The sequence below is a fragment of the Tepidamorphus sp. 3E244 genome (assembly GCF_046159835.1).
Classification (GTDB): domain Bacteria; phylum Pseudomonadota; class Alphaproteobacteria; order Rhizobiales; family Tepidamorphaceae; genus JACKJK01.
The window spans coordinates 225,096-338,561 of sequence record NZ_JBJXCY010000001.1; the positions used below are offsets into that span (position 1 = coordinate 225,096).

The window sequence follows — 113,466 nt, forward strand, 5'->3', positions numbered from 1 at the left end:
GCCGGGTCCGTGCCGCCTGCCGGCGACAAGGTCGAGATTTGCTCGGCGATGGTGTCGATGCGCGCCTGAAGCGATTCCAGAACCTGCGTGTCGTTGTGGGAGGACAGCTCGTCCAGGCGATGGTTCATCTTGTCAAACTGCATCGCGATGGAATTCAGCGCCTGCGGGCCGGCTTCGGCGCGGGCGCGGATTTCGCCGCCCAGTTCGGCAAGCTGGCTCTCGATCGCGCCAAACCCCTGTGTGGCGGAGGGGTTCGATCCAGCGGCAGCCGCGATGTCCTCGATACGCTGCGTCAGTGCGTCGAGCTTGGCGGCGAGCCCGGCGGTCGCATCGCGCTCGTTGGAATGGGAAACAGCGGTCGCGACCTCCTGCAGCCGGGTTTCCAGCGGCTCCAGGTCGACCGGCTTGTTCATGGCCGCCATGCGGGTCAGCGCCTCGCGCAGGGCCGAGATGTTGGTGTTGGTGCCCTGTTCGACCTTGCCGGCGAGGTCGCGGAGTTCCTTGCGGATCTCCATCAGCTCGCCGCGCGTGGCGGTGTCGAGCTGGCCGGACAGGTTTTCAAGCCGCTGTTCGACGGCGCTGCTGATCTGGCCGGAGGCATTTTCAACGCGGGCCTGAAGCTGGGCGATGTCGCCGCGCAGCTTGCCGATTTCCTCGGCACGGTCGGTTTCGGTGGCAATCGGCGCGGGCTGTGCGTCGAGGTCGCGCTGGCGCTTGAGAATCTGGGACACGGCATTGTCGATCATGCCGATCTTCTTGGTCAGCACCGGGTCGGTGGCGGAAACCAACTTGGAACTCGGCGTCGAGGCGAGGCGGGCATGGGCCACCGCGCGCGGCTCTTCGCCGAGCTTGCGCGTCATCGCTTCGAGCTTGGCTTCCAGGCGCTTCGTCTGGGAGGCGATGGCGTCACCCTGTGCGCCCTTGGCCGGCTCCTGCCGGGACTTCAGCTGCCGGGAAATGTCGTCGAGGCGGCGCTCCAGCCGTGCAACACCGGGATCGGTCTGATGGGTGGGCTTCTGCGCCGCCGACATGCTGGCCGACAGGCGGTCCAGCCGGCGGCCGATTTCCTTCATGGCGTCGGAGGCGGCATTCCGGCTGATCGGCAGGTCTTCGCCGACCACGCGTGCAAGCCCGCCGGCGAGGCCGCGTCCGCCGCGCCCGCCGCTGTTCATTGCACTTTGCAGGTCGCGGACGAGGCGGTCGCCTTCGGCATCGCGCGCCTTGCCACCGCGCGAGGCGGTGTCTTCCAGCATTGATTCGATTGAGTCGAGTCGGTGCGACAGCAGCCGCATGGCAGTGGCATCGTCGGTGGCCGGGCGACGGACAGAGGAAAAGTCCACGTCTGCCTCATCCAGGGCTTCGTCGTCGAACAGCGTGTCGATCCATTCTTCAAGCGAAAGGCCGGCTTCCCGCGCCGCCGCACGCGCCGCTCGCTTGAAATTCTTCTGCCTTGCCGAACTGTAGGCCATACCGATTACTCTTTGTGTCTCGCGGCGGGTGCGGAGCTCCGTGGCCGAATTCGTCAGAGCCCGCGCATGCAACACGCCTTACTGCGCCAAGGCAGATCATTAACGTTCATGGTAAATGGACAGTTAAGCGGGATTTGGTGGCTGATCCAGGCGCGTCCGGGTGGTGGAACACATGCACCCCTCGGCGCGTTGACTTCGACCGCAACAGGCGCGTATGCGAGCTTACGTTCACGTAATTGTGAACTAATTGACGCAAGCGTAAGATTGTGGTCTCGATGGAGGAAACGATGGCACAGTCCCTCGGTCGATCCCATAGCGGATCGGGTGTTCGGGCGCACAAGTCGCAGGAGCCCAGCACGTTCACGATCGGCGACCTAGCACGCGAATTCGACGTCACGCTGCGGACGCTTCGGTTTTATGAATCGAAGGGTTTGCTGAACCCGCGTCGCGCGGGCCAGACGCGAATCTACACGCGGCGAGACCGCGCCCGCCTCAAGCTCGCCCTCATGGGCAAGCGGGTCGGATTCAACCTCGACGAAATCCGCGAGATGCTCAATCTTTATGAATTGCGGGACGGTCAGGAGACGCAGCTTCGCGTTTCGCTGGACAAGTTCCGCGAGCAGATTGACGTTCTCAAGCGCCAGAAACTGGACATCGAGACCGCCATTTCCGATCTGACGAGAACCTGTGATGTTGTCGATGGCATGTTGAAGGAACGCAGCAAGCAGGCTGGCTGAAGATCAGCGCGCTGCATGTGCCTGTGAAGGGTGCAAGGGGAGTACGCCGATGCCGACCTATACCGCTCCTGTCGAGGATGCGCTGTTTCTGCTGAACGACGTCTTCGGCTATGAGCGATACGGAAATCTACCCGGTTTCGCCGACGCGACGCCGGATGTTGTGAAAGCGATCTTCGAAGAGGCTGGCAAGTTCGCTGGAGAGGTGCTCCAGCCGCTGAACCAGGTTGGCGACCGGCAGGGCTGCACCCGTGCAGATGACGGCAGCGTCACCACTCCCGATGGCTTCAAGGCAGCCTATACCCAGATGACGGATGCCGGCTGGACCGGCCTGATCGCCGCGACGGATTACGGCGGGCAGGGGCTTCCCTATACCGTTGGCGCGGTCGTCAACGAGTTCGTTTCCTCCGCCAACATGGCCTTTGGCATGTATCCCGGTCTCACCGCCGGTGCCTATGCGGCCATCGACAAGCACGGAAGTGGCGAACAGAAAAATCTCTACCTGCCGAAGCTCGCATCCGGCGAGTGGTCCGGCACCATGAACCTGACCGAGCCGCATTGCGGCACGGATCTGGGGTTGATTCGCACCAAGGCCGTGCCGCGCGACGACGGCAGCTTTTCCATCACCGGAACGAAAATCTTCATCTCGGCGGGCGAACACGACCTCACCGACAACATCGTCCATCTTGTCCTCGCCCGGATCGAGGGTGCGGAGGACGGGGTGAAGGGCATCTCGCTCTTCGTGGTGCCCAAGTTCCTGCCCGACGAGAACGGCGAACCCGGAGAGCGCAACGCGGTCGCCTGCGGCGCGCTGGAAGAGAAGATGGGCATCCACGGCAATGCCACCTGCGTCATGAACTATGACGGCGCGACAGGCTGGCTGATTGGTGATGTCCACAAGGGCCTGCGCGCCATGTTCACGATGATGAACGAGGCGCGGCTCGGCGTCGGCATCCAGGGGCTGGCCCAGTCGGAAGTCGCCTACCAGAACGCTGCCGTTTATGCCCGCGACCGGCTGCAGGGACGTGCGCTGTCCGGCGACAAGCAGGCCGAAAAGCCCGCCGACCCGATCATCGTCCACCCGGACGTGCGCCGCATGCTGATGAACCAGAAGGCCTTCAACGAGGCCGCCCGCGCGCTTGTCATCTGGACGGCCCTGCAGGCGGACGTGAGCCGCGGCTCTGCCGACGAGGCCCACGTGCAGGCTGCCGAGGATCACCTCGGCCTGCTGACGCCGGTCATCAAGGGCGTACTGACTGATACCGGATTTGCCAACACGGTTGCCGCCCAGCAGGTCTTCGGCGGACACGGCTACATCGCCGAGTGGGGCATGGAGCAGTTCGTGCGCGACGCGCGCATCGCGCAGATCTACGAGGGCGCAAACGGTATCCAGGCGCTCGATCTCGTGGGGCGCAAGCTGCCGCGCGACGGTGGCCGCGCCATGATGGCCTTCTTCAAGGAGGTCTCGGAATTCGCCGCCACACACGCCGACGACGAGAACCTGTCCGCCTTCGCAAAGCCGTTGGGCGAAGCCGCCAAGGACCTTGAGCGGGCGACCATGTGGTTCATGGCGAACGCGATGGCCAAACCTGACAATGCCGGTGCCGGGTCGACCGACTACATGCACCTCTTCGGCCTCGTGGCGCTGGGATATATGTGGGCGCTCATTGCCAGGACGGCGCACGAGAAGATCGCGGACGGCGCGGGCGATGCTGACTGGCTCAAGGCCAAGATCGTCACCGGGCGCTACTTCATGGAGCGCATCTTGCCCGAAACCCGTGCCCACGTCGCACGGATTGAGGCCGGGTCCGAGACCATGATGGCCCTGCCAGCCGAGGCGTTCTGAGATGGCGACAAAAGATGACTTGAAAACTTGGGTGCTAGAGGCTCTTCGGTTTCATGGCGGTACAGCCAAACTCGTGCGAGTGGCCGAACACATTTGGCAAAATCACAACAAGGAACTCGAGCGTTTAGGCGACCTGTTCTTCCGTTGGCAGTACGATATGCGGTGGGCAGCTATGGAGCTTCGAAAAGTGGGGAAGCTAAAGCCTGACGGAGAGACGCCACGTGGCGTGTGGGCGCTGGAAGTTAACTGACCATGCCCGCACTCGATCTCCCGCGCCCGGCCTGGATGAACGAGGATCACGCGATCCTCGCGGATGCTGCGCGCCGGTTCTTCGAGGACGAATTCGCCGACAAGGTGGACGGCTGGGAAAAGGCCGGCATGGTCGAGCGCGAGGCGTGGGAGAAGACCGGTGCAGCCGGCCTGCTCTGCGCCGCGATGCCGGAGGAATATGGCGGCGCGGGCGGCACCTTTGCTCACGAAGCGGTCATCACGCAGGCGCTGGGCGAGGTCGGGCTGGACAGCTTCGGCATCGCGCTGCATTCGGCCATTGTCGCCCCCTACATCCTGCATTTCGGCACCGAGGAGCAGAAGCAGCGCTGGTTGCCGAGGATGGCGAGCGGCGAATTGATCGGCGCCATCGCCATGACCGAGCCGGGAACGGGCTCGGACCTTCAGGGCGTGCGCACGTCCGCGAAGAAGGACGGCAACGGCTACATCATCGACGGCCAGAAGACCTTCATCACCAACGGCCAGCACGCCAACATCATCATTGTCGTCGCCAAGACCGATCCGTCCGCCGGCGCAAAGGGTGTCTCGCTCTTCGTGGTGGAAACCGACGAGGTGGAAGGGTTCCGGCGCGGACGCAACCTCGAAAAGGTCGGCCTGAAGGGCAACGACACGTCGGAACTGTTCTTCGACGGCGTGCGGGTTCCCGCTGACAGCCTGCTCGGCACCGAGGAAGGTCGCGGCTTTGCACAGCTGATGACCGAACTGCCGCAGGAGCGCCTGCTCGTGGCGGTCCAGGCAATCGCCATGATCGAGCGCGCGCTGGAACTCACGATTGCCTATACCAAGGACCGCAAGGCCTTCGGCCAGCCGGTGATCGACTTCCAGAACACCCGCTTCACGCTGGCCGAGGCCAAGACCGAAGCGACGATTGCCCGCGTCTTCGTCGACCATTGCATCGAGCGCCTCGTCGCGGGCACGCTCGACACCGTCACCGCGTCCATGGCGAAGTACCGGGTCACGGACCTGCAGTGCAAGATCGTGGACGATTGCCTGCAGCTTCACGGCGGCTACGGTTACATGGACGAATATCCGATCTCGCGCATGTTCCGCGATGCCCGCGTCCAGCGCATCTATGCCGGCACAAACGAGATCATGAAGGTTCTGATCGGCCGCAGCCTGTGAGCGGGCCGGTCAAGCAGGCGGCGCACACCGCCGGGAGGACAACATGCCTGACGCATTGATTTTCGACCATGTCCGCACGCCGCGCGGGCGCGGCAAGAAGGACGGTTCGCTGCACGAAGTGACAGCCGTCGAACTGGCCGCGACGACCTTGCGCGCGGTGCGCGAGCGCAACGGCATCGAGGACACCAAGATCGTCGATGACGTGGTGCTCGGCTGCGTCGACCCGGTCGGCGAGGCCGGCGGCGACATTGCCCGCGCGGCAGTGTTCCGCGCCGGCTACGATGACGCGGTGCCCGGCATCCAGATCAACCGTTTCTGCGCCTCCGGTCTCGATGCCGTGAACTTCGGCGCGGGCGAAATCACCTCCGGCCAGCACGACCTCGTCATCGCCGGCGGCGTTGAATCCATGAGCCGCGTCGGCATCGGTGCCTCGGGCGGTGCATGGCCGGTCGATCCGCAGGTCGCTTTGCCGTCTTACTTCATGCCGCAGGGCGTCTCCGCGGACCTGATCGCCACCAAGTACGGCTTCAGCCGCGACGATTGCGACGCCTATGCGGTCGAGAGCCAGAAGCGCGCGGCGGAAGCCTGGGAGAAGGGCTACTTCAAGGATGCCGTCATTCCCGTCACCGACATGAACGGGCTGACCATCCTCGACCGCGACGAACACATGCGGCCCGACACGACGATGCAGTCGCTCGGCCAGCTGAACGCATCCTTCGAGCAGATGGGCGAGTTCGGCGGGTTCGACGCGGTGGCGATTCAGGCGCACCCGGAAGTCGAGCGCATGAAGCACGTCCACCACGCGGGCAATTCCTCCGGCATCGTGGACGGCGCCGCAGCGCTGCTCATCGGCCACGCGGACGCGGGCAAGACACACGGTCTGAAGCCGCGCGCGAAAATCCGGGCTTGGGCCAATATCGGCTCCGACCCGGCGCTGATGCTGACCGGCCCGATCGACGTCACCGAGAAGCTGTTCAAGCGCACCGGTCTCAGCATGGCCGACATGGACCTCGTCGAGATCAACGAGGCCTTCGCCTCCGTCGTGCTGCGCTACCAGCAGCATTTCGACATCCCGTCCGACAAGCTGAACGTGAATGGCGGGGCCATCGCCATGGGCCATCCGCTGGGTGCGACCGGCGCGATGATCCTCGGCACGGTGCTGGACGAACTAGAACGCCGCGACCTCAACACCGCGCTGGTGACGCTGTGCATCGGTGCCGGCATGGGCACCGCAACCATCATCGAGCGCGTGTGAGGGCAACGACATGACCATGGATCTGAAGAGCTTCACATTCGAAACCGACGCCGACGGCATCGCCCTCATCACGTGGGACATGGCCGATAAGTCGATGAACGTCATCGACATGTCCGTGATGGACGAACTGGAGCAGATCGTCGCGAAGCTGCGCGACGACGAGGCCATCAACGGCGCGGTCTTCACCTCTGCCAAGGAAACCTTCTGCGCCGGTGCCGACCTGACCATGCTGGATGCGCTGCTGAAGCAGTTCCGCGCCGGTGTCATCGAGGACGAGCAGGAAGCCAACCGCCGACTGTTTGCCGAGTCGCGCCGCCTGTCGCAGATCTACCGCGCGCTGGAAACCTGCGGGAAGCCGGTTGCCGCCGCCATCAATGGCACGGCGCTGGGCGGCGGGCTGGAGCTTTGCCTTGCCTGCCACCACCGCGTCGCGGCCAAGAGCGACAAGCTCAAACTCGGCCTTCCGGAAGTGAAGGTCGGCCTCCTGCCGGGCGCGGGCGGCACGCAGCGCGTGGCGCGCATGGTGCAGCCGGCCGACGCCTTGCAGTTCCTGCTGCAGGGCCGCGAGCTGCGCGCCGCGCAGGCTCACGCCATGGGACTGGTCGACACGGTGGTCCCCGCCGACGAGCTGCTCGAGACCGCGAAGGCCTGGATACGCGATGGCGGCAAGCCGGTCGCGCCGTGGGATGCCGAAGGCTTCAAGAACCCGGCGCGGGTCTATTCCGCCGCCGGCATGATGACCTTTCCCCCCGCGATTGCGCTCTACCGCAAGGAAACCTACGACAACTATCCCGGCGCGCGCGGCATCCTCTCCTGCGTCTACGAAGGCGCGCTGGTGCCGTTCGACACGGCGCTCACCATCGAGTCCCGCTATTTCGCCAACGTGCTGAAATCGCCGCAGGCGGCGGCGATGATCCGCTCGCTCTTCGTCTCCATGCAGGCGCTCAACAAGGGCGCGCGCCGACCCGACGGTATTGAGCCGACGAAACTCACCAAGATCGGCGTTATCGGCGCGGGCTTCATGGGCGCTGGCATCGCCTACGTGTCCGCCAGCGCGGGGCTGGACGTGGTCCTTATCGACCAGTCGCAGGAGGCTGCCGACCGTGGCAAGGCGCATTCGGAAAAGCTGCTCACTGACCAGCTGCGCAAGGGCCGCATCAAGGAAGACGCCAAGGACGCAACACTGGCCCACATCACCGCAACGACCGACTATGCCGCGCTGGAAGGCTGCGGTCTCGTCATCGAGGCGGTCTTCGAGGACCGCAAGGTCAAGGTCGACGTGATCCAGAAGGTCGAGGCTGTGCTGGGCGAGGATGCGATCCTCGCCTCCAACACGTCCACCCTGCCGATCACCAGCCTGGGCGAGACATTTGCCAGGCCCGAGCAGTTCATCGGCATCCACTTCTTCTCTCCCGTGCACCGCATGATGCTGGTCGAGGTCATCCTCGGCGACAACACCGGCAACAAGGCGCTCGCCGTCGCGCTCGACTACATTCGCGCGATCCGCAAGACGCCGATTGTCGTCAACGACGTGCGCGGCTTCTATGCCAACCGCTGCGTCGGCAACTACCTGCTCGAAGCACACCTGATGGTGATGGAGGGTATTCCGCCCGCGATGATCGAGAACGGCGCGCGCATGACCGGGATGCCGGTCGGCCCGCTGACGCTGACCGATGAGGTCGCCGTCGATCTCGCCTGGAAGATCCTGCAGGCGACGAAGAACGATCTCGGCAAGGAGGCCGTCGACCCGCGGCAGGAAACGCTGCTGGAGGAGATGGTCGTCAAGCGCGGGCGCTTGGGCCGGAAAGCCGGCAAGGGCTTCTACGACTATCCCGACAAGGGAAAGAAATATCTCTGGCCCGACCTCGCCGACATGGCGCCGGAAAAGAAGGCTGCTTCCGAGGTTTCCATCCAGGATGTGCAGGACAGGCTTCTCGTCACCATGGCGTTGGAAGCCGCCCGCTGCATCGAGGAAGGCGTTGTCGAGGACGTGCGCGAGGCTGATGTCGGCTCCATCCTCGGCTTCGGCTTCGCGCCGTGGTCCGGCGGAACGCTCTCCTATATCGACATGATGGGCACGAAAGCCTTCGTGGAACTGTGCAAGCGACTTGAGAGCGCGCATGGCGAGCGCTTCAAGCCGAACCAGCTTCTGCTCGACATGGCAAAGGACGGCGAGACCTTCTATGGCCGCTTCCCGCCAGAGGCCGGCGTCAGCAAGGCTGCCTGAGGTCACGATACGGCCCGATTGCCGATTAGCCTTGAACGGACTGCGAAACCGGCGCGGGTTGCTACGCGTTGGTTCTTGAGCATTCGAAGAGATTTCAAACCGGGAGCACGCAATCGATGCCCTTTGGCATGACCGCCCGCCTGACGACCGCGAGCCTCATCGCGCTGGCCCTTGTTGCCGGCGCGCAGGCGCAATCCTCGACGCCGCCGGACGGCGATGGCCGCTACCTGCTGCGCAAGACCGAGAACGGCTGGTTCCGTGTCGATCAGCGCACCGGGCAGGCCTCGCTTTGCCGCGATGGCGGCGGCGGGTTCACCTGCCAGCTGGTGCCGGATGACCGCGACGCGCTGCTGGAGGAAATCACCCGGCTGTCGGAGGAAAACGCCATGCTTCGCGCGCAGGCCAAGCGCGCCGACTTGCCGCCGGTGGAAGACGAGCCCGCCGACAGCGAGGCAAAGCCCGACGAGGAAGATGAACTGAAGCTGCCGACCGAGGAAGACATCGACCGGATGATGGACACCTTCCGGCACATGTTCGAGCGCTTCATCGGCATGGTGCAGGAAATGCAGCGCGACTTTTCCAACCGCGAACCGTCGAACTGACGCGTGGCTCAGTCGCCGAGCGCCGCGTTGAGAAACGCGTCCATCCGCGAAAGGCTCTCCTGCGCGAGTTTGCCCGCGAACGCCTGAAAGACGTGCGCCCCGCCGGGGAAGACCGCCAGTTCCGTGGTGTTGCCTGCTGCCAGCCAGAGTGGCGCCATCATCAGCGTGTCGTCGAGCAGCGGGTCGCGCGTGCCGATGGAAAACAGCGCCGGGCACAGCCCTTCGAGACTGGCGAACATAGGCGAGATGGCCGGGTCCTCGGTCGTGTGCTCGCCCTGCACGAAACTCTCCGAGAATTTCATGATGTCGCGGGTGTTGAGGATCAGCTTTTCGGTTCCCCAGCGCCGCACGCTCGGCGTGCCGCGCAGGTCGTAGCACCCGGCGACGAGGTTGGCGGCGATGAAGGGCTGCCTCCCGTGACCGTCACGCAAACGAATGAGCGTCGTCACGGACAGATGCGCGCCCGCCGATTCCCCGCCGATGGCGAGTTTGCCGCCGCCCAGATCCGCAAGGCCGCCATTCAGCAGCCATAGCGCCACGTCCTCGCAGTCGTCCGGACCGGCGGGGTAGGGGTTCTCCGGCGCGAGACGGTAGTCGACGCTGACGCTGGTCAGCCCGGTTTTCTCGGCAATGCGTTCCAGCCGCGGATCGTTTTCCGCAGGTGCGCCAAGCACCCATCCGCCACCGTGGATGTGCAGGTAGACACCTCGGCTTTCACGGGTCCGTGGCGCGATGATGCGCACCGGAACCTCGCCGCCGCGCCCCGGCACAGTGCGGTCGACTGCATGCGGGCAGCGCGGGGCAAGCGGAAAGGGGCCGAGGCCCTTCGCGCGCCGTTCGCGGATCACCGCAGGAGGAAATGTCCACATGTCGGGCAGGGCGGACAGCGCCTTGAGGATGCCGGCATTGACCGCCTTCGTCTCGGCGGAGATGTTGGCCGGGTCGAAGACCTCGGCCGGTACGGTTATGCCGGAATCTGTCATCGGGAAGCTTCTTTCAGGAGACGTGCGAAGATGGGCCTTCATCTGTACCAGCAAGCAGCGGGGCCGTCATGCGGCAGGTGAGGCAGGTTATCTCGCTACGCACGCCGGAGCAGGGCTTCACCGAAATCACCGGCGAGATCGCCGCATGGCTGCGCGAAGAGGGCGTGGCCGACGGGATGTTGAACGTCTTCATCCGGCATACGTCTGCGACCCTGACGATCCAGGAAAACGCCGATCCGAGCGTCCAGGACGATCTCGTGACCGCGCTGGATGCCTTCGCGCCACGCGAGCGCGCCTATCGCCACTCGACGGAGGGACCCGACGACATGCCGGCGCATATCCGCACGATGGTGACGGATGTCTCGCTCAACATTCCGGTTGGCGACGGGGCGATGCTGCTGGGTACGTGGCAGGGGGTCTACGTGATCGAACATCGCGACCGGCCGCATACGCGACAAGTCGTGCTGACGTATCAGGGGACGTGAAAGACCGGTGCCAGCGAGGCGTCTAAGCTTTGGAAGGCTGACGCGCGTCAGATGGGCATGTAGTCGGCGGGCAGCGTCAAGTGCAGGCCGATGGCCGTGACCCACAGGCACACCGCGACATTCGCGGCATTGTGGGCGAAGTGCATGTAGGCATCGCTCAGCGCGTTGCCGGTCAGCTTCTGGGCCTGTTCGGCGACGGGGCGCTCCTCACGGGAGAGCATGCGCCACAGCTTGGTACGCTGGTAGTTGGTCTTGGGGGCGTACCACGCGCGGAACATCAGGTAGACCGCCAGCGCAGTCGTCAGCACGGCAGTCCACTTGGCGGCAAGGATGGGATCGAAGCTCAGCGCCACACCGATGCAGACGATTGTCAGCGTGATGAAGCCGTAGCCGCGGCTGACCGAGTAGTGGGCGAGTGACGAAAGGCGTTCCATTGCGGTGCATTCCCTTGCGCGTGTTGCCTAGGAAATGGTGGTGGACCGCCTTTGGTTCCAGACCTTGTGGCAAAAATACGGCCGGTGGCCGATCAGGCCACGCCAACCATCGGCAGGATGACTGCGAGCGTCAGCAGGCAGGTCGCCATCCCCGACATGGTCTGGGCAAACCAGACATCAGCATCGACTGCGCGCGCCACGGGGCGCGACATCGCCAGTTCGTTGCCGTCACGCGAGGGCGCCTGCGGCCAGAACGGAAGGCCGGACAGCGCACCGCGATGCAGCGCACGACCGCAGAAACAGACCGCGAAACCGAGGCTCAGCAGTCCGCCGAGCTTGGCGGCGAAAACGATGCTTTCGCCCTGGCCGAGCATGGCCCAGCTCAGCGCGAGGCAGGCGGCACCGAAAATGGCGCCGGATTCAATCAGGATCGGATCGTCGAGTTCAGGCATCGGGGCACTCCTTGAAGTGTGCTGTGGCGAACACGCGTTTGTTCGCTCATTGCGGCGATTTTCCGCTCCGGATTTTAAGATTCGGTTTTCGTCGCCGCTCAATTCGCCAAGAACGGCGAAAGCACAATTTTGAAGTCGGGGTTCGCGTCCAAATTCCCGTCGTCTGCGCCAAGCACTCGCCGCCTGTGGGGCGGCACTGGTGAAAGTCCGATGGGCATTGGGAGAGAAAGTGCTCGCGTATTGGCCGAAATGAGCGGTTGCGCTGTTGGGCGTAGATTTTGCAAAAGCTGTGCGGTCGTGCTGAACAGCAAGAAAAAGCGCATCGCGCAGCGCGGCTCCTGGCGGAATTTGCGCCGGGGACGGGGGAATACGCTCTTGCAATCGTTCAGCCGGACATCAAGTCCGGTTGCATTGCGACTGGCAAATGTGATGGCTCGGTTGTGCGCGCCGCGGCAAAGGCACTTGTGGCACCTGTCGTGATTTCCGCTAGGCTATGCGCACAAGAAGTGAAAAAGCCGCTTGCGATGTGCACGTTGCGCAGGCCGGGCGGCCACAAGGAATTAGGGGTGAACGCGTGAACGAGGCAGCGCCGAACAGGGCAAACCTGATCATAGCGGACGATCATCCGCTGTTTCGCGACGCCTTGCGGCAGGCGCTTCTCAATGCAGCCCCGCAGGATGGTGCGCCGGGCATCGGCGCAGTGAGCGAGGCCGGTTCCATCGACGAGGTCATGGAGCAACTCACCGCGAACCCGGAAACCGATCTCGTCCTGCTCGACCTGACAATGCCGGGCGTTCGTGGCCTCTCCGGCCTGATGAACCTGCGCGCCCGCTTTCCCGATGTGCCTATCGTCGTCGTTTCCGCGAGCGACGATGCAGCGGTCGTGCGCCGCGTCGCCGATTTCGGCGCGTCGGGTTTCATTTCCAAGTCGCTGCAGGTCTCGCAGATGCGCGAGGCGGTCTCCACCGTGCTGGCCGGGGGCGAGTGGTTCCCGGAGGATATCGACCTCGCGGCGGAAGATGAGTCCGAACTCGCCGATATTGCCCAGCGCCTGGCCACGCTGACCCCGCAGCAGGTGCGCGTTCTGATGATGCTGGGCGAGGGGCTGCTCAACAAGCAGATCGCCTACGAGCTCAATGTCTCCGAGGCGACCGTGAAGGCGCACGTTTCCGCGATCCTGCAGAAGCTCGGGGCCGACAGCCGCACCCAGGCGGTCATCATGGTCAACCGGATCGATGCGCTCCAGCGCGATGCCTTCGCGCTCGACGACGTGAAGACCTAGGCTCCCGGAATCATCATTCGGCCGCTTCCCGGCGGGTGTAGCGCGCCAGCACCGCGCGCAGCGCCGCCGGCTTCACCGGCTTGTGCAGCACGATGGCCTCGCGCGCCTGCGCCTGTTCGCGCACCTCCGGCGAACGGTCTGCCGTGAGCAGGATCGCAGGGATATCGGTTTTCAGCGTCTCGCGCAGCGTGCCGACCGCATCCAGGCCCGTTCCCTCGTCCAGGTGATAGTCGACGATCAGCACGTCCGGGGGCTGCGCCCTCGACTGCAATTGCGCCAGCGCATTCTCGGCGGAAACGGCGGTCAGCACGTTGCAGCCCCAGCCGCCGAGCAGCGCCGTCATCCCGTCGAGGATCTTGGGTTCGTTGTCGATGCACAGGATCGACAGCGGCGTCATCGACCGGCGCGGACGCACTTGCCGAACGTCCGGTGCCGGTTGCTCGACCGCGTCAGCCATCGGCAGCTTGATCGAGAAGGTCGACCCCTGTCCCGGCACCGACCACAGCTCGACAGAGGTCTTCAGCGCGCGCGCCATGCGCTCGACAATGGACAGGCCGAGGCCAAGCCCGCGCGCCATCTTCTCGGCACCGTCGAGCCGCTTGAACTCGCTGAAGATCGCGCTGCGCTGGCGCACGGGGATACCGGCACCGGTGTCGTGAACATGGATGATGATTTCATCGCCCTTGCGCCGGCAACCGACAAGTACGCGACCGGTCTGGGTATATTTCACCGCGTTGGAAATCAGGTTCTGCAGCAGGCGGCGCACGAAGCGCCGGTCGCTGTGGACGAACGCCGTGCACGACAGGATACGCAGGTCGAGGTCCTTCTCCTGCGCCATCGCCGCGAATTCCATCCGAAGCGGCTTCAATATCTCTTCCAGCTGGAAGACCGAGTATTCCGGCTTCATGGCACCGGCATCCAGCCGGGAAATGTCCAGCAGCGCGGAGAGGATTTCCTCCACCGCTTCCAACGACCCGTCGATGTTTTCCGCGATGCGCCGTTCTTCGGGTCGCATCCGCCGCTCGACGAGGCTGGAGACATAGAGACGCGCGGCATTCAGCGGCTGGAGAATGTCGTGACCGGCAGCCGCCAGAAACCGCGTCTTGTCGGCATTGGCGACTTCGGCGGCCGAGCGCGCCTGCTCCAGTTCGCGGTTCAGCCGCGTCAGCGCCTGCGTGCGTTCGGCCACGCGCTGTTCAAGGCTTTCGTTGGCAGCAGCCAGTTCCTGCGCCACGCGCACCCGCTCGCTCACATCGGACACGGTGATCACCAGCCCGCCATCGGGCATGGCGTCGGGGCGCAGTTCCATGACTTCATCGCCGAAGGGGCGGTGGATCTGGAACGGCTTGCCGCGCACGCTGTCGCGCAGGCGTTCGTCCAGCACCGTCTCGCTGACAGCGCCGGTCTGGCCCAGCGCATGGCGATAGATGTCGTTGAGCGTGGTGCCGACGAGGCCGAAGGCGGGTGGCAGTTCCAGCGCGGTGCGGAATTGGCGGTTCCAGCAGATCAGGCGCAGGTCCCGGTCGAAGACGCCGATGCCCTGGTGCACGTGGTCGAGCGCCGATTGCAGCAGGTCGCGGTTATACTGGAGGGCCGCCGAGGCATCATCCAGCAACCGGCGCGCCGAAATGGAATCGGCGTTGTTGCGCTCCAGCAGCAGCGAGAAGGCAACGCGGGCGGACGCGGCCCCGATTGCGCTGGACAGGATGCGTTCGCCGTGGCGCACGAGATGCACGTCGGCTTCCGTCTGCGGGTCGAGTTGCAGTCCGTGTTCGGCGGCGTAGCTCTCGATATGGCGGCGGGCGCGCTCCTCGCCGAGGTAGCGCGCGATGGTCGCCTCCATCTCGCCGACGCGAAGCTGCGTGCGCGAGAGGCGGATGCCCTGAGGCATGGGGCGCAGGTCTTCGGGCACGAACTGGCTCGCCTGCAACCGCTCGATGGCCTCCGGCTGGCCGAGCAGCGAGACGCCCGCAAAGGCTGCGGAATTGAACAGCAGGCTCCAGAAGACGCCGTGGCTCAGCGCGGTGAACTCGATACCGAAAAGTTGCTGCGGACGCAGGAAGGCAAACCCGAACAGCCCGTCTTCAAGGATCGCTGGCGAGATCAGCCCGGCATCCACGAAGTTCGGCACGAGCAGGGTGAAGGCCCACACGGCGATGCCGGTCGCCATGCCGGCCATCGCGCCCCACGACGTCGCGCCCCGCCAGATCAGGCCGAGGAAGAAGGCGGGTGCCAGCTGCGCAATGGCCGCGAAGGAGACGAGACCGATGGAGGCCAGCGCCGCGTTGCCGGCAAGCGCGTGATAGTAGGCATAGGACAGCAGCAACAGGACGAAGATCGCCGCGCGACGGATGTTGAGCAGCTTCGGCCCGAGCGCCGGCTGGTCCGGCTGCAGCTCCTCGCGCCGCAGCAGCAGCGGGGCAATGAGGTCGTTGCAGACCATGATCGCGAGCGCGACGCTGGCGACGATCACCATCGCGGTTGCAGCCGACAGCCCGCCGAGGAAGGCGACAATGGTCAGCAGCGGGGAACCCGCTTGCAGCGGCAGCATGACCACGAACATGTCGGGGTTCGAGCCCGAACTGCCAAAGGTGATGAGGCCGGCAGCGGCAATCGGCACCACGAACAGGTTGATGGCGACGAGGTAGAGCGGGAACAACCAGGCGGCGGTGCGAAGCTCGTCTTCGGAGTTGTTCTCCACAACCGCGACGTGGAACTGGCGCGGCAGCAGGATCGCGCACATGAAGCTGAGCAGGATCATCGTCAGCCACGGCCCGCCTGCAGGGGCGCGGGTGAAGCGTTCCGCGATGCCGGGGCTGAGATTGATCGCCTGCATGAGGTTGCCCGGCCCGTCGAAGATGACGAAGGTCACGTAGAGGCCGACCGCGAGGAAGGCGACGAGCTTGATGACCGATTCAGCCGCAATCGCCAGCATCAGCCCGTGCTGATGCTCGGTCGCATCGAGGTGGCGCGTGCCGAACAGGATCGCGAACGCTGCGAGCACGACGGCGACAAGGAGCGCGATGTCGCCGAAGACAGGGAGGCTTGCGCTGGCGCCGGCGTCCGTGTGGCCGATGATGGTCGTCAACGATTCCGAAATCGCCTTCAATTGCAGCGAGATGTAGGGGACCGTGCCGATGATGCAGATCATGGCGACTGTTGCGGCGACGCCCTGGCTCTTGCCATAGCGCGAGGCGATGAAGTCGGCGACGGAGGTGATGTTGTGCGCCTTGGCCAGCCGCACGATCCGTCGCACCAGCACGAAGGCCGCGCCGATCATCAGGCCCGCGCCGATATAGATCGTCAGGAAGTCCCAGCCCTGCCGGCTGGCGAGGCCCACGCTGCCGAAGAAGGTCCACGACGTGCAGTAGACGCCGAGGGTCAGCGCGTAGATCAGCGGCCGCCCACGGCCCCATGCGCCGCGCTGGGCCAGCCTGTCGCCGTAGGTCGCAACGGCAAACAGGAAACCCAGATAGGCGAGCGCAATGACGACGACGATCCAGCCCTGCATGGCAACTCCGGTTCAGCCGCCTCACCCGGCGGCGTTTCAGGCCGGCGGCCACGTCACCACAACGGCTCGAACCTGTCCACGCTGACGGGGTGGCGCCGGCCTTGCCCATTGGACGAAAGCCGCGCTCGACGCAGTGCTGGTATTTGTTGGCGGGTTGGATGAATCCGGCTAGCTTTTGCCCAGCACGTCATGGTGCTGTCAGGTCGCCGGGGCACCTTGCCTTTCGCGGCAAGGAAAAGGGGTCAGGGGCACATGAGCATCATTCAGGAATTCAAGGAATTCGCGGTCAAGGGCAACATGGTCGATCTCGCCATCGGCGTGGTCATCGGCGGTGCCTTCTCAAAGATCGTCAATTCGCTGGTCAACGACATCATCATGCCGGTGATCGGCGTTCTGACGGGCGGCGTCGATTTCTCCAACATGTTCATCCAGCTTGCCGGTGCGCCGCAGACCAATCTCGAAGCAGCCCGCGAAGCCGGTGCGACGCTCGCCTACGGCAATTTCATCACCGTCGTGATCAACTTCCTGATCATCGCCTGGGTGCTGTTCCTGGTCATCAAGGCCATGAACTCGATCCAGCGCGAGGCCGAGCAGCAGGACAGCCCGGAAGCACCCCCGCCGCCGCGCGACGTGGTGCTGCTGGAGGAAATCCGCGACCTGCTGAAGCAGAAGTAGGCATGACCGGGCAAGGCGAGCAGACCGCGCATGCGGGGCTGTCCGTGCGCGGCGCGGGCACCCCGGAAAGCGGCATCGTCGAGGTCATGAACTATGGCTTCGACCGGCAGGGCCTCATCCCGCTGTGGGCCGGCGAGGGCGATATCCCGACTCCGGATTTCATCTGCGATGCGGCCTCGCGCGCGCTCGCCGAGGGCCAGACGTTCTACACCTACCAGCGCGGTATCCCTCCGCTGCGCCAGGCGCTTTGCGAATACAGCAAGTGGCTGTACGGCACCCCAAACCAGGCCGAGCGGTTCTACGTCACCGGGTCGGGCATGCACGCGATCCAGACCGTCATCACCCTGTGTGCCGACCCGGGCGACGAGATGATCTACCACGCGCCCGCCTGGCCGAACCTGCCGGCCGCCTGCTCGGTGGCAGGCGTCGTCCCCGTGCCGGTGGCGATGGACTTCTCGCCTGAAGGCTGGTCGCTGGACCTGCAGCGCGTGTTCGACGCCGTGACCGAGCACACCCGCGCCATCTGCATCAATTCACCGTCTAACCCGACCGGATGGGTGATGCCGCAGGCCGACATGGTGGAACTGCTTGCCTTCTGCCGCGAGCGGGGCCTGTGGATCGTTGCCGACGAGGTCTACGGGCGTTTCGTCTACGACCAGAAGACGCTCGGCGCACATGGCAGGCCGCTGGCCCCCTCGCTGCACCATCTCGTGGAACCGGAAGACCGGGTGCTCTTCGTCAACACGTTCTCCAAGAACTGGGCGATGACGGGCTGGCGCATCGGCTGGATCGAGGGGCCGGAATCGATCGGGCTGGAGACCGAGAACATCATCCAGTACTCGATCTCCGGCGTGGCGAGCTTCATGCAGACCGCCGCAATCACCGCGCTGCACGAGGGCGACGAGTTTGCCGAAGGCGTCATCGCGGATGCGCGCGCCGGGCGGCAGATCGTGTCGGAAGGCCTCGCCCAGAGCGGGCGATGCCGCTTCGCCGAGCCGGAAGGCGCCTTCTACAGTTTCTTCGCCATCGACGGCTTCAAGGACACAGACAAGCTGGGCCTGCGGCTGGTGGACGAAGCCGGCATCGGCATCGCGCCGGGCAGTGCCTTCGGCGTGGAGGGCAAGGGATTCCTGCGCATCTGCTTCGTGCGCCGTCGCGACGGCCTGCGCGAGGCGATGGACCGGCTCAACCGCTGGATCGCGGCGCAGTAGGCCGTGCGACAATCTTGCGGGCTTCTAGCGCGCGGCTGCATGTCGTAGGGTCGTCACGCGCGCGGGACTTCGCACAAGGACGGGGCATGGACGGCGGCTCTGAATCGGCAAACCTGACATCCCAGGCACGGCTCGACAGCGTGCTCGACACGGCCGTCGACGGCATCATCGTGATCGACGATCACGGGACCATGATGCTCTACAACAAGGCCTGCGAAAAACTGTTCGGCTACACCGCCGCCGAAGCCATCGGCCAGAACGTCAACATGCTGATGCCGCCGATGTATTCGGACCATCACGATTCCTACCTCAATGCCTACATGCAGACCGGTGTGAAGCGGATCATCGGCATCGGCCGCGCGGTCCATGGACGCCACAAGGAGGGCGAGGTCTTTCCGCTCGAACTGTCGGTCGGGGAATCGCGCACCCCCGCCGGGCGCCAGTTCATCGGCATCCTGCGCGACCTGCGCCCGAAGGTCGAAGCCGAAGAGCGTCTCGATGCGGTGCAGGCGCAGCTGGTGCGCATGGCGCGCGTCAACGCCATGGATGAAATGGGTTCGGCGATTGCGCATGAACTCAACCAGCCGCTGACCGCGCTGATGCTCTACCTGCAGGCGGTGACCCGCAAGGCCCGCCGCAAGGACGGCGAGCCGACGATCCCTGCCGAAATGCTGGAGGTGATCGACCGCGCCGTGGAAGAGGCGAACCGCGCCGGCAAGATCATCCGCCGGATGCGGCAATTCGTGGAGAAGCGCGAGACCGAGCGCCTCAATGTCGCGCTGTCCGACCTGGTCGATGAAGCCGTCGCCTTCACCATGATCGGCGCGCGGGCGCGCAACGTCACGCTCAACCGCAATCACGCCCAGTGGGTGTCGAATGTCAGCGCCGATCCGATCCAGATCCAGCAGATCGTCGTCAACCTGATCCGCAATGCGCTGGATGCGCTGGCGGAGTCCGATGACAAGGTCATCGACGTGGAGACGTGGCAGGAAGGCGACTGGGTGATGCTGGAAGTAACCGATTCAGGCCCCGGTGTTTCGCCCAAGATGCTGCCGGACCTGTTCCGCGCATTTGCGACGAGCAAGCCAACGGGAACCGGGCTTGGTCTTGCAATTTCACGTACAATCGCACAGAGCCATGGGGGCGATCTGGTTGTCCGGTCAGCGGCGGAGGGGAGAGGCGCATCCTTCCGCCTGATGCTGCCGGCAATCGGGACCGAAGCGGAGGGGGGGCAAACCGATGCAGTCTGACGGACAGGGTTCGAGTACCAAGGAAATCTTCATCGTTGATGACGAGCCGGCGATCCGTGATGCGCTTGGCGTCGTCTTCAAGATGGAAGGCTACAGCGTTGTCGGCTTCGAGAACGGCGACGACTTCCTGTCTGCGGCCCGCGCCAATCCGCCCTCCTGCGTGATCCTCGATATCCACATGCCGGGCCGCTCCGGCATGGAGATCCTCAAGGATATCGACGCGCCGCACTTTCCGACCCCGATCTTCATCATTTCCGGGCGCGGCGATATCCCGACCGCGGTGAACGCGATCAAGCTCGGTGCCTTCGACTTCATCGAAAAGCCCTTTGACGCCGAGACGGTCGTCACGCGGGTCGCCGAAGCGCTGCAGCGTCATGGCGGCGCGGAGAGCGAAGGCCCCGACCTCGAGCATTTCGACAACCTGACCCCGCGCGAGCGCGACGTGCTGCGCCAGATCACCGACGGTGCCTCCAACAAGGAAGCAGGCCGCAACCTCGGCATCAGCCCGCGCACCATCGAGGTGCACCGCGCCCGCATCATGGAAAAGCTCGGCGCGCGCAACGCCGCCGACCTCGTTCGAATCGTCATGTCGGGGTCGTGAACCAAGCGGCTCCCTATCCGTTCTTTCCCTTATCAGGAGTTTGACGGGCTTGTCCGAATGGGCAGTGCGCAAGAAGCTTTTCGCGCGTTGCATGCCCTCTTCCGGCCAGGAGCCCGCTCGTGCGGATTATTATCGTCGAGGACGATAGCGCTGTGCGTGAGTCGATGCTGTTGCTGTTGCGGCAGATGGACTTCGACCCGAGCGCCTACGAGTCCGCCGAAGCGTTTCTGGCCGATGTCCAGCCGGCCCCGCAGGACGCCGTTCTCGTCGATCTCGGCCTCCCCGGAATCTCCGGAACCCAACTGATTTCCCAGCTGAAATCCTTGCAGCACCCGCCGCATATCGTAGTGATGACCGGCAGCCCGCTGTCTGCATTGCGGCGGGAAATGCCGACGTTGAAAGACGTCTCGCTCTTGCGCAAGCCCCTTGAGCCGGAAACCCTCAACACGCTACTGACCGGCTTGCAGCAATCAGGCGAAACCAACGGCGCCTGACCGAAAATACGTAAACTTCCTAGTGCTTTACGCACTAACCCGCATAAGTAACGCAACCAATCGCGCATCCGGTTCTGCGTTTCTAATCTTGTGGAACACGCAAGGATGGAAATGGGCCGGAGGCGACATGTTCACCGAGACAATCACACACACCGAGGCACCCTGCGCGCGCACCCCGCGCCGCTCAGCGCGCGCCGATGCGCAGGCCAAGATCGGCGAGGCGACGGCGATCATCGTGCGCGAACACGAGTTGATCTTCGCCGAGGGGGACGCCGCCACCCGCCGCTACGAAATCACCGACGGGGCCGTGATGCTGTTCAAGGTGCTGCCCGATGGCCGCCGCCAGCTGGTCGAACTTCTTGGCCCCGGTGACATGTTCGGCCTGACCTGCACCGGCGACTACGATTGCAGCGCCGAGACGCTGGTCTCGACCCGCCTCAACGTGTTCCACCGCCTCGACTGCTCCCAGGTGCCGGCCGACATCTGCCGCATGTGCCGGCAACTCCAGAACAAGGTGTCGAACCTGCACGACCATGCCGTCGCGCTGGGCCGCAAGTCGGCGATGGAAAAGGTTGCCGGTTTCCTGCTCAACCTGCAAAGCGTCAGCAAGCCGCGACCCAACGGCCATGTCCGCCTGCCGATGACGCGGCAGGAGATGGCCGACTATCTGGGTCTCACCATCGAAACCGTCAGCCGGTCGCTGTCCGCGCTTCGCCGGGAAGGTCTGATCGTCTTCGACAAGGCCGACTGGTTCCACCTGCCGGACCGCGAGGGCCTCGAGGCGCTCGCCGGCTGAGCTGTCTTTCCTCCTCTCCTCTGTCCACCTTCAGGGCCGTGCCTGCACGGCCCTTTTCTTTTGTGCCTCAGACCGCCACCGAGTGCCGTCCCCTGGCCGGCTTGAGATGCGCGTCGAACACGGCTGCCACGACGCGGGCGAAGGCGCGGGCATCCTCGCGGACGGTGACGACATCGCCGCGCCGCTCCGCCAGTCCGTCGGCGGCAAGCGCGTCGATGCGATTGCGCCAGTCACCGAGCCATGCGGTACACATCTTGTTGGCGCGGGCGACGGCGCCCACGTCGACCGTGAGCGCGCACATCAGCTGCTCTATGAGGCTCGCGCGGAACCGGTCTTCCGCCGTGGTGGCGATCCCGCGCACGGTTGCGAACCTGCCCGCGTCCACCCGCTTCGCCCATTGGGCGGTAGCCGGGTCGTTCTGCGCGAAGCCCTGCGGGAAGCTCGAGATGGACGACGCGCCCAGCCCGATGACCGCATCCGCCGGGTCTGTCGTGTAGCCCTGGAAGTTGCGGCGCAAGGTGCCGTTGATCGCGGCGCGCGCCAGCGGATCGTCCTCGCGCGCGAAATGGTCGATGCCGATGCGCACGTAGCCAAGCACCGCCAGCCGCTCGGCGGCGGCCTCCGCCATGTCGAGGCGCTCCAAAGCGTCCGGCAGCATGGTGTCGTCGATCATGCGCTGGTGCGACTTGAACCACGGCACGTGGGCATAACCGAACAGCGCGATGCGGCCCGGCGCGAGGCTGTCGGACAGGTCGATGGTGCGGATCAGGTCCGCCTTGGTCTGCAGCGGCAGGCCGTAGATCAGGTCAAAGTTCATGGCCTTCAGGCCGCTGGCCTTCAGCACGTTGACGGCACCGGCCACCCGCTCGAACGGCTGCACCCGTCCGATGGCCGACTGCACGCGCGGCGTGAAGTCCTGCACACCGAGGCTGACCCGGTTGATGCCGGCATAGGCGATCTTGTCGACGAGCGGCTGGTCGATCAGGCGCGGATCAAGCTCCATCGCGTGCTCGGCATTCTCGGCAATGGCGAAATTGCTGCGGATGCTCTCGACCACATCATGGAAGGATTCGCGCGGCAGCAGGCTCGGTGTGCCGCCGCCCCAGTGGATCGAAACCACCTCGCGCGGCCCCGCGGGGCCATTGGCAAATGCCAGCCCGGCGGTCGCGACTTCGCGCTCCAGCGAGCGGGCATAGGAGACCAGCGGCGCGTCCTTGCGGGTCGCCTTGGTGTGGCACCCGCAATACCAGCACATCGACCGGCAGAACGGCACGTGGAGATAGAGGCTCAGGGTCGCATCGTCGGCGAGTTCGCTCGCCCAGCGCGACACGAGGTCTGCGTCCACCGAAGGGCCGAACTGCGCAGCCGTAGGGTAGGACGTGTAGCGCGGAACCTGCGCCTTGGCGTAAGTTTCAAGCATGTTGTGTTTCATGCCATCGCTTCTGCATCGCTTTCACCCGGACCGAATTGACGCCGATCAAACCGCGTTGCGGACACTCGCGACGTGAACGACCTCGCAAACCCGGTTTCGCCGGACCGCATCTGGCGTGCGGTTGCGCTGACGCTCGTCGTCGGCGTGGTCGGTTCGCTTGCCGCGCAGCTTGCCGGCCTGCCGCTGCCGTGGCTGACGGGCGCCATGGGTGCCTGCGCGCTGGCGGCGATCTGCGGCGCGCCGATGAAGATCCCGTTCTCGTGGCGGCCCATCGTCTTCGTGGTGCTCGGCATTTCCATGGGCAGCGGCGTGACGCCCGAATCGCTGGAACTGGCGCGCACATGGCCGCTCAGCCTGCTGGCGCTGGCGCTCGCCGTGCCGATGATGGTGATCGTCTCGGTCGCGGCCATCTCGCGCCTGCCCGGATGGGACAGGCAGACCGCGATGCTCGCCGCCATGCCCGGCGCGCTGTCCTACGTGCTGGCGGTTGCCGAGCAGACCGGCGTGGATGAACGCCGCGTCGCGGTCGTCCAGTCCATGCGACTGGTGGTGCTGGTGCTGATCCTGCCTTCTCTCATCGTGACCGCCGGCGGGCAGCAGGGCGTGGTGATTCCCCCGGTTCCCGATGCCGAGTGGGTCGATCTGGGTATTCTCGCAGTCGCCTGCCTCGCGGTGGGGTTTGCCTGCCAACGGTTGCGGGTGCCGGCTGGCATGTTGTTCGGTCCGATGCTCGTCAGCGCGGTCGCGCACGGCACCGGCTGGACGGACGCGCGCGTGCCGGTCTACGTGCTCAACGCGGCGATGCTGGTGCTGGGTGCCAATATCGGCGCGCGGTTCACCGGGCTTGGCTGGCCGTTCATCCGCTCCGCCATGTGGGCGGGTTTCCTGAACCTGATTCTCGCAACCCTCGTCGCGGCGGGTTTTTCGGCGGCCGTGGCGTGGTACCTCGCCATCCCCTTCGGCCAGTGCATGCTGGCCTTTGCGCCCGGCGGGGCGGAAGCCATGGCCGTTCTCGCCTTCGCGCTGCACCTCGACCCGGCCTATGTGGCGATCCACCACGTCGCCCGGTTCCTGGGGCTCGGCATCTGCCTGCCCATCGTTCTGCGCATGGGGCCGAACAAGCCTGCGACACAATCGCGCAAGGCCTGAGTAGAACCCCTTAAGTGCTGCTCCCGACGCGTATTTGCGCGGATTTTTGTGCCCCGGCTGATTGATAGAAATCAACACCACGGACGCGTGGATGCGCTTTGTCTCCCCGCGTCAAACCGCGCCCGAGGCCCTCGGAATCCCTCCGTTCGTCTCGAGCGCTCTCGGATGAACCCGGGGGGTGTTCCTCAATGGCTTCTGTCGCCACAAAATCGCTGACGATCGAGGAAGGCGGCTTTGCCGCCCTGATCGCTCTGGTCGCGTTTTACTGCTTCCTGGCTGCGGCAAAGACCACCGATCCTGTCATGGCGTTCCACGCCTGGGTCGGCCTGGCCTTGTCGCTTGCCGGCATCTTCGCGATCTTCAAATCCTATTCCGACCGCCACGAGAACGTCGCCCAGACGGTCGACGGCCTGCCGAACTACCAGCTCGGTCCGATCAAGCTCGCCAGCTTCTTCGCGGTCTTCTGGGGCATCGCGGGCTTTACCGTCGGGCTCATCATCGCGTTGCAGCTTGCCTATCCGGCGCTGAACTTCGACCTGCCGTGGACGAATTTCGGCCGGTTGCGCCCGCTGCACACCTCGGCGGTCATCTTCGCCTTTGGCGGCAACGTCCTGCTGGCATCGTCCTTCTACGTGGTGCAGCGCACCTGCCAGACGCGCATCGCCGGCAACGTCGCCCCGTGGTTCGTCATCCTCGGCTACAACGCGTTCATCCTGATCGCGGGCACCGGCTACCTGCTCGGCGTCACGCAGAGCAAGGAATACGCCGAGCCGGAATGGTACGCCGACCTGTGGCTGACCGTCGTCTGGGTCGCTTACCTGCTGGTCTTCCTGGCAACGCTGTGGAAGCGCCGCGAGCCGCACATTTACGTGGCGAACTGGTTCTACCTGGCCTTCATCGTCACCATCGCGATGCTGCACCTGATCAACAACGCCACGGTGCCGGTCTCGGTCTTCGGCACCAAGTCCTACATCGCCTGGTCGGGCGTGCAGGATGCCATGACCCAGTGGTGGTACGGCCACAACGCGGTGGGCTTCTTCCTCACCGCCGGCTTCCTCGCCATCATGTACTACTTCATCCCCAAGCGCGCTGACCGCCCGGTCTATTCCTACCGGCTGTCCATCGTGCACTTCTGGGCGCTAATCTTCCTGTACATCTGGGCCGGTCCCCACCACCTGCACTACACCGCGCTTCCGCAGTGGTCGCAGACGCTGGGCATGACCTTCTCCATCATGCTGTGGATGCCCTCCTGGGGTGGCATGATCAACGGCCTGATGACCCTGTCGGGCGCGTGGGACAAGCTGCGTACCGACCCGGTGCTGCGCATGATGGTGGTGTCGGTCGCCTTCTACGGTATGTCGACCTTCGAAGGCCCGCTGATGTCGGTGCGCGCGGTGAACTCCCTGTCGCACTACACAGACTGGACCATCGGCCACGTGCATTCCGGTGCGCTCGGCTGGGTCGCCTACATCTCCTTCGGCGCGCTTTACTGCCTCATCCCGTGGGTGTGGAACCGCAAGGGCGTCTACTCCCTGAAGCTCGTCAACTGGCACTTCTGGATCTCGACCATCGGCATCGTCCTGTACATCTCGGCGATGTGGGTCTCGGGCATCATGCAGGGCCTGATGTGGCGTGCCTACAACGCGCTCGGCTTCCTCGAGTACTCGTTCATCGAGACCGTGGAATCCATGCACCCCTTCTACGTGATCCGTGCTCTTGGCGGCGCCCTGTTCGTCGTGGGTGCCCTGATCATGGCCTACAACCTCTGGATGACCGTGCAGCATGGCGAGGCGGAACCCGTCGCCGCCAGCCCTGCGCTGGCGCCCGCCGAATAGGGGACGCGACATGTTCAAGTATCACTACATCTTCGAGAAGAACTCGCTCATCCTCACCGTCGGCATCCTCATCGCGGTTGCCATCGGCGGCCTGGTGGAGCTGGTGCCGAACTTCTACCTGAAGAGCACCATCGAAAAGGTGGAGGGCATGCGGCCCTACACCCCGCTGGAGCTGGCCGGTCGCAACATCTACATCCGCGAGGGCTGCTACCTCTGCCACAGCCAGATGATCCGTACCCTGCGCGATGAAGTTGAGCGCTACGGGCACTACTCGCTGGCAGCCGAAAGCATGTACGACCATCCCTTCCAGTGGGGCTCCAAGCGCACCGGTCCGGACTTGGCACGCGTCGGCGGAAAGTACTCCGACGAGTGGCACAAGCAGCACCTGATCGACCCGCGCTCGGTCTCGCCGGCCTCGATCATGCCCGGCTACCCGTTCCTGGCGACGACCCGCCTGAACGATGCCGACATGGCCGACCACCTCAAGGTGAACGCGATGCTGGGTGTTCCTTACGACGAGGAAATGGTGGAGGCCGCCCGCGCGGACCTTCGCGCCCAGGCCAACCCCGATGCCGCCGACGATATCGACGGCTTCGAGGCCCGTTACCCCAAGGCGGTTGCGCGTGACTTCGACGGCGACCCGGCAACGGTCACCGAAATGGATGCGCTCATCGCCTACCTGCAGATGCTCGGCACGCTCGTGGACTTCGATCTCTACGACGACAAGGCCGACGTGAACCTGCGCTAGGAGGACCAGATGGAAACCTACACCACGCTTGCTGCCTTCGCGCAGACCTGGGGGCTTCTCTACTTCGTCGTGCTGTTTGCCGCCGTCGTCGTCTACGCCCTGTGGCCCTCCAACAAGGAGCGCTTCGACGAAGCCTCGCAGATTCCGCTGAGAAAGGACTGATCAGATGGCCAAGAAGGAAGTCGACGCGATTTCCGGCGTCGAGACGACCGGCCACGAATGGGACGGTCTGAAGGAACTCAACAACCCGCTGCCGCGGTGGTGGATACTGACGTTCTATGCCACCTGCATCTGGGCGGTGGTCTACTGGGTGCTGATGCCGTCGTGGCCGCTGATCAGCGACTACACCCGCGGCATCCGCGACCACTCCCAGCGCGAGATCGTGATGGACGAGGTTGCAGCCCTCCAGTCGGCCCGCGCCGACCAGGGCGAGGCCATCGTCAATGCCGACCTGGAGACGATCAAGTCGAGCCCCGACATGCTCCAGTTCGCCATGGCCAGCGGTCGCGCCGCGTTCGGTGACAACTGCGCAGGCTGCCACGGCACCGGTGCGACGGGCTTCACCGGTTTCCCGAACCTCAACGACGACGAGTGGATCTGGGGCGGCTCGCTGGAGGAGATCAGCCACACGATCCACTTCGGCATCCGTGCCGCCCACGACGAGACCCGCGTCGGCGACATGCTTGCCTTCGGCCGTGACGAGATCCTCGATCGCGAGCAGGTCCGCAACGTTGCCAGCTACGTGGTCTCCCTGTCTGGCGGCGAGGGTGTGGAAGGCGCAGATATCGAGGAAGGCAAGGTCATCTTCGAGGACAATTGTGCCTCCTGCCACGGCGAGGACGCCAAGGGCACGAAGGAACTTGGCGCTCCGAACTTGACCGACAACATCTGGCTGTATGGCGGCGACGTGCAGACCGTCATCGAGACGGTCCACAACGGCCGCGCCGGCATGATGCCGGCCTGGGACGGGCGTCTCGACGAGGCGACGATCAAGTCGCTTGCCGTCTTCGTCCATAGCCTCGGCGGCGGCCAGTAAGCCGACTAATAAAATGCAGCCGCCGGACGTGCGCGCCCGGCGGCGCCCTTCGCAAAAATCCGGCTGATCCCCCAAGGCAGGATGGCAATGAAACCGATGCCCCCAGCAGACACGCAAGACCTACAGGGCGGGAGCGAAATCCAGCTCTACGCCAAGCGCAAGAAGGTCTATCCGCAATCGGTGAGCGGCACGTTCCGCAACATCAAGTGGACGATCATGGCGCTGACGCTGGGCGTCTACTACCTGCTGCCATTCGTGCGCTGGGACCGTGGCCCGAATGCACCCGACCAGGCGGTTCTGATCGATTTTCCGGCCCGCCGCTTCTACTTCTTCTTCATCGAGATCTGGCCGCAGGAGGTCTATTACCTCACCGGCCTGCTGATCCTCGCGGCCATGGCGCTGTTCCTGATGAACGCCGTCGCCGGACGCCTGTGGTGCGGCTACATGTGCCCGCAGACGGTGTGGACGGACCTGTTCTACGCCGTCGAGCGGCTGGTTGAAGGCGACCGCCGCGATCGCATCAAGCTCGACAAGGAAGGCTGGTCGCTTCACAAGCTCGGCGAGCGTGTCGCCAAGCACGGGCTGTGGCTGCTGATCGCCTGGTGGACCGGCGGCGCGTGGGTGCTCTACTTCGCCGACGCCCCGACGCTGGTGAAGAACCTCGCGACCGGCACGGCGCCGTTCTCCGCCTACCTGTGGATCGGCATCCTGACGGCGACGACCTACGTCTTCGCCGGCCACATGCGCGAGCAGGTCTGCACCTACATGTGCCCGTGGCCGCGCATCCAGGCGGCGCTGACCGACGAGTGGGCACTCAACGTCACCTACCGCACCGACCGCGGCGAGCCGCGCATGTCGCTGAAGCAGGCGCAGAAAGCCGAGGCGCTCGGCGAGCGCGCGGGAGATTGCATCGACTGCCTGCAATGCGTCGCAGTCTGCCCCACCGGCATCGACATTCGCGACGGTGCGCAGCTGGAGTGCATCCAGTGCGGCTTGTGCATCGATGCCTGCGACACGGTGATGGACAAGGTCGGCCGTCCGCGTGGGCTGATCGCCTACGACAACGACATGAACAGGCTTCACCGGGAGGCGGGCGAGCCGGAGGTCTACAAGCCGATCCGCTCGCGCACGATCATCTATGCGGGCATCATCGTTCTGGTCTCCGCGATCATGGCCTTTGCGCTGTTCAATCGCACCACGGCGGGCATCGCGGTCATCCACGACCGCAACCCGCTCTTCGTGACGCTGCAGGACGGTTCGATCCGCAACGGCTTCACCGCGCGGCTCATCAACAAGGAGCTGGTCCAGCGCCACTACGCGATCTGGGTCGAGGGCATCGAGGGTGCGCGCGTGGAAGCCGTCGGCATCCCGCCGGACCTCAAGGGTCACCCGATCGTTTCCGTGCGCCCCGACACGACACAGGAAGTGCGACTGCTGGTCTACGCGCCGGCCGGGACGGAGCTGGATGAATCGACCCCGATCACCTTCATGATCGAGGACGTGAAGACGGGCGAGCGCGACAGCGTGAACGACAACTTCAAGGCACCCGCCCGCTGAGGGCGCGTCAGGGACGAGAACCACGATGGCGATTGCAGACATGATCGAGGGCAACGGCAACCACGAACCGCGCAAGCTGACGGGCAGGGCCGTGCTCGGCTGGGTCATCGGCTTCTTCGCCGTGATCTTCGCCGCTAACGCCGTGTTCCTCTGGCTGGCTATTTCCAGCTTCTCCGGCATCGAGGAAACCAGCGCCTACAAGGCTGGCCAGACCTTTGCACGCGACCGCGCGGAAGCCTCCGCCCAGGCCGAGCGCGGCTGGCAGGTGTCGACCGAGATCGAGCGCAACGGCGCTGGTGCCTCGCTGTCGCTGTCTGCGCGCGACCATGACGGCGCGCCACTGCGCGGCATCGCCTTCACCGCGATCTTCCTGCGGCCCGCCGACGACGGTGGCGACCATGTCGTGACCATGGTTGAGCGCGAGGCGGGCATCTACCGTGGTGCGGTCGAGGAGATCATCGACGGGCAGTGGATGGTCGAGATCACCGGCGAAAGCATCGACCCGCAGTCCGGCGAGCAGGTGCGCCTCTACAAGTCGCGCAACCGGATCCTCATCAAGGGCTAGAGCCATGACTGCGCAACCGGCCCCCGGCATGTTCGATGGCAGCGTGGAACTGTCCGGCTTCGTCACGCAGATCGACCCCGGCACCGCGCACATGGACCTTGCCGTGGAGGGTCTGCGCTGCGCCGGCTGCATGGCAAAGCTCGAACGCGGACTGACCGGTGTCGACGGCATTACCAGGGCTCGCGTCAACCTGACGAGCAAGCGTCTCGCGGTGGAATGGGATGTCGCGGCGCTGTCCGCCGAACGTGTCGTCGCCGCCGTGGCGGCCATCGGTTTCAAGGCCTACCCCTTCGACCCTGGCAAGCTGGAAGCCGCCGCCGATGCCGAAGGGCGGATGCTGCTGCGCGCGCTCGCGGTCGCGGGCTTTGCTGCCGCCAACATCATGCTGCTGTCGGTCTCGGTCTGGTCGGGCAATGTCAGCGACATCACGCCGGAAACCCGCGACCTGTTTCATATGCTGTCCGCGCTGATCGCGTTGCCGACCGTTGCCTTCTCGGGCCGCCCGTTCTTCCGGTCCGCGCTCGCGGCACTGCGCGCCCGCAGCCTGAACATGGACGTGCCAATCTCGCTCGGCGTGCTGCTGGCGGTTTCCATGTCGCTGGTTCAAACGTTCAACCACGCCCATCACGCCTATTTCGATTCCGCCGTGATGCTGCTCTTCTTCCTGCTGGTGGGGCGCTACCTCGACCACACCATGCGCCGCCGCACCCGCGACTTCGCCGCCAACCTCGCAGCCCTGCGTGCCGAGACGGCGCTGCTGCTGGCACCCGACGGCAGCACGCGGCAGTTGCCTGTTTCGGCCATCGACCCCGGCAACCTCGTGCTGGTGCGCCCCGGCGACCGCATCGCCGTGGACGGTGTCGTCGAAAGCGGCACGTCCGAAATCGACCAAGCCTTCGTAACGGGCGAAACGGTTCACGCTGCGGTGTCGGCCGGTGACCGGGTCTATGCCGGCACCCTGAACCAGGGCGGGCAACTGACGGTGCGCGTCACCGCTGCCGGGCAGGGCACGCTTCTGGATGACGTGAACCGGCTGATCGAGAAGGCCTTCGCGGTGAAGAACCGCTACGTCGCGCTGGCAGACCGGGCCGCCGGCGTCTACGCGCCGGTCGTCCACACGCTCTCGGCGCTGACATTCGCCGGCTGGATGTTCGTCGGTGCCGGGTGGGAGCAGGCGCTGATGACGGCGATTGCCGTCCTCATCATCACGTGCCCCTGCGCGCTCGGCCTCGCTGTTCCCGCCGTACAGGTCACCGCAACCGGGCGGCTGTTCAAGGCAGGGATACTGCTCAATGGCGGCGACGCGCTGGAGCGCATGGCCGATGTCGACACCATCGTCTTCGACAAGACCGGCACGCTGACCAAACCCGACGCGACGCTGCTTCCCGAGCAGGTGCTGGACGAGGAAACCTTGCACAGGGCCGCCCGCCTCGCGGCGGCCAGCGCACACCCGCTGGCGCGAGCCATCCACCGCGCCTGGCCGAAAGTTGCGCCGCTAGAGAGCGCCCGTGAAGTCGCGGGCAACGGCATCCAGGGCGAGATCGACGGTGTGCAATGGCGGCTCGGCAGCGCGGACTTCTGCGGCGTTGATGCGCAGAGCCGCGACGACGCGATTGCCGGCGCCGGTGCGGCCTCGCTCATCTGGCTGTCGCGCGATGGGCTGGCACCCGCCCCGATCCGCGTGGGGCAGGAATTGCGGGACGATGCCGTCGCCACCATTCGCCGCCTGAAGGCGCACGGGCTAGCGATCGAGATCGTCTCCGGTGACCGGCAGGACATCGTAGAGCGCGTGGCCGCGGATCTCGGTATCGCGCGGGCGCGCGGTGGCATGGACCCGGCGCAGAAGATCGCTCATGTGGAGGCGCTGCGCGAAGCGGGGAAACACGTGATGATGGTCGGCGACGGCCTCAACGATGCACCCGCGCTGGCTGCGGCGAACGTCTCCATGTCGCCGGTCACGGCGGTTCACCTGAGCCAGGCAGCAGCCGACGCGGTCTTCACCGGCGAGGGCCTCGGCGCTGTGGCCACCGCGCTCAACGTGTCACGCCGGGCGCGCGCCATCATGAGCCAGAACCTCTGGCTTGCCGCACTCTACAACCTGGTTGCGGTGCCGATTGCGGTGGCCGGGTTCGTCACGCCGCTCATCGCCGCGCTCGCCATGTCCGGCTCCTCGCTGATCGTCACCGCCAATGCGCTGCGCGCCCGCCTTGGAGGCGACAGGCCGTGAACGCGCTGCTGATCCTGATCCCGGCAGCGCTGGTGCTCGGCCTGTTCGGGCTGGCGGCCTTCATGTGGGCATTGCGGCGCGGGCAGTTCGACGATCTGGACGGCGCCGCACATCGCATCCTGCGCGACGACGACCTGCCCGAAGACCAGCGCCGCCACCATGATGCGGATACCGACGGCGCGTGATCGCGCTCAAGTCGGGCGCACGCCATAGATGCGGTCGAGGTCGGCGAGACCGGCCCGCACGAGCGCTTTCAGGACGTCGAGATCGATATCGGCCAGCTTGTTCACGTAGAGACAGGCCTTGCCGGTCTTGTGCTTGCCGAGGCGGGCAAGGATCGCGCTGTAATCCTGGTAGCCCGGCATGATGTAGATGGAATGCTTCGCCTTGCGGGGCGAGAAGCCCGTCGCCAGAAAGTCCCCCTCCCGCCCGCTGTCATAGCGGTAGTGATAGGCGCCGTAGCCGATGATCGATGCACCCCACATGCGCGGCTCGAACCCGGTCACCTCGCGAAAGAGTTGGTCGAGGAGCGTCGCTTCCTCGCGGCGGCGCTCCGGCTCCACGGTCTGGATGTAGGCGTCAACGTCCGCGCCGGTTGCCGTCGTCTTGTTCTCGGGCATGGGCGCTGACCTCTGGCTGGAGCGTGGCCGCTACTCGGCAGCCTCGGTGCGGCTGGTGCGCGGCAGGTCGAGCGTGCGCCAGACAGCGTCGAGCGCCTCGGCCAGTTCCTCGATCAGCGTGTCGCTGTGATAGGGCGTCGGCGTCACGCGCAGGCGTTCGGTGCCGCGCGGCACCGTCGGGAAATTGATCGGTTGGATGTAGAGGCCGAACCGGTCGAGCAGCATGTCGCTGGCAGCCTTTGCCTTTTGCGGGTCGCCCACCAGCACCGGCACAATGTGGGTCTCGTTTGAAATGACCGGGATTCCGCGCTCGGCCAGCGCGCGCTTCGTGCGCGCCGCCTGCCGCTGCTGCGCCTCGCGCTCGGCGTTGCTCGCCTTCAGGTGCGCGACGGAGGCTTTCGCCGCGGCCGCGACCGCCGGGGGCAGCGCCGTGGTGAAAATAAAGCCGGCTGCATAAGAGCGAATTGCATCCACGATCGCGCCGTCTGCCGCGATGTAGCCGCCGAGGCACCCGAAGGCCTTGGCCAGCGTACCTTCGATGATATCGACCCGCGCCATCGCCGCGTCGCGCTCGGCGATGCCGCCGCCGCGCGGCCCGTACATGCCGACCGCGTGCACCTCGTCGAGATAGGTCATCGCGCCGTAGCGCCCGGCGAGGTCGCAGATCGCGTGGATCGGGGCGATGTCACCATCCATGGAATAGACGGACTCGAACACGATCAGCTTGGCCCGGTCCGGATCGGCGCGCTTGAGCAGCTCTTCCAGGTGCTGCAGGTCGTTGTGGCGGAAGATCGCCTTCTCGCAGCCTGCGCGCCGCACGCCCTCGATCATCGAGGCGTGGTTGAGTTCATCCGACAGGATCAGGCAATCCGGCAGCAATTTGCCGACCGTGGCGATGGTCGCCTCGTTGGAGATGTAGCCGGAGGTGAAGACCAGCGCGTCGGTCTTGCCGTGAAGGTCCGCCAGTTCGTCCTCTAGCGCGACTATGGCGCTGTTGGTGCCGGAAATGTTGCGCGTGCCGCCCGCGCCCACGCCGTGCGCACCAACCGCCTGCCGGGCCGCAGCAATCACTTCCGGGTGCTGGCCCATGCCGAGATAGTCGTTGGAGCACCAGATGATGATGTTGCGTGCGCGTCCGTCCACATGGGCGCGCGCATGCGGGAATGCGCCCGCGATTCGCTCGATGTCGAGAAACACGCGGTAGCGCTGTTCGCCGTGCAGGGTATCGATCGCATCGCGAAATATGCGTGCGTAGTCCAAAGGCATCCGTTGCTCCCGGCTCGCGCTGGAACTCGGTGGCGTCCGGGCCACCGGCTCTGCGTCGTTGGCCCAGTGTCGCAAATATTGGGTCATGCGATCAATCGGGCATGATCCGGATGCGGCGGTTTGACCCGCGTCACGCACGTGCCCTTGAGCGACCTACGGGATGATGTAGCGGTTGAAGATCGCCTTGACCACGGCCTGCGTCTTGTTGACGGCATCCAGCTTGGCCATGCTCGCGCGGATGTGGGTTTCCACCGTTTCGCGCGAAATGCCGAGGATCACGGCGGTGTCCTCGCTCGTCTTGCCCTGGGCGGCCCAGAGCAGCACTTCCTGCTCGCGTTCCGTCAGCGGCCCGGCCGGGTTGGTGTCGCCGTTGCTGCGCAAACGGCTGCCGGTGGCGGTGCGGGTGGAGATGTCGATGACCTGCTGCGCCCAATAGATCAGCACCAGTGTGATCTCGTGGCGGAACTCGGCCAGCTGCCTGTCGAAATCGGCCGGCTCGTCCTTCCAGAACAGCGTGCAGACTGACGAGAAATACGCGCCGAACCGGTCCCGGTAGTGAAACGGGATCACCAGGCCGTTGCGGTAGCCGTAGTCGCTGGCTGCTTCCATCACCATGAGCGCCTTGGGCGGGCGGTTGCCCTTTTTCTGGGGCAGGGCGATGTCGCCCCAAGTGAACGGTGTGTTGCGGGTGCGAGCCAGCGGCAAGCACGGGTCGGCGTCAAGGAACTGGTTTGTGCGGTAGTCGCGCTCGAAGTCCTCCTCGATCGAATTGAGGATGAGCGGGTCATTTGCGCCGAAGCGGCTGTTGTCGATGAAGGAATACTCGGCAAACCCCATGGACTGGATGTAGCGGTCCAAAATCCCATGCAGCTCTTCCAGTCCCTGCGCGGCTTCCACCCGTGCGATGGTTTCTTCCAACCGCACACCAGTCTCCAGTTTGAGGGAACTCCCCAAATCTGGGGATATCCAGATGCTCTACCGAATTGCCACGCTCTAGGCATCAGCACTCGGACAGCGAGCAACTTACATGAATGGCGGATTGAGGGCGATAATTTTCCGAAAATCGGATGATCCGGACCTCTATTGGGCCATTTTGCGCTTTCGCAAGGCCCTTTTTGTGGACCATCTCGGTTGGGTTCTGAACGTTTCACGCGGTGTGGAGACAGACCAGTTCGATCATGAGCAGGCCACCTATTGCGCACTGATGCATTCCGGGCAGGTGCTTGGCTGCTTCCGCGCCATCCCCTGCACCAAGCCGTATCTGGCACGCGACGTTTTCTCCCACCTGGCGCCCGGCGCCCATTTTCCGACTGATTCGGAAAGCTGGGAAATCAGCCGCTTCGGTGTTTCACCGACGTCACCGGTCGGTGGGGCGCACCTTTATGCGGCGATGATGGCCTTTGCGGAGATGCGCGACATTCGCGTCCTGCCCGCACTGGTTGAACTGCACCACGAGCGTTTTCTCAACCGCCTCGGCATCCGGACCCGACGATACGGGAGGGCCGTCACCATAGGAGAGACGGCCCACGGCCGGCCGATCCGGTGCGTCGTGGGCGAAATCCCTTTCCGTGAGCAGCGGTCGATCCTGCTCGACACCTTCTCTGACCAAATCGCACAACTGGAGATTATCGATGAAGTTGCCAATGTCGGACTTGATCGCATTCCAGCGTGACCAGCTGGGATTCTTCCTTCAACGCGGCAACGACGCCACCGAACCTCTGGTGCGTCTGTCCATGGGCACGGGGCACGTCTACCTCGTTTCCGATGCCGACCTGGTCCGCCCCATCATGAAGGCCGACGAGTCGGTCATCGACAAGGGCAGGCTGATCTACAAGCTGCGCGAGATCATCGGCGAAAGCTCGATGGTTCTCAGCGGCGAGGAACACCGCAAGCGCCGCGCCGTGATGCACGCGCAGATGTCGCGCGGCGTGACCAGCGAATACGTCCCGGAAATCTCCGCCATCATCCGCCAGTGCGCGGCACAGATGGCGATGTCGGGCTCCTTCGATGCCCACCAGGTCACGGCCTCCCTCGCCGTGCGCATCATCGCGACCATTCTCTTTGGTCACGGCGTGCTCACCACCGCCGATGAAAACGCGCTCATCAACGCGCTGCACCTGGCCGAGGACGATCTCGCCGCCCAGATCTTCAAGATCATTCCCGATCTGCCGTGGGTGCGCAGCCGCAAGAAGGCAAAGCTTTCGGAAGCCAACAAGACCATGGAATTCGTGGTCGAAAAGGCCCGCAGCAATGCCAAGCGCCACAGTCTCATCTCGGCGCTGGAAGAGCTGAACCTGTCCGAAAAGGCGATGCAGGAAGAAATCCTGCTGAACCTGCTGGCCGGCCACCACACGTCCGGTTCGGCGGCCTCCTGGGTTCTCTACTTCCTCGGCAAGTTCCCGGACCTGGCAGAGGAAATCGCGCAGGAAGCGCGTGGCCTCACCGATGCAAACGGCGAAATCGACCCGCGCCGCCTGTCTTCGGCCAAGACCAGCCTTGCCTTCGTCAAGGAAACCCTGCGCCTCTACCCGTCGGCTTACTGGCTGTCGCGCGAGACCAAGCAGGAAATGGAGCTTGGCGGCCGCAAGCTGCCCGCCGGGTCCTCGCTTCTCATCAGCCCGTGGCAGATGCAGCGCAACCCGCGCTACTGGCCCGAGCCGGAGAAGTTCGACATCACCCGGAACCACTCCGGCGCAGCCTACATGCCCTTTGGTTCGGGGCCGCGTGTCTGCGTCGGCATGTCGCTCGCACTGCTCGAACTGCAGCTGTTCGCGCTCGAGATCGCGGCGTCCTTCGAAGTCGATCTCGGCAACAACGTCACGGCGCCTCCGCCGATCCCGGCCATCACCATCATTCCGCCCCCGATGGAGATGCGGGTCACGCCGCGCGCCACCCCGCAACACCAGCAGATGGTTGCCTGATCATGCCCAGCAAGGCCCGGAAGAACGCAGCGTTCTCGGGGCCGGGAGCGGCTGCCAAACCGCCCACGCAAGAGGAGCGGCGGCTGTATCCCCACCTCGTCAAGCGAGGTGTATGGCCGCCCGAACGCTCTACGCCTGGAATCCTCTCGCGGGAGGAATCCGAGGAATTCGAACGATACAAGAACCGCGATGACCTTTTCCTGATCGAGGACGACGTGCGTATTGAAGATCCAGCCACACTGAATGTCGAAGCCGACACGCTCGAGGAATTTGCCGAAAGCCTCGAGAGCTACGAGCACGAACTGCTCGAACGGGCGACAGCACTACCCATGACGGGGCAGGAACAGGAAATCCTCGCCTCCGTCGGACAGACAACCGAGCGCGCGCGGCGGGCGGTGATGCAGATGATCCTGCAGACACGCGTCGACCGTTTGCGCCGGGAAGACACGACCAAGGCGCGCGCCGAAATCAGGAAGAAGCTCAATCCGGAACTGCGCAAGATGCTGGAGGACTACTTCCAGTCCATGCGGCAGGAGCCGCGCCAGCACTAGGCCGACAGATTGCGTTGCCACGAGGAGGCCACGTGACCCACCCGCGAGACCCGGCAGAACGCCGGGTCTCGGCGGGTGCGGGTGTTTGCGCGCGTCCGGCGGGAGGGCACGCCTCGCGACGTCGCAATGGCGCGATCCAGATCGAGATTTGCCGACGTTTGAAGGCCAAGCGGTCGAGCAAGCGATAGCTCACCTGGTTGGAGGCGTCGAGCGAAGCGAAACGGCCGTGAAACAGGGAATGGTGCTGCCGGTGAAAAGAAGGTCCGCCACGCACCGGCTGGAGGCCAAGTGGCCGACCGGGCGAAAGCCCGCCCCGTTGGAGGCGTTGAGCGAAGCGAAACTGCTGTGAAACAGGAAATGGTGCTGCTGCAGAGATTCGAACTCTGGACCTCTCCCTTACCAAGGGAGTGCTCTACCCCTGAGCTACAGCAGCTTGATGCGCGGTCTGGCGCTGTCCGGCGGTACCGATCGGGGAACAGCCCACCGGCTCGGCGAAGCAATACTTGCCGAAGGCGCGCGGAAACTGCCATAGGGTTGGCCAAGGTGCAAGCGAAGATCGCGGCGATGTTTACAGGTGCGATCCGGGCGTCGCGACCGCCGCGCAAGGCACGCGACACGGCTTGAGAGGGCATGCGCTCTTGGCAGGTTCAAACGATGATGGCGGGACGGGTTCCGGCAAGCCCGCGAAGGGCGCCGACGCGAACACCCGCGAAACGCGCCTTGCGAACGCGCTGAAGGCCAACCTGCGCCGCCGCAAGGCGCAGAAGCGCGGCCGCGCCGACCACGAAACCGCTGACGAGCACGGCGCACCGGACGCAACCGATCCGCCGTCGCCGCGTTCATCCTGACCGCGCGCTTGCCTTGTTTTCTCCACGGGCGGCCAGTAAAGCTGCGCGCTTGGGGCGATGCCGGGCTGCACGTTTCCGCACAATTGAAGGATTTTCGGACATGGATTCCATCCGCGTAACCGGCGGCAACCGCCTGAATGGGTCGATCCCCATCTCCGGTGCCAAGAACGCCGCCCTCCCGCTGATGATCGCGTCGATCCTGTCGCCGGAAACCCTCACGCTGGAAAACGTGCCGCGCCTGACAGACGTCCAGAAGCTGGCGCAAATCCTGAACAATCTCGGCATCGACGTGACGATCGCCGGCAAGCGTCCCGGCCAGGGCGAGGGCTATGCCCGCACCATGCGCCTTAACGCGGCCAACATCGTCGATACCACCGCGCCCTATGAACTTGTCTCCCAGATGCGCGCGAGCTTCTGGGTACTGGGCCCGCTGCTGGCGCGCTGCGGCAAGGCCCGCGTGTCGCTGCCCGGCGGCTGCGCGATTGGCACGCGCCCAGTCGACATGCACCTGATGGGCCTTGAGAAGCTCGGCGCGGAGATCGAGCTCGATTCCGGCTACGTGAATGCCAGCGCCCCCAACGGACTGACCGGTACGACGATCCATTTCGACAAGGTTTCCGTCGGTGCCACGCACAACGTGCTGATGGCCGCCAGCATGGCCAAGGGCACGACGGTGCTGGAAAACGCCGCCTGCGAGCCGGAAATCGGCGACGTTGCCCGCTGCCTCGCCGCTATGGGCGCGAAGATCGAGGGCATCGACACCAACACCCTCGTCATCGAGGGTGCGCAGACCATGCACGGCACGACCCACACGGTGCTGCCCGACCGCATCGAGACCGGCACCTACGCCATGGCGGTTGCCATGGCCGGCGGCGATGTGATGCTGGAAAACGCCCGCGCCGACCTGCTTCAGAGCGCGCTCGACGTGCTGGTAGAAGCCGGTGCCAAGGTGGAAGCTTCCGACAAGGGCATCCGCGTGTCGCGCAACGGCAACGGCATCAAGCCGGTCAATGTCGAGACCGCGCCGCATCCCGGCTTCCCAACCGACCTGCAGGCGCAGCTGATGGCTCTGATGACTCGCGCCGAGGGCGTCTCGACCATAACCGAGTCGATCTTCGAAAACCGTTTCATGCATGTGCAGGAGCTGGCCCGCCTCGGTGCCGACATCAAGCTCGATGGTGACACCGCGACGATCACCGGCGTTCAGCGGATGAAGGGTGCCCCGGTCATGGCGACCGACCTTCGCGCCTCCGTCTCGCTCATCATCGCGGGTCTGGCGGCTGAAGGTCAGACGACGGTCAACCGCGTCTACCACCTGGACCGCGGCTTCGAGCGCATCGAGGAGAAGCTCGGGAACTGCGGCGCGCAGATCGAGCGCCTCAGCGCTTGAAATCGGGCGCGCCCCACCCGACATTGTCTGGAACTCGCAAACGGACCGAAAGACCAGACCCGATGGATGAGAAATCCTCTGGCGGCCTCGCGCTTGCCGCGCTTGATGCCGAAGACCTCGAAGTCATTTCCGCGCACACGCAGGATGCCGTGGTCAGTGCCACGGACCTTGCCTACAAGCGTTCGGGCCGCGCCTTCGTCGCGATCCTCAATCGATACGACTGGGACAGCGGCGAACGCGAGCGCAAGCGCCGCCGCACGGCCCTGCATTTCGACCGCGTCCTGGGCGTGCGCTCGCGCGGCATCGAACGTGGCCGCGAAGCCGATGTGCTGAACCTGCTCGCCATTCGCTATGTCCCGGCCGGCGAAGGCCCCGCCGGGATGGTGGAGCTTGTTTTCTCCGGTGAGGCGGCCATTCGGCTTGATGTCGAATGCATCGAGTGCCGCATGAAGGACCTCGGCCCGGTCTGGGCGACGGCCAAGCAGCCGACGCACGACACCGCCGATGCAGCGCCCGCCTCGGGCGCCTGATTCCGTCAATCAACCGTGTTCCGCGCCCGCGCTGGCTTTGCCAAGCGGGATGCGCAATGTCATAGACTGCTTGAAGATTCCGGCGGCAAGGGTTGCTGCCGGATACTGGGAGACGGTCATGGCTGACAGTTCGGAGCAGGCGCAGGAGACGGGCGGGCAGGGTTGCCTCGTCGCGGTCAATCTCGACGAAAGCTCCATTCGCCGCTCGACCCCCGACATCGACCACGAACGCGCCGTCGCGATCTACGACCTGCTGGAGGACAACCGCTTCCAGCCGCATGGCATAGAGGGCGGAGCCTACGCGCTGTCGCTGTCCATCCAGGAACAGCGCCTCGTAATGGATATCGCGTCACCCGAAGGCGAGGCTGTCACCACCTTCGTGCTGTCGCTCACTCCGCTGCGCAAGGTCATCCGCGACTATTTCCTCGTCTGCGAGAGCTATTATGAGGCCATCCGCCAGGCGAGCCCCAGCCGGATCGAGGCCATCGACATGGGCCGGCGCGGGCTGCACGACGAAGGATCGCGCATCCTGCGCGACCGGCTCGATGGCAAGATCGATGTCGATCACAACACGGCGCGGCGGCTGTTCACGCTGATCTGCGTGTTGCACTGGAAGGGCTGACGGATGTCGCCGGTGGGGGACAAGCTGCCCTCGTCAGTCCTGTTCGCCTGCTCGATGAATTCGGTCCGCTCCCCCATGGCCGAAGGCATCATGAAGCAGCTGTTCCCCTTCAAGGTCTACACGCAGTCGGCGGGTGTCCATGACGGCGAACTGGATTCCTTCGCCACATCGGTGATGGAGGAGATCGGCGCGGACATCTCGTCCCACCAGCCCAAGACCTTCGATGAGCTGCACGACACCGGCTTCGACCTCATCATATCCCTGTCGCCGGAAGCCCATCACCATGCGCTGGAACTTGCCCATACCATGGACATTGACGTTGAATACTGGCCGACACAGGATCCCACGATGGAAATGGGAACGCGCGATCAGCGGCTGACGGCTTACCGGCGTGTCCGCGATCAACTGACGACCCGCATCAAGCAGCGCTTCGGCTGGCAGCCGCCGGCCAGCATGTGACGCGCGCAAAGATCGTCCAAAGGAGACAAGCGACATGAACCGAACTCTCACGCTGGCCGCCGCCGCGCTCGCCCTGTTTGCCGCCGGAACCGTGTCCGCCCACCAGGGCGCGAAAGGCGTCGTCAAGCAGCGCATGGACGCGATGAAGGATACCTCCGAGCGCATGAAATCGATGCGCGCCTCCATCGACCGAGGCAAGGAGCGCAACGCCGAAAGCCTCGCCGCCGACGCCGAACAGATCGCGGTGCATGCCGCCGAGATCTCCAAGATGTTTCCCGAAGGCTCCACCAGTGAGGTGAGCGAGGCGAAGCCGGAAATCTGGCAGGAGAATGCGGAGTTTCTCGACCTGGCGGACATGATGGCCCGCCGCGCCGCGCGCGTGGCCGAGATGGCGCGCGTCGGCACCGAGGACGCAACGCTGCAGGCGGCCTTCGCCGAACTCGGCGAGAGCTGCAAGAGCTGCCACACCAAGTTCCGGATGAAAAAGCAGTGACAACAGGCCTTTCTCGCCGCGGGTTCTTCCACGTTGCCGGAGCGGGCATCGGCCTGCTCGCGCTGCCGCCGCTGGTGCATGCCGCGCCGACGATGCAGACATTACGGGCGAGTGCCGCCAGCGTCGACCTGATCGGCGCCGACCGGGAACGGCCCGCCGACTACAGCGCAACCGATGTCTGGGCCTATGACGGCGCGGTGCCGGGTCCGCTGCTGCGCGGTCGCGTCGGCGAGCGGCTGCGCATCCGCCTGCAGAACGATATCGAGGAACCGACCTCGGTCCACTGGCACGGCATCCGCATCGACAACGCCATGGATGGCGTGCCCGGCCTGACGCAGGACCCGGTGCAGCCCGGCGAAAGCTTCGACTACGATTTCGAACTCACCCATCCCGGCACCTACTGGTACCACCCGCACATGCGCTCCTCGCAGCAGGTCGGGCGCGGGCTCTACGGCATGCTGATCGTCGACGAGGCGAAGCCGCTCGACGTCGACCGTGACCTGCTGCTTGTCATTGACGACTGGCGCATCAACGCAGAAGGCCAGATCGACATTGCCAGTTTCGGCAACCTGCACGATGCAGCCCACGGCGGGCGTCTCGGCAACTGGATGACGGTGAATGGCCAGTCCGGCCCTGTTCTCCCGGTCAAGGCCGGCGAGCGGGTGCGTCTGCGCGTCGCCAATGTCGCCAATGCCCGCATCTTCGAAATTGATACCGAAAAGCTTGGCGCGGTGGCTTTGTCGCGCGACGGGCACGGGCTGGACAAGGCTGCGAAGCCGCAAGACCCGGTGCTGCTTGGTCCCGGCCAGCGCGAGGACCTCGTGTTCGACGTGCCGGAGGGCGCGCAAACCATCCCCATTCAGGACGTTTCGACCGGCGAACCCGTCACGGCAGCGACACTCAAGGTGGAGCCGTCCGATGGCGCGCCTTCGCAACGTCCGGCGCTCGACACGCTTTCCCTGCCGCGCTTCGGCACCGAGCCGGATACCGACAACGCCCGCGTCGTCGATCTCGTCATGGAAGGTGGGGCCATGGGCGGGCTTGCCACGGCGAACCTCGACGGCGAGAGCATGAGCCTGCAGGAAATCGCGCAGAAAGGTTATGTCTGGGCGTTCAACGGCCGCGTGGGCAAGATGGACTACCGCCTGTTCGAGGCTGCGCGCGGCGAGACCATCGCCATCGACATGGTCAATCGCACCTCGTGGCCCCACGCCATGCACATGCACGGCCACCATTTCCGCATCCTCACCCGCGACGGAAAGCCTGCCACCGATATCGCCTTCCGCGACACCGTTCTTGTTGGTCCGGAACAGTCCGTGCGGGTCGCCTTCGTGGCCGATAATCCGGGCAAGTGGATGCTTCATTGCCACATGCTGGAGCACCAGGCCTCGGGTATGGTCGCGACCTTTGCCGTGAACGGTTGAACGCATGTGCGCGTTGCCATTCCTTGGCATTCACTTTGTCGCGGGGATCGGTTAGGTTCCCGCCACTTTCCAGTCATCAGAACGGATACGCATGTCGAAAGAAGAATTGCTCGAATTCCCGGGCGTGGTCGTTGAACTGCTGCCCAACGCGACGTTTCGCGTGAAGCTTGAGAACGATCACGAGATCATCGCCCACACCGCAGGCCGTATGCGCAAGAACCGCATTCGCGTGCTGGCGGGCGACAAGGTCCTCGTTGAAATGACGCCTTACGACCTCACCAAGGGCCGTATTACCTACCGCTTCAAGTAAGCGCCGGCCCCTGGGGCCAGTTGAAGATCACAGGAAGACCCGGTCGCAGTATCCATGAGCGGACGCCCCAAACTCATTCTGGCAAGCGCGTCACCGCGACGCCTTGCCCTGTTGCAGCAGATCGGGGTCGATCCGGATTTCCTGCGGCCGACGACCATCGACGAATCGCCGGAAAAGGGCGAGTTGCCGCGCACGCTCGCGCGCCGTCTCGCCCGCACCAAGCTTGAAGTGGCCGCGCAGGCCGTCAAGCGCGAAGCCGATCTCGATGGCAGTCTGATCCTCGCATCCGACACGGTCGTTGCCGTTGGCCGGCGCATTCTGCCCAAGGCGGAAGCGCTGGAAGAGGCAAGCGCCTGTTTGCGGCTGCTCTCTGGGCGCTCGCACCGCGTCTATACCGCCGTGTGCGTCGGGCGCGCGGGCGGCAGCGTGCGTGAACGCATCACCGAAACGCGGGTGCGCTTCAAGCGCCTCTCGCGCGAGGAGATCGACAGCTATCTCGGCTCGGGCGAATGGCGCGGCAAGGCCGGCGGCTATGCCATCCAGGGCATCGCGGGCAGCTTCGTCATCAAGTTGGTCGGCTCCTACACCAGCGTTGTCGGCCTGCCGCTCTATGAAGCATCCTCGCTTCTGGAAGGCGCGGGCTACCCGGTCCGCATGGCCTGGGCATCGGTCGCGGTCTAGGACATGACCGCGGGACAGGTCTTCGCCCGGAGGTGACCCCATGGACATGACGCGCTGGCTCGTACGCTCCGCAGGCACTTGCCCGGACTGGCCCGCCGTCGCCCATGGCACGACCGTCTTCCAGGATTACCGGACGCTGGCGGCCCGCGCCGCCAAGCTGGCTTCGGGCCTGCGCGCGGCGGGGCTTGCGCCCGGCGACCGCGTCCTCGTCGCCGCGCCGAACTGCCCGCAATATCTCGAATTGCTCTACGGCATCTGGTGGGCAGGCTGCGCCGCCGTGCCCGCCAACTCCAAGCTGCACGGGGCCGAACTCGCCTACATGGTCGCCCACAGCGGCACGAAGGTCTGCTTCGCCGCGCGCAAGCAGGCACAGGCAATCGCCGCCGAAACCCCCGAAGGCCTTGAACGCGTCATCGAGGTCGGCAGCGCCGATTATGAGGCGCTCTTCGCCGGCGACCCAAGCGAGCCGTGGCTGGCAGGCCCCGACGAAATGGCGTGGCTGTTCTACACCTCCGGCACCACCGGGCGGCCCAAGGGCGCGATGCTCTCCCATCGCAACCTGCTGGCCATGACCATGGCCTACCTGACCGACGTCGACCCGACTGAGCCCGGCGACCGCATCTTGCATGCAGCCCCAATGAGCCACGGTTCGGGCCTGTATCTCATGGCCCATTTGGCACGCTTCGGCGTCAACATCGTGCCGGAATCCGGCGGCTTCGAGCCGGACGAGATCGCAAGCCTCACCGGCCATTGGCAGCGCACCTCGATGTTCGCCGCACCGACCATGATCAAGCGGATGGTGTCATCCGGCGTCGAGATCGCACCGGACGCCCTGCGCACCGTCATCTGGGGCGGTGCGCCCATGTATGTGAGCGACGTGAAGAGCGCGCTCGAGCGCTTCGGCCCCGTCTTCGCGCAGATCTACGGGCAGGGCGAGACGCCGATGACGACGACGCTGCTCCCCAAGCACATCGTGGCCGACAAGGCCCACCCGCGTTGGGAAGAGCGCATCGGTTCGGCCGGCCACGTGAACCCGGTCGTCTCGGTCCAGGTCTTCGACGATGACGACCGCCCGCTGCCCGCCGGCGAAACCGGCGAAATCGTCGTGCGCGGCGAGACGGTGATGCTCGGCTACTGGAACAACCCCGATGCCACCGCCGAGACGCTGCGCGGCGGCTGGCTGCACACGGGCGATGTCGGCTCCTTCGACGAGGACGGTTTCCTCACCCTGCGCGACCGTTCCAAGGACATGATCATCTCCGGCGGCTCCAACATCTATCCCCGCGAGGTGGAGGAGGTGCTGCTCACCCATCCGGGCGTGCGCGAGGTTTCCGTCATCGGGCGGCCCCACGGCGAGTGGGGCGAGGTCGTCGTCGCCTACGTCGTGGGCGAGGCGGATGAAGGCGATCTCGACGCGCTCTGCCTCTCGCGCATTGCCCGTTTCAAGCGCCCCAAGCACTATGTCCACGTGGAGGACCTGCCGAAGAACAACTACGGCAAGATCCTGAAAACGGAACTGCGCGCATCAGACGCGCGGCTGGTGCGCGGTTCGCGCGGCGAGGAGGACTGAACCATGACAGGCAGGCTTGAGGGAAAGATCGCGCTGGTTGCCGGGGCTGGGTCCATCGGGCCGGGCTGGGGCAACGGCAAGGCGACCGCGACGCTGTTCGCGCGCGAAGGGGCAGCGGTTTGCTGCGCCGACATCAATCTCGAAGCCGCCGAGGAGACCGCAGCCCTGATCCGCGACGAGGGCGGCAGCGCCATGGCGGTGCGTTGCGACGTGGCTGATGCGCAAAGCGTCGAGGCCATGGTCGCCGACACCATGAAGCAGTTCGGCCGCATCGACATTCTCGACAACAATGTCGGGCTGGCCGAGGTCGGCGGCGTCGTCGAACTGCCCGAGGCCGATTGGGACCGGGTGATGGACGTCAACCTGAAGGGCGCCTACCTCACCATGAAGCACGTCATCCCCATCATGGTGGAAAATGGCGGCGGCTCCATCGTCAACATCTCCTCAATTGCCGGCATCCGCTACACCGGCGTCCCCTACGCGACCTACTACGCGTCGAAATCCGCCCTCAATCACCTCACCCGCACGACAGCCGTCGAATATGCCGCGCGCAAGGTTCGCGTGAATGCCGTCCTGCCGGGCCTGATGAAAACGCCGATGGTGGAAAAGTCGGCGGCCCTTGCCTCGGTCTACGCCGACGGCGACATTGAGGCCATGTGGGCGGCGCGCGACGCGCAGGTGCCCATGGGCCACATGGGCGATGCATGGGACGTGGCGCACGCGGCCCTGTTCCTCGCCAGCGACGACGCCAGATACGTGACCGGCGTGGAACTACTTGTTGATGGCGGCATCACACTGAAGATTTCCTGACGAGCCGGAAGGCACTCGATGGCTGCAAACGACAACGACCCTGCAACCGCAGGCAACACGGCTGCGCCCGTGCCGAAATGCCCGATCTGCGGCAAGCAGCGCGTCGCCGAATACCGCCCGTTCTGTTCGCGCCGCTGCGCCGACGTGGACCTCAACCGCTGGTTCAGTGGGGCCTATGCGGTGCCCGCGGTCGAGGACGACAGCGACGGCGAAACCGATCCCGACGGCTTCGGCGGCGAGGGGGAGGGGTGAGCCCTGCGCGACCCTTCGGTCGCGACAAAAAACTGTCACGCTGGCCTATGGACACGTGAGAACCGCTTATCTATAAACCGGGCCTGCTCGCGCGTGCACAAATACCCCCGCACGCCTCGATGCCCGGATGCCCAGGTAGCTCAGTTGGTAGAGCATGCGACTGAAAATCGCAGTGTCGGTGGTTCGATCCCGCCCCTGGGCACCATTACTCTAACGAGCTCGGGCTAATCGGTATGTAGGCAGGCAAGCGGCCTACAACATCTGCGGGCGACTAACTTAGCTGTTCATCGAGAATTTTGCGGTCAGTAACTCAGTAAATTTTCCGGAGAAATTTATCCTATCGCCGGCAAAGCAAGTGACCGATGTTTCCGAATTTGAGTAAGGACTCAATCTCTGTAGGCATACGCCGCACGGGACGATATTTGAGCCGTCATTTGGCGTATAAAGATATACATTTTGGATTCGAGCGGCCCCTGAATCGGCAATCATGCTAGCTAACGCGCCGGACTCCGCGCATATCCCGGCCGGGAATGAGACGTTTTCAATATTTACCCCGAAATATTTATTTCCTGATTGATTCACTATACAAGAAACTACCGGAAATTTAGAATACACCGCATCGCAACGATCGAGTCGTGACTTCATTTCATCAAAAACTTGCATATTGTCAGGTTTAACCCTAAATTGATCCAGCCGCTGCGCCTTCTCAAGAAGAAGTGCGAGATTGCTTGACGAGCGGCGTCCAATTAATTTTTCTAATTCGGCTGGGTTCATCAAATTATCTGATATTTTCTGTCGAAACGCATCAAATCCAGCGTCTTTGAGATCGCCAAATTTAGGAAATTTCATTCCATCACTTGACGCCGATAGTGAGGTAATTTGATCACGCTCTATTTCTACAACAAACGTGTCATGTCGGTGAACAGTGTAATCTGTATCAAGCTTATTGAAAAAGAATCCAGCGCCAGATTTTGAGGCATAAATCTTCATATCTGTCATCCCATCTGGAACTTCGTAGCTTTTCATATCTTCAGTTTCTTCAAATCCATAGTAAAAATATGTAAAATGCTTTGCCCCAACCCCTCTATCTTTGATGGTCACGTGATCTGACTCCCACCTTCCGCGTGGTCGAAGCGAGGGATGGCGATCATTCCATTCAATGGAGTACGATCGGCCACGGGCCATTATCGTTTTTTTCCAAAACGCGGGCCAAAGGGCTATCAGTGCTATGCAAGGCGTTCCGGTTTGTTGATGGAACTCTAGGTAATACGAAGGGCCACCGATCTCGCGCCAATTTGATGTGAAAGCTATGATTCGAGGGACTATAAGTAGGGAAATGACTATAACTATAACCAAAAATATTGATGAGTCTTCTAAATTGGGTAGCCGCAGTATGACAGCTACAGCTGAACTTAAAACGGCAAATAGAAAAAAGTCAAAATAGTTTCTATTCATGAGGATGTGAGCCTAAACGATTGGCGGGGTCGGGGCTTAGAATTTTCGAGCAATGAAACCATATAGTGGGTTAACCGTCAAAGGTGCTGCTTTAAATCGAGTATAACTCAATATGTTCAATGAAATAGAACGTGTGCCTCTAAACGAATGTCTATTGGGCCGCGAGTTGCCCGTAAAATCAGCCGCCGGATTTGCGGATTCGCTTCCGAATAGTGCGGGTGCATTATTTACCTAGAGCTTGGCTTCTCGCCCAACGGCAACGCGGTTCGCGAGACCAGCTCTTCCATGGAGAGCAGCGACGTGACGTTGAAGATGGAAACGTCCGCGACGAGCGAGCGGTAGAAGGCATCATAGGCCTGCGGGTCGGCGACGCGGACCTTGGCGATGTAGTCGATGTCGCCGGCGAGGCGGTGCGCCTCCTGCACCTCCGGCCGCCGGCGGATCGCCTGCAGGAACTGCTCGGTCCATTCCGGATCGTGCCGCGCGGTGCGGATCAGCACGTAGAAGCAGCAACCAAGCCCCACATGCGCCGGGTCCAGCAGTGCCACTTGTGCGCGGATCACGCCGCGTTCACGCAATTTCCGGATACGAGTCCAGACCGGTGTCTTGGAAGACCCCACTTTTTCGGCCAAATCCTCGAGAGATTGCGTTGTGTCGCGCTGAAGCTCGGAGAGGATTTTCCGATCCAGCCCGTCCAGTGCATCAGACATTTTGAGAAACCTCTAATTTAGAGAACAACGTTCCGATGTAGTCGCGATAGCCTCGCATATCGTTCCTATTTGTTCGCGCATATAGCCCGGTTTTGGGAAATAATCCTATATTCCCGTCCATCGCAAGGCGGCTGGCGACACCTGCCGGCCGCAACCTCTGAACGGCACCCGCCCCCAAGGACAGCAAGATGGAAACCGCGCTGCACGATACAGCGAGACAACTCGACGCCGAATTGCGCGAGATCGACGCTCTTCCCGCACGCCTGCGCCACATCGCGCAGGCCGTTCCGGGCCGCGTCGCATTCTCCACCTCGCTCGGTATCGAGGACCAGGTGGTGCTGGCTGCCATTGCCGCCGCCGATGCGGACGTTGACGTCTTCACGCTCGATACCGGCCGACACTTTCCCGAGACGCTGGAAACGCTAGACATGAGCGAGGCCCGCTACGGGCGGCAGATCCGCGTCGTGTTTCCCGAGAGCGACGACGTGGAACAGCTCGTCGCGCGCGACGGCATCTTCGGGTTCCGCAACTCGCTGGAAGCCCGCCGCGCCTGCTGCGACGTGCGCAAGGTGCGCCCGCTCAACCGCGCGCTGCAAGGCGCGTCCGGCTGGATCACCGGTCTGCGTTCCGGCCAGGCCACGACGCGCGCGGAAGTGCCGCTCGCCAGTGCCGACACGAACCTCGGCCTCATTAAGATTTCCCCGCTGGGCGACTGGTCGCTGGAGCGCATCGAAGCCTATGCAGATGAACACGCCGTGCCGCGCAACCCGCTGCACGCACGCGGTTTCCCCTCCATCGGCTGCCAGCCCTGCACCCGCGCCATCGAGCCGGGCGAGGACATCCGCGCCGGGCGCTGGTGGTGGGAAAACGCGGAACACAAGGAATGCGGACTGCACAGCCGTCCGCGCGCGAAAGGCCAGGCGGCATGAACCGACATCTCGACCAACTTGACCTGCTGGAAGCGGAAGCAATCCACATCTTCCGCGAGGCGGCAGCCCAGTTCCGCAAGCCGGTGCTGCTCTACTCGATCGGCAAGGATTCGACCGTCCTGCTGCATCTGGCGCGCAAGGCTTTCTACCCGGCCAAGCCGCCGTTCCCGCTGCTGCACGTCGACACCACGTGGAAGTTCCGCGAGATGATCGCGTTCCGTGATCGCTCGGCGCGCGATTTCGGCCTCGACCTGATCGTCCACACCAACGAGGACGGCCGCCAGCGCAACGTGAACCCGTTCGACTTCGCGCCGTCCGTCTACACCGACGTGATGAAGACGCAGGCGCTGAAGCAGGCGCTCGACATGCACGGCTTCGACGGTGCCATCGGCGGTGCGCGCCGCGACGAGGACGGAAGCCGCGCCAAGGAGCGTGTCTTCTCGTTCCGCAACCCCGGACACCGCTGGGACCCGCGCCGCCAGCGCCCGGAACTCTGGCAGCTCTACAATGCCCGCCTCGCGCAGGCCGAGACGGCGCGCGTCTTCCCGCTGTCGAATTGGACCGAGGCCGACATCTGGCGCTACATCGCGCGTGAACGCCTCGACGTGGTGCCGCTCTATTTTGCCGACGTACGACCGACAATCGAGCGCGGCGGCAACCTGCTCGTCGTGGACGACGACCGGATCACACTTGAAGCCGGCGAAACGGTCGTTCCGCGCAAGGTGCGGTTCCGCACACTTGGCTGCTGGCCGCTGACCGCCGCTGTCCCCTCCGACGCCGAAGATCTCGAAAGCGTGATCGCCGAAACCCTCGGCTCGCGCCTGTCCGAACGCCATGGCCGCATCATCGATCACGACGAGGCCGGCGCCATGGAACGCAAGAAGCAGGAAGGCTACTTCTGATGACCGCACTTGCGAAGCAGGAAGCCCCGCTGGCTCCGCTCCTTCCCCGCACCCTGACCGAACAGGTCCGCGTGCTGATGTGCGGCTCGGTGGACGACGGCAAGTCGACGCTGATCGGCCGCCTGCTGTGGGACAGTTCCGCCGTCTTCGATGACCAGCACGCCACCATCCTGCAGGCCGATGGCCAGCCGGATTTCTCGCGGCTGGTCGACGGGCTGACGGCGGAGCGCGAGCAGGGCATCACCATCGATATCGCCTGGCGCTATCTCGACGTGGATGACCGCCGCATTGTCATCATCGACAGCCCCGGCCACGAGCAGTACACGCGCAACATGGCGAGCGGCGCGTCCCATGCCGACCTCGCCGTTCTGCTGGTCGATGCGCGCCACGGCATCAAGACGCAGACCCGCCGGCATGCCGCACTCCTGTCGCTATTCGGCATCCGCCGCGTTGTCGTCGCCATCAACAAGATGGACCTCGTCGACTGGTCGCGCGAGCGCTTCGAGCAGATCGCCCGCGACTTCGAGGGTGTTGCGCGCGGGCTCGCCTTCACCGAGGTCGAGACCGTGCCGATCAGCGCGAAGGGCGGCGACAACATCGTCTCGCGCTCAGCCCATACGCCATGGTTCGGCGGGCCGAGCCTGATCGACGTGCTGAGCGTGCCCCAAGCCGAGCTGGAGCGTGATCGTTCAGCCCTGCGCTTCCCGGTGCAGTACGTGCTGCGCGAGGGCCGCGATTTTCGTGGGCTGGCCGGGACGATCCTCAGCGGCCAGATCGCGGAAGGTGATGCCTTCCGCGACGCGATTTCCGGCCGCTCGGCTAAGGTGGCGCGCATCGTCACCATGGGCGGCGACCTGCGGATTGCGTCCGCCGGGCAGGCGGTCACCATCGTGCCAGACCGCGATCTCGACATTTCGCGCGGCGCGCTGCTGTCCGCGCCCGACGACGCGCCGACGCTGGCCGACCGTGTGGGCGCCCGCATCGTCTGGCTGTCCGAGACGCCATATGACCCGGCGTCGGGTTACCTGCTGCGCACGGGCACCGACACGGTGCCGCTGTCGAAGTTCGACGTCACATCCCACCTCGACCTGGCGACGATCAGCGAGAAGCCGGCTGAGGGTTGCTCCAGCAATGATATCGCCGTGGTCTCCGCCCGGCTGGCGCGCCCTGTCGCGCTCGACACATTCAACGCAGGGCTTGGCACCGGATCAATCCTGATCGTCGACGCGCTGACCGGCGCGACGGTTGCCGGCGGTGTCGTCACGGAAGCCGCTGCCGCAGACACGACCGAGGACACCGGCGCATTCCGCCTCACCCGGCAGATGCTCGGCTCCGGCCTGTGCCGCGACCTCGGCGACGCCGCGACAGACCGGGAAGAGTTCCGCCGCCGCGCGACCGAGGCCGCAAACCTGCTGGCGGCGGCCGGCATCGCCGTCGATCTGAGCGATGTCCTCAAGCCGAACGCGAAGGAGGATGCGTGATGCGTCACTTCCCCATCTATCTCGACACCGAAGGCCAGACGGTCGTCGTTTCCGGCGCCGGTGAAACCGCGGTCGCAAAGCTGCGGCTGATCCTCAAGACGCAGGCGACCGTGCGCGTTTACGGCGCGGACCCGGCGCAGCAGGTGCTGCAATGGGCAGGCGAGGGCAAGGTTTCGTTCTCCGGCCGCGCGCTGGAAGCAGCCGACGTCACCGGCGCGCGGCTGCTCTACTGCGCCAATGACGACGAAGTCGAGGACGCGCGTGTCGCAGCCCTTGGCCACGGCGCGGGCGTGCTGGTCAACGTGGTCGACAATCTCGACGCCAGTCAGTTCATCACCCCGGCCATCGTCGACCGCGACCCCGTCACCATTGCCATCGGCACCGAGGGTGCGGCCCCCGTCCTCGCCCGCCGCATCAAGGCGGATTTGGAAGCGCGACTCGATGCCTCGCTCGGCACGCTGGCGCGCATCGGCAAGGCGTTTCGCACCAAGGCCGAGAGCCTGCCGCATGGCCGTCCGCGCCGCGAGTTTTGGCAGCGATATTACGACTCCACCGGCGCCGAGGCGCTGGCCCATGGCGGCGAGCCTGCCGTGCGCGTCGCGCTCGATGCCATGCTGTGGGAGCACATGAGCGGCGCACGGAAACGCAAGTCCGGCTATGTCTGGCTGGTCGGTGCCGGCCCTGGCGACCCGGACCTGCTGACGGTGAAGGCGCAGCGCGTGCTGCGCGAGGCCGACGTGGTGATCCACGACCGGCTCGTCTCCCCGCAGGTGCTCGACCTTGCCCGCCGCGAGGCGGTCTTTGTCGAGGTCGGCAAGATCCCCGGCGGCGAAAGCTGGAAGCAGGATGATATCAACGCGCTGATGGTCGAGCATGCGGCCTCCGGTGCCCATGTCGTGCGGCTCAAGTCCGGTGACCCGACCATCTACGGGCGGCTGGACGAGGAGATGGACGCACTCGACGAGGCCGGCATCGGCTTCGAGGTCGTCTCCGGCATCACGTCGGCCATCGCCGGTGCTGCCCGCATTCGGTCTTCGCTCACCAAGCGCAAGCGCAACTCCGAGTTCCGGTTTCTGACGGGGCAGGACGTCGCCGGTTTCGCCGAGCACGACTGGCGCGCGCTGGCGCGTCCCGGTTCGGTCGCCGCGATCTACATGGGCGTGCGCGCCTCACGCTTCGTGCAGGCGCGCCTGCTGATGCACGGCGCGGACGCTGCAACGCCGGTCACCGTCATCGAGCAGGTGTCGCGCGCCGAGGAAAAGACGGTCGCGACCAATCTCGGCAATCTCGAAACGGCGACGGCGGAAGCCGGCATTCGCGGTCCGGCGATCATCTTCATCGGGCTGGAGCCGCGCGAGGCGGCTGCCCGCATCGCGCCGGAAGCGGTCGCAGTCGAGCCGGTGCAGGAGGCCGCGTATTCATGAGCAAGTCCGCACCCCGCATCGTCTCCGCCAACGACTTGCTAGACGGCGACGTCATCTATTTCACTTCCCAGGATGGCTGGAGCCGCGACATTTCCGACGCCGCTGTCGTCGCCGACGATGAGCCGGCGAACGATCTGCTGAAACGTGCTGAGGCCCAGCCCGGCATCGCGGTCGGTCCCTACCTCGTCCCCGTCGCGGTCGAGGATGGCGTCCCTGCACCGCTGCATGTTCGCGAGCGGCTGCGCATCGTCGGGCCGTCGGTTGGTCCGGTCAAAGCCAGCGCCGCCTGAAACGCACGAACCCGAAAGGCTTTTTGCCATGTACCGCTATGACGAGTTCGACGACGCCATCGTGCGCAACCGCGTTCGCCAGTTCCGCACCCAGGTGGACCGGCGCATTTCCGGCGCGCTGACCGAGGACGAGTTCAAGCCGCTGCGCCTGCAGAACGGCCTCTACCTGCAACTGCATGCCTACATGCTGCGGGTGGCCATTCCCTACGGCACGCTGAACGCCCGCCAGATGGACCAGCTCGCGATGATCGCCGAGCGTTGGGACCGTGGCTTCGGCCACTTCACCACGCGCCAGAACATCCAGTACAACTGGCCCAAGCTGCGCGACACCGGTGACATTCTCGAAGCGCTGGCCGATGTCGGCATGCACGCCATCCAGACCTCCGGCAACTGCATCCGCAACGTGACAGCGGATCATTTCGCCGGTGCTGCCGCCGACGAGATCGAGGACCCGCGCCCGACCGCCGAACTGCTGCGCCAGTGGTCCACCGACCACCCGGAATTCGCTTTCCTGCCGCGCAAGTTCAAGATCGCCGTCACCGGCTCGCCGAACGACCGCGCCGTGACGCGCGCCCACGATATCGGCTTGCGCATGGTGCGCGGCGGGAACGACGAGCCGGGCTACGAGGTCATCGTCGGCGGCGGGCTTGGCCGCACGCCGATGGAAGGCAAGGTGGTGCGCGAATTCCTGCCGAAAGCCGACCTGCTGCCCTATGTCGAGGCGATCCTGCGCGTCTACAACCTGCGCGGCCGCCGCGACAACAAGTACAAGGCGCGCATCAAGATCCTCGTCCACGAGACCGGGTTGGAGACGATCCGCGAGGAAATCGAGCAGGAGTTCACCAATCTCGTGGAGCAGCACGGCGGCCCGTCCGTGCGGCCCGACCCGGCCGAGATCGCGCGCATCGAAAGCTACTTCGCGCCACCGGAATGGGAGAGCTTAAGCGACACTGACCCGGCTTATGAAAAGGCGATGGAGGCTGACAGCGCGTTCCGGGACTGGGCGCAGCAGAACCTCGTCGAGCACCGCAAGCCGGGCTATCGGATCGTCACTGTCTCACTCAAGGCCATCGGTGCGGAGCCGGGAGACGCCACCGCAGAGCAGATGCGCGTCATCGCCGATCTGGCCCGCCGCTTCGGGCATGACGAGATCCGCATCAGCCACGAGCAGAACGTGGTGCTTCCCCATGTCCGGTTGCGCGACCTGCCGACGGTCCATGCCGAGCTTGAGCGGCACGGCCTTGCCACCGCCAATGTTGGTCTCATCAGCGACATCATCGCCTGCCCGGGCATGGACTACTGCGCGCTGGCAACGGCCCGCTCCATTCCCATCGCGCAGGATATCGCGCGCCATTTTGGTGACCCGGAACGGGCGAAAACCATCGGCGAGATGAAGATCAAGATCTCCGGCTGCATCAATGCCTGCGGCCACCATCACGTCGCACATATCGGCATTCTCGGCCTCGACCGGAACGGCGTCGAGAACTACCAGATCACGCTCGGCGGCGACCACACCGAGACCTTCAAGATCGGCGAACGTGCCGGTCGCGGCTTCGGTGCCGAAGAGGTGGTGCCGGCCATCGAGCGGCTGGTGGATGCCTACCTGGAGTTGCGCGAAGGCCCGCTGGAAACCTTCCTCATGGCCTATCGCCGGCTCGGTGCCGACCCGTTCAAGGCCGCGCTCTATCCGGAAAATTCCAAGGCGCAGGCCGCCTGAGACACGTTTGCGAGGACCGTTCAGATGCCACTCATCACCTCAGCCGGGTTTGCCCCGCTTGGCGAAACCGCCTTCCTGCCGCTCGAGGACCTCGATGCGCAGCAGGACTCAGTTGCGCTCGACGTGCCCAATGACACGGCAGCCGAAAGCCTTGCGCCGGCTTTCAACCGGATCGATGCCATCCGCGTGCGCTTCGACAGCTTCGCCGACGGGCGCGGCTTCTCGCTGGCCAAGCGTCTGCGCAACCTCGGCTACCGCGGCAAACTGCGCGCGCAGGGCCACGTCATCTCCGACCAGTTCCGCTACGCGCTCGATTGCGGCTTCGACGAGATCGAGATCGGCGAGGACCTCGCCAATCGCCAACCGGAATCCGACTGGCTGAAAGCGCTGACCGGCAAGCCGACCTACCGCGACCGGCTGCGCAAGCCCGTCGCCGCGCCGGAGCCGGAACCCGTTGCGCCGGTTTCTGTCTACGTCTCCAACCCGAACGTCCACGAGCAGACGGTGACGCGCGTCACGCACCACACGGACAGCCTGTTCTCCTTCCGCATAACCCGCCCGCAGAGCTTCCGCTTCCGCTCCGGCGAGTTCGCGATGATCGGCCTGCCCAATGCGGAGCGCCCGGTCTTCCGCGCTTACTCGGTGGCAAGCCCGGCCTGGGACGATGAACTGGAGTTCTACTCGATCAAGGTGCCGGACGGTCCGCTGACAGAGCATCTCCAGAAGATCGCCGAAGGCGACACCGTGCTGCTGCGCCCCAAGGCGACGGGCACGTTGACGCTCGATTCCCTGCTGCCCGGCAAGCGCCTGTTCCTGTTCTCGACCGGCACCGGCTTTGCGCCCTTTGCCTCGATCATCCGCGACCCGGAAACCTACGAGAAGTTCGAGCAGGTGATCGTCACCCACACCTGCCGCACGGCAGCCGAACTGGCCTACGGGCACGAGGTGGTCGCCGGCACGCGCGAGGACCCCATCGTCGGTGAGCTCGCCGATGAAAGCCGCTTGGTGCATTTCACCTCGCTGACGCGCGAGCCGCATGCCGTGACCGGTCGCATCACCGACCTGATGGAAGCCGGCACCTTCCCCAAGGCGGTCGGCGTGGAGGCCATCGACCCGGAGCACGACCGCGCGATGATCTGCGGCTCGAGCCGGATGCTGGCCGACACCAAGGACCTGTGCATCCGCTTCGGGCTGGAGGAGGGCAGCAACGCCCGCCCCAACACCTTCGTGGTCGAACGCGCCTTCGTCGACGCGAAGTAGGCCTGTCTCGCCTGTTTCGCAGGCCCGCGTCCCGCTCTAGTCTGGCCACGCTTCGCGCGCGCACGTTTTGCTCGGCCGGCGGAGCGTGTCACGCAGGGAGGCGACCATGGACGAAGAGCTGTTTCGCAAGGGACTGGAGCAGCGCAAGGCAACGCTCGGCGCGGAATATGTCGAGAAGAACCTCGCCGCGGCGGACGATTTCACCCGTCCGTTTCAGGAGGCGATGACCCAGTGGTGCTGGGGCTTCGGCTGGGGGGATGATGCCATCGACCCCAAGACCCGCTCGATGATGAACCTCGCCATGATCGGCGCACTCGGCAAGATGCACGAGTGGGAACTGCACTGCCGCGGCGCGCTGAACAACGGCGTTACCCCGGAGGAAATCCGCGCCATCATCCACGTTGTCGGCATCTATTGCGGCGTGCCGCAGGCGCTGGAGTGCTTCCGCGCCGCCCGCAAGGTGCTGGAGGCGGAAGGCAAGCTGTGAGCGTCGCGCGACGTTTCCGGTAACGGACCTGCCTGATGGCAAAATCCCACCGCAAGGCTGACTTGCCCACAAAGACCTGCAAGACCTGCGGGCGCCCGTTCGCGTGGCGCAAGAAGTGGGAGCGGGGCTGGGAACAGGTGCTCTACTGCTCGCAGCGTTGCGCCCGCGAGGCGCGCTCCGGAAAATCCGAGAAGGACAACTCTACCTGAGGCGCGCGGCCTGGTACTTCACCTGCCGGATGGGAATGGAGGACTCGATGGAGGCGACACCGTCGATCCGCGTCAGCCGCGCGGTGAGGAACCGCTCGAACTCCTCAAGGTCGCGCACAGAGACGCGCAGCAGGTAGTCGAAGCTGCCGGTCATCAGCCAGCAGTCGCACACCTCCGGATAGCCCGCGATGGCACGCTCGAAGGCGACCAGCCTGTCGTCCACCTGCCGGTCGAGGCGCACGGAGACGAACACGTTGACCCCGAAGCCGAGCTTTGCCGCATCAACCTGCACGCTGTAGCCGGTGATGTAGCCGTCCGCCTCCAGCTTGCGGATGCGCCGCGCGCAAGGAGAGGGCGACAGCCCCACCTTCTCGGACAGCTCCTGATGGGACAAACGCGCGTCGCGCTGAAGCTCCGACAGGATTTTGTGGTCGATCTCGTCCAGCATTGCGCCTCGGCCGCCTGAATTCATCACGGTTCGACAAAACCACGCCGGAAATCAGCGTCGCGCTTGCCAATCTCTAGCAAGATTGCACGTAACCTCCAAGCGTGATGCGATATTCATGCCCGTGAACGGGAGACGCGCAGATGGAAGAAGAAACAAGGCACCTGAAAGCAATCGAGCAGCGGCTGTTGTGGCTGTCCCACTGGATGATCCACAACGCCAATCACCTGCGCGAGAAGGAAGACGGCATCAAGATCGGCGGCCACCAGGCGAGTTCCGCCTCCATGGTGTCGATCATGACGGCGCTCTACTTCACCGCACTGCGCCCGCAGGACCGGGTCGCCGTGAAGCCGCACGCCAGTCCGATCTTCCACGCCATGCAGTACATGATGGGCAACCAGACGCGCGAGCGCATGGAGAACTTCCGCGGCTTCGGCGGCGTGCAGTCCTACCCGAGCCGCACGAAGGATGCCGGCGACGTCGATTTCTCCACCGGCTCGGTCGGGCTTGGCGTCGGTATCACGGCGCTTGCCTCGATGGTGCAGGATTTCGTCGCCGCCAAGAGCTGGGGCGACGACCTCGAACTTGGCCGCATGGTCGCGCTCGTCGGGGATGCCGAACTCGACGAGGGCAACGTCTACGAGGTGCTGCAGGAAGGCTGGAAGAACGACCTGCGCAATTGCTGGTGGATCATCGACTACAACCGCCAGTCCCTCGACGGCATCGTCCGCGAGGGTCTGTTCGAGCGCATCGAGGACATCTTCCGCGCTTTCTCGTGGGACGTTGTGAAGGTCAAGTACGGTGCCTTGCAGCGCGCCGCCTTCGAGGAGCCGGGCGGCGAGCGCCTGCGCGAATGGATCGACCAGTGCCCGAACGTGGAATATTCCGCGCTCACCTACATGGGCGGCGCGGTGTGGCGCGAACGCCTGATGGAGGACCTCGGCGACCAGGGCGATGTCAGCGCGTTGATCGACAGGCGCAGCGACCGCGAGCTTGCCTCGCTCATGGAAAATCTCGGCGGCAACTGCGTGGAGACCATGTCGGAGGTCTTCGCCGCGATCGACCATGACCGCCCGACCTGCTTTCTCGCCTACACCATCAAGGGCTGGGGCACGCCGATTGCCGGCCACAAGGACAACCACGGCGGCCTGATGACCAAGGCCCAGATGGCCGACTGGCAGAAGCACATGGGTGTCGCCGAGGGCGAGGAGTGGGAACCTTTCGCCGGCGTTGGTGATGTCGACGCGCTGCGCGACTTCATGGAGATGGCGCCGTTCTTTTCCAAGGGCGCGCGCCGCTATGACGATGCGCGCCTCAAGGTGCCGCAGGTGCCGGCACCGAGCGACCGCGAGATTTCCTCGCAGATGGCCTTCGGCAAGATCCTCGACGAGTTGTCGAAGTCCGACGGCGAGCTTGCCGCCCGCATCCTCACGACCTCGCCGGACGTGACCGGCACCACCAGCCTCGGGCCTTGGGTCAACCGGCGCAAGCTGTTCGCCCGCGCCGAGATGGCGGACGCCTTTATCGAGCACCGCATTCCCTCAACCGCCAAGTGGGAGTTCACGCCCAAGGGCCAGCACATCGAGCTCGGTATCGCGGAGATGAACCTGTTCCTGCTGCTGGGTGCGGCAGGCCTCTCGCATTCGCTGTTCGGCAAGCGGCTCATCCCCATCGGCACGGTCTACGATCCCTTCGTGTGCCGTGGCCTCGATGCGCTGAACTACGCCTGCTACCAGGACGCCCGCTTCATGATCGTCGGCACCCCGTCCGGCGTGACGCTCTCGCCGGAAGGCGGCGCGCACCAGTCCATCGGCACGCCGCTCATCGGCATGAGCCAGGACGGGCTGGCCGCTTTTGAGCCGGCCTTTGCCGACGAACTCGCCGTCATCATGGAATGGGCCTTTGACTACATGCAGCGCAGCGGCGAGGGCGACCCGGACGAGCGCACATGGCTGCGCGACGAGACGGGCGGCTCGGTCTACCTGCGCCTGACGACCAACCCGATCGAGCAGCCGGGCAAGCGCGCCGACGACGACTTCCGCCAAGGCTCCATCGACGGCGGCTACTGGCTGCGCAAGCCGGGGCCGAACTGCGAGGTCGTGATTGCCTACCAGGGTGCTGTCGCGCCGCAAGCGATCCGCGCGGCAGGGCAATTGTCTCAGTCGCGCCGCGATGTCGGCGTGCTTGCGATCACGTCCGCCGACCGCCTCAATGCCGGCTGGACGGCAGCCCAGCGCGCCCGCTCGCGCGGCAATACCAATGCGGTCAGCCATGTCGAGCATTTGCTCGCCGACCTGCCGTCCCATTGCAGCGTCATCACCGTCATCGATGGGCACCCGGCGACGCTGTCATGGCTCGGCTCGGTGTGGGGTCACCGCACGATCCCGCTCGGCGTAGAGCACTTTGGCCAGACGGGCACCATTGGCGATCTCTACCACCATTACGGGATCGACGCCGACGCCATCATCGAGAAGGTCAACGGGCTGACGGTCGGCCGCCGCGCCAGCTACACGCTCTAAGGCTCGCGGTACGCCTCCCGGTCTGCCATGCCACGCGCCGCGTGATAGGGTGCGCGCGGGGATTCGCGTGTTCAAGCTGGCAGGCGGGTTCCCGGTGTTTCACGACGGGGAGTGATCCGGCATGGCGAAGAAGGCTGGAAGCGCGGCGGCGGAGGAGCCGGCGCGCAAGACGATGTACGGACAGGTGACGGTTCTCAACAACCGCGACCATGCCGACCTGACGCTCGGCCCGCTCAACGATCATCGCCACGCAGCCCACTTGAATGCCGTCGCGATTGCCGCCGCCGAATTGCCGCAGGCCGCGATGCACTACCCGATCGTGTTCGGCGAGCATAACGGCGTGTGGTCGGCCTACGCGGTGGCTGGCCCGCGCGCGGAGCACAACGCCTTCATCGGGCCGGACGGGGCCTGGCTGCCGGGTCACTATGTTCCGGCCCTCGTGCGCCGCTACCCGTTCATTCTCGTTGGAAGCCCGGAAAGCGGGCGGCTGTCACTGGCCGCCGATCTCGAAGCCGAATGCCTGAAGGGCAGCGACGGCCAGCGCATCTACGAAGGCGGAAAGCCGACCCGGATCGCCGACAACATCCTGCGCTTCTGTCTTTCGTTCGACGAGCAGATGCAGGTCTCCGGCGTGCTGTTCAAACGCATCGCCGATGCCGGCATTTTCGTCGACCGGCAAGCCAAGGTGACGCTTCCCAGCGGCGAGACGAGCCAGATTTCGGGCTTCGCCATCGTCGACGAGAAAAAGCTGTCGGAACTGCCCGACGAGATCTTCCTCACCCTGCGCGCCAACGGGGTGCTCAACCTGATCTTCTGTCACCTTTGGTCGATGCGCGGCTGGGAAAACATCCTGCAGTAGACGCGAGCGCCTAGCGCCGCTTCGCGATGTTGTTCGCCATGACGCAGAGCAGTTCGAACATGATCGAGACGCCGAGCCAAGCCGTGCCTCCGGCCTGGTCGAAGGGTGGGGAGACCTCCACGAGGTCCGCGCCGACGATGTTCACGCCGTCGAGTTCGCGCACCACCTGAAGTGCCTGGAACGAGTTCGGTCCGCCGACTTCCGGCGTGCCGGTGCCCGGCGCGAAGGCCGGGTCCACGAAATCGATGTCGTAGGAGACGTAGGTCTTGCCCTCGCCGACGATTTCGCGAGCTTCCGCCATCACGTCCTCGATGCCGCGCGCAAAGAACTCCTCGATGGCGATGATCCGGATGCCGACGGATTCCGCGAAGTCGCGGTCTTCGCTGTCATAGGCCGTGCCGCGAATGCCGATCTGCACCACGCGCTCCGGGTCGATCAGCTCTTCCTCGACAGCGCGGCGGAACGGCGTCCCGTGGGTGTACATGCAGCCGTCGAAATAGCTGTGGAACAGGTCCGTGTGGCTGTCGAAATGGATCATGCCCAGGGAGCCATTGGCCGCCAGCCCGCGCAGGATCGGCAGCGAGCACAAATGGTCGCCGCCGGCGGTCAGCGGCACGATCCCGGCCTGCTGGACTTTCGTGTAGTACCGCGTGAAGCGCTCGAGACTGTCCATCACGTCCGCCGGGTTCGGGCCGACATCGCCGAGGTCGGCGCAATTGACAAGCTCGAACGGGCGCACCCAGCTGGCCCCGTTCTGGGCGCGGATCATGGTGGAGTAGTCGCGAAGCTGGCGCGGTCCGTGGCGCGGGCCGGGCCGGTTGGTGGTGCCGCCGTCCCACGGCGCGCCTATGATCCCGATATCCACCTCGCCGATGCGCTCATCCTCCAGCGGCACGTGCGGCAGGCGCATGAAGGTCGGCACGCCCGCGAAACGCGGCAGGTCGAAGCCCGAGACCGGTTGGAAGAATTCATCGCGCATCAAAAGCCCCTCTCTTGCATGGCTGCCAGAGACTAGCAGGCATTGCTGCGGCGTGAAGAACCTGCATGCTGCTCGGCGGGGAAACGATGAGGGGCAGGCACTTGGAAAGCAGGCGCGAACGGCTGGTCGCTTCAGCGCGGGAAAAATCCGGCGGCCTGCTGCTAGCCGTCACGATTGCCGCCGCAGCCGTCTTCCTCTCGGAGCATTACGGCGCGCCGCAGATGCTCTTCGCGCTGCTGATCGGCATGGCTTTCAACTTCCTCGCCACCGAGGAGAAGACCGCCGTCGGCATCGACTTTTCCGCTCGGACCGTCCTGCGCGTCGGCGTCGCGCTGCTCGGTATCCGGCTGTCTGCCGCCGACATCCTCGGCCACGGTTGGGTCCCGGTCGCGGCCATCGTGGTCTTTGTCGCCAGCACCATCGTCGCCGGGCTGGTGATCTCGCGCCTTGCGGGACGTTCGATCGACTTCGGCCTGCTGACCGGTGGCGCGGTCGCGATCTGCGGCGCTTCGGCGGCGCTCGCGATCACCTCTGTTCTGTCACCCGAAAAACGCTCCGAACGCGACACCCTTTTCACCGTGGTCGCCGTCACCACGCTCTCGACCCTGGCGATGGTTCTCTATCCGGTGCTGTTCAAGTCGCTCGGGTTGGATGACAACCAGACCGGGTTTCTCATCGGTGCGACGGTGCACGATGTCGCGCAGGTCGTCGGCGCGGGCTACTCGGTCTCGGATGTGGCCGGCGACATGGCCACGCTCACCAAGCTGCAACGCGTCGCGCTGCTGCCCATCGTGCTGCTGGTCATCCTCGCCTTCAACCGGGGCAGGGGTGGGGAGAAGGGTACGGTCGGCCTGCCGTGGTTCCTCGTCGGCTTCGTCATCCTCATGGGCATCAACAGCCTCGGCGTCGTGCCGGGCGTGGTGCGTGACGTGCTGTCGGATACCTCGCGCTGGCTGCTGGTGATGGCGATTGCCGCACTCGGGGTGAAGACCTCGCTGAAGGAGATGTTCGCCGTCGGGCCGAGGCAGGCGATGATCGTCGTCGGCGAGACGGTTTTCCTGCTCGTTCTCGCGCTGGGGTTCGTTCTCGCGGTGATGTGACAACGACTGCCGTTGCGTCCGGTAACCGCGATGCTACGCTTGCCGGCATCAGGTCCTGACCCGGAGACGAGACGATGCGCATCATCCTCGCCGCCTTGCTGTTCGTGTGCCTAAGCCTGCCGACACCGGCTCCCGCGCAAGGCTACGACGTCGACCTCGAACTCGTGCTGCTCGCTGATGCGACCGGCTCGATCGACGACCGCGAGATCCAGTTCCAGCGCGAGGGCTATGCCAGTGCCATCACCCACCCGCAGGTGCTCTCGGCCATCGCGCAGGGCGGATACGGGCGCATCGCGATCACTTATGTCGAGTGGGCGGATTCCGCCTCGCAGCAGGTGGTGGCGGACTGGGCGGTCATCTCGGATGCGGCCAGCGCGGAAGCCTTCGCCGCCGAACTGCGCGGCAAGCCGCGCCTCGCATTCGGCCGCAACGCAATCGGCGCGGCGCTGCTCTTCGGCAAGAAGCTGATCGAGGAGAACAATCACCGTGGCCTGCGCCGCGTGCTCGACTTGTCAGCCGACAGTGCCAACAACTGGTCCGGGCCGCCGATTGCGCTGGCGCGCGACGAGGTGCTTGCCGCAGGGATTACCATCAACGGCCTCGCCATCCTGTGCCGCAACTGCTCCGGGCGGCCGGTCGACTACGACCTGGAAGCCGCCTTCACCCAGCAGTTGATCGGCGGCGCGGGATCCTTCGTCATCACCGCTGACAGCGAAGCAACCTTCGCGGAAGCCGTGCGGCGGAAATTGATCCTTGAAATCGCCCAACTGCCGGGCAAAGTCGCGGAACACGAGCCGGTGCACGCGCGCCGGTAGTCTGGCTTCCGCCATCCGGTGTTCAAGGGTCTCTAATGGGTGTTTTCACAACGCGTCGCGGCCGGGTCCGCATCTGGGTCTATGCGCTTGCCTTCCTCGTGCTCGTGCCGATGTGCGGGCTGGTTGCCGCAATGTTCATCCAGCCGGAACGCTTCGCGCGCGATGATGGCTGCGTGACCGCGGGCGACGACGGCATCACCAACCAGTGCAGCAGGACGGTCGTTATGGAAGCCTGCGTTTCCGGTGACGACGGCATCCGCGAATGCGCTCGCCAGGAGATCGAGGGTGGCGCGACCATTGAGCGCCCCGCATCGCTTCCTGCCGGCGACCTGCAGCTTGCCGCCTGCCACGCGCCCTACCTGCCCGCCAAGGTCACTTCGCCGCTCAATCTCTCGCTGCTGATCGACGGTTGCCGCAAGCCCGAGTGAGGTGTTGCCGCGCGCGCAACAGTGCGTTCGACCCGCTTTCCTTTCGGAACGAACGGGACATGTGCTTGTTCTCCTCGTGCACACAAGGAGACGAATGACATGGGCATGCTGGTCGACGGCGAATGGCAGACGGGCGAAGTCGCGCCCACCAACGACGATGGTGCGTTCGAGCGCGATGAGTCGGTGTTCCGCAATTGGGTGACGAAGGACGGCGAGGCCGGACCGGACGGCGTGGGCGGCTTCAAGGCCGAGGATGGCCGCTATCACCTCTACGTTGCGTGGGCCTGTCCGTGGGCGCACCGCGCGCTCATTTTTCGCAAGCTGAAGGGCCTGGAAGACATGATCCCGGTGTCGGTCGTCCACTGGTACATGGGCGACGACGGCTGGACCTTCAAAGAAGCGCCGGGCGTTGTTCCTGATACCGTCAACGGCGCGGACTACTTGCGCGAGGTCTACCAGACGGCGAAATCCGACTATACCGGCAAGGTCACGGTCCCGGTGCTCTGGGACAAGCAGCGCGACACCATCGTCTCCAACGAATCCGCCGACATCATCCGCATGTTCAATTCCGCCTTCGACGAAATCGGCGCGAAGCCCGGTGACTACGTGCCGGACGACAAGCGCGACGAGATCGACGCGATCAACGAGCGCGTCTACGACACGCTGAACAATGGCGTTTACAAGGCCGGTTTCGCCAAGAGCCAGGACGCTTACGAAAAGGCCGTGAAGCCGCTGTTCGAGACGATGGACTGGCTCGACGAGAAGCTCGGCAAGTCACGTTATCTCACCGGCGACGAGACAACCGAGGCCGACTGGCGGCTGTTCCCGACCCTGTTCCGGTTTGATGCGGTCTACAACTGCCACTTCAAGTGCCACCTGCGCCGCCTCACCGACTATCCCAACCTGTGGCCCTATGCCCGCGACCTGTACCAGCAGCCGGGTATCGCCGAGACCACCAACCTCGAACACGCCAAGCTGCATTACTACCGCAGCCACGAGTCGGTGAACCCGAGCGGGATCGTGCCCATCGGCCCGGACATGGACTGGGACGCGCCGCACGGGCGCGGCTAGCGGTGGTGGTTCCTAGCTGGCTTTCGCGCCGCGCGCCGGTGTGCGTTCCACGCTCAGCGACTTGATGACGGCCCAGACCGGCGCCCCTTCCCGGATCGACAGCCGGTCACGCGAAAGCTTGGTGATGCGCGCCAGCAGCGCCGTGCCGGCGCAATCGAGCCGTACGTCGACATAGGGTCCCTTGTCCTCGCGCAGCGCAGCGATGGTGCAGGCAAGCACGTTGTTGGCGCTGATCGCGCCCGGTTTCTCGCTCGCCAGCATCACATCGCGGGCGCGCACGCGCAGCCGCAGCGGTGCGCCGATCTCCTCGCGCACGCGCGGCACGAGGAAGGAATTTCCGCCGACGTCGATCTGGGACATCTCGGCGTCATCGAGGTGCGCCGCGACGGTGCCTTCCAGCACCGCCCCCGCTTCGAAGCGACCGGTCAGGGGAAAGAGGTCGAGGCGGGCCATGATTTCGTCCACCGGTCCGCTTGCCGCGACGCGACCCTTGTCGATCACGACGATATCGTTGGAGAGCCGCGTGACCTCGTCGATGGAATGGCTGACGAACAGGATCGGGATGCGCGCCTCGTCCCGCAGCCGTTCGAGGTAGGGCATGATGCCCGCCTTGCGGGCGGAATCGAGCGAGGCCATCGGCTCGTCCAGCAACAGCACGGAGGGGTTCTTCAGCAGCGCACGTCCGAGCGCGACGCGCTGGCGCTCGCCCCCGGAAAGCTGCCGGGGCATGCGCGCGGTCAGCTCGCCAAGCCCCAGCATCTCGATCACCTGCCCACGCGCGGCACGGCCCAGCGGGTCGCGGGCGCGCTTCGCACCGAAATCGAGATTGCGCTGCACATTCAGGTGCGGGAACAGCCGCGAATCCTGGAAGACGTAGCCGATCTGCCGCTTGCGGGCCGCGACGTTCGTGCGGGTCGCGGTGTCCAGTACGGCTTCGCCGTTGAGGCGCACCGTCCCGCTGCGCGGTTTCAGCAACCCCGCGATGACGTTGATCGTTGTCGACTTCCCGCTGCCCGAGGGGCCGAACAGCGCGGTGATGCCCGGCTGGTCGACGGCAAAGCCGATGTCGAGATCAAAGGCGTTGAAGCCGTGCTGGTAGGAGACGTCGATGCTCACGAGCCTGTCAGCCTCTTCACCCGGCGCGCGGCCAGTTCCGACCCGATCAGCCCGGCAAATGCCAGCAGCACCGACAGCGCCACCAGCCGCGCTGCTGCCGCCTCGCCGCCCGGTGTCTGGATCGCCGTGTAGATCGCAAGCGGAAGCGTCCGCGTCTCGCCGGGAATGTTGGAGACGAAGGTGATGATCGCGCCGAACTCGCCAAGACTTGCGGCGTAAGCCGTGACCGCACCGGCCAGGATGCCCGGTGCCGCGAGCGGCAGCGTCACCGATACGAACCGGTCGAGCGGGCCAGCGCCGAGCGTCTCTGCTGCCTGCATCAGCCCGGGGTCGATGGCCTCCAGCGCCAGCCGGATCGCGCGCACCTGAAAGGGAAACGTGATGAGCCCGGCTGCCAGCGCCGCACCCGTCCACGAGAACATGAAGCGCAGTCCGAGGGTTTCATCGAGGAACCGTCCCAGCGGCGCGTTCAATCCGAGCGTGATGAGCAGCAGGTAGCCCACGACCACCGGCGGCAGCACGATGGGCAGGTGTACCACCGCGTCCAGCACCGCGCGGCCGGGAAACGAACGCGTCAGCAGCAGCGCGGTTGCGACCGCCAGTGGGAGCGCGAATGCAACCGCCGCCGCCGAGACCTTCAGGCTCAGCAGCAGGGCCTGCAACTCCGTTTCCGACAGGGCGAACGTCATGGCCTCACTCTACAGAAAAGCCGAAGCGCTGAAGGATCGCCTGCGCCGCCTCGCTGCCGAGGAAATTCATGAACGGTTGTCCGGCCTCTTCATGCCCCGCGACCACGCCCGCCGGGTAGACGATCGCGTCATGGAGATTGTCGGGGATGACGGCGACGACGGAGACCTGCTCCAGCAGCGCGGCATCGGTCGCGTAGGATATGCCGAGTGGCGTTTCCCCGCGCGCGACCAGCGTCACTGCGGCACGCACGTCGTCGGCGCGGGCAAGGCGCGGCTCGACCGCGTCCCAGACACCCCACGCTTCCAGCGCCTGCCGGGCATAGATGCCGGCGGGCACATGGTCCGGGTCGCCGATGGCGAGCCGCCCGCGTTCGCCCAGAAGTGCGTCGAAGTCCGGCGCCGCGCCTGAAATCTGCCCGCGAAGCGCCCCTGACGGTGCGATGATGACGAGCCGGTTGCCCGCGATGGTGCGGCGCGTGCCGGCGGCGATCCTGTTCTCGGTTTCCAGGTAGTCCATCCAGCCTGAACTGGCGGAGACGTAAATGTCCGCCGGCGCCCCTGCCGCGATCTGGCGCGCCAACGCCGAAGAAGCCGCGAAGGAGAACCGCACGTCCCGGCCCGTTTCGGCGGTGAAGGCAGTTCCGATCTCGTTCATCGCGTCGCGCATGCTGGCGGCGGCGAGAACGGTCAGCGGTTCGGCCCGCGCGCCCGGAATTGACGCGAGCACGGCAATGGCTACCAGCACGGATCGGATGAGGGAGGGCACGCGAAACTCCGGATTGAACCACGCCCGGCATTCCCATCGACGCGGCGCGGCGGCTCGGCCACAATGAGCCAAGCAGCGGCAAGCGGCAACACATCCGGGGAAGCACACCATGTTCGATTACGCAGGCAAGACGGTTTTCGTGGCGGGCGGGACCAGCGGCATCAATCTCGGCATCGCGGAAGCCTTTGCCGAAGCCGGCGCCAATGTCTTCGTGTTCTCGCGCCGGCCCGAAAAGGTCGAGGCTGCGGTCGCCAAGTTGCAGAATCTCGGCGCGAAGGCTGAGGGCGCAATCGCCGATGTGCGCGACGTGGATGCCGTGACTGCCGCTTTCGCCAGGGCCGCCGAAACCTTCGGCGAGATCGACGTGCTGGTTTCCGGGGCCGCAGGGAACTTCCCCGCGCGCGCCAACGACCTTTCCTCGAATGGCTTTCGCGCCGTCATGGAGATCGACCTCCTCGGCACCCACCACGTGATGACAGCCGCCTACCAGCACCTGCGCAAGCCGGGTGCGTCCATCGTCAACATTTCCGCGCCGCAGGCCGTGGTCGCCATGACGGGGCAGGTGCATGTCTGTGCCGCCAAGGCCGGCGTCGACATGATCACGAAGACGCTGGCGCTCGAATGGGGCGAGGAAGGCATCCGCATCAATTCGGTCATTCCCGGTCCCATCGACGGCACGGAAGGCATGTCCCGCCTCGCGCCGACGCCCGAGGCGATGGAGGAGGTCCGTAAGAGCGTGCCCATGAAGCGCGTCGGCATCCCGCGCGACGTCGCGAACCTGTGCATGTATCTCGGCTCGGACTTTGCGAGCTACCTCACCGGCGCGGTTATCCCGGTCGATGGCGGCTGGGCGCTGAACATGCCCGGCACCGCGCTGGATCCGATCCTCGATCACATTGCAGCGAGCAGAAGAGCAAAAGGCTGACCGCGCGCTTGTTCGCAGCCGACCTTCTCCCCATTTCCAGCACTGGATGGAAAAATCAGAATTGACCGGCAGTGCGCCGGCCGGGGACAGCTTCTACGCCGATCTGCCATGGTTCACGGATTTCGACGATATCGTCGATCTGGAGGACTATGTTGCGCTGCCCGGTGACTGGGTGGTGCTGGTGTCCGATGTGGTCGGATCGACGGCGGCCATCGCCGAAGGCCGCTACAAGGACGTCAACATGCTTGGCGCGGCGACGATCACCGCGATCCTCAATGCCTGCGGCGAAACCGATCTCCCCTACACGTTTGGCGGTGACGGCGGCATGGTGATCGTGCCGCCGCAACTGGCCGACGACGCGCGCACGGCTCTGGCGCGACTGGCCAACAACGCCCCGGAAACCTTTGGCCTGAAGCTGCGCGCGAACGCGATCCCCGTCTCGGAGCTGCGCCGTCGCGGTGCGGACCTTTCGGTGCGCAAGTACGAACTGAGCCCCGGCAATCATCTCGCCATGTTCGCAGGCGACGGCCTCGACATGGCCGATGTGATCCTGAAGGACGAAACCGAGACAGCCTTCGCCGTCTCCGCGCCGGACGACGAACCGCCCGACCTTGAGGGCCTGTCCTGCCGCTGGGAACCGCTCGAAACGCAATCGGGCGTGATGATGAACGTGATCGTGCGCCCGCTCGCCGACACCAATGCCGACCGCGCCAAGGTTCTGGATGAGGTGCTGGAAGCGCTTGAGCGTATTCTGGAATCGCCGTCGGTGTCCGTGACCCCGGTCACCAAGGCATCTCTGAAATTCCGGTTTCCACCGCGTGCGCTGTGGATGGAGGCGAGAGCGACGGCCGGGCGCGCCGGTACCATTCCGCGCTACCTGCGGCTGCTGGGCGAAAGCATCATCCAGGGCATCGCGCAGGTCACCGGCCTCAAGATCGGGGCCTACGACCCGGAGAAGTACCTTCCGGAACTGCGCACCAACACCGATTTCCGCAAGTATGACGGCCACCTGCGCATGGTGCTCGACGTCTCGAAATTGCAGGCCGATGCGCTGGAAGACCACCTCGCCACACGCCATGCGGCGGGCGAACTCGTGCACGGCATCCACCGGACAGATGCGGCGCTAATGACCTGCCTCGTCTTCAGCCTGGAGCAGCACGAGCACGTGCACTTCGTGGATGGGGATGACGGCGGCTATGCGTTTGCGGCCCGCGACCTGAAGCGCCGGGTGGCGGCGAAGGCCTCAGAAGGGCAGGCGGTCGCGTAGCGCAAACCACATCAGCGCCAGCGCCATGATCGGCCGGCGCAGCATGGTCCCGCCGGGAAATTCCGGCGTCTTCAGCGTGGAGAACACGTCGAAGCGTTCCATCTGCCCGCCGATGGCTTCCGCCACCAGTTGCCCTGAAAGCGGCGCGATGCCCACGCCCTGTCCCGAGAACCCGCCGAGCGTGTAGAGGTTCGCATCCAGCCGGTCGATATAGGGCATCCGCTTCATGGTGATGGCGAGCGTGCCGCCCCATGCGTGGTCGATCTCCACGCCTTCCAGTTGCGGATAGACGCTCGTCATGTGCGGGTGCACGAAGCCTGCGATGTCGCTCGGGAACTGCGAAGAATAGGATTCACCCCCGCCGAACAGCATCCGGTTGTCCGGCGTCAGGCGGTAGTAATAGACGACGAAACGGGAATCGGAGACGGCCTCCCGGTCGCGGATCAGGCTGCGCGCCATCTCGTCGCTCAGCGGCTTGGTGGTCGCGATGAAGTTGTTGATCGGCAGCACGCGCCGCGCGACCTCCGGCAGCAGCCGGTCGAGGTAGCCGTTGCAGGCGACGACGCAGAAATCCGCCGTCACGCTGCCGCCCTCGGTCTCGACTCGCACCTTGCGCCCGCGTTCGATTTTCGTCACGCGGCTTTGCTCGTGGAGGCTCGCTCCGGCGCGCTGCGCCGCGCCCGCGATGCCGAGCGCGAAATTGAGCGGGTGCAGGTGCCCGCCGCCCATGTCCAGCGTGCCGCCGTGATAGCCCTTCGCGCCGACCTTTGCTTCCAGCTCGCTCTTCTTGAGGAGCGAGATCAGGTCGTAGCCGTAGGTCTCGCGCAGGTGCTCGACGTCGCGGCGGTACTCGTCGACATAGGCCGGCTTGTGAATGCCGTGGATGAGGCCGGGCGTGTAGGCACAGTCGATGCGGTGGCGGTCGATCAGGTTGCCCACGAGGTGGCGCGCATCTTCGCCGAGGTCCCACAGCCTGCGCGCGTGTTCCTTGCCGACGGAAGCTTCAAGCGTCGCCTGGTCGCGCCGCATGCCGGGGTGAAGCTGTCCACCGTTGCGGCCCGATGCGCCCCAGCCGATGCGCTCGGCTTCCAGCAGCGTCACGGCGAACCCCTTTTCGGCGAGATGAAGTGCTGCCGACAGGCCCGCGTAACCGCCACCGATGACGCAGACATCCGCGCGCATGTCACCGGTTAGCGGCGCGCAAGCCTCGAACGGGTTCGCGGTCGCTGCGTAGTAGGACCCGGACGGATACCCGCTTGGCTGCGGCATGGGATGTCAGGCCACCATCCCGCGTGACTTCAGTTCCGCGTGGGTGTCATCCAGCGTCTTGCGCACGAGCCGCGCCAGTTCTGCAATCTCGTCTTCGGAGATGACCAGCGGCGGCGAGATGATCATCGCATCGCGCACGGCGCGCATGACGAGGCCGTTTCGGAACGAGATGTCGCGGCACAGCGTGCCGATTTCGCCCACTGGTGCGAAGCGCTTCGACATGTCGGACTTGTCCGGCACCAGTTCCAGCGCACCGACGAGGCCGACCATGCGCGCCTCCCCCACCAGCGGGTGGTCCTCCAGCGCAAACCAGGCCTTCTGGAGCGCAGGAGCGGCGACCGATTTCACGCGCTCGACGATCTTCTCGCGCTGCAGGATCTCGATATTGGCAAGCGCTGCGGCACACGAGGCCGGGTGACCGGAATAGGTATAGCCGTGGTAAAACTCGCCGCCCTCGCCCACAAGATGCTCGAGCACCTTGCCCGACACCATGACGGCGGAGATCGGCAGGTAGCCGGACGACATGCCCTTGGCCATCGGCATCAGGTCGGGCTTCAGCCCGTAATAGTCGGACCCGAACCATTCGCCGGTGCGCCCGAAGCCGCAGATCACCTCGTCCGCGATGAACAGGATGTCGCGCTCTGCGAGGATGCGCTTCACCTCCGGCCAGTAGCTTTCCGGCGGGATGATGACGCCGCCGGCGCCCTGGATCGGCTCGGCGATGAAGGCGGCGACCTTGTCTTCGCCGATTTCGTCGATGGCCTTTTCAAGCTCGTGCGCGGCTGCCCGGCCGAACTCTTCCGGGCTCATGCCCTGCGCGCGGCCGATGTCGAACCAGTAGGGCGGGGTGATGTGATGGACGCCGGGGATCATCCCGGCCTGCTCGTGCATTCCGCCCATGCCGCCCATCGCGGCAGCGGCGACCGTCGAGCCGTGGTAGCCGAACTTGCGCCCGATGATGACCTGCTTCTCCGGCTTTCCGGCGCGCGCCCAGTAGTAGCGCACCATGCGCATCACGGTGTCGTTGGCTTCCGACCCCGAGCCCGCGAAGAACACGTGGTCGAGGCCCTCGGGCGTCAGCTCCGCAAGCTTCTGCGACAGCGCCACCGCAGGCGGATGTGTCGTCTTGAAGAAGGTGTTGTAGTAGGGCAGTTCCAGCATCTGCCGGTGCACGGCATCTGCAATCTCGTGCCGCCCGTAGCCGACCTGCATGCACCACAGGCCCGCCATCCCGTCGAGATAGCGGTTGCCGTTGGAATCCCAAAGGTAGCACCCGTCCGCCTTGGTGATGACGCGGCTGCCTTCCTTGGCGAGCGCGGCATAGTCCGTGAAGGGGTGCAGGTGGTGTGCGGTGTCGAGGTTCTGAAGGTCCTCGGTTGACAGGTTCGCGGCAAGGTTCATCGGTTCTGGTCCCGGTAGCCGTTAGACGTTGAGCAGAAGGTATTCGCGTTCCCACGGGCTGATGACCCGCATGAACGTCTCCAGTTCCTCGCGCTTGATCTCGCTGTAGACGGTCACGAAATTCTCGCCCAGCATCTCGCGGATCGGGTCGCACGCGTTGAACAGTTCGACCGCATCGTGCAGGCCGCGCGGCAGGTCGTGCGGCAGTTCGCGCGCGCTGCCCGAAATCGGCTCGGCCGGTGCCAGCCCTTCCTCGATCCCCAGAAGGCCCGCAGCCAGCGAGGCGGCAATGGCGAGATAGGGATTGGCGTCGGAGGAGGGGATGCGGTTTTCCACGCGACGGGCTGCCGCGTTCGACGGCGGGATGCGGATGCCGACCGTGCGGTTGTCGTAACCCCAGTGAGTGTTGATCGGCGCGGTCGAACCGCGCGCCAGCCGCCGGTAGGAGTTCACGTAGGGCGCCAGCACGCACATCACCTGAGGCAGGTACTTCTGTTGCCCTGCGATGAATGCGAAGAACTCCTCCGAGGGGTTGCCCTCTTCGGTCGAGAAGATGTTGCGGCCGTTCTCCATGTCCACCACGGACTGGTGGATGTGCATGGCCGATCCCGGCTCGCTGGCGATCGGTTTGGCCATGAACGTCGCATAGACGTCGTGCATCAGCGCGGCTTCGCGGATCGTGCGCTTGAAGGTGAAGACCTGGTCGGCGAGGGGGATCGGCTCGCCGTGACGCAGGTTGATCTCCATCTGCGCGGCGCCCTCTTCGTGGATGAGGGTGTCGATCTCCAGCCCCTGCGCTTCGGAGAACCGGTAGATGTCGTCGAACAGCGGATCGAACTCGTTGACCGCACTGATCGAGAACGACTTGCGCCCGACCTCCGGCCGCCCGGAGCGGCCGACCGGCGGCTCCAGTGGATAGTCCGGATCGGTGTTCGGCTTCACGAGGTAGAACTCGATCTCCGGCGCGACGATCGGCTTCCACCCGCGGCCTTCGAACAGCTTCACCACCTTGCGCAGCACCTGCCGCGGCGCGATGTCGACGGCACGCCCGTCGCGGTGGAACGCATCATGGATGATCTGCGCCGTCGGATCGGTTTCCCACGGCACCATCGTCAGCGTCGAGAAATCCGGCTTGAAGACGTAGTCGCCGTCCGCCGGGTCGATGGTCGCGATGTCGTTCAATTCCGGGTAGTCGCCCGAAATCGTCTGGTAGAAGATCGACTGCGGCATGTTCATGCCGTCGGAGGAGAAGAACTTCGACACCGGCATCAGCTTGCCGCGCGCGACGCCGGACTGGTCCGGCACGATGCATTCCACCTCGGAGGTTCGGCGCGCCCGAAGCCAGGCGCGGGCCTCGTCGACGGTCGCGACTCCGCGGTCGGATCGAATGGAAATCGTCAGTTCTTTGCTCGTGGCGTCATCCGTAGCCAAGCGTACCGTGCCGGTCTGGGGTTGTCGGGATGGGCGAAGTCCGCAAAAGCCCGCACCGCGCAGCCGCGAGGGCCGGGGCGCAGGGCGGAATCCTGCCCTGATGTGTGCGCCAAGCTAGCCGATGGCGCGAGCTTCCGCAAACCGCGTGCGTTTACCTCTTCGCGCTTGCGAAAGATGACAGCCGACGGTCGCGCCCATATGATCGGCGATCATCAATTTCAGGCTCACCCCGACATGAAACACGTTCCGCTCAGCCGCGACATGAACGAGGCGGATGCCTTCTTCGCCGAGAACCCCGATATCGAGACGGTGCAGATGCTGGTGCCCGACACAAACGGCATCCTGCGCGGCAAGTGGGGCCCGCCGGACCTAGCCCGCAAGGCGTTCGGCGACGGCGTGCCGTTGCCGCTTTCCATCTTTGGTCTCGACATCTGGGGCCGCGAGGTTCCCGAAACCGACCTGCACATCGAAACCGGCGACCTCGATGGCAAGTGCCTCGCTGTGCCCGGCAGCCTGAAGCGCGTGACGTGGTCGAAGCGCCCGGCAGCCCAACTCCTGATGAGCATGTACGAGGGCGACGGCACGCCGTGGTATGCCGACCCGCGCCACGTGCTCGAAAAGGTGCTGGCGCGCTTTCGCGAGAAGGGCCTGAATCCGGTCTGCGCGTTCGAACTCGAATTCTATCTGCTGAAGCCTGATTTCGAGGCCGACGCCATGCAGAGCCCGCTGCCCCATATCGGGCCGATGGCCGGGCCTGAGCGCCAGCAGATGTATTCCATCAACACCCTGTCGGGCCTTGAGGACTATTTCGCCGATATCAACGATGCAGCCGCCATTCAGGGGCTGCCGATGGACACCATCATTTCCGAAGCAGGCCCCGGCCAGTTCGAGATCAACCTGCTGCACCGGGCTGATGCCATGCTTGCGGCCGACGAGGCGCTGCTTCTGCGCCGGATGATCGCCGGCATCGCGCGCCGCCACGGCCATCGGGCTTCGTTCATGTCCAAGCCCTTCCAGCACTGGCCGGGCAACGGCATGCACGTGCATGTCAGCCTCGAGGACGAAAACGGCAACAACGTCTTCGCCGACCCCAAGCGTGGCGAAACACTGCTGCGCAACGCGGTCGGCGGCACACTCGCCTCCATGACCGATGCGCTCGCCGTCTTCGTGAACACCTTCAATGGCTATCGCCGCCTTGCACCGGGCAGCTACGCGCCGACGCGCGTCGCGTGGGGCGAGAACAACCGCTCGGTCGCGGTGCGCATTCCCTCCGGGAGCGGCAAGGCGCGCCGTCTCGAACACCGCATCTCCGGTGCCGACGCCCATCCCCACCTCGTGGCAGCCGCGCTGCTGGCCGGAATCCTGCACGGGATCGAGGAAGGCATCGAGCCGCCGGAGCCCATCGTCGGCAATGCCTACGAGGGCGATACCAAGGGTGCGGAGCTAACCGACTACATGGAAGAGGCCGTCGAGGCCTTTGAGGCGTCAAGCTTCGTGGCCGACGCTCTGGGTGCCGATTTCCGGCACATCTTCGCGGAGATCAAGAAGGCGGAGCAGGCCGTGTTCGACGAGCGCATTTCGCGCCTCGAACACGAAACCTACCTGTAGACACAGGCGTCAAACCCGCCATGTAGAGGATTACCATTGCACGAGAGGCTCGGTCCCTGCTTAACTCGTGGGCATGGCGTCTTTTGATCCATAACCGGCGAGGGCGACGGCAAATCCGCCCCAGAATCGCGCCGCCGGACACAGAGGAGAATGGAATGAACCGCATCAAGACAATTCTGACCGTTTCCGCGCTTGCGCTCGGCGTTTCCGCCGTCGCCGCGACCGCGCAGGAGCGTGTCGTCAACGTATTCAACTGGTCCGATTACATCGACGAGGAAATCCTCACCGAGTTCACCGAAGAGACCGGCATCAAGGTCGTCTACGACGTGTTCGACTCCAACGAGGTTCTCGAAACCAAGCTGCTGGCCGGCTCCACCGGCTATGACGTCGTCGTGCCGTCGGGCACCTTCCTGGCTCGCCAGATCCAGGCCGGCGTCTTCCAGAAGCTCGACGACTCGAAGCTCTCCAATCGCGACAACATGTGGGACGCCATCGAGGAGCGCACGAAGAAGTACGATCCGCAGAACGAGTACGCGATCAACTACATGTGGGGCACCACCGGCATCGGCTACAATGTCGAGAAGGTGAAGGAAGCCCTCGGCGAGGACGCCCCGGTCAACAGCTGGTCGCTGGTGCTTGATCCCGCCAACATGGAAAAGCTCGCCTCCTGCGGCGTGCACTTCCTTGACGCGCCAGTCGAGATGATTCCGGCCGCGCTGAACTACATCGGCGAAGATCCCGATTCCAAGGACCCGGAAGTCATCGCCAAGGCCGAGAAGGTCCTCATGGACATCCGGCCCTACGTCCAGAAGTTCCACTCCTCCGAATACATCAACGCGCTCGCCAACGGCGACATCTGCGTGGCGGTGGGCTGGTCTGGCGACGTGCTGCAGGCGCGTGACCGTGCCGCCGAGGCCGACAATGGCGTGACCGTCGAATATGCCATCCCGAAGGAAGGCGCGCTGATGTGGTTCGACATGATGGCCATTCCCGCCGACGCCAAGAACGTCGAGGAAGCCCATGAATTCCTGAACTACATCATGCGTCCCGATGTCATGGCGAAGGCGTCCAACTACGTCTACTACGCCAACGGCAACAAGGCCTCTCAGGAGATGCTGAACGACGACGTGATCAACGATCCGGCGATCTACCCCTCCGAGGAGGCGACCGCCAACCTCTACACCACGACCCCCTACGGTCCGAAGGAACAGCGCACCGTCACGCGCCTGTGGACCAAGGTGAAGTCGGGCGCCTGATCGCGCTTGTGAACGACACGCCCGGTCGCGCACATGCGGCCGGGCAGTTCCATTCCGGGCAGGCTCGCTTCCGATGCTCGAGCCCGCCCAACGGGGGTTGAGGGGATGGCTGATATTTCCGGGACCGGCGGCGAACCGGCTCCAGCGGCAGGCGCGGCAAAGCCCGCAGCCTCGTCCAAGAAGGCATTCGGGCCGGTGCGGCGCACCTTTGCGCCGTGGGAAGACCCCGACAAGAAGCCCTTCATTCTCTATGAGAACGTGACCAAGCGTTTCGGCGATTTCACCGCCGTCGACGGCCAGACGCTGGGCATCTACGAGCGCGAGTTCTTCTCGCTGCTCGGCCCCTCCGGCTGCGGCAAGACGACTTTGCTGCGGATGCTGGCGGGCTTCGAGACACCCACGAGCGGGCGCATCCTGCTCGACGGGCAGGACGTCTCCACCGTGCCGCCCTACAAGCGGCCCGTGAACATGATGTTCCAGTCCTACGCGCTGTTTCCGCACATGAATGTCGCCGACAACATCGCCTTCGGCCTCAAGCAGGACAAGATGCCCAAGGGCGAGATCGCCGACCGCGTCGACGAGATGCTCAAGCTGGTGAAGCTGGAGCAGTTCAAGACCCGCAAGCCCCATCAGCTTTCCGGCGGCCAGCGCCAGCGCGTGGCGCTCGCCCGCTCCATTGCCAAGCGCCCCAAGGTCCTGCTTCTGGATGAACCGCTCGGCGCGCTCGACAAGAAGCTGCGCGAGCAGACCCAGTTCGAACTCATCGACCTGCAGCAGGAGCTGGGCCTCACCTTCATGATCGTGACCCACGACCAGGAAGAAGCAATGACCGTTTCCGACCGCATCGCGGTCATGGATCACGGGCGCGTCGTGCAGATCTCAACGCCCGCCGAAATGTACGAATATCCCAAGTCGCGCTACGTCGCGGACTTCGTTGGTGACATCAACATCATCCAGGGCAAGGTCGCGTCAAATTCCGGCGGCACCGTCACGGTGGATACTGAGGCCGGCGCCATGCGCGTGAACCAGGACATCGAGGCCAAGTCCGGCGACGATGCGTGGATCGCGGTGCGCCCGGAAAAGGTGCGCATCGGTCTCGGCCAGCCGCCGGAAGGCTCCAGCAACGTCATGCGCGGCGAGGTCTGGGACATCGCCTATCTCGGTGACGTCTCGACCTATCACTTGAAGCTGCCGAGCGGCGATATCGTCAAGGCGCTCCAGGCCAACTCCACCCGCCTCATCGAACGGCCCATCACCTGGGAAGACGACGCATGGCTGTCGTTTTCGCCCGATGGTGCCGTCGTGCTGCTGAGCTGAGGCGCGCGACATGGCCGGCACCAAGGATGGAAACAGACGCTGGTTGGTGATCCTGGTCCCCTACCTGTGGCTGCTCGTCTTCTTCTTCGTTCCCTTCCTCATTGTCCTGAAGATATCGTTCTCGCAGGTCGCGGTGGCCATGCCGCCGTACATTCCGACCTTTTCCCTTGCCGACGGCTGGGAAGGGTTGAAGCGCGCCTTCGCGGCGCTGAGCTTCGACAACTACGAATGGTTGACGCAGGACGATCTCTACATCCGCTCCTATCTCTCAAGCCTGTGGATCGCGGGTGTCTCGACCTTCATCACCTTGCTGGTCGGCTACCCGATTGCTTATGGCATGGCACGCGCGCCGACCCACTGGCGCCCGACATTGCTGATGTTGGTGATCCTGCCGTTCTGGACCTCGTTCCTGATCCGCGTCTACGCGTGGATCGGCATCCTCAAGCCCGAGGGCCTGCTCACCGTCACCTTGCAGGCGCTGGGCATCCTGTCGGGCGATGAACAGGTGCGCATCCTCAACACCACGACGGCGGTCTATATCGGCATCGTCTATTCCTACCTGCCGTTCATGGTGCTGCCGCTCTATGCCGCGCTGGAGAAGATGGATGGGTCGCTGCTGGAAGCTGCCGAAGACTTGGGCTGCCATCCGCTGAAGGCGTTCTGGGTCATCACCTTCCCGCTGTCGCTGCCCGGAGTCATCGCAGGCTGCTTCCTCGTCTTCATTCCAGCCGTTGGCGAATTCGTGATCCCCGACCTGCTCGGAGGGTCTGGCACCCTGATGATCGGCAAGACGCTGTGGACGGAGTTCTTCTCCAACCGCGACTGGCCGGTATCGTCCGCCGTCGCCGTCATCCTGCTGGGGCTCCTGATCGTGCCCATCGTGCTCTTCCAGCGCGCCCAGCAACGGGCGCAGGAACGGGAGGCGGGCTGATGAACAGGGGCGTCAGCTGGTTCAACATCACCTCGATCGTGCTGGGGTTCGCCTTCCTCTACCTGCCGATCGTCATCCTTATCATCTTCTCGTTCAACGAGAGCCGGCTGGTGACGGTGTGGGGCGGGTTCTCGACCAAGTGGTACAGCGAACTGTTCAACAACCAGGGCCTGATGGATGCAGCCTGGGTCACCGCGCGCGTCGCGTTTGTGTCGGCCACGGTTGCGACGGTCCTCGGCACGCTGGCGGCCATCACGCTGGTGCGCTTCGGCCGCTTCCACGGGCGCACACTGTTTTCCGGCATGGTCTATGCGCCGCTCGTCATGCCGGAAGTCATCACTGGCCTGTCGCTGCTGCTGCTGTTTGTTGCGATCAATTTCGACCGTGGGTTCTGGACGGTGGCCATCGCCCACATCACGTTTTCCATGTGCTTCGTGGCGGTGGTCGTGCAGTCGCGGCTCGTCTCGTTCGACTCAAGCGTCGAGGAAGCGGCGATGGATCTCGGCTGTCCGCCGGCCAAGACATTCTTCGTGGTGACGCTGCCCATCATCCTGCCGGCGGTCGTGTCGGGCTGGATGCTGGCCTTCACGCTGTCGCTGGATGATCTCGTCATCGCGAGCTTCACCACCGGCCCCGGCGCGACCACGCTGCCGATGAAGATCTACAGTCAGGTTCGTCTCGGCGTGACGCCGGAAATCAACGCCGTCTGCACCATCCTCATCGCGCTGGTGACGATTGGCGTGGTCACCGCATCGCTGGTTTCGAAGCGGCAGGAGCTTGAGCGCAAGCGCGCCGAAGCTGCCGCCAAGGCACAGTGAGCCGTTCCAGATCGATCCGGAAAAGACGCCGGGCCTAGCCGTCGTTCGGCAGGCCCACATTGCCCTGCTTGAGCAGCGGCACCAGCGGCAGGATGGCCGGCGCATCCAGCGGCCCGTCGACCCGGAAACCGATCTCGAACATCTGCTGGTCGGGCGGCATCGACCCGTCAGCCAGTGGTTTCGGGCGGCCCTGCGGCCAGAAGCGCACTTGCCCCAGCCCCTGCACATACTCGCTGAGCAGGTCGATTTCGCCGTCTGCCGTGGCGAGGAAGCGCTGGCCGGACAGTTCCAGCTTACGGGTCCGCGTCACGCCGTTCTGCGTCACGAGATCAACCGTCAGCGCCTCGAACGGCGTCTTGAGCCCGGGACGGATGCCGATGGAATTGTAGTCCTTGCTCGTCATGGCCTGCACGATGGCTTCCACGTCGAGGCCGCGCAGGAACCCGTTCTTGATCTCCATGCGCCCGTCACCGCGCAGCGAGCGGACCAGCTGCTCGACGGTGTGCCCGCGCCCTTCGAGCGCGATGGAACCGTTCACGTCGCCCTCCAGCCCGATCATCTGCCCGCCCTCGAACAGGGAGGTGACCGACACCTGCCGCATGCCGATCTGGGCCTGTACGTTCAGCGTGTTGGCGATAGGGGTGATCTTGAGGTTGCCGTTGACCATGCCGCGCCGGTACGCGGCTTCCGCGATGCCGAGGTCGATGGTGCCGTCGCGCACGACGAGGCTCGCTGCCGTCTGGCCAAACGTGATGTTGGCGCCCGTCACCTGCGCTGCAGAAAGCCGCAGGTCGACATCGATGCCGGTCAGCGAGCCGAACTCGGGCAGCGGCACCGCAGCCACGTTGTCACCGCTGCCGCCATCGTCCTCGATCACCGCAGGCGCGCGCAGGTAACGGTCGAAATTCAGGGTGTCGAGCGCAAGCGTGCCGTCCACCTCGATCAGGCTCTGGGTCGCACGGACGGTCAGCCCGCCGGTGCCCGTATTGCCGTCGAGCGATAGATTGAGATTGGTCAGGTTGGCGGTGTCGCCGACGAGGCGCATCTGCCCCTGCATGGAGAGCCTGTCGAGGCCCGGCGCATCGCCGTTGCCATAGCCGAGCCAGGCGAGCGCCTGGTCGAACGCGGCGGACTCGATGGCCAGCGTCCCGTCCACCTGGAGTGCTTCCCCGACCGATGCCGCACCGCGTACGGCCAGGTTGCCCTGCGCGGTCACCACGTCCACCTCGATGGGGGTCGCGGTTCCCGCGAGCATTTGCGCGGGGTTGTCGACGCGTCCGTCGATCTCCACCACCTTGCCCTTCCAGACGAAGGCGAGGCTGCCGGTCAGCGGGGTGCCGAGCCGGGTCCAGTTGGCTGCAAGTTCGATCTGGGTATAGGCGCTGACGGGCTTTCCATCCGGCCCGAGCAACGTCACCGATCCATCGACGATGCGCACGGGTCCCGTCGCGGGCTGGCCGGTGTTGAGCACCGGCGCGGTGCCCGGAGCCGGGTTGCGGCTGAGGGCGTCGTAGAGCGTGCGGATCAGGCCGGAGCGTTCAGGCACCCAGTCGCCGGCGCTGTCGGGCGCGGTTGGAACCCCGATGCGCGGGCGCACCAGCGTCAGGCCGTCGATTGGCGTATCGCGAATGAAGAAGCCGAACAGGCTGAACCGACCGAGGATGCGGTCAACTGCGGCAAGCGTATCGTTCTCGCCGGGCAGGCTCAGGCGGATGTCGTCGACGGTGACCTGCGGCTGCGGCAGGAAGCGGATGCTCGCATCGCCAGCGGACGTCACGCGCAGGCCGGTGATCGTTTCGATTCGCTCCACGGCCATGTTGCGGACGGTGCTGTCCGGCACCAGCCACGGCAATATGGTCAAGGCAATCGCCGCAACGATGACGATGGCAGCAGCGATCGCGAGAAAGCGTTTCATTTGAGTTGGCCGGTTTCGACGGTTTTACGGACTATAGGGTGCGAAGGGTGGGATTGAAACAGTGGCAGGCTTGGCCCGCGTTCGTCGCATTGGAACATCACCGTGACCTGTGGCATGACGAAGGCTGGTATTTCTGACCCATTCCTGCCGAAGGCCACGCCATGACCGACAAGCCCCTGTGGACGCCCAACCCGGAAACGGCCGGGCAAACCCGGCTTGCGCAATTCATGCGCGAAATCGAAGGTGAAACCGGTGCCACGTTCGACGGTTATGCCGACTTCCACAAGTGGAGTGTCGAGAACCGCGAAGCTTTCTGGTCGCACCTGTGGAAATCCTGCGGCGTGGTGGGGGATGCCGGTGACCGGGTCATCGCCGAGGACACCATGCCCGGCGCCGTGTTCTTCCCGGGCGCGAAACTGAATTTCGCCGAGAACCTGCTGGCGCCTGCCAGGAATGGCGATGCGAGCCGCGATGCGCTGGTCTTCTGGGGTGAGGACAAGGTGCGCCGCCGCATGAGCTGGGGCGAACTGTCCGATCTCGTGTCCCGGCTCCAGCAGGCCCTGAAGGCGGCTGGCGTCGGACAGGGCGACCGCGTTGCCGCCATGATGCCGAACATGCCCGAGACCATTGCCGGGATGCTGGCGACGGCGTCCATTGGGGCGGTCTGGTCATCCTGCTCGCCGGATTTCGGCACGCGCGGCGTTCTCGATCGTTTCGGCCAGATCGAACCGAAGGTGCTGATCGCGTGTGACGGGTACTGGTATGCGGGCAAGCGCATCGAAGTGAAGGGCAAACTCGTCGAGATCGTCGACAGCCTCTCAACCCTGAACGCGGTCGTGATCGTCGATTATCTCGAACAGTCCGATGCGGTGGCGGGCGCGCTCAAGGGCGGCAAGAGCCTGTCTGCCTTCATCGAACCGTTCAAGGCGAGCGCTCCGGAGTTCAACCGGCTCCCGCCGGAGCACCCGCTCTACATCCTGTTTTCCAGCGGCACGACCGGCATCCCGAAATGCATCGTGCATTCCGCCGGCGGCACGCTGCTCCAGCACGTGAAGGAGCATCGCCTCCAGTGCGACGTGCGCCCCGGCGACCGGGTGTTCTACTTCACCACCTGTGGCTGGATGATGTGGAACTGGCTCGTCAGCGGCCTGGCGGCCGGCGCGACGCTGCTGCTCTATGACGGCTCGCCCTTCCACCCGGACGGCAACATCCTGTTCGACTATGCCGACGCCGAGGACATGACGCTGTTCGGCACCTCGGCGAAGTTCATCGATTCGGTGCGCAAGGCGGAATTGCGCCCCGTCGAAACCCACAAGCTGTCCAGCCTGCGCCTGATGACGTCGACCGGCTCGCCGCTGTCGCCGGAGGGTTTCGTCTTCGTCGGCGAGGGGATCAAGCCGGGCCTGCAGCTCGCCTCGATTTCCGGCGGCACGGACATCGTCGCCTGCTTCGTCGGCGGCAACCCGATCAGCCCGGTCCATATCGGCGAAATCCAGGGCGCGATGCTCGCCATGGCGGTCGAGGTCTGGGACGAGGACGGCAAGCCCATGCGCGAGGGCAAGGGCGAACTGGTCTGCACCCGCGCGTTCCCTTCCATGCCCATCGGCTTCTTCAACGACCCCGACGGGGAGAAGTACCGCTCCGCCTATTTCGACCGCTTCGACGGGGTGTGGTGCCACGGCGACTTCGCCGAGTGGACCGAACATGGCGGCATGATCATTCATGGCCGCTCGGACGCCACGCTCAATCCCGGAGGCGTGCGCATCGGCACCGCCGAAATCTACGCCCAGGTCGAGCAGATGGAGGAGGTGCAGGAAGCCCTCGCCATCGGTCAGCAGTGGGAAGACGATGTGCGCGTCGTGCTGTTCGTGCGGATGGCAGACGGCATTGAACTCGACGACGCGCTGCAGGCATCGATCCGCAAGCGCATACGTGAGGGCGCTTCGCCGCGCCACGTCCCGGCCCGCATCGTCGCGGTCGCCGACATTCCGCGCACCAAGTCCGGCAAGATCACCGAGCTTGCGGTGCGTGACGTGGTGCATGGCCGCGAGGTGAAGAACAAGGAAGCGCTTGCCAACCCGGATGCGCTGGAGCTTTACCGCGACATCGCGGCGTTGAAGGCCTGATCAGGCCCGCGCCGCGCCCCGCTCGCCGGTTTCCGGCGTGCCGTGCACGAGGTCGCGGCTCTCCGAGCGGCCAACCAGCAGGATGACCGGCACCAGCCCCGCCGCCACGATGGTGAGCGCAGGCAGGGCGGCATCCTCGAACGCGCCGCGCACGGTCGTCTGGTAGACGAGCGTTGCCAGCGTATCGAAGTTGAAGGGCCGCAGCAGCACGGTTGCCGACAGCTCCTTCAGCGTGTCCACGAAGACGAGTAGCCCGGCGGTTGCCACGCACTTTCGCATCAATGGCGCGTGCACTTCGCGCAGCGTCTCGCCCATGGTGCGGCCAAGCGTGCGCGCGGCCATGTCCATGTGCGGCGAGATCTTGCCAAGGCCCGCTTCCACGGTCCCGAACGAAACGGCCAGGAAGCGCACGGTGCAGGCATAGACGATGGCTGCACCCGATCCCGTCAGCAGCAGGCCGGTGGCAAGCCCGAACCACTGGCGCATCTGCCCGTCGAGCCAGTTGTCGAATCCGGCGAGGGGCACCAGCACGCCGATGGCCAGCACCGTTCCGGGCACCGCGTAGCCGAGCACCGCGATCCGCCCCAACATGGCCGCGACGGGTGATGCGGACAGCCGCCCGGCATAGGCGAGCAGCAGTGCCGTGCCGACTGCGACGAAGGCCGTTGCCAGCGACAGGACCAGCGAGTTCCCAAGCGCTGCGTGGAGCACCGGCGAACCAAGGTCCGACAGCCGCCGCGAGGCGAAGTCGATCAGGATCCAGCCGGGCAGGAGAAAGCCGAGGAAGACGGGAAGCGTGCAGGCCGCGGTGGCCCCCCAGGCGCGCAATCCGATCAGCTTCACCCGCCGCGTCGGCTCCACGTTGCGCGCGCTTGTATCGAACCGGCGCCTTGCGCGCGCCACGCGCTCGGTGACGACAAGCGCGGCCACGATCACCAGCATGATCGCGGAAATCTGCGCTGCCCCGGCAAGGCTGCCGCGGTTGAGCCACGTGTCGAAGATGGTGAAGGTCAGCGTCTTCACGCCGAGCAGTTCCACCGCGCCGATGTCGTTGAGGCACTCCATCATGGCCAGCGTCACGCCCGCGACGATGGCCGGGCGCGCCAGCGGCAGCGCCACGCCGAAGAACGTGCCAAGCGGCGTGCGGCCCAGCGTGCGCGCGGCGTTCAGCACGCCGGAGGACTGCATCAGGAACACGATGCGCGTAGTCAGGTAAACGTAAGGATACAGCGCCGCCGACATGATGAGCACGGCACCGGGCAGCGTGCGAATGTCCGGCGACCAGTAGTCGCGCACGCTCGTGTAGCCGCCGACGGCGCGGATCGCGGTCTGCAGCGGACCGGTGAAATCGAAGAATTCGATATAGGCGAAGGCGGTGATGTAGAGCGGCATCGCCAGCGGCAGCACCAGCGCGACTTCCAGCACGCGGCGGCCCGGAAAGCGGCAGGTGCTGACAAGCCATGCCGCGCCGACGCCAAGCGTGGCGGAGAGCAGGCCGACACCCGCCATGAGCAGCACCGTGGTGCGCACCGCGCGCGGCAGGACCGTTTCGAGAAGGTGCGGCAACGTGCCTTCGCCGTCGCCCATCACGGCAAGCACGAAGATCGCCACGATCGGCATCGCGGCGAGCGCGACCAGAACCCCGGCAGCCAGTGTCAGCGCCGGGCGGGGTCCGAGAAGTGCGCGGGTCGTGTTTGCCATGGCTTCAAATGCAAACCGGGGCGCATGGATGCGCCCCGGCAGGTTGTTGCGTTGTCTGGATCAGCCTCAGGAGGCCGGGCCGTTGTCGAAGCCGACCTTGTCGACCAGCTCCGAGGCAACCTTGCGCTTCTCGGCAATCTCCGACAGCGACAGGGAGTCCGGCTTGATCTCGCCCCAGGAGGCGACGAGATCGCTCGGCGCGACGCCCGGCTTCACCGGGTACTCGTAGACCTGCTCGGCATAGACCTGCTGGGCTTCCTCGCTGGAGAGGAACTGCATCAGCTTGAGCGCGCTTTCGCGGTTCGGCGCGTTCTTGGCCATCGCCATGCCCGACACGTTCACGTGGGTGCCACGGTCGTCGTTGTTGGGGAACAGAACCTTGATGGCCTTGGCCCAGTCCTGCTGCTCCGGCTCCTTCTCGTTCGTCATCATGCGGCCGACGTAATAGGTGTTGCCGATGCCGATGTCGCACTCGCCGGAATAGATGCCCTTGGCCTGCGCGCGGTCGTTGCCGTTGGGCTTGCGGGCGAGGTTGTCACGCACGCCGGCGAGCCATTCCTCGGCCTTCTCTTCTCCAAGGTGGGCGACCATCGAGGCGAACAGGCCGATATTGTAGGAGTGCTGGCCGGAACGGATGCAGATCTTGCCCTTCCACTTCGGGTCGGCAAGCTCCTCGTAGGTGATGGAATCCTGCTCGACCCGCTCGCGCGAGGCATAGACGACACGGCCGCGCGTCGTCAGCGCAAACCAGTTGCCATCCGGGTCGCGGAATTCCGCCGGGATGTTGGAATTGATCGTCTCGTCGTCGATCGACTGGGTAACGCCGGCCTGCTCGGCCTCGTCGAGGCGGCCGATATCGACCGTCAGGATCACATCGGCCGGCGAATTCTCGCCTTCCGCTTCCATGCGGGCCACGAGGCCCTTCTCGATGTAGACGGCGTTGGTCTGGATGCCGGTCTCTTCGGTGAACGCATCGAGCAGTGGCTTGATGAGCTGCGGCTCGCGGTAGGAATAGATATTCACTTCCTCAGCTGCGCTGGCAGGCGCGGCATCGGCAAGAAAGGCGAAGGAGACGGCAGAGATAGCTGCGACGGCAAAAGCCCGCCGCGCGGTGTGGATTTTCATGGTTTCCTCCAATCAATGGGGTTCAAGGCCCCACCACCACAGGAATGAATTGAGCGATGCGTGATCGCTGGGCGGATAATGCCGCATTGCCCCCGCCCGTCAAGACCAAATCGATGTATAGATTGGAATCGTTCGAATATAAGCCGCGCCAGTCGTGTTTAGAATCGTTCTAAACACTGTCTATACTTGGATATCATCAGTAAAAATCGGTCATACACAAAAGTAATGGCAAACGAGCCGATTGTTACCGGCTCATTGTCTCGTGGTTACTCTGCCAGAACCCGGGTCGAGGGAAACGCCACCTGCGCCAAAGTGCCGCCGTCGGTCCGGCTCTCCAGCGAGAAGACTGCGCGGTTGGCTTCCGCCAGCGCCTTGGTGAGCGGCAGGCCGATGCCGGAACCGCCGCCTTCGCGCTGGCTTGCCGGCTTGCGATAGGGCTGCATCGCGGTGGCGATATCTTCAGCCGACATGCCCGGGCCGGTGTCGCGTACCTTAAGGTGCACTTCGCCGGTCTCGGTGTAGACGGTCGAGACGATGATCTGGCCGGACGCCGGCGTGAACTTCACAGCGTTGGAAATGAGGTTCAGCAGGATCTGCCGGATCGAGCGGATGTCGGCGACAATCGCCGGCAGGTTCGCGGCAAGGCTGGTGCGCAGGATCACGCGCTCGCGGTTCGCCTGCCCCTGCATGATCGCCACGCATTGCTCGACAACATCGTTGAGCTGCACCTGGGAAAAGTCCATGTCCATCATGCCGGTCTCGGCCTTGGACAGGTCCAGGTAGTCGTTCAGCAGGCTCATGATGTGTTCACCGCTAGCCTTGATGTCCTTGGCGTAGTCCCGGTAGCGGTCATTGCCGAGCGGGCCGTACTGCTCGTCGAGCATCACATCGGCGAAACCGACAATGGCGTTGAGCGGCGTGCGCACCTCGTGGCTGACCTTGGCCAGCACGTCGGAATGGCTCTTGTCGCCGGCATCCGGCGCGGCGGGCGTTTCAGCCTCGCTCTCGGTTTCGGGCCCGGTCTCGTTGCCGTCCGTCCACTGGGTGATGTCGCGCAGGACGGCGCAGAATTTCTGGCGCTCGCCGATGCCCACGTGGCCGATGGTGAGGAACAGCGGAATGTGGCCGCCGCCCTTTTCCACGCCGTGGATCTTGCGCCCGTCGTTGAGAACGCTGGCGACGCCGTTTTCCAGCAGCCCGTCGAGATACTCCTCGATGGTATCGCGCTCGCTCTCCTCAAAGAGCGTGGCGAAATGCGCGCCGCGAATTTCCCGTCCGTCCAGACCGAACAGGGCTTCCGCCGAACGGTTCATGGAGATGATGTCGCCGTCCTCGTCGAACAGCACGACGCCATCGGTCGCGGTGTCCAGGATGTCCTTCAGTTCGACAAGCTCGGACTCAAGGTCCGCGATGCGGGACTCGCTGTCGGAGCTGAGGCGTTCGCGCGCCGTCAGCAGCAGGGCAGGTCCGTCGATCCACGGCGCAAGTTGCAGGCGCGCGTCGAGCTCGATGGGCAGCCCGTCGCGGGTGATGCCCGCAAGCATCCGCTTCCCCGGCTGGCGGGTGTCCGCAAGGCTCTCGAACAGCGTGTGGATGCCGCCGGCAATCTCAAGGTCGTCCAGGTCGGCATAGCCGAACAGGTCGAGCATCGCGCGGTTGGCATAAAGCGGCTTCTCGTCTCGCAGGAACATCAGCCCGAAGGGCAGCCGCTCGATCAGCGTGACGAAGTCATTGGCATCCTCGGCGCGCCCGCGTGCAAGCCGGTTGCCGGCAGCGGCACCGGCAAGGCTGCCAGCAGCGATGGCTGCGTTGGAAACCGCCTCGCTGGGTGTTTCCGGCGTGGTGTCGTTGTCGTCCGACGCGCTGTCGGCGTCCGGACTGAACCCTTCAAGGGACTCGTAGGACCGGCCTATGCGCGCGACATTGTCCGTCCCGGTCGGCTCCTCGTCGGCATCTTGCGCGTCTTCATCCACTGCGAGCGTCAGCACGTCTTCGAAGATGTCATCGTCGTTTTCATCGTCGATGGCTGGTGCCGGTTCGCTGTCGGCAACGGATGTGTCTTCCGGCGGCACGCGGCCGTTCAGCCGCTCGGCGATCTGCGCAAAGGCGCGCTGGTCGTTGTCGTCGAGGCGGTCCGGGGTAGCCGGTGTCGTGCGGCGCGGCAGGTCTTCGGACCGGTCCATGTTGAGCCCGGCTGCAACCGCGCCGGCGCCACCGGCAACCAGCGGCAACAGGGAGGGGGCGTCGTCGGTCTCGTCCGCGACCGGCGCGTCGTTCGTCTCCGTGGTCTCGTCTGCATCCGAGACTCTGTCGACGTCGCCGTCGACATCGTCGTCGCTTTCGATCGAGGCTTCCTCGACGCTGTCATCATCTTCGGTGACACTGGCCATCGGCGCATCGTCTGCCGGCATGTCATCGACCTCGGACGCAGTTGTCTCGGAGGGTGGCGTCACGTCCCCGGCGTCCGTGGCCGTGTCTTCGGACGCCTCGATCTTCTCGATCTCGCCTTCGTCTGCGCCCAGAACGCCAGCACTGGCGGCAACCCCTGCGCCCGTGATGGCAGCGGTCCCGGTGTCGAACGGTTCGGCGGTCTCGTCTTCTTGCCAGTCGGATGCACGTTCACCGATCACGGCAAAGCCGCGAAGCCCCTCGTATCCGCCGGACCCGTCCAGCAGCGGCAGGCCAGCGATCTCGACGTGAACGGGCGCGCCACCGTCCTGCGCCTGCCACAGAACCTGCACGGCGTTGAACGTGTCGCGGTGCTCGATGGCATCGACGAAGCTTGCCAGGTCCCCGGTCAGCAGGTCGTCGAGGCTGTCGCCGTCGCCGCCGGCAAGTCCGGTTTCGGAAATGTCGGGATCGGTCGACTTGATCCGGGCCTCGGAATCCAGCGTGAAGCGGAAGCGCGTGCCGGGCTGCGCCACGGCAATTGCGTCGCGCGCGTCGTCTTCGCGCGCGTCAATTTCATCCTCAGTGGCGGCGTCGGCACTGGCAGTCAGCTCGGCGCGTTCAGGCGGAGCCGCGACAGGTGCCGCAGGGCGCGCGTCAGGGGTGCTGGCGCTGCTCGCGGCCGATCCGAAACCGAGTCCGGCAACAACCTTGCGCGCGGCACCGGCGATGGACGACATGCCCTTTTCCTGGCGTGCGGGCAGGTCCTCGATGCGCGGTTCCGGCGCGGGTTCGGGTTCCGGCTCGGGCTCGGGTTCCGGGGCTGAAGCCAGCGACGCGCCTTGCGGCGCGGCGAACAGTTCCAGGTCACCGTCTTCCAGTGTCAGCGTGAACAGTCCGTCCGCTGCGCGCAGTTCGTCGTGCCCGGCGATATCCTCGCTGCGGGCGGACGGGTTGGCATAGAGCCGCTCGCCGTTCTTGTCGAACAGGACGACGGGGCGCGGATCGTCGTCGAATGCAATCGCTGCCTTGTCGGCAATCGTCAGCTCGCTGCCCGGCGCGGCTGCGGCCATGGCATAGACGTTGGGCTGCGGCGCGGGCGCGCTCACGCGCTGGCACATGAAGGGCAGGGTCACGGCGCGGGAGCCGACGAAGAAGCGCAGCATCTCGATGCGCGCCGACCCGCTCAGGTCTTCCGCCGAGGCGAGCTCTTCCAGCCGCGCCTTGGCCGGGCCGCGCAGCGACGTCTTTCCATCCACGAGCGCACTCACGTTGTGCGCGCGCAGGAATGCTGCAGCGGAGGGGTTGGCGATCACGATCGATCCGTCCTCGCCGCCGACCAGGAAGGCCGGGCTGTCGGCAAAGAACAGGTCGCTGATCGGCGAAGTCTCGCCAAGACCGGACAGGATGTCGATGATCGACATGGGCCGTGAACTCCAAACTGTATCAGCGCACGCGTCACTGCCGCTTCCCGCAGTCGCGCGCAAACTCGAAAACACAAGATTCCGGCCTCGGCCCCCCCGACCGGTTTTGACGCACCGCCGCAAACGGCTCGCCTGACAGGGGCGACTATAGGCCCTGTGGGCTTTTTTCGTCCACCACCGGCACGCCTCGGTAAGGATTCATTTACGTCTTGGTTAAGCGCCGAAAAGGGGGTGCCTCACCTAAATGATTGACTCGCCTAGATTATTGTGCAGCGCAATATTTATGTTGCAATGCACAATAACATGACCTAAATTGTTAAGTGTCGGACGGATGAGCGCGACAGGCGCTGGCAGCGCCACGCGGCCTTTCCGAACCGAACACGACCACGACGCGGACCACCAAGGAGACAGATATGACCCAGAAGGCAAAAGTGACCGTCGAAACTCCGAGCTTCCCGATGTTCGAGATGCCGAAGTTCGACATGCCCAAGTTCGACATGGACGCGATGGAAATGCCCACCGCGTTCCGCGAGATGGCCGAGAAGGCCGTTTCCCAGGCGAAGGTTGCCTACGACCGCGCCAAGCTCTCTGCCGAAGAGGCCACCGAAGTGCTCGAGGACACGTTTTCCGCGACCTCCAAGCACGCCAATGACCTCAACAAGCAGATGCTCACCAACGCCAAGACGAACATGAATGCCACGTTCGACCTGGCCGAGAAGATGTTCGGCGTGAAGACCGTCGCCGAGGCCGTCGAGATTCAGTCCGAGTTCGCGCGCAAGCAGTTCGAAACGCTGACCTCGCAGGCCAAGGATCTGCAGTCCAAGAGCCAGAAGGCGATGGAAGCCTGCTCGAAGCCGGCCAAGGACAGCGCCGCCAAGGCGATGGAACAGGTCAAGACCGTCAACTGATCGGTTGACCGTCTGGCGGGGTTCATCCCCGCCGATGACAAACAAGCCCGGACGCGCCCCACGCGTCCGGGTATTTTATTGTGTGCACCGGATCGGTGTCGGGTTCGGGCTTAAGCGACGCGCACCCGCTTGATTTGCGCCCCTGAAAGATTGTAGAGGGAAGCCCTCGCGGGCCTGAGGCCTGCCGATGAAACCGTGCCGCCTTAGCTCAGTAGGTTAGAGCGCTAGATTGTGGATCTAGAGGTCCCCCGTTCGATCCGGGGAGGCGGTACCATTTCCCCCTTCAGTCCTTCCCGACCCGCCGCGGCGCTTCAGCGCCTGTAGGGCTCGAACCAGTCGAGGCTCTCCTTGGTCGTCGTCAGCGGCTTGTACTCGCAGCCGATCCAGCCCTCGTAGCCCATGCCGTCCAGCATCTGGAACAGGTAGGGGAAGTTGATCTCCCCGGCGCTCGGATCGAGGCGCTGCGGCGGGTTGGCGATCTGAATGTGGGAGATGATGTCGAGGTTGTTGTTGATCCCGTGGATCAGGTTCCCCTCCATCATTTGCCGGTGATAGACGTCGAACTGGAGTTTCAAGTTGTCGGCGTCGATGGCCTCGATCACCCGCCGGGCCTGCTGTGTGCGCGACAGGAAATAGCCGGGCATGTCGCGATGGTTGATCGGTTCGATCAGCAGCGTGATGTCGTGCAGCTTCAACTCGCTGGCGGCTTGCGAGAGGTTGCGCATGTAGACAGACATGGCGATGTCTGGATCGATCATCGGCGACATGATGCCGGCCATGGCGTGCAACTGCTTGCAGTCGAGCACCTTGGCGTACTCGATTGCAGCCGAGACCGAGCGCTCGAAATCCACTTCCCTCCCCGGAATGGCCGCGATGCCGCGCTCGCCGGCTTCCCAGTCGCCGGGCGGCAGGTTGAACAGCACGACCTTCAGCCCGTGCGTCTCGATTTCGGTGAGCAGCAGCCCGGCATCCTGCGCGTAGGGAAACAGGAATTCGACCGCCCGGAACCCGGCCATGCGGGCCGCAGAAAACCGCGCCTTGAATGGCAGTTCATTGAACAGCATGGATAGGTTGGCCGCAAATTTCGGCACGCTTGCCCCCTGGTAACGTGTGAGCGCGCCCGCCAGCGCGCCAGATTCGCCGCCGACTATAACACTGCTTGGCCAGGTCGCGCCGCGCCGATGGCTTTGCGCAGGATCAAGCAACCCGGCACCATTTTCAGCTTATCTGCCGCGATGATATGCTGTGCATGCGATATGGCTCTTGCTCTCCACGACCTGTCGGGACGCGACGGGGAACCGGCCTGCGCGCCAGCGCGTTGCGACGGTTCGAACACGGCACGTGCCACGCATCCTGAAGGGAGTGACCATGACGAATTCGCGATTGAGCCAAGTCCGCCTGAACCTGGCGCGAAACCACGACTATCCCGGTGGCAGTTCGCAGCATGGCTACGAGTTCGTCGCCCCGCTTTCTGAAGACGGCCACATCGATGCGGACGGCTGGAAGAAACACCGCGACCAGTGCCGCGTGCGCCGTTTCTGGGAAGGTGAGCCCGATGACGTCGGCCACCTGGTGCATCGTCCCGGCGGCAGCTGGGCCTTCACCTACGATATCGACGGCGACGATGACGACGAGGCCGGGTACCGCTTCGGCGCGCACACCTTCAATGTCGGAGACTACGTGTCCATCAAGGACGAGGACGGCGAGCTGCACACCTTCCAGGTGGTGACGGTTGACGAGCTATAGGCCGCTCAGCCCTGCTGTTGCAGCGCCCAGGCGAGCACCGCTGAGACGCTGGCGACCGAAAGCACGGTCGAGATGAGAACGGCGGCCGACACGGGGCGCACGAACACGCCGTAACGTTCGGCAATGACGAAGACATTTCCCGCAACCGGCATGGCCGCGATCAGCACCGTGATCGCGGCAGCGCCCTGTGGTGCGCCAAGCAGCAACAAAATCCCGAATATCAGCAGCGGGTGAACGGCAAGCTTCAACGTGGTTAGCAGCGCGATGGAGCTTTTCGATCCCGCAGCCTGTTTGGTGGCGAGTGACGCGCCGAGCGCGAACAGCGCAACCGGGCTTGCAGCGCCGCCGAGGAAACTTGCGAACCCGTCCAGCCAGACCGGCATGCCGATGCCGCTGACCGACAGGATGACGCCGGTCATGATGGCGATGATGAACGGGTTGAAGACGACGCTGCGCGCCGTATCGAACGCGCTTGCGCGCTCTGTTTCGTTCTTGTGGCGTTCGAGGATCCCGAGCGACAGCGGGATCAGCACGATGAGGTCGACGAGCAGTGCGGCGACCAGAGGCCCGATAAAGGCATCCCCGAAGGCCGTGATGCCCAGCGGAATGCCGAGAAAGCCGATATTGCCGACGGACGAGGCCTGACCTGCCAGCGCGCACTCGCCGGCTGCCGCCCCCTTGCGCACCAGCGGTAGCACGAAGAAGCCGATTGCGAAGATGGCGATGCCGGCGATCAGCCAGCCCAGGAATATCCGTCCGTCCACGATGGCGAAAATGTCCTGTCGCGCCAGCGCACCGGCGATGAGCGCCGGCATCGCGAAATAGAAGGCAAACAGGTTGAGGTGGCTGACGGCTTCCTCCGCCATGAAGCCGGACCGCACCGCCAGGTAGCCCAGCGCACAGACGGCGAAGAAGGGCAGGGTGACGAAAAGAACGTCGGTCACGCGTCAGGCCGCCGCGAGAATGTTGCGGGCGATGATGAGGCGCTGCACCTCCGAGGTGCCCTCGTAGATCGTCGTGATGCGGGCATCGCGCGCGTATCGTTCAAGCGGCAGGTCGGCGATGTAGCCCGCGCCGCCATGCAGTTGCAGGGCGGTGTAGGTTGCCCGCTGCGCGGCTTCGCTGGCGTAGAGCTTGGCCATGGATGCGGCCTGCGCGAACGGCTGCCCGGCATCCTTCAGGTGGGCGGCCTTGGCAATCAGCAGGCTGGCGGCCTCAAGTTCCGTTTCCCGGTCCGCGATGGCCCACTGGATGCCCTGCATGTCGGCGATCTTCCGCCCGAACTGCTCGCGCTCCTTCACGTAGGCGATGGCCGCTTCCATCGCCGCGCGCGCGATGCCGAGCGCAAGCCCGGCAATGCCGATGCGCCCGCCAGCCAGTTCTGCAACCGCGATGCGGAACCCGTCATTCTCCGCGCCCATGATGGCGTCTGCCGGAATGCGGCAATCGTCGAATCGCACTTCGCAGGTGGCAGACCCGGTCTGTCCCATCTTGCGCTCAGGCGTGCCAACGCTCATGCCCGGCGTCCCCGCTTCCACCAGGAAGCAGGAGATGCCCTTGCCCTTCGGCGCGTCCGGGTCGGTCACCGCCCACACGACGAAGATGCCGGCATAGCTGGCGCTGGTGATGTAGAGCTTTACGCCGTTCAGCACCCAGCCGTTGCCGCTCTTCTGAGCCCGCGCCTTCATGGCGGACGGATCGGAGCCGGCACCGGATTCCGTCAGGCAGAACGCGCCTGCCGGATAGGTGCCATCGGCAAGCTTGGGCAAGTGCGCCTGCTTCTGCGCCGCACTGCCGCAGGCCTGGATGACCTCGCCGACGAGATTGGTGACGCTGGTCGTCACCCCGGTCGAGGCGCAGGCCCGGCCGAGTTCTTCGGTCGTGGCAGCAAAGGCGGCGGTGCCCGCGTTCGTTCCGCCGTATTCCTCCGAGACGTTCAGCGACATGAAGCCGTTTTCCGCCAGCAGCTTCAGGTTGTCGAGAAAGGCATCGCGGCTCTCGCCGCGGTCGAGCGCAGCCGCCACCGGTTCAAGGCGCTCGCGCGCGATGCGCCGCGCCGTCTCGCGGATCATGGAAACGTCTTCGCTCTCGGTGAACATTCCGCGCCTCGTGACTTGGTCCTCGCAATTTGGAGCATGCTGGCGGCGGCAAGCGCAAGGGCCGCCGCGACAGGGACGACATGCGAGAATCGGGTGGTTGGTTCGCGTCGGTGCAGCTATTGGAGTGCTTGCCAAAACACGGACGTGAAGTGCCAGCCGATGCCAGACAGATCGACACCGTCGCCATACGACACTACCGGGCAGACAGCCATGTCGATGCGCAACTGGACCTTGCTTGTGTTGCTTTCCGTCATCTGGGGCGGGGCGTTCTTCTTCGCCAAGGTGGCGGTGTCCGAACTGCCACCCTTCACGGTGGTGCTGTGCCGGGTCGTGCTTGCGGCGCTGACGCTGCACCTGGTGTTGCGGCTGCGCGGCATCGCCTTCGTGGCGTCGGCGCGCTGGCCCGCCTATGCGGGCATGGCGGTCCTCAACAACGTCATTCCCTTCTCGCTGCTGTTCTACGGCCAGACGCAGATCGGCGCGGGACTTGCCTCCATCCTCAACGCGACGACGCCGGTCTTCGCGGTCATTGTCGCGCACGTCTTCACGGCGGACGAACGCATCACCGGCGGCAAGGCGGCCGGTGTCGCGCTCGGCATCGCGGGTGTCGCGGTGCTTGTGGGTCTCGATGCGCTGAGCGAGATCGGCAACAATATCGCCGCCCAGGTCGCCTGCCTCGGTGCGGCTCTGAGCTACGGTTTTGCAGGTGTCTTCGGGCGCAGGTTCAAGGGCGATGCGCCCGTTGCCAGCGCGGCAGGGCAGGTGACGGCCTCCAGCCTCATCATGCTGCCGGTCGTTTTCATCATCGACCAGCCGTGGACGCTGCCGGTCCCGGGCATCGAGGTGATCGGCGCCGTCACGCTGCTCGGCATCGTGTCGACGGGCATCGCTTACATCCTGTTCTTTTCGATCCTGCGGTCCTCGGGCGCGACCAACGTCATGCTGGTGACGCTGCTGGTGCCGGTCACGGCGATCCTGCTCGGCGCGGCGGTACTGGGCGAGCGGCTCGCGCCGAGCGACCTCGCCGGCATGGCGCTGATCGGGCTGGGGCTGGCGGCGATCGATGGGCGGGCGTGGCGTCGGTTTGCCGGTCAGCCGGTCGCGGTGCGTAGCAAGGGCCGGTAACCGGCATCGAGCGCGCCGAGCGCCAGCGGCGGTGTGACAAGCCGCAGGTCAGACAGCAGTGCTGGCGACACCGGTTGAGGCCCCCAGCCGAAATCCAGCCACGGATAGGCTTCGCCACCGGAGATGACGAAGGCACGGTCTGCAGACGCAACGACGGTCCCGTCCGGCAGGCGGCTTTCCGGCACAACGGTGCGGCGCTCCCGCGGCGGGACAAGCCGCTCTGCATGTAGCCGCTCGTCCATCCACCCGGCATCCGGCGTGGCGGTGAGCCCGAATGCGCGGCGCACCGCGTCCGCGAATTTCACCGCCTCGTGCCGCCGGCACTCGAAGCAGGGCCTGTGTCCGGCGGCCAATGCGCTGGCCTCGTCGTGGAAGAACAGTTCGGTATAGCCGTCGCCCCACACGGTGCGCTGGCGATCCTTGAAATCAAGCCGGCAACATATCCACCGCTTGCTGGCCCAGCGGCGGGCGGAAAGCTGCCGTGTTTCGGGGTGGTGGAAGCGTCCGCCGCGATTGCCCATCATGGCGCCGCGCGCTGGCGTACCGATAATGTCTCCGAACGGGGTGACGCGGTTCTGCAGGCCCGTGGCGGATGTTGCGGGTGCGTCCATCTCCGGGTCTCCCGTGGCTACCAGACGTCGGGCTTTTCGCCGCGCGTTTCGTAGTCGGCGAACTTGTCCTGCAGGAAGCGCTGGAAGCTCATGTCCTTGTGTTGGCCGCCTGCCACGAACTCGAACATCGACACGAAGTGGAACGGCTTGAAGTAGCCGGGCATCCGCGCGGCCTCCAGCATCCGCCCGCCCTGGGTGCCGTCGGCTTGCGTATCCTCAGCAAAGAAGGAAATCGTCGGCGTGAAATTGACGCCCCAGCGCTGCGCCAGCTCGCGTTCCTCTATGGCTTCGCCGTCGAAGTCGGTGACCTCGCGCGAACCCCAGATATCGAGCTGGACGAAATTGAAATGCGGCAGGATCGTATCGAGCACCTTCTGGCTCGACAGGTTCACCTCGTGCATTTCCTTGCAGTAGGGGCAGCCGCGCTGTTCGAAGAAGACAGCAAGTCCCTTGCCCTCGGCCTGCGCCTCGGCGAGGTCCTCGCCAAGGTCGAGGAAAGTGTCGAGAAAGAAGGGCTGCGTGTGAAGCCCGTTGTCCCCGACTGTGGCCGCGCTTGCGTCGCGTGGCAGAAGCGGCGCGGCTGCAAGCGCCAGGGCGGCAGCACTAAAGATGCGTCGGTCGATCGGCACAGCAACCTCCATGGGTTGGCGAAGTCGGGGCCGATCCTAACCGATTTCTCCGATAGCGCGAACTAGCCCAGGATCATCACGTGCAGCTTGCGCGGGCCATGCGCGCCCAGTAGCAGCGTCTGCTCAATGTCGGCGGACCGCGATGCGCCCGTCACCAGGTTGAACGTGCGCGGCATCTCGCCCTTGCCAAAGGTCTCGCGAAGCCGCGCGAAGACCGTCTCGTAGTCTCCAGCAATGTCCTCCGCCCGGATGGCGATGATGTGGGTCTCGGGCAGGAAGTTGATCGTCGTCGGGTTCGAGGGGCCGGACGCCAGCATCAGCGTGCCGGTCTCCGCGACGCCGCCGAAGGCGCGCGACAGGCCGACGGCCTCGGTGCCGTCCGCCGGACCGATCTTGACGTCGACGGTGGACGCCTTGTCCCACGGCAGCCCGGAGAGAAGGTCGTCCTCACCGCGCACGATCTGCGGCGGCAGGTTGTGGCTCTTGAGGAAGTCCGCCACCCGCTCCGGCAGGTCGTTCGGCTCCGATAGCCGCTCAACCGTGGCGCTGACGTCTTCCAGCATCTTGGCAAACAGCTTGATGCGCTTGTCGTCCGGCAATTGTCCGCGCGCGGGGATAAGGCCGCGCGGCGCAGAATTGATCCGGTTCTCGACGCTCGCAAGCCGTGTCTTGTCGCCGGGCTGCGCGTGAAGCGAGCGGCGCACCGTGGCGAGGATCGTCTCGCGGCTGTTCATCGCGCGGCTCCCTTCGCGGCGCGCTGCTTGTCCGCCCACTGTTGCTGGAACGTCTTGCCCTGCGGCGCGGGCAGGTCGCGATACTTGGTCCAGCCGCCAGCCAGCGGCCACCACTTCAGTGCGCCCGTCTTGCGTCCGGCGAACGACATGGCGCGCATGCCGATCCCGGTCATGAACCTGTAGAGACGCGGCCGGCGCGCGGCATAGGCCCAAGCCTTCAGGCCCCAGCGCTGTGTTGCCGGCGACAGGTGGCGTTCGAACTCGCGCTCGCGCCAGTGCCGCATCATCTTCGGCAGTGGAATGCGCATCGGGCAGACGCTTTCGCAGCGCCCGCAGAAGGTCGAGGCATTGGGAAGTTGCCCGCCCTTGTCGACGCCGATCAGCGATGGCGTCAGCACCGAACCCATCGGACCGGGATAGACCCAGCCATAAGCATGGCCGCCGACGGCGTGGTAGACCGGACAGTGGTTCATGCACGCGCCGCAGCGGATGCAGCGCAGCATGTCCTGGAACTCCGAGCCGAGCATCGCCGAGCGCCCGTTGTCGAGCAGGATGACGTGGTACTCGTCCGGGCCATCGGGGTCCTCCGCTCGCTTCGGGCCGGTGGAGAGCGTGGTGTAGACCGAGAACTCCTGCCCCGTGGCAGAGCGCGCCAGCACGCGCAGGATCTGGCTCACGTCTTCCAGCGTCGGCACGACCTTTTCCAGCGAAGCCAGCACGATGTGGACGCGCGGCAGGATCTGCGTCAAATCGCCGTTGCCCTCGTTGGTGACGATGATCGAGGTGCCTGTCTCGGCCACCAGGAAGTTTGCACCCGTGATGCCGACATCCGATGTCAGGAATTTCTCGCGCAGGATGCCGCGCGCTTCCGCCAGCAGCGTCTCCGGCTCTTCCAGCTTGCGGTCGGCGGGAAGCGATGTGTGGACACGGCGGAAATCGGCCTCCACCTGGTCGCGGTTAACGTGGACGGCCGGCGCGATGATGTGGCTTGGATGCTCGCCGCGAAGCTGGATGATGTATTCGCCGAGATCCGTTTCGACGACTTCCTGGCCGTTGGCCTCCAGCGCCGGGTTGAGCGCAATTTCCTCCGAAATCATGCTCTTGCCCTTGGTCACGCGCTTGGCGTTCACCGACTTGCAGATGTCGAGGACGACGTTGCGCGCCTCTTCCGCATCTGCCGCCCAGTGCACCTTGCCGCCCGCCGCGGTGACGCGCTCCTCGTAGCGTTCGAGGTAGAGGTCGAGATGAGCCAGCGTGTGGTTCTTGATGTCGCGCGCACTGTCGCGCAGGTCGTCGAATTCCGGCAGCTTGGCGACGGCCTTGGCGCGCTTCTCGATGAAGCCCTTCTCGACATTGCCGAGCGCGCGCTGCAGGTCGGCATCCGCCATCGCGCCGCGCGCATTGTCCTTGAAGCTGGTCGATGTGATCTGCATCGCGTCCTCGTCAGTGCCCGGCCGCTTGCCGGTTGAGCCAGCCCTCATAGGCCGGGCTCTTGGATTTCATGTCCTGGTAGAGCCACACCATCCGGTCGCAGAACCAGAGTTTCGCGGCCATGGAGATCGCGCAGCCCGCCACAACCGCCCAAGGCTCGCGCACGATGAGACCGTAGATCGCGAACGGCAGGCCGAGCGATGAAAGCGCCGTCAGAATGCGCGCTGCCGCTTCGTGGTGGACGGGAATCGGGATTGCCTCCCGGTTGAGCCAGACGCGCTCCCCGAAGGTCGCCCGCGAAGCCCAGTTGTCGTGGTTCATCGGTGGTGGAAAGGCGCGCGGGTTGATGAATGTCCACGCGATCAGCAATCCCGTGGGGATGAGGCACCACAGGCCGATCCACCAGTAGCTGTAGAGCGCCAGCAGCAGCGCCGGCAGCACAGGCACGCGCGTCCACACGCTCAGCGGGTTGGCATGGCGCGCCCACGTGGCGTCGCTCATCGCCATGCTCCGCTCGATGCCGCGGCCGAAGTTCACGACGGCTCCCAGTTCTCGTCGTCGGTGCCGGCAATCGGGGGGTCGTCGGTCATGCCCGCAAGCACTTCGGCAATATGGCGAACCTCGACCTTCAGGCCTTCGCGCTTGAGCTTGCCCGCCATGTTCATCAGGCAGCCCATGTCGCCCGCGCACAGGGTCTCGGCCCCGGTTGCTGCGATGTTGGAGGCCTTCTTGGCGACCATCGTGTTGGAAATGTCGGGGTACTTCACGCAGAAGGTGCCGCCGAACCCGCAGCAGACTTCGGAATCCTTCATCTCGGCAATCTTCACGCCGGCATTTTCCAGCAGGCGGCGCGGCTGGCGCTTGATATCGAGTTCGCGCAGGCCCGAGCAGGAGTCGTGGTAGGTGATGGTTTTCTCGTAGGGCGCGCTCTCGCGCATGTCCGCGACGTCGTGCAGGAACGACACCAGCTCGTGAGTCTTTGCCGACAGCGCGTCTGCGCGCGGTGCCCACTGCGGATCATCCGACAGCAGTTCCGGGTAGTGCTTCTTGATCATGCCCCCGCACGAGCCGGACGGCACGACGACGTGGTCGTAGTGCTCGAAGGCGGCGACAACCTGCCGGGCGATTTCGCGCGCGGTGTGGCGGTCGCCGGAATTGAAGGCCGGCTGCCCGCAGCAGGTCTGTTTCGCCGGAACCTCGACGCGTCCTCCGGCATCCTCCACCAGCTTCGCGGTGGCAAAGCCGACGCTGGGGCGGAACAGGTCGACAAGGCAGGTGACGAACAGCGCCACGCTGTCTCCGGCGGCAAAACCGCTGGCGCCGTCCTCGATTTCTGCGGATTTCGGGATACGTGCTGCGCTCTTGCGCCTGGCCATTTCGCTCAACCGTTCACTCGTCTCGGGCCCAATTGATCCCACGCTCGCCGCAAAACCTCAAGCACGGCGACGGGTTGGCGCCCTTCCAACAATGCATACATTGCGCATACGGAAAGTGGACTGTAGTGTTTTGGCGTCGGTTTGCTGATGCCGGGCCAAAAAAGCTCAAAAACGGGGAACACGTCCGGCTTCGGAAAATCGGAATGGCTTGAAATGGATCGTATCCGGGCGGCGCGCACGTGTCGTGTGGCCGCGAAATTCCGTTTCGGGAAACTGGCGATCAAGCCGGTCAGGCGGTTGGCCAACAAACCGCACCGGCGTCGGGAGGAAAACCATGAAGAAACTTCTCGCCACATCCGTGGTATCGATGTCCCTTGCTCTTGGGGCAGGTGGTGCGGCAAGTGCCGCGACTGCCATCGACTGGGATATGCAGTCGACCTACGCTTCCTCGCTCACCCAGCTTGGCACCATGGGCAAGGTCGTCTCCGACCGCCTGTCCGCGATGTCCGATGGCGAAGTGAACATCAAGTTCCAGGAGCCCGGCGCCATCGTGCCGGCACTCGAAACGTTCGACGCGGTGTCGTCCGGCGCGGTGCAGGCCGGCTGGTCCACACCCGGCTATTGGACGGGCAAGGACACCTCGCTCGCTCTCTTCGCCGCCGTGCCGTTCGGCCCCTCGGCGGGTGAATACTATGCGTGGTTCAAATTCGGCGGCGGCAAGGAGCTGTTCGACGAGATCTACCACCAGTACAATATCCACTCGGTCATCTGCGGCGTCATCGCGCCGGAAGCGTCCGGCTGGTTCCGCAAGGAAATCAACTCCGTCGATGATCTGAAGGGCCTCAAGATGCGCTTCTTCGGCCTCGGCGCGAAGGTGATGCAGAAGCTCGATGTCTCCACCCAGCTGCTTGCTGGCGGTGACATCTTCCCGGCTCTCGAACTCGGCACGATCGACGCCACCGAGTTCTCCATGCCGGCCATCGACCTGAAGCTCGGCTTCTACCAGGTCGCCAAGCACTACTACTTCCCTGGCTGGCATCAGCAGTCGACCATGTTCGAACTGATGATCAATCTCGACGAGTGGAACGCGCTGGACGACAGCACCAGGGCGATGATCGAGACGGCCTGCGAAGCCAACTTTGCCTATGGCCTGGCCGAAGGTGAGGCGATCCAGTTCTCCGCGCTGGAAGAGCTTCAGGAAAAGGGCGTGAACATCCACTCCTGGCCCCAGGAAATGCTCGACACCCTCAACACCACCTGGCTCGAGGTCGTGGAAGAGGAAAAGGCAGCCAACCCCAGCTTCACCAAGGTCTGGGAATCGCTGTCGGCATTCCGCGAGAAGTACAAGCTCTGGAAGGACCTCGGGTACCTGAAATAGGCCCGGCCCTGACAACTTGATGCTCTGGCCCCGCGTCGGTCTCAACCGGCTGACGCGGGGTCGTTTCGGAGTGCGGTAACGGCGGGTTTCCCGTCTTCCGCTCGCGGGGGGAAACGGCTCAATGGCAAACATCCTGGCGGTTGCCGGCCTTGTGCTGACCGTGGCGTCGCTGCTGGTCGCGCATCCACTGGCAAACATACTGCTTGGCGTGGCGCTGCTTTGTATTCTGGCGGCAGGCGTGCTGCGCGCGCGCGGCGCCCTCGTCATCATCGCGCTGGTCGCGGTGGCGGCGACATTCCTGACATCCTCGGACGGGTTCGGCCAGTTCCTGAAGGATTATGCGGGCGTCAATCCGCGCGGCTTCTGGCGCGGCAATTCCGAGCTCGTGGCGCTGGCCGCGGCTTTCATCATCATCGCGCTCTACATGGTGTTCGCCCGCATGGGTGCGGAAGGCTGGCCACGTTACGTCGTCGACACCACCCGCGACCTCGACCGCATCGTCGTCGGCGTCGGGCGCGTGGCCGCGTGGCTCTTCGTGCCAATGATGATCATCATCTTCTACGACATTTCCCAGCGAAAGATCATCGAGTGGGACAACGACTTCGTCACCTCGGTCTTCTTCCTTGATTCCAACAAGCTCCAGGAACTGGAGTGGCACCTGCACGCCACGCTGTTCCTGCTGTGCCTGGGCTATGCCTACGTGAAGGACGCCCATGTGCGCATCGAGCTGGTGCGCGACCGCATGTCGAACAACGCACGCGTCTGGATGGAACTGCTCGGCGTATGCCTGTTCCTGCTGACCTACTCGTTCCTGATCGTGAAGTTCGGCTACACGTTCGCCGAACGCTCCTGGAAGATTTCGGAAGTGTCGTCTGCCCAGACCGGTCTGACCCATCGCTGGATCATCAAGGGCATGATGCCGATCGGCTTCACGTTCCTCTTCATGGCCGGTCTGTCGGCTGCCTTCAAATGCATGGTGTACCTGTTCGGCCCGAAGGAACTGCGGCCGGAGGTGGATGAATACGCCATGACCCACCACGCCGACCTCAGACCCATCGAGGAAGAGATCCAGCCTGACGGGAGCACCCCATGACCTTCGTCGAGGCACTGCCGCTTCTGATGTTCTTCGCGCTGGGGACGATGCTGTTCACCGGCTTCCCCGTCGCCTTCATCCTCGGTGGCATCGGGCTGGGCTTCGCGTTCCTCGCGCAGGAACTCGGCGCCTTCAACATGGCCCGGCTCGCCATCCTGCCCAACCGCATCTTCGGCGGCACGATGGAAAACCCGGTCCTCGTCGCCATCCCCATGTTCATCTACATGGGCACGATGCTGGAGAAATCCGGCGTTGCGAAGGACCTGCTCAACTGCCTGCAGGTCCTGACCCGGCGTGTACCCGGCGGGCTGGCGCTCTCGGTCACGCTGATGGGCACCATCATGGCGGCGACCACCGGCATCATCGGGGCCTCGGTCGTCATGATGACGCTGCTCGCCCTGCCGGTGATGATCGAGCGCAACTACTCGCTGCCGCTGGCAACGGGCACCATCGCCTCGTCGGGAACGCTGGGCATTCTCATTCCGCCCTCGATCATGCTCGTCATCATGTCGGACCTGATGTCGATTCCCGTGGGCACGGTCTTTGTTGCGGCGATCATTCCCGGCCTGCTGCTGTCGGCGCTCTACAGCGGATACATCCTGATCCGCTGCGCGACCAATCCGTCGCTTGCCCCGCCGTTGCCCGACGATATCGGGCCGAAGACGCGCGGCGAGTTCTGGCTGATGATCGTGCGCAGCTTCGTGCCGCCGGTGCTGCTGATCACCATGGTGCTCGGCTCGATCTTCGCCGGCATCGCGACGCCGACGGAAGCCGCCGGTGTCGGCGCGGTCGGCGCGACATTGCTGGCGATCTTCAACCGGCAGCTGTCCTTCGCCGTGCTGCGCGAGGTGTGCGAACGCTCGGCCCTCACCACCGGCATGCTGTTCGGCATCTTCGTCGGCGCGACGTGCTTTTCGCTGATGTTCCGCTTCCTCGGCGGCGAGGCGCTGATCGACGAGTTCATCCTCCACATGGGCGTCGGCTCGTGGGGCATCCTCTTCGTGCTGATGGGAATGATCTTCGTGCTTGGCTTCTTCTTCGACTGGATCGAGATCACGCTCATCGTCCTGCCGGTCTTCGGCCCGGTCGTCAGCAAGCTCGATTTCGGCACCCACCTTGCGGGCTTCGAGGGTATCAGCGAGGTAGCGCTGATCTGGTTCACGATCCTCGTCTCGGTGAACCTGCAGACCAGCTTCCTGACGCCGCCATTTGGCTTCGCGCTGTTCTACATGAAGGGTGTCGCGCCGCCGCAGGTAACGATCCAGCACATCTACAAGGGCATCATTCCGTTCGTTCTTCTCCAGCTCGGTGGCCTGGCCCTGTGCATCGTGTTCCCGGCAATCGTGCTGTGGTTGCCGATGAAACTGCTGATGTGACCTGCGGCAACGCGCCTCTGGGCGATCAGCCGCAACGCGGTTGATTCGCTCCGCGGGTTGGCTGACGCTTCGCTCTTGAGCAATTTCGGGGGCTGTGCGGAACGTGGCACGCAAGACGACAAAGGCCGGCGGGCGCAAATCCGCTGGTGACGCCTTCATGGTGGAGCGGGTCTTCCCCGCGCACGAGGACCGCGCACACGTGCTGTCCGAGTTGCACGCTCGGCCCTTCCACCCGGAAGAGGCCCCGCGCCAGATATTCCACTTCGCACTGATGACGACCTCGGCGGAAGCTGACGCCCATCGCGACGCCCTGCAGAACCTGCTGTCGCTGCGCGGACTCGCCCCGCTGCCCGGCAACGCGCGCCACCACCGTATCACCATGAGCGGGGTGGTCATCCGCTGGGAGGCGCACACCGAGTTCACCACCTGGAGCTTTTCCCAGACGGACAAGGGCGTGATGGCCTTCGGCGACCCGCCGCCGCCCCAGGTCCGCGAGGTGCTGGAAGGCCTGCCGGGCAAGCTCATCGCGGCGGTGCGCGTGTCCCTGCGCGAGGCGCCGGGGCAGGACATGGAAGACGCCTTCGACTTCGGGTCGCTGTGCGTGTCGCGCGTCGGGGCGCGGGCGCGCGTTTGGACGGACATGAAGCCCGATGCCGCGGGCTTCGTGCGCTTCTTCATCGAGGCGACCGACATGCCGCCGGTCTATGCCGGCGCCCTGATCCAGCGGCTGCTGGAGATCGAGACCTATCGCAGTCTCGCGCTGCTTGGCCTGCCGCTGGCGCACAAGGTGTCGGGCAAGGTCAGCCGCATCGAGGAAGACCTCGCCAAGGTCACCGTCGAGATGCAGACGGCGTCGGGGCTGGAAGCCAACCGTGCGCTGCTCGACACGCTGGCGGCACTCGCCACCGACGTGGAGGCACTCTCTGCGGAAACCTCCTACCGCTTCAGCGCGGTCAACGCCTATTCGCGGATCGTGGAGGCGCGGCTGCGCGCGCTGGAAGAATCCGCCGAACCGGACGGCCCGACCATCGGCGCGTTCCTTGGCCGCCGTCTGGCGCCCGCGATGCGCACCTGCGAATCCATTTCCGGCCGCATCGAGGACCTGTCGGGCAAGCTGTCGCGCGCGGCGACCTTGCTGCGCGCCCGCGTCGACGTGGAACTGGAAAGCCAGAACCGCGACCTTCTGGAAACGATGAACCGCCGTGCCCGCCAGCAGCTTCGCCTGCAGCAGACGGTCGAAGGACTTTCGGTCGCAGCCGTCAGCTACTACGTGGTCGGGCTGATCGGGTATGTCGCCAAGGGTGCGGAAAAGTCGGTGCCGTGGCTCTCGTCACCGCTTGTCACCGCGCTCGCGGTGCCGGTCGTCCTGCTGGTTGTGTGGATGATCGTGCGGCGCATCCGCGCCAGCCATTCCGAGCACGAGGGCTGAAAGCGCGCCGCCTCGCCGCCTACTCGAAGGTTGCCAGGTAGGCGATGATGTCTTCGCGCTCCTGCTCGTCGTGCAGGCCGGCGAACGCCATGCGGCCGCCGGTGAGGAATGCGCGCGGATTGGCCAGATAGGCGTGCAGGTTTTCCCGCGTCCATGTCAGCCCGTTGCGGCGCGCCTCGTTCAGCGCGCGCGAGTACTCGAACCCGGACCGGGATGCGGCAGCAGAGCCGACAACCCCGTTCAACTGCGGGCCGACGCGATTGGCCGCGCCATCTCCGATCTCGTGGCACAGCGAGCACTTGGCAAAGACTTCCTGCCCGCGCTGGGCATCGCCGTCCGCATGTGCGGAAGCCGCACCCGCAAGCACGAATGCGCCTGCCATGAAAATGTTTCGGAGAGTCGATTTGGTCATGCCGCTTTCCTCGCAAATGGGCCGCAACTTCGAGGATCGGAGCGAAGACTAATCGGCTTTGGCGGCGGGAGAAACCCCCCGCCTGCCATGTCGTTCGTGTTGCGTGCCCTCAGGCCGAGATGGCCTGCTTCTCGTTCAGGCCGTCCAGGTTCAACCCGCGGTCCCAGTACGGCTCCGGGCCGTAGAGCTCGGCGAGGAAGTCGATGAACGCGCGCACCTTCACCGGCAGGAAGCGGCGGCTCGGGTACACGGCGTAGACGCCGACGCGGTGCGAGGCGCGATACTGCGGCAGGATCACCTGCAGCGACCCGTCCTCAAGCTGCGGCCCGACGTCCCATGTCGAACGTAGCGCGATGCCGAGACCGGCAATCAGCCATTCGCGGACAACTTCACTGGAGTTGGTCTGCATGTTGCCTGTCACCCGCTGCATGAACGGGCCGTCCGGACCCTCCAGACGCCAGTTGTCCTGGTGCGTGGCAAACAGGCAGTTGTGGCCCGTCAGATCGTCGATGGTCGTCGGCGTGCCGTGCTTCTTGAGGTATTCCGGCGCGGCGCAAATGACGCGGTGGTTGTCCGCCAGGCGGCGGGCGATCAGGCTTGAATTCTCAAGCTCCGCGATGCGGATCGCCATGTCGAAGCCTTCACCGACGATGTCGACGAAATCGTCCGACAGCATCAGGCTCAGGTTCAGGTCCGGGTTCTGCTGCATGAACCGGTTGATATAGGGCGCAATGTGGATACGCCCGAACGATGTCGGGGCGGAGACCTTGAGCGTGCCGCGCGGGCGCTGGTTGCGCCGCGAGACGTAGGATTCCGCTTCATCAATGGAGGCGAGGATCGCCACCACGCGCTCGTAGTAGCCCTGGCCTTCCTCGGTCAGCGCGATCTGGCGCGTGGTGCGCTGGAGCAGCCGCGTGCCGAGACGTTCCTCGAGGCGGCGGATGCGCTTCGACACGACCGCCGGTGAAAGTGCCATCTCGCGTCCCGCCGCAGACATGGAGCCAGCGGTCACGACACGCGAGAAAATTTCCATGTCGGTGAGATTGGTCATTTCGTCCCCATAACGCATGTTTCTTTTGTTGTATGTGGTATACCATAGCATTATGAACCTGTGGGAAACAATCCCAAGCGATTATCGAAACTGGTGGGTACTGGCTGGTACACCGTTTTGACAATTCTCACTTGGATGCGTGCGGCATGTGCCACACAATGGCAGGTAGGAAACGCCTGTGATTTGTGAGGGAGGCAGTCCATGTCGTTCATCGCCATGCCCGATCCGGATCCGGCCATCGTCGCACGTCGCGACGAGGTTGCTGCGCGGCTGCGCGCGATCGTGGGTGACGAGGGTCTGATCGTCTCCGAGGACGAGCGCCGCGCCTACGAGACCGACGCGCTCACCGCCTACCGCGCCATGCCATTGGCCGTCGTGCTTCCGGCCACGACGGAAGAAGTCAGCGACGTCCTGAAATACCTCAACGCAGAGGGCATTCCGGTCATCGCGCGCGGCGCGGGCACCTCGCTTGCCGGCGGAGCGCTGCCGAGCGAGGACGCCGTTGTTCTCGGCGTGTCGCGCATGGCATCCGTCCTCGACATGAACTTCGCCGACCGCGTCGCGACCGTGCAGGCGGGCATCACCAACATCGCAATCTCGCAGGCGGTCGCGCACGAGCAGTTCTTCTATGCGCCGGACCCCTCGAGCCAGCTTGCCTGCACCATTGGCGGCAACATCGCGATGAATTCCGGCGGTGCGCACTGCCTGAAATATGGCGTCACGACCAACAACCTGCTGGGCGTGAAGATGGTGCTGATGGACGGCACGGTCGTCGATATCGGCGGCCAGCATCTCGATGCCGCGGGCTACGACCTGCTCGGCCTCATCTGCGGTTCGGAAGGCCAGTTCGGCGTTGTCACCGAGGCGACCGTGCACATTCTGCGCCAAGCCGAGGGCGCGCGACCGGTCCTGTTCGGGTTCAACAGTCCCGAGGCGGCCGGTGCCTGTGTCGCCGACATCATCGGCACCGGCATCATCCCCGTCGCCATCGAATACATGGACAAGCCCGCCATCAAGGTCTGCGAATCCTTCGCCAATGCCGGCTACCCGCTGGACGTGGAAGCCCTGCTCATCGTCGAGGTCGAGGGCTCGGAGGAAGAGATCAAGGCAATGATCGCGCGCATCGTCGAGGTGGCCGCGCGGCATGGCTGCGACAACCCGCGCGTCGCCAAGAGCGAGGCCGAGAGCCTCGCCATCTGGAAGGGCCGCAAGTCCGCCTTCGGCGCGATGGGCCGCATCGCCGACTACCTGTGCATGGACGGCACCATCCCGACCGGCCGCCTGCCGGAGGTGCTGGTGAAGATCGGACAGATCTGCGAGAGCCACGGATTGAAGGTCGCCAACATCTTCCACGCCGGCGACGGCAACCTGCACCCGCTCGTTCTCTACGACATCAACAAGCCGGGCGAGCTGGAAAAGGCCGAGAAGGCGGGCGCGGAGATCATGCGCCTGTGCGTCGAGGTCGGTGGTTGCCTGACCGGCGAGCATGGCGTCGGCGTCGAAAAGCGCGACCTGATGCTCGACCAGTTCAACCAGACCGACCTGCACCAGCAGCAGCGGCTGAAATCGGTCTTCGATCCGGGCTGGCTGCTGAACCCCGCCAAGGTCTTCCCGCTCGAAGGGCGGCTTTCCTCGTGACGGCTGCGACCGTGACAGGCGAGGGGCTTCTTGCACCGGAAACCGAGGACGAGGTCGTCGCGGCGGTGCAGGCTGCGCGCCGGAAATCCGAGCCGCTCGAAATCCTCGGCGGCGGGACCAAGCGCTCTGTCGGTCGCCCGATGCAGACGGCGGCGAGCCTCACGACGAGAAACCTCACCGGCGTCACGCTTTACGAGCCAAGCGAACTTGTGATCCGCGCCGGGGCCGGCACGCCGCTTGCCGAAATCGAGGCGACGCTGGCCGAGAACCGCCAGCGTCTTGCATTCGAGCCGCCGGACTGGCGCGTCCTTTTGAAGAGCGACGGTACGCCCACCATCGGCGCGCTGGCTGCGGCCAACCTCTCCGGCCCGCGACGCATCTTTGCAGGCTCCGCCCGCGACGCGCTGATCGGCGTGCGCATGGTCACCGGGCGCGGCGAGGCCATCAAATCGGGTGGCCGGGTGATGAAGAACGTCACCGGCTACGACCTGGTGAAATTCTCGACCGGCTCCTGGGGGACGCTCGGCGTTCTCACTGAAGTGACGTTCAAGGTGCTGCCGCAGCCCGAAACCGAGACGACGCTCGCCTTCGAAGGGCTTGATGCGCACGCTGCCGTCACCTGCATGTCGGCAGCACTCGGCAGCCCGTTCGAGGTCAGCGGCGCGGCGCACTTGCCGGCGTCATCCGGTTCGCCCGCCCGCACGCTGCTGCGAATCGAGGGCTTCGGCGAACAGATGACCTATCGTTTCGGCCAGTTGAAATTGCTGCTTGCAGCCCATGGCACACCGGACCGGCTCGACGCGACGGCCTCGACCGCCGCTTGGCAGGCGGTGCGCGATGTCGAACTGTTTGCCGGCGAAGAAACGGCACTGTGGCGCGTTTCCGTGGCGCCCTCGCGCGGGCCGGATATCGTCGATGCGGCGGAAGGCGCTGGTGGCCGCGCGATGCTCGACTGGGGCGGTGGCCTCGTCTGGGCGGCGATGCCGTCAGACGGTGACGCGGGCGCATCCGCGCTTCGCGGCGCGCTCGCAGGCAGCGGCCACGCCACGCTGATCCGTGCGCCCGAGACCGTTCGCGCCGCAATCGACGTGTTCCAGCCGCAGCCAGCACCGGTTGCCGCTCTCAGCGAGGCCATGCGCCACGCCTTCGACCCCGACCGTATCCTCAACCCGGGCCGCATGTATGCCGGCGCGGCGGAGCACGCCTGACGCATGAAGACGAATTTCACCGAGACCCAGCTCGAAAACCCGGACGTCGCGGAATCCGAAAAGATCCTGCGCACCTGCGTCCATTGCGGCTTCTGCACCGCGACCTGTCCGACCTACCTGCTGCTGGGCGATGAACTGGATTCCCCGCGTGGGCGCATCTACCTCATCAAGGACATGCTGGAGAACGGTAAGCCGGCCAATGCCGACGTGGTCAAGCATATCGACCGTTGCCTCTCGTGCCTGTCCTGCATGACGACATGCCCCTCCGGCGTGCACTACATGCACCTCGTCGACCATGCCCGCCACCATGTCGAGGAAACTTATCAACGGCCCTGGCACGACCGCGCAATGCGCAACCTGCTGGCGGCGGTGCTGCCCTATCCGGGCCGGTTCCGCATGTCGCTGCTCGGGGCGTTCTACGGCAAGCCGCTTGTGCCGCTGCTGCGTGCAATCCCCGGCATGGAGCGCTTCGCGGCCATGCTTTCGCTGGCCCCGGCAAGGCTGCCCGCTCGCTCCTCACATGAAGGCGCGGCGCGGTTCGAGGCCGAGGGCACGCGGAAAAGCCGCGTCGCCATCCTGCAGGGGTGTGCGCAGCCGGTCCTGAACCCGGCGATCAATGCCGCCACCGTGCGTCTGCTCACGCGTCTGGGTGTGGAAGTCGTTCAGGCGGCGGGCGAGGGGTGCTGCGGTGCGCTCGTCCACCACATGGGCAAGACGGATGACGCGCTCGATTTCGCCCGCGCCAATGTCGATGCGTGGACAGCGGAAATCGAGAACGGCGGGCTGGATTCGATCATCATCACCGCGTCCGGCTGCGGCACCACCATCAAGGACTACGGCTTCATGCTGCGCCACGACGCGGCATACGCGGAAAAGGCCGCGCGCGTGTCGGCGCTGGCGAAGGACGTGACCGAGTATCTCGAAACGCTGGAATTGCCCGCGCCATCCAACCCGCTGAACGCCGTGGTCGCCTACCATTCCGCCTGCTCGATGCAGCACGGACAGCAGATCCGCGAAGCGCCCAAGACGCTGCTGCGCAAGACCGGGTTGACGGTGAAGGATGTGCCGGAAGGCCACATCTGCTGCGGTTCGGCGGGGACCTACAACATTCTCCAGCCGAAGATTGCCGAACGGCTCCGCGACCGGAAGGTCGCCAATATCGAGCGGCTGCAGCCTGATCTCATCGCAACCGGCAATATCGGCTGCATGGCGCAGATCGGGTCGGGCACCGGCATCCCGATCGTTCACACCGTGGAACTGATCGACCATGCCCATGGCGGGCCAATGCCGGAAGCGCTCGCTGCGGCTGGCATCCGTCTCGAAATCCCGGCCGCCGCGCAGTAGGGGAACGGGCCGGCATCACCGGCCCGGAAATCACTGGTACTTCAAGACGATGAGGCCTGAAGCCTCAGACGCCGAGGCGCTCGATGGCGCGGTCGAGGCGCTCCACCAGCGAGTTGGCATCGTCGCGCAGGCGCGAAAGTTCCTGCTTCAACAGCCGTGCATTCGTGTCGTCGGTGACCTCGGTCGGCGCCGTGCCCTGACCGGTCAGCAGCCATGTCGGGCTGACGGCGAGAACGCCGGCCAGCATCAGCAGGCGGTTCGGGCGCGGTTCCGCGCGGTCGTTTTCCCAGTGGCTCAACGTCGTGGTGCGCA

At 64.9% G+C, this 113,466-nt stretch carries 107 protein-coding genes, 3 tRNA genes and 1 pseudogene (2 of these 111 running past the window's edge); 75 read left to right on the top strand and 36 right to left on the bottom strand.

Annotation, left to right across the window (positions count from 1 at the left end; genetic code table 11):
* A protein-coding gene (locus ACKTEK_RS01030; protein ID WP_409163382.1) for a peptidoglycan-binding protein crosses the window boundary here: on the bottom strand, positions 1-1,469 show its start. It extends 2,425 nt beyond the left edge of the window; only the first 1,469 of its 3,894 coding nucleotides appear in the window; it begins with the start codon at positions 1,467-1,469; its stop codon lies beyond the left edge, outside the window.
* Between the two features lie 287 nt (positions 1,470-1,756).
* Between ACKTEK_RS01030 and ACKTEK_RS01035 the strand changes: the two genes are divergently transcribed.
* The 7 genes from ACKTEK_RS01035 (at position 1,757) to ACKTEK_RS01065 (ending at position 9,543) form a co-directional block, all read left to right on the top strand.
* On the top strand, positions 1,757-2,206 hold the full coding sequence (locus ACKTEK_RS01035) for a MerR family transcriptional regulator (RefSeq protein ID WP_409163383.1): 450 nt from the start codon (positions 1,757-1,759) through the stop codon (positions 2,204-2,206).
* Positions 2,207-2,255: 49 nt separating this feature from the next.
* Positions 2,256-4,049, top strand: coding sequence for an acyl-CoA dehydrogenase C-terminal domain-containing protein (locus ACKTEK_RS01040; RefSeq protein WP_409163384.1), 1,794 nt, complete (start codon positions 2,256-2,258; stop codon positions 4,047-4,049).
* A gap of 1 nt (position 4,050) precedes the next feature.
* Complete coding sequence (locus ACKTEK_RS01045) at positions 4,051-4,299, top strand: hypothetical protein (protein ID WP_409163385.1); 249 nt, start codon at positions 4,051-4,053, stop codon at positions 4,297-4,299.
* 2 nt (positions 4,300-4,301) lie between these two features.
* The gene (locus ACKTEK_RS01050; protein ID WP_409163386.1) at positions 4,302-5,459 is read left to right on the top strand and encodes an acyl-CoA dehydrogenase family protein; all 1,158 of its coding nucleotides are present in this window, start codon (positions 4,302-4,304) and stop codon (positions 5,457-5,459) included.
* 43 nt (positions 5,460-5,502) lie between these two features.
* Positions 5,503-6,714, top strand: a complete 1,212-nt coding sequence (locus ACKTEK_RS01055; RefSeq protein WP_409163387.1) for an acetyl-CoA C-acetyltransferase — start codon at positions 5,503-5,505, stop codon at positions 6,712-6,714.
* A gap of 16 nt (positions 6,715-6,730) precedes the next feature.
* The gene (locus tag ACKTEK_RS01060; RefSeq protein WP_409164864.1) at positions 6,731-8,941 is read left to right on the top strand and encodes an FAD-dependent oxidoreductase; all 2,211 of its coding nucleotides are present in this window, start codon (positions 6,731-6,733) and stop codon (positions 8,939-8,941) included.
* Between the two features lie 116 nt (positions 8,942-9,057).
* Entirely contained in the window at positions 9,058-9,543 is a 486-nt protein-coding gene (locus ACKTEK_RS01065) for a hypothetical protein (RefSeq protein ID WP_409163388.1), read from the top strand.
* 8 nt (positions 9,544-9,551) lie between these two features.
* Here the strand turns inward: ACKTEK_RS01065 and ACKTEK_RS01070 are convergent, their stop codons facing one another.
* Positions 9,552-10,526 carry an alpha/beta hydrolase gene (locus tag ACKTEK_RS01070; RefSeq protein WP_409163389.1) on the bottom strand — a complete coding sequence of 325 codons (975 nt, stop codon included), beginning with the start codon at positions 10,524-10,526 and terminating at the stop codon, positions 9,552-9,554.
* Positions 10,527-10,594: 68 nt separating this feature from the next.
* On the opposite strand from ACKTEK_RS01070, the gene ACKTEK_RS01075 reads away from it, so the two are divergent.
* Positions 10,595-11,011, top strand: coding sequence for a secondary thiamine-phosphate synthase enzyme YjbQ (locus ACKTEK_RS01075; RefSeq protein WP_409163390.1), 417 nt, complete (start codon positions 10,595-10,597; stop codon positions 11,009-11,011).
* Positions 11,012-11,058: 47 nt separating this feature from the next.
* Here the strand turns inward: ACKTEK_RS01075 and ACKTEK_RS01080 are convergent, their stop codons facing one another.
* Together ACKTEK_RS01080 and ACKTEK_RS01085 are read right to left on the bottom strand one after the other, a co-directional pair.
* The gene (locus ACKTEK_RS01080) at positions 11,059-11,445 is read right to left on the bottom strand and encodes a hypothetical protein (protein WP_409163391.1); all 387 of its coding nucleotides are present in this window, start codon (positions 11,443-11,445) and stop codon (positions 11,059-11,061) included.
* A 92-nt stretch (positions 11,446-11,537) separates the two neighbouring features.
* Entirely contained in the window at positions 11,538-11,897 is a 360-nt protein-coding gene (locus ACKTEK_RS01085; RefSeq protein WP_409163392.1) for a hypothetical protein, read from the bottom strand.
* A 574-nt stretch (positions 11,898-12,471) separates the two neighbouring features.
* On the opposite strand from ACKTEK_RS01085, the gene ACKTEK_RS01090 reads away from it, so the two are divergent.
* Positions 12,472-13,179 carry a response regulator gene (locus ACKTEK_RS01090; protein ID WP_409163393.1) on the top strand — a complete coding sequence of 236 codons (708 nt, stop codon included), beginning with the start codon at positions 12,472-12,474 and terminating at the stop codon, positions 13,177-13,179.
* Positions 13,180-13,192: 13 nt separating this feature from the next.
* On the opposite strand, the gene ACKTEK_RS01095 is transcribed toward ACKTEK_RS01090, so the two are convergent.
* Positions 13,193-16,690: a NahK/ErcS family hybrid sensor histidine kinase/response regulator gene (locus ACKTEK_RS01095; RefSeq protein ID WP_409163394.1), complete on the bottom strand. Its 3,498-nt coding sequence runs from the start codon at positions 16,688-16,690 to the stop codon at positions 13,193-13,195.
* A 258-nt stretch (positions 16,691-16,948) separates the two neighbouring features.
* Between ACKTEK_RS01095 and mscL the strand changes: the two genes are divergently transcribed.
* The 6 genes from mscL to ACKTEK_RS01125 all read left to right on the top strand — a co-directional run bounded on the left by mscL (position 16,949) and on the right by ACKTEK_RS01125 (position 21,717).
* A complete protein-coding gene (mscL, locus tag ACKTEK_RS01100) occupies positions 16,949-17,365 on the top strand; it encodes a large conductance mechanosensitive channel protein MscL (RefSeq protein ID WP_409164865.1) in 417 nt (138 codons plus the stop codon).
* A 2-nt stretch (positions 17,366-17,367) separates the two neighbouring features.
* Positions 17,368-18,576 (top strand): pyridoxal phosphate-dependent aminotransferase, encoded by a 1,209-nt coding sequence (locus ACKTEK_RS01105; RefSeq protein WP_409163395.1) that lies wholly within the window; start codon positions 17,368-17,370, stop codon positions 18,574-18,576.
* Between the two features lie 86 nt (positions 18,577-18,662).
* A complete protein-coding gene (locus tag ACKTEK_RS01110) occupies positions 18,663-19,826 on the top strand; it encodes a PAS domain S-box protein (protein WP_409163396.1) in 1,164 nt (387 codons plus the stop codon).
* Positions 19,816-20,427, top strand: coding sequence for a response regulator transcription factor (locus ACKTEK_RS01115; RefSeq protein WP_409163397.1), 612 nt, complete (start codon positions 19,816-19,818; stop codon positions 20,425-20,427). The genes ACKTEK_RS01110 and ACKTEK_RS01115 overlap by 11 nt, the downstream gene beginning before the upstream one ends.
* A gap of 119 nt (positions 20,428-20,546) precedes the next feature.
* On the top strand, positions 20,547-20,921 hold the full coding sequence (locus ACKTEK_RS01120; protein WP_409163398.1) for a response regulator: 375 nt from the start codon (positions 20,547-20,549) through the stop codon (positions 20,919-20,921).
* A gap of 127 nt (positions 20,922-21,048) precedes the next feature.
* Positions 21,049-21,717, top strand: a complete 669-nt coding sequence (locus ACKTEK_RS01125; protein ID WP_409163399.1) for a helix-turn-helix domain-containing protein — start codon at positions 21,049-21,051, stop codon at positions 21,715-21,717.
* 67 nt (positions 21,718-21,784) lie between these two features.
* Here ACKTEK_RS01125 and hemN read toward each other — a convergent pair whose 3' ends face one another.
* On the bottom strand, positions 21,785-23,149 hold the full coding sequence (gene hemN / locus ACKTEK_RS01130) for an oxygen-independent coproporphyrinogen III oxidase (protein ID WP_409163400.1): 1,365 nt from the start codon (positions 23,147-23,149) through the stop codon (positions 21,785-21,787).
* A 72-nt stretch (positions 23,150-23,221) separates the two neighbouring features.
* Here hemN and ACKTEK_RS01135 point away from each other — a divergent pair, with 72 nt between their 5' ends.
* From ACKTEK_RS01135 to ccoS, 9 genes are all read left to right on the top strand, one after another.
* Entirely contained in the window at positions 23,222-24,298 is a 1,077-nt protein-coding gene (locus ACKTEK_RS01135) for an AbrB family transcriptional regulator (RefSeq protein ID WP_409163401.1), read from the top strand.
* Between the two features lie 188 nt (positions 24,299-24,486).
* Complete coding sequence (gene ccoN / locus ACKTEK_RS01140; RefSeq protein ID WP_409163402.1) at positions 24,487-26,133, top strand: cytochrome-c oxidase, cbb3-type subunit I; 1,647 nt, start codon at positions 24,487-24,489, stop codon at positions 26,131-26,133.
* 10 nt (positions 26,134-26,143) lie between these two features.
* Positions 26,144-26,881, top strand: coding sequence for a cytochrome-c oxidase, cbb3-type subunit II (gene ccoO / locus ACKTEK_RS01145; protein ID WP_409163403.1), 738 nt, complete (start codon positions 26,144-26,146; stop codon positions 26,879-26,881).
* Positions 26,882-26,890: 9 nt separating this feature from the next.
* On the top strand, positions 26,891-27,043 hold the full coding sequence (locus tag ACKTEK_RS01150; protein WP_409163404.1) for a cbb3-type cytochrome c oxidase subunit 3: 153 nt from the start codon (positions 26,891-26,893) through the stop codon (positions 27,041-27,043).
* Between the two features lie 4 nt (positions 27,044-27,047).
* Complete coding sequence (ccoP, locus tag ACKTEK_RS01155; protein ID WP_409163405.1) at positions 27,048-27,917, top strand: cytochrome-c oxidase, cbb3-type subunit III; 870 nt, start codon at positions 27,048-27,050, stop codon at positions 27,915-27,917.
* Positions 27,918-28,004: 87 nt separating this feature from the next.
* Positions 28,005-29,474, top strand: a complete 1,470-nt coding sequence (ccoG, locus tag ACKTEK_RS01160) for a cytochrome c oxidase accessory protein CcoG (RefSeq protein WP_409163406.1) — start codon at positions 28,005-28,007, stop codon at positions 29,472-29,474.
* A 25-nt stretch (positions 29,475-29,499) separates the two neighbouring features.
* Complete coding sequence (locus ACKTEK_RS01165; protein WP_409163407.1) at positions 29,500-30,039, top strand: FixH family protein; 540 nt, start codon at positions 29,500-29,502, stop codon at positions 30,037-30,039.
* A gap of 4 nt (positions 30,040-30,043) precedes the next feature.
* The gene (locus tag ACKTEK_RS01170; protein ID WP_409163408.1) at positions 30,044-32,266 is read left to right on the top strand and encodes a heavy metal translocating P-type ATPase; all 2,223 of its coding nucleotides are present in this window, start codon (positions 30,044-30,046) and stop codon (positions 32,264-32,266) included.
* On the top strand, positions 32,263-32,451 hold the full coding sequence (ccoS, locus tag ACKTEK_RS01175) for a cbb3-type cytochrome oxidase assembly protein CcoS (protein ID WP_409163409.1): 189 nt from the start codon (positions 32,263-32,265) through the stop codon (positions 32,449-32,451). The genes ACKTEK_RS01170 and ccoS overlap by 4 nt, the downstream gene beginning before the upstream one ends.
* Before the next feature lie 6 nt (positions 32,452-32,457).
* Here the strand turns inward: ccoS and ACKTEK_RS01180 are convergent, their stop codons facing one another.
* The 3 genes from ACKTEK_RS01180 to ACKTEK_RS01190 form a co-directional block, all read right to left on the bottom strand.
* Entirely contained in the window at positions 32,458-32,886 is a 429-nt protein-coding gene (locus ACKTEK_RS01180) for a DUF1801 domain-containing protein (protein WP_409163410.1), read from the bottom strand.
* 30 nt (positions 32,887-32,916) lie between these two features.
* The gene (gene hemA / locus ACKTEK_RS01185) at positions 32,917-34,146 is read right to left on the bottom strand and encodes a 5-aminolevulinate synthase (protein WP_409164866.1); all 1,230 of its coding nucleotides are present in this window, start codon (positions 34,144-34,146) and stop codon (positions 32,917-32,919) included.
* A 159-nt stretch (positions 34,147-34,305) separates the two neighbouring features.
* On the bottom strand, positions 34,306-35,076 hold the full coding sequence (locus ACKTEK_RS01190) for an autoinducer binding domain-containing protein (RefSeq protein ID WP_409163411.1): 771 nt from the start codon (positions 35,074-35,076) through the stop codon (positions 34,306-34,308).
* Positions 35,077-35,179: 103 nt separating this feature from the next.
* Here ACKTEK_RS01190 and ACKTEK_RS01195 point away from each other — a divergent pair, with 103 nt between their 5' ends.
* The 3 genes from ACKTEK_RS01195 to ACKTEK_RS01205 are packed head-to-tail and all read left to right on the top strand — an operon-like array spanning position 35,180 to position 37,624.
* Positions 35,180-35,824 (top strand): acyl-homoserine-lactone synthase, encoded by a 645-nt coding sequence (locus ACKTEK_RS01195; protein ID WP_409163412.1) that lies wholly within the window; start codon positions 35,180-35,182, stop codon positions 35,822-35,824.
* Positions 35,796-37,073 (top strand): cytochrome P450, encoded by a 1,278-nt coding sequence (locus tag ACKTEK_RS01200; protein WP_409163413.1) that lies wholly within the window; start codon positions 35,796-35,798, stop codon positions 37,071-37,073. The genes ACKTEK_RS01195 and ACKTEK_RS01200 overlap by 29 nt, the downstream gene beginning before the upstream one ends.
* Positions 37,074-37,075: 2 nt before the next feature.
* Positions 37,076-37,624: a hypothetical protein gene (locus ACKTEK_RS01205; RefSeq protein WP_409163414.1), complete on the top strand. Its 549-nt coding sequence runs from the start codon at positions 37,076-37,078 to the stop codon at positions 37,622-37,624.
* A 358-nt stretch (positions 37,625-37,982) separates the two neighbouring features.
* Here the strand turns inward: ACKTEK_RS01205 and ACKTEK_RS01210 are convergent.
* Positions 37,983-38,057: transfer RNA gene (locus tag ACKTEK_RS01210), tRNA-Thr, on the bottom strand.
* A 205-nt stretch (positions 38,058-38,262) separates the two neighbouring features.
* Between ACKTEK_RS01210 and ACKTEK_RS01215 the strand changes: the two genes are divergently transcribed.
* From ACKTEK_RS01215 to ACKTEK_RS01275, 13 genes are all read left to right on the top strand, one after another.
* Positions 38,263-38,472 (top strand): hypothetical protein, encoded by a 210-nt coding sequence (locus ACKTEK_RS01215; protein WP_409163415.1) that lies wholly within the window; start codon positions 38,263-38,265, stop codon positions 38,470-38,472.
* 100 nt (positions 38,473-38,572) lie between these two features.
* Positions 38,573-39,862 (top strand): UDP-N-acetylglucosamine 1-carboxyvinyltransferase, encoded by a 1,290-nt coding sequence (murA, locus tag ACKTEK_RS01220; RefSeq protein ID WP_409163416.1) that lies wholly within the window; start codon positions 38,573-38,575, stop codon positions 39,860-39,862.
* A gap of 62 nt (positions 39,863-39,924) precedes the next feature.
* Positions 39,925-40,392: a DUF2948 family protein gene (locus ACKTEK_RS01225; protein ID WP_409163417.1), complete on the top strand. Its 468-nt coding sequence runs from the start codon at positions 39,925-39,927 to the stop codon at positions 40,390-40,392.
* A gap of 118 nt (positions 40,393-40,510) precedes the next feature.
* A complete protein-coding gene (locus ACKTEK_RS01230; protein ID WP_409163418.1) occupies positions 40,511-41,014 on the top strand; it encodes a UPF0262 family protein in 504 nt (167 codons plus the stop codon).
* Between the two features lie 3 nt (positions 41,015-41,017).
* The gene (locus ACKTEK_RS01235; protein ID WP_409163419.1) at positions 41,018-41,473 is read left to right on the top strand and encodes a low molecular weight phosphatase family protein; all 456 of its coding nucleotides are present in this window, start codon (positions 41,018-41,020) and stop codon (positions 41,471-41,473) included.
* A 34-nt stretch (positions 41,474-41,507) separates the two neighbouring features.
* Positions 41,508-41,966, top strand: coding sequence for a c-type cytochrome (locus ACKTEK_RS01240; protein ID WP_409163420.1), 459 nt, complete (start codon positions 41,508-41,510; stop codon positions 41,964-41,966).
* Entirely contained in the window at positions 41,963-43,390 is a 1,428-nt protein-coding gene (locus ACKTEK_RS01245) for a multicopper oxidase family protein (RefSeq protein ID WP_409163421.1), read from the top strand. The genes ACKTEK_RS01240 and ACKTEK_RS01245 overlap by 4 nt, the downstream gene beginning before the upstream one ends.
* Before the next feature lie 91 nt (positions 43,391-43,481).
* On the top strand, positions 43,482-43,700 hold the full coding sequence (gene infA, locus ACKTEK_RS01250) for a translation initiation factor IF-1 (RefSeq protein WP_409163422.1): 219 nt from the start codon (positions 43,482-43,484) through the stop codon (positions 43,698-43,700).
* A gap of 54 nt (positions 43,701-43,754) precedes the next feature.
* Positions 43,755-44,381, top strand: a complete 627-nt coding sequence (locus tag ACKTEK_RS01255; protein WP_409163423.1) for a Maf-like protein — start codon at positions 43,755-43,757, stop codon at positions 44,379-44,381.
* Positions 44,382-44,421: 40 nt separating this feature from the next.
* Entirely contained in the window at positions 44,422-45,951 is a 1,530-nt protein-coding gene (locus ACKTEK_RS01260) for an AMP-binding protein (protein ID WP_409163424.1), read from the top strand.
* 3 nt (positions 45,952-45,954) lie between these two features.
* Positions 45,955-46,761, top strand: a complete 807-nt coding sequence (locus ACKTEK_RS01265) for an SDR family NAD(P)-dependent oxidoreductase (protein WP_409163425.1) — start codon at positions 45,955-45,957, stop codon at positions 46,759-46,761.
* Between the two features lie 18 nt (positions 46,762-46,779).
* Positions 46,780-47,013, top strand: coding sequence for a DNA gyrase inhibitor YacG (locus tag ACKTEK_RS01270; RefSeq protein ID WP_409163426.1), 234 nt, complete (start codon positions 46,780-46,782; stop codon positions 47,011-47,013).
* Positions 47,014-47,142: 129 nt separating this feature from the next.
* Positions 47,143-47,218 (top strand) — tRNA-Phe (locus ACKTEK_RS01275).
* Positions 47,219-47,289: 71 nt separating this feature from the next.
* On the opposite strand, the gene ACKTEK_RS01280 is transcribed toward ACKTEK_RS01275, so the two are convergent.
* Positions 47,290-48,114 carry a hypothetical protein gene (locus tag ACKTEK_RS01280; RefSeq protein ID WP_409163427.1) on the bottom strand — a complete coding sequence of 275 codons (825 nt, stop codon included), beginning with the start codon at positions 48,112-48,114 and terminating at the stop codon, positions 47,290-47,292.
* A gap of 581 nt (positions 48,115-48,695) precedes the next feature.
* A complete protein-coding gene (locus ACKTEK_RS01285) occupies positions 48,696-49,178 on the bottom strand; it encodes an Lrp/AsnC family transcriptional regulator (protein ID WP_409163428.1) in 483 nt (160 codons plus the stop codon).
* 188 nt (positions 49,179-49,366) lie between these two features.
* Here ACKTEK_RS01285 and ACKTEK_RS01290 point away from each other — a divergent pair, with 188 nt between their 5' ends.
* From ACKTEK_RS01290 to ACKTEK_RS01335, 10 genes and pseudogenes are all read left to right on the top strand, one after another.
* Positions 49,367-50,107 carry a phosphoadenylyl-sulfate reductase gene (locus ACKTEK_RS01290; RefSeq protein ID WP_409163429.1) on the top strand — a complete coding sequence of 247 codons (741 nt, stop codon included), beginning with the start codon at positions 49,367-49,369 and terminating at the stop codon, positions 50,105-50,107.
* Positions 50,104-51,009, top strand: a complete 906-nt coding sequence (gene cysD, locus ACKTEK_RS01295; RefSeq protein WP_409163430.1) for a sulfate adenylyltransferase subunit CysD — start codon at positions 50,104-50,106, stop codon at positions 51,007-51,009. Before ACKTEK_RS01290 ends, cysD begins: the two co-directional genes overlap by 4 nt.
* On the top strand, positions 51,009-52,490 hold the full coding sequence (locus tag ACKTEK_RS01300) for a GTP-binding protein (protein WP_409163431.1): 1,482 nt from the start codon (positions 51,009-51,011) through the stop codon (positions 52,488-52,490). The genes cysD and ACKTEK_RS01300 overlap by 1 nt, the downstream gene beginning before the upstream one ends.
* A complete protein-coding gene (gene cysG / locus ACKTEK_RS01305) occupies positions 52,490-53,914 on the top strand; it encodes a siroheme synthase CysG (protein ID WP_409163432.1) in 1,425 nt (474 codons plus the stop codon). Before ACKTEK_RS01300 ends, cysG begins: the two co-directional genes overlap by 1 nt.
* Complete coding sequence (locus ACKTEK_RS01310) at positions 53,911-54,204, top strand: DUF2849 domain-containing protein (protein ID WP_409163433.1); 294 nt, start codon at positions 53,911-53,913, stop codon at positions 54,202-54,204. Before cysG ends, ACKTEK_RS01310 begins: the two co-directional genes overlap by 4 nt.
* Before the next feature lie 28 nt (positions 54,205-54,232).
* Positions 54,233-55,921, top strand: a complete 1,689-nt coding sequence (locus tag ACKTEK_RS01315) for a nitrite/sulfite reductase (protein WP_409163434.1) — start codon at positions 54,233-54,235, stop codon at positions 55,919-55,921.
* Positions 55,922-55,945: 24 nt separating this feature from the next.
* Positions 55,946-56,269: pseudogene (locus ACKTEK_RS01320) on the top strand (DUF934 domain-containing protein); the annotation flags it as partial.
* 69 nt (positions 56,270-56,338) lie between these two features.
* Positions 56,339-57,181, top strand: coding sequence for a ferredoxin--NADP reductase (locus tag ACKTEK_RS01325; RefSeq protein WP_409164867.1), 843 nt, complete (start codon positions 56,339-56,341; stop codon positions 57,179-57,181).
* A gap of 106 nt (positions 57,182-57,287) precedes the next feature.
* Entirely contained in the window at positions 57,288-57,668 is a 381-nt protein-coding gene (locus ACKTEK_RS01330; protein WP_409163435.1) for a carboxymuconolactone decarboxylase family protein, read from the top strand.
* 35 nt (positions 57,669-57,703) lie between these two features.
* A complete protein-coding gene (locus ACKTEK_RS01335; RefSeq protein ID WP_409163436.1) occupies positions 57,704-57,877 on the top strand; it encodes a DUF2256 domain-containing protein in 174 nt (57 codons plus the stop codon).
* Here the strand turns inward: ACKTEK_RS01335 and ACKTEK_RS01340 are convergent.
* Complete coding sequence (locus ACKTEK_RS01340; protein ID WP_409163437.1) at positions 57,870-58,325, bottom strand: Lrp/AsnC family transcriptional regulator; 456 nt, start codon at positions 58,323-58,325, stop codon at positions 57,870-57,872. The two genes, ACKTEK_RS01335 and ACKTEK_RS01340, sit on opposite strands and share 8 nt — an antisense overlap.
* Before the next feature lie 140 nt (positions 58,326-58,465).
* Here ACKTEK_RS01340 and ACKTEK_RS01345 point away from each other — a divergent pair, with 140 nt between their 5' ends.
* Both ACKTEK_RS01345 and ACKTEK_RS01350 read left to right on the top strand, forming a co-directional pair.
* Entirely contained in the window at positions 58,466-60,841 is a 2,376-nt protein-coding gene (locus ACKTEK_RS01345) for a 1-deoxy-D-xylulose-5-phosphate synthase N-terminal domain-containing protein (RefSeq protein ID WP_409163438.1), read from the top strand.
* Positions 60,842-60,962: 121 nt separating this feature from the next.
* On the top strand, positions 60,963-61,700 hold the full coding sequence (locus tag ACKTEK_RS01350) for a SapC family protein (protein ID WP_409163439.1): 738 nt from the start codon (positions 60,963-60,965) through the stop codon (positions 61,698-61,700).
* A 10-nt stretch (positions 61,701-61,710) separates the two neighbouring features.
* Here the strand turns inward: ACKTEK_RS01350 and ACKTEK_RS01355 are convergent, their stop codons facing one another.
* On the bottom strand, positions 61,711-62,679 hold the full coding sequence (locus tag ACKTEK_RS01355) for an agmatinase (RefSeq protein ID WP_409163440.1): 969 nt from the start codon (positions 62,677-62,679) through the stop codon (positions 61,711-61,713).
* 101 nt (positions 62,680-62,780) lie between these two features.
* Here ACKTEK_RS01355 and ACKTEK_RS01360 point away from each other — a divergent pair, with 101 nt between their 5' ends.
* From ACKTEK_RS01360 to ACKTEK_RS01375, 4 genes are all read left to right on the top strand, one after another.
* On the top strand, positions 62,781-63,779 hold the full coding sequence (locus tag ACKTEK_RS01360; RefSeq protein WP_409163441.1) for a YeiH family protein: 999 nt from the start codon (positions 62,781-62,783) through the stop codon (positions 63,777-63,779).
* 74 nt (positions 63,780-63,853) lie between these two features.
* Positions 63,854-64,594 (top strand): DUF1194 domain-containing protein, encoded by a 741-nt coding sequence (locus ACKTEK_RS01365; RefSeq protein ID WP_409163442.1) that lies wholly within the window; start codon positions 63,854-63,856, stop codon positions 64,592-64,594.
* Positions 64,595-64,629: 35 nt separating this feature from the next.
* Entirely contained in the window at positions 64,630-65,022 is a 393-nt protein-coding gene (locus ACKTEK_RS01370; RefSeq protein ID WP_409163443.1) for a hypothetical protein, read from the top strand.
* A 99-nt stretch (positions 65,023-65,121) separates the two neighbouring features.
* Positions 65,122-66,093, top strand: coding sequence for a glutathione S-transferase family protein (locus ACKTEK_RS01375; protein WP_409163444.1), 972 nt, complete (start codon positions 65,122-65,124; stop codon positions 66,091-66,093).
* A gap of 12 nt (positions 66,094-66,105) precedes the next feature.
* On the opposite strand, the gene modC is transcribed toward ACKTEK_RS01375, so the two are convergent.
* The 3 genes from modC to modA are packed head-to-tail and all read right to left on the bottom strand — an operon-like array spanning position 66,106 to position 68,664.
* Complete coding sequence (gene modC, locus ACKTEK_RS01380) at positions 66,106-67,209, bottom strand: molybdenum ABC transporter ATP-binding protein (protein WP_409163445.1); 1,104 nt, start codon at positions 67,207-67,209, stop codon at positions 66,106-66,108.
* Positions 67,206-67,898 (bottom strand): molybdate ABC transporter permease subunit, encoded by a 693-nt coding sequence (modB, locus tag ACKTEK_RS01385; protein ID WP_409163446.1) that lies wholly within the window; start codon positions 67,896-67,898, stop codon positions 67,206-67,208. Before modB ends, modC begins: the two co-directional genes overlap by 4 nt.
* A gap of 4 nt (positions 67,899-67,902) precedes the next feature.
* On the bottom strand, positions 67,903-68,664 hold the full coding sequence (modA, locus tag ACKTEK_RS01390; protein ID WP_409163447.1) for a molybdate ABC transporter substrate-binding protein: 762 nt from the start codon (positions 68,662-68,664) through the stop codon (positions 67,903-67,905).
* A 109-nt stretch (positions 68,665-68,773) separates the two neighbouring features.
* Here modA and ACKTEK_RS01395 point away from each other — a divergent pair, with 109 nt between their 5' ends.
* Both ACKTEK_RS01395 and ACKTEK_RS01400 read left to right on the top strand, forming a co-directional pair.
* Positions 68,774-69,589, top strand: a complete 816-nt coding sequence (locus tag ACKTEK_RS01395; protein WP_409163448.1) for an SDR family oxidoreductase — start codon at positions 68,774-68,776, stop codon at positions 69,587-69,589.
* Positions 69,590-69,650: 61 nt separating this feature from the next.
* Positions 69,651-70,856: a DUF3095 domain-containing protein gene (locus tag ACKTEK_RS01400; RefSeq protein WP_409163449.1), complete on the top strand. Its 1,206-nt coding sequence runs from the start codon at positions 69,651-69,653 to the stop codon at positions 70,854-70,856.
* Here the strand turns inward: ACKTEK_RS01400 and ACKTEK_RS01405 are convergent.
* From ACKTEK_RS01405 to ACKTEK_RS01415, 3 genes are read right to left on the bottom strand one after another with little or no spacing between them, the layout of a single operon-like run.
* Positions 70,833-72,125: an NAD(P)/FAD-dependent oxidoreductase gene (locus ACKTEK_RS01405; RefSeq protein WP_409163450.1), complete on the bottom strand. Its 1,293-nt coding sequence runs from the start codon at positions 72,123-72,125 to the stop codon at positions 70,833-70,835. The two genes, ACKTEK_RS01400 and ACKTEK_RS01405, sit on opposite strands and share 24 nt — an antisense overlap.
* A 6-nt stretch (positions 72,126-72,131) precedes the next feature.
* On the bottom strand, positions 72,132-73,526 hold the full coding sequence (locus tag ACKTEK_RS01410; protein WP_409163451.1) for an aspartate aminotransferase family protein: 1,395 nt from the start codon (positions 73,524-73,526) through the stop codon (positions 72,132-72,134).
* Between the two features lie 21 nt (positions 73,527-73,547).
* Positions 73,548-74,957, bottom strand: coding sequence for a glutamine synthetase family protein (locus ACKTEK_RS01415; protein WP_409163452.1), 1,410 nt, complete (start codon positions 74,955-74,957; stop codon positions 73,548-73,550).
* 234 nt (positions 74,958-75,191) lie between these two features.
* On the opposite strand from ACKTEK_RS01415, the gene ACKTEK_RS01420 reads away from it, so the two are divergent.
* From ACKTEK_RS01420 to ACKTEK_RS01440, 5 genes are all read left to right on the top strand, one after another.
* Positions 75,192-76,565: a glutamine synthetase family protein gene (locus tag ACKTEK_RS01420; RefSeq protein WP_409163453.1), complete on the top strand. Its 1,374-nt coding sequence runs from the start codon at positions 75,192-75,194 to the stop codon at positions 76,563-76,565.
* Between the two features lie 155 nt (positions 76,566-76,720).
* Positions 76,721-77,821: a polyamine ABC transporter substrate-binding protein gene (locus ACKTEK_RS01425; RefSeq protein ID WP_409163454.1), complete on the top strand. Its 1,101-nt coding sequence runs from the start codon at positions 76,721-76,723 to the stop codon at positions 77,819-77,821.
* A 105-nt stretch (positions 77,822-77,926) separates the two neighbouring features.
* The gene (locus ACKTEK_RS01430; protein WP_409163455.1) at positions 77,927-79,138 is read left to right on the top strand and encodes an ABC transporter ATP-binding protein; all 1,212 of its coding nucleotides are present in this window, start codon (positions 77,927-77,929) and stop codon (positions 79,136-79,138) included.
* A 10-nt stretch (positions 79,139-79,148) separates the two neighbouring features.
* Positions 79,149-80,069 carry an ABC transporter permease subunit gene (locus ACKTEK_RS01435; RefSeq protein WP_409163456.1) on the top strand — a complete coding sequence of 307 codons (921 nt, stop codon included), beginning with the start codon at positions 79,149-79,151 and terminating at the stop codon, positions 80,067-80,069.
* Positions 80,069-80,887 (top strand): ABC transporter permease, encoded by an 819-nt coding sequence (locus ACKTEK_RS01440; protein WP_409163457.1) that lies wholly within the window; start codon positions 80,069-80,071, stop codon positions 80,885-80,887. Before ACKTEK_RS01435 ends, ACKTEK_RS01440 begins: the two co-directional genes overlap by 1 nt.
* A 34-nt stretch (positions 80,888-80,921) precedes the next feature.
* Here the strand turns inward: ACKTEK_RS01440 and ACKTEK_RS01445 are convergent, their stop codons facing one another.
* Entirely contained in the window at positions 80,922-82,802 is a 1,881-nt protein-coding gene (locus ACKTEK_RS01445) for an AsmA family protein (protein WP_409163458.1), read from the bottom strand.
* 161 nt (positions 82,803-82,963) lie between these two features.
* Here ACKTEK_RS01445 and ACKTEK_RS01450 point away from each other — a divergent pair, with 161 nt between their 5' ends.
* Entirely contained in the window at positions 82,964-84,928 is a 1,965-nt protein-coding gene (locus ACKTEK_RS01450; RefSeq protein ID WP_409163459.1) for an acetoacetate--CoA ligase, read from the top strand.
* Here ACKTEK_RS01450 and ACKTEK_RS01455 read toward each other — a convergent pair whose 3' ends face one another.
* The 3 genes from ACKTEK_RS01455 to ACKTEK_RS01465 all read right to left on the bottom strand — a co-directional run bounded on the left by ACKTEK_RS01455 (position 84,929) and on the right by ACKTEK_RS01465 (position 91,566).
* The gene (locus ACKTEK_RS01455) at positions 84,929-86,629 is read right to left on the bottom strand and encodes an ABC transporter permease (RefSeq protein ID WP_409163460.1); all 1,701 of its coding nucleotides are present in this window, start codon (positions 86,627-86,629) and stop codon (positions 84,929-84,931) included.
* Between the two features lie 66 nt (positions 86,630-86,695).
* Complete coding sequence (locus tag ACKTEK_RS01460) at positions 86,696-87,754, bottom strand: Fe(3+) ABC transporter substrate-binding protein (RefSeq protein WP_409163461.1); 1,059 nt, start codon at positions 87,752-87,754, stop codon at positions 86,696-86,698.
* Between the two features lie 266 nt (positions 87,755-88,020).
* Entirely contained in the window at positions 88,021-91,566 is a 3,546-nt protein-coding gene (locus ACKTEK_RS01465) for an ATP-binding protein (protein WP_409163462.1), read from the bottom strand.
* A gap of 413 nt (positions 91,567-91,979) precedes the next feature.
* On the opposite strand from ACKTEK_RS01465, the gene ACKTEK_RS01470 reads away from it, so the two are divergent.
* Both ACKTEK_RS01470 and ACKTEK_RS01475 read left to right on the top strand, forming a co-directional pair.
* Complete coding sequence (locus ACKTEK_RS01470) at positions 91,980-92,474, top strand: phasin (RefSeq protein WP_409163463.1); 495 nt, start codon at positions 91,980-91,982, stop codon at positions 92,472-92,474.
* 197 nt (positions 92,475-92,671) lie between these two features.
* A tRNA-His gene (locus ACKTEK_RS01475) sits at positions 92,672-92,748 on the top strand.
* A 37-nt stretch (positions 92,749-92,785) separates the two neighbouring features.
* Here the strand turns inward: ACKTEK_RS01475 and otnI are convergent.
* Positions 92,786-93,565: a 2-oxo-tetronate isomerase gene (otnI, locus tag ACKTEK_RS01480; RefSeq protein ID WP_409163464.1), complete on the bottom strand. Its 780-nt coding sequence runs from the start codon at positions 93,563-93,565 to the stop codon at positions 92,786-92,788.
* A 277-nt stretch (positions 93,566-93,842) separates the two neighbouring features.
* On the opposite strand from otnI, the gene ACKTEK_RS01485 reads away from it, so the two are divergent.
* Complete coding sequence (locus ACKTEK_RS01485; protein WP_409163465.1) at positions 93,843-94,220, top strand: hypothetical protein; 378 nt, start codon at positions 93,843-93,845, stop codon at positions 94,218-94,220.
* Positions 94,221-94,225: 5 nt separating this feature from the next.
* Here the strand turns inward: ACKTEK_RS01485 and ACKTEK_RS01490 are convergent, their stop codons facing one another.
* Entirely contained in the window at positions 94,226-95,164 is a 939-nt protein-coding gene (locus ACKTEK_RS01490) for an AEC family transporter (protein WP_409163466.1), read from the bottom strand.
* Positions 95,165-95,167: 3 nt separating this feature from the next.
* Entirely contained in the window at positions 95,168-96,319 is a 1,152-nt protein-coding gene (locus tag ACKTEK_RS01495) for an acyl-CoA dehydrogenase family protein (RefSeq protein WP_409163467.1), read from the bottom strand.
* 210 nt (positions 96,320-96,529) lie between these two features.
* On the opposite strand from ACKTEK_RS01495, the gene ACKTEK_RS01500 reads away from it, so the two are divergent.
* Positions 96,530-97,444, top strand: coding sequence for a DMT family transporter (locus ACKTEK_RS01500; RefSeq protein ID WP_409163468.1), 915 nt, complete (start codon positions 96,530-96,532; stop codon positions 97,442-97,444).
* Here the strand turns inward: ACKTEK_RS01500 and ACKTEK_RS01505 are convergent.
* The 6 genes from ACKTEK_RS01505 to ACKTEK_RS01530 all read right to left on the bottom strand — a co-directional run bounded on the left by ACKTEK_RS01505 (position 97,411) and on the right by ACKTEK_RS01530 (position 102,225).
* Positions 97,411-98,055 carry a hypothetical protein gene (locus tag ACKTEK_RS01505; protein ID WP_409163469.1) on the bottom strand — a complete coding sequence of 215 codons (645 nt, stop codon included), beginning with the start codon at positions 98,053-98,055 and terminating at the stop codon, positions 97,411-97,413. The genes ACKTEK_RS01500 and ACKTEK_RS01505 overlap by 34 nt on opposite strands.
* A gap of 17 nt (positions 98,056-98,072) precedes the next feature.
* The gene (locus ACKTEK_RS01510) at positions 98,073-98,684 is read right to left on the bottom strand and encodes a thioredoxin family protein (protein WP_409163470.1); all 612 of its coding nucleotides are present in this window, start codon (positions 98,682-98,684) and stop codon (positions 98,073-98,075) included.
* Between the two features lie 62 nt (positions 98,685-98,746).
* Positions 98,747-99,418, bottom strand: a complete 672-nt coding sequence (locus ACKTEK_RS01515) for a lactate utilization protein C (RefSeq protein WP_409163471.1) — start codon at positions 99,416-99,418, stop codon at positions 98,747-98,749.
* The gene (locus ACKTEK_RS01520) at positions 99,415-100,851 is read right to left on the bottom strand and encodes a LutB/LldF family L-lactate oxidation iron-sulfur protein (protein WP_409163472.1); all 1,437 of its coding nucleotides are present in this window, start codon (positions 100,849-100,851) and stop codon (positions 99,415-99,417) included. Before ACKTEK_RS01520 ends, ACKTEK_RS01515 begins: the two co-directional genes overlap by 4 nt.
* A 10-nt stretch (positions 100,852-100,861) precedes the next feature.
* A complete protein-coding gene (locus ACKTEK_RS01525) occupies positions 100,862-101,386 on the bottom strand; it encodes a DUF6653 family protein (RefSeq protein WP_409163473.1) in 525 nt (174 codons plus the stop codon).
* Entirely contained in the window at positions 101,383-102,225 is an 843-nt protein-coding gene (locus tag ACKTEK_RS01530; RefSeq protein ID WP_409163474.1) for a (Fe-S)-binding protein, read from the bottom strand. Before ACKTEK_RS01530 ends, ACKTEK_RS01525 begins: the two co-directional genes overlap by 4 nt.
* Positions 102,226-102,559: 334 nt before the next feature.
* On the opposite strand from ACKTEK_RS01530, the gene ACKTEK_RS01535 reads away from it, so the two are divergent.
* The 4 genes from ACKTEK_RS01535 to ACKTEK_RS01550 all read left to right on the top strand — a co-directional run bounded on the left by ACKTEK_RS01535 (position 102,560) and on the right by ACKTEK_RS01550 (position 107,501).
* A complete protein-coding gene (locus ACKTEK_RS01535; RefSeq protein WP_409163475.1) occupies positions 102,560-103,603 on the top strand; it encodes a TRAP transporter substrate-binding protein in 1,044 nt (347 codons plus the stop codon).
* 121 nt (positions 103,604-103,724) lie between these two features.
* Entirely contained in the window at positions 103,725-104,696 is a 972-nt protein-coding gene (locus ACKTEK_RS01540) for a TRAP transporter small permease subunit (RefSeq protein WP_409163476.1), read from the top strand.
* Positions 104,693-106,072 carry a TRAP transporter large permease subunit gene (locus tag ACKTEK_RS01545; RefSeq protein WP_409163477.1) on the top strand — a complete coding sequence of 460 codons (1,380 nt, stop codon included), beginning with the start codon at positions 104,693-104,695 and terminating at the stop codon, positions 106,070-106,072. The genes ACKTEK_RS01540 and ACKTEK_RS01545 overlap by 4 nt, the downstream gene beginning before the upstream one ends.
* A gap of 103 nt (positions 106,073-106,175) precedes the next feature.
* A complete protein-coding gene (locus tag ACKTEK_RS01550; RefSeq protein ID WP_409163478.1) occupies positions 106,176-107,501 on the top strand; it encodes a DUF3422 family protein in 1,326 nt (441 codons plus the stop codon).
* A 19-nt stretch (positions 107,502-107,520) separates the two neighbouring features.
* On the opposite strand, the gene ACKTEK_RS01555 is transcribed toward ACKTEK_RS01550, so the two are convergent.
* Together ACKTEK_RS01555 and ACKTEK_RS01560 are read right to left on the bottom strand one after the other, a co-directional pair.
* On the bottom strand, positions 107,521-107,913 hold the full coding sequence (locus tag ACKTEK_RS01555; protein WP_409163479.1) for a c-type cytochrome: 393 nt from the start codon (positions 107,911-107,913) through the stop codon (positions 107,521-107,523).
* Positions 107,914-108,022: 109 nt separating this feature from the next.
* Complete coding sequence (locus tag ACKTEK_RS01560) at positions 108,023-108,964, bottom strand: LysR family transcriptional regulator (protein ID WP_409163480.1); 942 nt, start codon at positions 108,962-108,964, stop codon at positions 108,023-108,025.
* A 201-nt stretch (positions 108,965-109,165) separates the two neighbouring features.
* On the opposite strand from ACKTEK_RS01560, the gene ACKTEK_RS01565 reads away from it, so the two are divergent.
* Genes ACKTEK_RS01565 through glcF form a run of 3 tightly spaced genes read left to right on the top strand, consistent with a single transcriptional unit; the run spans position 109,166 to position 113,154 of the window.
* The gene (locus tag ACKTEK_RS01565) at positions 109,166-110,602 is read left to right on the top strand and encodes an FAD-linked oxidase C-terminal domain-containing protein (RefSeq protein WP_409163481.1); all 1,437 of its coding nucleotides are present in this window, start codon (positions 109,166-109,168) and stop codon (positions 110,600-110,602) included.
* A complete protein-coding gene (gene glcE, locus ACKTEK_RS01570; protein WP_409163482.1) occupies positions 110,599-111,810 on the top strand; it encodes a glycolate oxidase subunit GlcE in 1,212 nt (403 codons plus the stop codon). The genes ACKTEK_RS01565 and glcE overlap by 4 nt, the downstream gene beginning before the upstream one ends.
* A 3-nt stretch (positions 111,811-111,813) precedes the next feature.
* Positions 111,814-113,154, top strand: a complete 1,341-nt coding sequence (gene glcF, locus ACKTEK_RS01575) for a glycolate oxidase subunit GlcF (RefSeq protein ID WP_409163483.1) — start codon at positions 111,814-111,816, stop codon at positions 113,152-113,154.
* A 64-nt stretch (positions 113,155-113,218) separates the two neighbouring features.
* Here the strand turns inward: glcF and ACKTEK_RS01580 are convergent, their stop codons facing one another.
* Positions 113,219-113,466, bottom strand: the 3' portion of a protein-coding gene (locus ACKTEK_RS01580; RefSeq protein WP_409163484.1) for a helix-turn-helix domain-containing protein. Its footprint extends 85 nt past the window's final position; only the last 248 of its 333 coding nucleotides appear in the window; its start codon lies beyond the right edge, outside the window; its stop codon occupies positions 113,219-113,221.

Bases quoted from the DNA above. Each gene is read 5' to 3' on its own strand.
- ACKTEK_RS01315 (WP_409163434.1), top strand. From the start codon at position 54,233: ATGTACCGCTATGACGAGTTCGACGACGCCATCGTGCGCAACCGCGTT.
- glcF (WP_409163483.1), top strand. From the start codon at position 111,814: ATGAAGACGAATTTCACCGAGACCCAGCTCGAAAACCCGGACGTCGCG.
- ACKTEK_RS01300 (WP_409163431.1), top strand. From the start codon at position 51,009: ATGACCGCACTTGCGAAGCAGGAAGCCCCGCTGGCTCCGCTCCTTCCC.
- ACKTEK_RS01240 (WP_409163420.1), top strand. From the start codon at position 41,508: ATGAACCGAACTCTCACGCTGGCCGCCGCCGCGCTCGCCCTGTTTGCC.
- ACKTEK_RS01035 (WP_409163383.1), top strand. From the start codon at position 1,757: ATGGCACAGTCCCTCGGTCGATCCCATAGCGGATCGGGTGTTCGGGCG.
- ACKTEK_RS01205 (WP_409163414.1), top strand. From the start codon at position 37,076: ATGCCCAGCAAGGCCCGGAAGAACGCAGCGTTCTCGGGGCCGGGAGCG.
- ACKTEK_RS01430 (WP_409163455.1), top strand. From the start codon at position 77,927: ATGGCTGATATTTCCGGGACCGGCGGCGAACCGGCTCCAGCGGCAGGC.
- ACKTEK_RS01405 (WP_409163450.1), bottom strand. From the start codon at position 72,125: ATGCCGCAGCCAAGCGGGTATCCGTCCGGGTCCTACTACGCAGCGACC.
- ACKTEK_RS01370 (WP_409163443.1), top strand. From the start codon at position 64,630: ATGGGTGTTTTCACAACGCGTCGCGGCCGGGTCCGCATCTGGGTCTAT.
- ACKTEK_RS01365 (WP_409163442.1), top strand. From the start codon at position 63,854: ATGCGCATCATCCTCGCCGCCTTGCTGTTCGTGTGCCTAAGCCTGCCG.
- modB (WP_409163446.1), bottom strand. From the start codon at position 67,898: ATGACGTTCGCCCTGTCGGAAACGGAGTTGCAGGCCCTGCTGCTGAGC.
- ACKTEK_RS01395 (WP_409163448.1), top strand. From the start codon at position 68,774: ATGTTCGATTACGCAGGCAAGACGGTTTTCGTGGCGGGCGGGACCAGC.
- ACKTEK_RS01075 (WP_409163390.1), top strand. From the start codon at position 10,595: ATGCGGCAGGTGAGGCAGGTTATCTCGCTACGCACGCCGGAGCAGGGC.
- ACKTEK_RS01340 (WP_409163437.1), bottom strand. From the start codon at position 58,325: ATGCTGGACGAGATCGACCACAAAATCCTGTCGGAGCTTCAGCGCGAC.
- ACKTEK_RS01095 (WP_409163394.1), bottom strand. From the start codon at position 16,690: ATGCAGGGCTGGATCGTCGTCGTCATTGCGCTCGCCTATCTGGGTTTC.
- ACKTEK_RS01040 (WP_409163384.1), top strand. From the start codon at position 2,256: ATGCCGACCTATACCGCTCCTGTCGAGGATGCGCTGTTTCTGCTGAAC.
- ACKTEK_RS01115 (WP_409163397.1), top strand. From the start codon at position 19,816: ATGCAGTCTGACGGACAGGGTTCGAGTACCAAGGAAATCTTCATCGTT.
- ACKTEK_RS01070 (WP_409163389.1), bottom strand. From the start codon at position 10,526: ATGACAGATTCCGGCATAACCGTACCGGCCGAGGTCTTCGACCCGGCC.
- ACKTEK_RS01165 (WP_409163407.1), top strand. From the start codon at position 29,500: ATGGCGATTGCAGACATGATCGAGGGCAACGGCAACCACGAACCGCGC.
- ccoG (WP_409163406.1), top strand. From the start codon at position 28,005: ATGAAACCGATGCCCCCAGCAGACACGCAAGACCTACAGGGCGGGAGC.
- ACKTEK_RS01500 (WP_409163468.1), top strand. From the start codon at position 96,530: ATGTCGATGCGCAACTGGACCTTGCTTGTGTTGCTTTCCGTCATCTGG.
- ACKTEK_RS01540 (WP_409163476.1), top strand. From the start codon at position 103,725: ATGGCAAACATCCTGGCGGTTGCCGGCCTTGTGCTGACCGTGGCGTCG.
- ACKTEK_RS01425 (WP_409163454.1), top strand. From the start codon at position 76,721: ATGAACCGCATCAAGACAATTCTGACCGTTTCCGCGCTTGCGCTCGGC.
- ACKTEK_RS01260 (WP_409163424.1), top strand. From the start codon at position 44,422: ATGGACATGACGCGCTGGCTCGTACGCTCCGCAGGCACTTGCCCGGAC.
- ACKTEK_RS01170 (WP_409163408.1), top strand. From the start codon at position 30,044: ATGACTGCGCAACCGGCCCCCGGCATGTTCGATGGCAGCGTGGAACTG.
- ACKTEK_RS01235 (WP_409163419.1), top strand. From the start codon at position 41,018: ATGTCGCCGGTGGGGGACAAGCTGCCCTCGTCAGTCCTGTTCGCCTGC.
- ACKTEK_RS01285 (WP_409163428.1), bottom strand. From the start codon at position 49,178: ATGTCTGATGCACTGGACGGGCTGGATCGGAAAATCCTCTCCGAGCTT.
- ACKTEK_RS01265 (WP_409163425.1), top strand. From the start codon at position 45,955: ATGACAGGCAGGCTTGAGGGAAAGATCGCGCTGGTTGCCGGGGCTGGG.
- ACKTEK_RS01530 (WP_409163474.1), bottom strand. From the start codon at position 102,225: ATGGCCAGGCGCAAGAGCGCAGCACGTATCCCGAAATCCGCAGAAATC.
- ACKTEK_RS01515 (WP_409163471.1), bottom strand. From the start codon at position 99,418: ATGAACAGCCGCGAGACGATCCTCGCCACGGTGCGCCGCTCGCTTCAC.
- ACKTEK_RS01080 (WP_409163391.1), bottom strand. From the start codon at position 11,445: ATGGAACGCCTTTCGTCACTCGCCCACTACTCGGTCAGCCGCGGCTAC.
- ACKTEK_RS01560 (WP_409163480.1), bottom strand. From the start codon at position 108,964: ATGACCAATCTCACCGACATGGAAATTTTCTCGCGTGTCGTGACCGCT.
- ACKTEK_RS01420 (WP_409163453.1), top strand. From the start codon at position 75,192: ATGAAACACGTTCCGCTCAGCCGCGACATGAACGAGGCGGATGCCTTC.
- ACKTEK_RS01255 (WP_409163423.1), top strand. From the start codon at position 43,755: ATGAGCGGACGCCCCAAACTCATTCTGGCAAGCGCGTCACCGCGACGC.
- ACKTEK_RS01505 (WP_409163469.1), bottom strand. From the start codon at position 98,055: ATGGACGCACCCGCAACATCCGCCACGGGCCTGCAGAACCGCGTCACC.
- ccoO (WP_409163403.1), top strand. From the start codon at position 26,144: ATGTTCAAGTATCACTACATCTTCGAGAAGAACTCGCTCATCCTCACC.
- murA (WP_409163416.1), top strand. From the start codon at position 38,573: ATGGATTCCATCCGCGTAACCGGCGGCAACCGCCTGAATGGGTCGATC.
- ACKTEK_RS01330 (WP_409163435.1), top strand. From the start codon at position 57,288: ATGGACGAAGAGCTGTTTCGCAAGGGACTGGAGCAGCGCAAGGCAACG.
- ccoN (WP_409163402.1), top strand. From the start codon at position 24,487: ATGGCTTCTGTCGCCACAAAATCGCTGACGATCGAGGAAGGCGGCTTT.
- ACKTEK_RS01310 (WP_409163433.1), top strand. From the start codon at position 53,911: ATGAGCAAGTCCGCACCCCGCATCGTCTCCGCCAACGACTTGCTAGAC.
- ACKTEK_RS01085 (WP_409163392.1), bottom strand. From the start codon at position 11,897: ATGCCTGAACTCGACGATCCGATCCTGATTGAATCCGGCGCCATTTTC.
- ACKTEK_RS01150 (WP_409163404.1), top strand. From the start codon at position 26,891: ATGGAAACCTACACCACGCTTGCTGCCTTCGCGCAGACCTGGGGGCTT.
- ACKTEK_RS01110 (WP_409163396.1), top strand. From the start codon at position 18,663: ATGGACGGCGGCTCTGAATCGGCAAACCTGACATCCCAGGCACGGCTC.
- ACKTEK_RS01455 (WP_409163460.1), bottom strand. From the start codon at position 86,629: ATGGCAAACACGACCCGCGCACTTCTCGGACCCCGCCCGGCGCTGACA.
- ACKTEK_RS01460 (WP_409163461.1), bottom strand. From the start codon at position 87,754: ATGAAAATCCACACCGCGCGGCGGGCTTTTGCCGTCGCAGCTATCTCT.
- ACKTEK_RS01060 (WP_409164864.1), top strand. From the start codon at position 6,731: ATGGATCTGAAGAGCTTCACATTCGAAACCGACGCCGACGGCATCGCC.
- ACKTEK_RS01350 (WP_409163439.1), top strand. From the start codon at position 60,963: ATGGCGAAGAAGGCTGGAAGCGCGGCGGCGGAGGAGCCGGCGCGCAAG.
- hemN (WP_409163400.1), bottom strand. From the start codon at position 23,149: ATGAAACACAACATGCTTGAAACTTACGCCAAGGCGCAGGTTCCGCGC.
- ACKTEK_RS01470 (WP_409163463.1), top strand. From the start codon at position 91,980: ATGACCCAGAAGGCAAAAGTGACCGTCGAAACTCCGAGCTTCCCGATG.
- ACKTEK_RS01445 (WP_409163458.1), bottom strand. From the start codon at position 82,802: ATGAAACGCTTTCTCGCGATCGCTGCTGCCATCGTCATCGTTGCGGCG.
- ACKTEK_RS01410 (WP_409163451.1), bottom strand. From the start codon at position 73,526: ATGAACCTTGCCGCGAACCTGTCAACCGAGGACCTTCAGAACCTCGAC.
- infA (WP_409163422.1), top strand. From the start codon at position 43,482: ATGTCGAAAGAAGAATTGCTCGAATTCCCGGGCGTGGTCGTTGAACTG.
- ACKTEK_RS01065 (WP_409163388.1), top strand. From the start codon at position 9,058: ATGCCCTTTGGCATGACCGCCCGCCTGACGACCGCGAGCCTCATCGCG.
- ACKTEK_RS01290 (WP_409163429.1), top strand. From the start codon at position 49,367: ATGGAAACCGCGCTGCACGATACAGCGAGACAACTCGACGCCGAATTG.
- ACKTEK_RS01335 (WP_409163436.1), top strand. From the start codon at position 57,704: ATGGCAAAATCCCACCGCAAGGCTGACTTGCCCACAAAGACCTGCAAG.
- ACKTEK_RS01440 (WP_409163457.1), top strand. From the start codon at position 80,069: ATGAACAGGGGCGTCAGCTGGTTCAACATCACCTCGATCGTGCTGGGG.
- ACKTEK_RS01230 (WP_409163418.1), top strand. From the start codon at position 40,511: ATGGCTGACAGTTCGGAGCAGGCGCAGGAGACGGGCGGGCAGGGTTGC.
- cysD (WP_409163430.1), top strand. From the start codon at position 50,104: ATGAACCGACATCTCGACCAACTTGACCTGCTGGAAGCGGAAGCAATC.
- ACKTEK_RS01345 (WP_409163438.1), top strand. From the start codon at position 58,466: ATGGAAGAAGAAACAAGGCACCTGAAAGCAATCGAGCAGCGGCTGTTG.
- ACKTEK_RS01180 (WP_409163410.1), bottom strand. From the start codon at position 32,886: ATGCCCGAGAACAAGACGACGGCAACCGGCGCGGACGTTGACGCCTAC.
- ACKTEK_RS01450 (WP_409163459.1), top strand. From the start codon at position 82,964: ATGACCGACAAGCCCCTGTGGACGCCCAACCCGGAAACGGCCGGGCAA.
- ACKTEK_RS01375 (WP_409163444.1), top strand. From the start codon at position 65,122: ATGGGCATGCTGGTCGACGGCGAATGGCAGACGGGCGAAGTCGCGCCC.
- ACKTEK_RS01535 (WP_409163475.1), top strand. From the start codon at position 102,560: ATGAAGAAACTTCTCGCCACATCCGTGGTATCGATGTCCCTTGCTCTT.
- ACKTEK_RS01050 (WP_409163386.1), top strand. From the start codon at position 4,302: ATGCCCGCACTCGATCTCCCGCGCCCGGCCTGGATGAACGAGGATCAC.
- ACKTEK_RS01355 (WP_409163440.1), bottom strand. From the start codon at position 62,679: ATGCGCGATGAATTCTTCCAACCGGTCTCGGGCTTCGACCTGCCGCGT.
- ACKTEK_RS01495 (WP_409163467.1), bottom strand. From the start codon at position 96,319: ATGTTCACCGAGAGCGAAGACGTTTCCATGATCCGCGAGACGGCGCGG.
- ccoP (WP_409163405.1), top strand. From the start codon at position 27,048: ATGGCCAAGAAGGAAGTCGACGCGATTTCCGGCGTCGAGACGACCGGC.
- ACKTEK_RS01270 (WP_409163426.1), top strand. From the start codon at position 46,780: ATGGCTGCAAACGACAACGACCCTGCAACCGCAGGCAACACGGCTGCG.
- cysG (WP_409163432.1), top strand. From the start codon at position 52,490: ATGCGTCACTTCCCCATCTATCTCGACACCGAAGGCCAGACGGTCGTC.
- ACKTEK_RS01125 (WP_409163399.1), top strand. From the start codon at position 21,049: ATGTTCACCGAGACAATCACACACACCGAGGCACCCTGCGCGCGCACC.
- ACKTEK_RS01465 (WP_409163462.1), bottom strand. From the start codon at position 91,566: ATGTCGATCATCGACATCCTGTCCGGTCTTGGCGAGACTTCGCCGATC.
- ACKTEK_RS01555 (WP_409163479.1), bottom strand. From the start codon at position 107,913: ATGACCAAATCGACTCTCCGAAACATTTTCATGGCAGGCGCATTCGTG.
- ACKTEK_RS01435 (WP_409163456.1), top strand. From the start codon at position 79,149: ATGGCCGGCACCAAGGATGGAAACAGACGCTGGTTGGTGATCCTGGTC.
- ACKTEK_RS01195 (WP_409163412.1), top strand. From the start codon at position 35,180: ATGAATGGCGGATTGAGGGCGATAATTTTCCGAAAATCGGATGATCCG.
- ACKTEK_RS01105 (WP_409163395.1), top strand. From the start codon at position 17,368: ATGACCGGGCAAGGCGAGCAGACCGCGCATGCGGGGCTGTCCGTGCGC.
- ACKTEK_RS01225 (WP_409163417.1), top strand. From the start codon at position 39,925: ATGGATGAGAAATCCTCTGGCGGCCTCGCGCTTGCCGCGCTTGATGCC.
- ACKTEK_RS01485 (WP_409163465.1), top strand. From the start codon at position 93,843: ATGACGAATTCGCGATTGAGCCAAGTCCGCCTGAACCTGGCGCGAAAC.
- ACKTEK_RS01545 (WP_409163477.1), top strand. From the start codon at position 104,693: ATGACCTTCGTCGAGGCACTGCCGCTTCTGATGTTCTTCGCGCTGGGG.
- ACKTEK_RS01055 (WP_409163387.1), top strand. From the start codon at position 5,503: ATGCCTGACGCATTGATTTTCGACCATGTCCGCACGCCGCGCGGGCGC.
- ACKTEK_RS01200 (WP_409163413.1), top strand. From the start codon at position 35,796: ATGTCGGACTTGATCGCATTCCAGCGTGACCAGCTGGGATTCTTCCTT.
- ACKTEK_RS01565 (WP_409163481.1), top strand. From the start codon at position 109,166: ATGTCGTTCATCGCCATGCCCGATCCGGATCCGGCCATCGTCGCACGT.
- ACKTEK_RS01520 (WP_409163472.1), bottom strand. From the start codon at position 100,851: ATGCAGATCACATCGACCAGCTTCAAGGACAATGCGCGCGGCGCGATG.
- ACKTEK_RS01045 (WP_409163385.1), top strand. From the start codon at position 4,051: ATGGCGACAAAAGATGACTTGAAAACTTGGGTGCTAGAGGCTCTTCGG.